Source organism: Pseudomonas alcaligenes, from assembly GCF_014490745.1.
Lineage (GTDB): Bacteria > Pseudomonadota > Gammaproteobacteria > Pseudomonadales > Pseudomonadaceae > Aquipseudomonas > Aquipseudomonas alcaligenes_C.
On sequence record NZ_LZEU01000001.1, the window covers coordinates 1,756,008 to 1,866,343 of the forward strand.

The 110,336-nt window shown below is 66.4% G+C and carries 111 protein-coding genes, 1 other RNA gene, 1 pseudogene and 1 riboswitch; of the genes and pseudogenes, 72 read left to right on the forward strand and 41 right to left on the reverse strand.

Annotated features, from left to right (window positions below; genetic code table 11):
• The first annotated feature begins 156 nt into the window (after positions 1-156).
• From A9179_RS07835 to A9179_RS07855, 5 genes are all read left to right on the forward strand, one after another.
• Complete coding sequence (locus tag A9179_RS07835) at positions 157-1,917, forward strand: vWA domain-containing protein (protein ID WP_187805262.1); 1,761 nt, start codon at positions 157-159, stop codon at positions 1,915-1,917.
• Positions 1,918-2,502, forward strand: coding sequence for an RNA polymerase sigma factor (locus A9179_RS07840; protein WP_316851819.1), 585 nt, complete (start codon positions 1,918-1,920; stop codon positions 2,500-2,502). It abuts the gene before it with no gap.
• Positions 2,499-3,365 (forward strand): hypothetical protein, encoded by an 867-nt coding sequence (locus A9179_RS07845; protein ID WP_187805264.1) that lies wholly within the window; start codon positions 2,499-2,501, stop codon positions 3,363-3,365. The genes A9179_RS07840 and A9179_RS07845 overlap by 4 nt, the downstream gene beginning before the upstream one ends.
• A 53-nt stretch (positions 3,366-3,418) precedes the next feature.
• Positions 3,419-5,902, forward strand: a complete 2,484-nt coding sequence (locus A9179_RS07850; RefSeq protein WP_187805265.1) for a hypothetical protein — start codon at positions 3,419-3,421, stop codon at positions 5,900-5,902.
• A 68-nt stretch (positions 5,903-5,970) separates the two neighbouring features.
• Entirely contained in the window at positions 5,971-6,576 is a 606-nt protein-coding gene (locus A9179_RS07855; protein WP_187805266.1) for a translation initiation factor 2, read from the forward strand.
• A 76-nt stretch (positions 6,577-6,652) separates the two neighbouring features.
• Here the strand turns inward: A9179_RS07855 and A9179_RS07860 are convergent, their stop codons facing one another.
• From A9179_RS07860 to A9179_RS07890, 7 genes are all read right to left on the reverse strand, one after another.
• Positions 6,653-7,471: an SDR family oxidoreductase gene (locus A9179_RS07860; protein WP_187805267.1), complete on the reverse strand. Its 819-nt coding sequence runs from the start codon at positions 7,469-7,471 to the stop codon at positions 6,653-6,655.
• Positions 7,472-7,628: 157 nt separating this feature from the next.
• Positions 7,629-9,617: a geranyl-CoA carboxylase subunit apha gene (atuF, locus tag A9179_RS07865; RefSeq protein WP_187805268.1), complete on the reverse strand. Its 1,989-nt coding sequence runs from the start codon at positions 9,615-9,617 to the stop codon at positions 7,629-7,631.
• Between the two features lie 155 nt (positions 9,618-9,772).
• Positions 9,773-10,567 carry an enoyl-CoA hydratase/isomerase family protein gene (locus tag A9179_RS07870; protein WP_187805269.1) on the reverse strand — a complete coding sequence of 265 codons (795 nt, stop codon included), beginning with the start codon at positions 10,565-10,567 and terminating at the stop codon, positions 9,773-9,775.
• Positions 10,568-10,639: 72 nt separating this feature from the next.
• Complete coding sequence (gene atuD, locus A9179_RS07875) at positions 10,640-11,800, reverse strand: citronellyl-CoA dehydrogenase (RefSeq protein WP_187805270.1); 1,161 nt, start codon at positions 11,798-11,800, stop codon at positions 10,640-10,642.
• Between the two features lie 106 nt (positions 11,801-11,906).
• Positions 11,907-13,523 (reverse strand): geranyl-CoA carboxylase subunit beta, encoded by a 1,617-nt coding sequence (gene atuC / locus A9179_RS07880; RefSeq protein WP_187805271.1) that lies wholly within the window; start codon positions 13,521-13,523, stop codon positions 11,907-11,909.
• Positions 13,524-13,527: 4 nt separating this feature from the next.
• A complete protein-coding gene (locus A9179_RS07885) occupies positions 13,528-14,400 on the reverse strand; it encodes an SDR family oxidoreductase (RefSeq protein WP_187805272.1) in 873 nt (290 codons plus the stop codon).
• Positions 14,401-14,524: 124 nt separating this feature from the next.
• Positions 14,525-16,318, reverse strand: coding sequence for an acyclic terpene utilization AtuA family protein (locus tag A9179_RS07890; protein ID WP_187805273.1), 1,794 nt, complete (start codon positions 16,316-16,318; stop codon positions 14,525-14,527).
• Positions 16,319-16,513: 195 nt separating this feature from the next.
• Here A9179_RS07890 and A9179_RS07895 point away from each other — a divergent pair, with 195 nt between their 5' ends.
• From A9179_RS07895 to A9179_RS07905, 3 genes are all read left to right on the forward strand, one after another.
• The gene (locus tag A9179_RS07895; RefSeq protein ID WP_187805274.1) at positions 16,514-17,137 is read left to right on the forward strand and encodes a TetR/AcrR family transcriptional regulator; all 624 of its coding nucleotides are present in this window, start codon (positions 16,514-16,516) and stop codon (positions 17,135-17,137) included.
• Between the two features lie 179 nt (positions 17,138-17,316).
• The gene (locus A9179_RS07900; protein WP_262410686.1) at positions 17,317-18,120 is read left to right on the forward strand and encodes a substrate-binding periplasmic protein; all 804 of its coding nucleotides are present in this window, start codon (positions 17,317-17,319) and stop codon (positions 18,118-18,120) included.
• Positions 18,121-18,166: 46 nt separating this feature from the next.
• Positions 18,167-18,985 (forward strand): substrate-binding periplasmic protein, encoded by an 819-nt coding sequence (locus A9179_RS07905; protein ID WP_187805275.1) that lies wholly within the window; start codon positions 18,167-18,169, stop codon positions 18,983-18,985.
• On the opposite strand, the gene A9179_RS07910 is transcribed toward A9179_RS07905, so the two are convergent.
• The 5 genes from A9179_RS07910 to A9179_RS07930 form a co-directional block, all read right to left on the reverse strand.
• On the reverse strand, positions 18,936-19,697 hold the full coding sequence (locus A9179_RS07910; protein WP_187805276.1) for a CPBP family intramembrane glutamic endopeptidase: 762 nt from the start codon (positions 19,695-19,697) through the stop codon (positions 18,936-18,938). The two genes, A9179_RS07905 and A9179_RS07910, sit on opposite strands and share 50 nt — an antisense overlap.
• Before the next feature lie 23 nt (positions 19,698-19,720).
• Positions 19,721-19,888, reverse strand: a complete 168-nt coding sequence (locus tag A9179_RS07915; RefSeq protein WP_187805277.1) for a DUF2897 family protein — start codon at positions 19,886-19,888, stop codon at positions 19,721-19,723.
• Between the two features lie 69 nt (positions 19,889-19,957).
• Positions 19,958-20,926 (reverse strand): tRNA 5-methoxyuridine(34)/uridine 5-oxyacetic acid(34) synthase CmoB, encoded by a 969-nt coding sequence (cmoB, locus tag A9179_RS07920; RefSeq protein WP_187805278.1) that lies wholly within the window; start codon positions 20,924-20,926, stop codon positions 19,958-19,960.
• Entirely contained in the window at positions 20,923-21,666 is a 744-nt protein-coding gene (gene cmoA, locus A9179_RS07925; RefSeq protein WP_187805279.1) for a carboxy-S-adenosyl-L-methionine synthase CmoA, read from the reverse strand. Before cmoA ends, cmoB begins: the two co-directional genes overlap by 4 nt.
• A gap of 209 nt (positions 21,667-21,875) precedes the next feature.
• Positions 21,876-22,445, reverse strand: coding sequence for a hypothetical protein (locus tag A9179_RS07930; protein ID WP_394354720.1), 570 nt, complete (start codon positions 22,443-22,445; stop codon positions 21,876-21,878).
• A 181-nt stretch (positions 22,446-22,626) separates the two neighbouring features.
• On the opposite strand from A9179_RS07930, the gene A9179_RS07935 reads away from it, so the two are divergent.
• Positions 22,627-24,324, forward strand: a complete 1,698-nt coding sequence (locus A9179_RS07935) for a diguanylate cyclase (protein ID WP_187805281.1) — start codon at positions 22,627-22,629, stop codon at positions 24,322-24,324.
• On the opposite strand, the gene A9179_RS07940 is transcribed toward A9179_RS07935, so the two are convergent.
• The 4 genes from A9179_RS07940 to A9179_RS07955 form a co-directional block, all read right to left on the reverse strand.
• Complete coding sequence (locus A9179_RS07940; RefSeq protein ID WP_187805282.1) at positions 24,282-24,962, reverse strand: lysoplasmalogenase; 681 nt, start codon at positions 24,960-24,962, stop codon at positions 24,282-24,284. The genes A9179_RS07935 and A9179_RS07940 overlap by 43 nt on opposite strands.
• 101 nt (positions 24,963-25,063) lie before the next feature.
• Positions 25,064-25,465, reverse strand: a complete 402-nt coding sequence (locus tag A9179_RS07945) for a protease inhibitor I42 family protein (protein WP_187805283.1) — start codon at positions 25,463-25,465, stop codon at positions 25,064-25,066.
• 123 nt (positions 25,466-25,588) lie between these two features.
• Positions 25,589-27,976 carry an endopeptidase La gene (gene lon, locus A9179_RS07950; protein ID WP_187805284.1) on the reverse strand — a complete coding sequence of 796 codons (2,388 nt, stop codon included), beginning with the start codon at positions 27,974-27,976 and terminating at the stop codon, positions 25,589-25,591.
• Between the two features lie 72 nt (positions 27,977-28,048).
• On the reverse strand, positions 28,049-28,336 hold the full coding sequence (locus A9179_RS07955; protein WP_187805285.1) for a hypothetical protein: 288 nt from the start codon (positions 28,334-28,336) through the stop codon (positions 28,049-28,051).
• A gap of 57 nt (positions 28,337-28,393) precedes the next feature.
• Between A9179_RS07955 and A9179_RS07960 the strand changes: the two genes are divergently transcribed.
• Positions 28,394-29,146, forward strand: coding sequence for a helix-turn-helix domain-containing protein (locus tag A9179_RS07960; protein WP_187805286.1), 753 nt, complete (start codon positions 28,394-28,396; stop codon positions 29,144-29,146).
• Positions 29,147-29,159: 13 nt separating this feature from the next.
• Here A9179_RS07960 and A9179_RS07965 read toward each other — a convergent pair whose 3' ends face one another.
• A complete protein-coding gene (locus A9179_RS07965; protein WP_187805287.1) occupies positions 29,160-30,014 on the reverse strand; it encodes a sulfurtransferase in 855 nt (284 codons plus the stop codon).
• 122 nt (positions 30,015-30,136) lie between these two features.
• Between A9179_RS07965 and A9179_RS07970 the strand changes: the two genes are divergently transcribed.
• Positions 30,137-30,931 carry a lysophospholipid acyltransferase family protein gene (locus A9179_RS07970; RefSeq protein WP_187805288.1) on the forward strand — a complete coding sequence of 265 codons (795 nt, stop codon included), beginning with the start codon at positions 30,137-30,139 and terminating at the stop codon, positions 30,929-30,931.
• A gap of 70 nt (positions 30,932-31,001) precedes the next feature.
• On the opposite strand, the gene A9179_RS07975 is transcribed toward A9179_RS07970, so the two are convergent.
• Positions 31,002-32,063: an SMP-30/gluconolactonase/LRE family protein gene (locus tag A9179_RS07975; protein WP_187805289.1), complete on the reverse strand. Its 1,062-nt coding sequence runs from the start codon at positions 32,061-32,063 to the stop codon at positions 31,002-31,004.
• 172 nt (positions 32,064-32,235) lie between these two features.
• Between A9179_RS07975 and rnd the strand changes: the two genes are divergently transcribed.
• From rnd to A9179_RS08000, 5 genes are all read left to right on the forward strand, one after another.
• Positions 32,236-33,354 carry a ribonuclease D gene (gene rnd / locus A9179_RS07980; RefSeq protein ID WP_187805290.1) on the forward strand — a complete coding sequence of 373 codons (1,119 nt, stop codon included), beginning with the start codon at positions 32,236-32,238 and terminating at the stop codon, positions 33,352-33,354.
• Between the two features lies 1 nt (position 33,355).
• Complete coding sequence (locus tag A9179_RS07985) at positions 33,356-33,649, forward strand: YcgL domain-containing protein (RefSeq protein ID WP_187805291.1); 294 nt, start codon at positions 33,356-33,358, stop codon at positions 33,647-33,649.
• Positions 33,649-34,581, forward strand: coding sequence for a D-2-hydroxyacid dehydrogenase (locus A9179_RS07990; RefSeq protein WP_187805292.1), 933 nt, complete (start codon positions 33,649-33,651; stop codon positions 34,579-34,581). Before A9179_RS07985 ends, A9179_RS07990 begins: the two co-directional genes overlap by 1 nt.
• Positions 34,582-34,655: 74 nt before the next feature.
• Positions 34,656-35,105 carry a YcgN family cysteine cluster protein gene (locus tag A9179_RS07995; RefSeq protein WP_187805293.1) on the forward strand — a complete coding sequence of 150 codons (450 nt, stop codon included), beginning with the start codon at positions 34,656-34,658 and terminating at the stop codon, positions 35,103-35,105.
• A gap of 60 nt (positions 35,106-35,165) precedes the next feature.
• Positions 35,166-36,392 (forward strand): hypothetical protein, encoded by a 1,227-nt coding sequence (locus A9179_RS08000; RefSeq protein ID WP_187805294.1) that lies wholly within the window; start codon positions 35,166-35,168, stop codon positions 36,390-36,392.
• Positions 36,393-36,541: 149 nt separating this feature from the next.
• Here A9179_RS08000 and A9179_RS08005 read toward each other — a convergent pair whose 3' ends face one another.
• Together A9179_RS08005 and A9179_RS08010 are read right to left on the reverse strand one after the other, a co-directional pair.
• A complete protein-coding gene (locus A9179_RS08005; protein ID WP_187805295.1) occupies positions 36,542-37,012 on the reverse strand; it encodes an RNA methyltransferase in 471 nt (156 codons plus the stop codon).
• 57 nt (positions 37,013-37,069) lie between these two features.
• Positions 37,070-37,411: a YajD family HNH nuclease gene (locus tag A9179_RS08010; RefSeq protein ID WP_187805296.1), complete on the reverse strand. Its 342-nt coding sequence runs from the start codon at positions 37,409-37,411 to the stop codon at positions 37,070-37,072.
• Between the two features lie 83 nt (positions 37,412-37,494).
• Here A9179_RS08010 and A9179_RS08015 point away from each other — a divergent pair, with 83 nt between their 5' ends.
• Both A9179_RS08015 and A9179_RS08020 read left to right on the forward strand, forming a co-directional pair.
• Entirely contained in the window at positions 37,495-37,800 is a 306-nt protein-coding gene (locus A9179_RS08015) for a hypothetical protein (RefSeq protein WP_187805297.1), read from the forward strand.
• A gap of 129 nt (positions 37,801-37,929) precedes the next feature.
• Entirely contained in the window at positions 37,930-38,469 is a 540-nt protein-coding gene (locus A9179_RS08020; RefSeq protein ID WP_187805298.1) for a hypothetical protein, read from the forward strand.
• Between the two features lie 65 nt (positions 38,470-38,534).
• On the opposite strand, the gene A9179_RS08025 is transcribed toward A9179_RS08020, so the two are convergent.
• The 3 genes from A9179_RS08025 to A9179_RS08035 form a co-directional block, all read right to left on the reverse strand.
• The gene (locus A9179_RS08025) at positions 38,535-38,954 is read right to left on the reverse strand and encodes a hypothetical protein (RefSeq protein ID WP_187805299.1); all 420 of its coding nucleotides are present in this window, start codon (positions 38,952-38,954) and stop codon (positions 38,535-38,537) included.
• 19 nt (positions 38,955-38,973) lie between these two features.
• Complete coding sequence (locus A9179_RS08030) at positions 38,974-39,528, reverse strand: DUF4124 domain-containing protein (protein WP_187805300.1); 555 nt, start codon at positions 39,526-39,528, stop codon at positions 38,974-38,976.
• A gap of 74 nt (positions 39,529-39,602) precedes the next feature.
• A complete protein-coding gene (locus A9179_RS08035) occupies positions 39,603-41,639 on the reverse strand; it encodes a S9 family peptidase (protein ID WP_187805301.1) in 2,037 nt (678 codons plus the stop codon).
• A gap of 97 nt (positions 41,640-41,736) precedes the next feature.
• Here A9179_RS08035 and A9179_RS08040 point away from each other — a divergent pair, with 97 nt between their 5' ends.
• The 6 genes from A9179_RS08040 to A9179_RS08065 all read left to right on the forward strand — a co-directional run bounded on the left by A9179_RS08040 (position 41,737) and on the right by A9179_RS08065 (position 46,268).
• Entirely contained in the window at positions 41,737-42,219 is a 483-nt protein-coding gene (locus A9179_RS08040; RefSeq protein ID WP_187805302.1) for an MFS transporter, read from the forward strand.
• Positions 42,220-42,231: 12 nt separating this feature from the next.
• Positions 42,232-42,678, forward strand: coding sequence for an HIT family protein (locus A9179_RS08045; protein ID WP_187805303.1), 447 nt, complete (start codon positions 42,232-42,234; stop codon positions 42,676-42,678).
• A gap of 3 nt (positions 42,679-42,681) precedes the next feature.
• Entirely contained in the window at positions 42,682-43,461 is a 780-nt protein-coding gene (locus A9179_RS08050) for a class II glutamine amidotransferase (protein ID WP_187805304.1), read from the forward strand.
• Between the two features lie 4 nt (positions 43,462-43,465).
• On the forward strand, positions 43,466-43,999 hold the full coding sequence (locus A9179_RS08055; RefSeq protein WP_187805305.1) for a DUF2937 family protein: 534 nt from the start codon (positions 43,466-43,468) through the stop codon (positions 43,997-43,999).
• Positions 44,000-44,101: 102 nt separating this feature from the next.
• The gene (locus tag A9179_RS08060; protein ID WP_187805306.1) at positions 44,102-45,136 is read left to right on the forward strand and encodes a DUF2167 domain-containing protein; all 1,035 of its coding nucleotides are present in this window, start codon (positions 44,102-44,104) and stop codon (positions 45,134-45,136) included.
• Positions 45,137-45,281: 145 nt separating this feature from the next.
• Positions 45,282-46,268, forward strand: coding sequence for an NAD-dependent epimerase/dehydratase family protein (locus A9179_RS08065; RefSeq protein WP_187805307.1), 987 nt, complete (start codon positions 45,282-45,284; stop codon positions 46,266-46,268).
• On the opposite strand, the gene A9179_RS08070 is transcribed toward A9179_RS08065, so the two are convergent.
• The 3 genes from A9179_RS08070 to A9179_RS08080 form a co-directional block, all read right to left on the reverse strand.
• On the reverse strand, positions 46,265-46,645 hold the full coding sequence (locus tag A9179_RS08070) for a MerR family transcriptional regulator (protein WP_187805308.1): 381 nt from the start codon (positions 46,643-46,645) through the stop codon (positions 46,265-46,267). The two genes, A9179_RS08065 and A9179_RS08070, sit on opposite strands and share 4 nt — an antisense overlap.
• An 88-nt stretch (positions 46,646-46,733) precedes the next feature.
• The gene (locus A9179_RS08075; protein WP_187805309.1) at positions 46,734-47,912 is read right to left on the reverse strand and encodes a vWA domain-containing protein; all 1,179 of its coding nucleotides are present in this window, start codon (positions 47,910-47,912) and stop codon (positions 46,734-46,736) included.
• Between the two features lie 140 nt (positions 47,913-48,052).
• The gene (locus tag A9179_RS08080; protein ID WP_187805310.1) at positions 48,053-48,898 is read right to left on the reverse strand and encodes an AAA family ATPase; all 846 of its coding nucleotides are present in this window, start codon (positions 48,896-48,898) and stop codon (positions 48,053-48,055) included.
• A gap of 219 nt (positions 48,899-49,117) precedes the next feature.
• Here A9179_RS08080 and cysK point away from each other — a divergent pair, with 219 nt between their 5' ends.
• The gene (gene cysK, locus A9179_RS08085) at positions 49,118-50,092 is read left to right on the forward strand and encodes a cysteine synthase A (protein ID WP_187805311.1); all 975 of its coding nucleotides are present in this window, start codon (positions 49,118-49,120) and stop codon (positions 50,090-50,092) included.
• 72 nt (positions 50,093-50,164) lie between these two features.
• Here cysK and A9179_RS08090 read toward each other — a convergent pair whose 3' ends face one another.
• The 3 genes from A9179_RS08090 to A9179_RS08100 all read right to left on the reverse strand — a co-directional run bounded on the left by A9179_RS08090 (position 50,165) and on the right by A9179_RS08100 (position 53,781).
• Positions 50,165-51,067 (reverse strand): DMT family transporter, encoded by a 903-nt coding sequence (locus tag A9179_RS08090; RefSeq protein ID WP_187805312.1) that lies wholly within the window; start codon positions 51,065-51,067, stop codon positions 50,165-50,167.
• 132 nt (positions 51,068-51,199) lie between these two features.
• Entirely contained in the window at positions 51,200-51,940 is a 741-nt protein-coding gene (locus tag A9179_RS08095) for a TorF family putative porin (RefSeq protein ID WP_187805313.1), read from the reverse strand.
• Between the two features lie 98 nt (positions 51,941-52,038).
• The gene (locus A9179_RS08100) at positions 52,039-53,781 is read right to left on the reverse strand and encodes an amidohydrolase (protein WP_187805314.1); all 1,743 of its coding nucleotides are present in this window, start codon (positions 53,779-53,781) and stop codon (positions 52,039-52,041) included.
• A gap of 107 nt (positions 53,782-53,888) precedes the next feature.
• Between A9179_RS08100 and A9179_RS08105 the strand changes: the two genes are divergently transcribed.
• The 4 genes from A9179_RS08105 (at position 53,889) to A9179_RS08120 (ending at position 58,675) form a co-directional block, all read left to right on the forward strand.
• Positions 53,889-54,806 (forward strand): LysR family transcriptional regulator, encoded by a 918-nt coding sequence (locus A9179_RS08105; RefSeq protein ID WP_187805315.1) that lies wholly within the window; start codon positions 53,889-53,891, stop codon positions 54,804-54,806.
• A gap of 121 nt (positions 54,807-54,927) precedes the next feature.
• The gene (locus tag A9179_RS08110) at positions 54,928-55,755 is read left to right on the forward strand and encodes an amidohydrolase family protein (protein WP_187805316.1); all 828 of its coding nucleotides are present in this window, start codon (positions 54,928-54,930) and stop codon (positions 55,753-55,755) included.
• Positions 55,756-55,809: 54 nt separating this feature from the next.
• Entirely contained in the window at positions 55,810-57,450 is a 1,641-nt protein-coding gene (locus A9179_RS08115) for an AMP-binding protein (protein ID WP_187805317.1), read from the forward strand.
• Positions 57,451-57,499: 49 nt separating this feature from the next.
• Positions 57,500-58,675 (forward strand): CaiB/BaiF CoA transferase family protein, encoded by a 1,176-nt coding sequence (locus A9179_RS08120; protein ID WP_187805318.1) that lies wholly within the window; start codon positions 57,500-57,502, stop codon positions 58,673-58,675.
• Between the two features lie 158 nt (positions 58,676-58,833).
• Here A9179_RS08120 and A9179_RS08125 read toward each other — a convergent pair whose 3' ends face one another.
• The 3 genes from A9179_RS08125 to A9179_RS08135 form a co-directional block, all read right to left on the reverse strand.
• Entirely contained in the window at positions 58,834-59,328 is a 495-nt protein-coding gene (locus tag A9179_RS08125; protein WP_187805319.1) for a SprT family zinc-dependent metalloprotease, read from the reverse strand.
• 234 nt (positions 59,329-59,562) lie between these two features.
• The gene (locus tag A9179_RS08130; RefSeq protein ID WP_187805320.1) at positions 59,563-60,162 is read right to left on the reverse strand and encodes a Yip1 family protein; all 600 of its coding nucleotides are present in this window, start codon (positions 60,160-60,162) and stop codon (positions 59,563-59,565) included.
• Between the two features lie 166 nt (positions 60,163-60,328).
• A complete protein-coding gene (locus tag A9179_RS08135; protein ID WP_187805321.1) occupies positions 60,329-60,919 on the reverse strand; it encodes a DNA-J related domain-containing protein in 591 nt (196 codons plus the stop codon).
• A gap of 85 nt (positions 60,920-61,004) precedes the next feature.
• Here A9179_RS08135 and ttcA point away from each other — a divergent pair, with 85 nt between their 5' ends.
• From ttcA to A9179_RS08245, 22 genes are all read left to right on the forward strand, one after another.
• Positions 61,005-61,832 carry a tRNA 2-thiocytidine(32) synthetase TtcA gene (gene ttcA, locus A9179_RS08140; RefSeq protein ID WP_187805322.1) on the forward strand — a complete coding sequence of 276 codons (828 nt, stop codon included), beginning with the start codon at positions 61,005-61,007 and terminating at the stop codon, positions 61,830-61,832.
• A 339-nt stretch (positions 61,833-62,171) separates the two neighbouring features.
• Positions 62,172-62,945 (forward strand): TylF/MycF/NovP-related O-methyltransferase, encoded by a 774-nt coding sequence (locus A9179_RS08145; protein WP_187805323.1) that lies wholly within the window; start codon positions 62,172-62,174, stop codon positions 62,943-62,945.
• A gap of 718 nt (positions 62,946-63,663) precedes the next feature.
• Positions 63,664-64,737 (forward strand): 3-deoxy-7-phosphoheptulonate synthase, encoded by a 1,074-nt coding sequence (locus A9179_RS08150; RefSeq protein ID WP_187805324.1) that lies wholly within the window; start codon positions 63,664-63,666, stop codon positions 64,735-64,737.
• 128 nt (positions 64,738-64,865) lie between these two features.
• Positions 64,866-65,537, forward strand: a complete 672-nt coding sequence (locus A9179_RS08155) for a DNA-3-methyladenine glycosylase I (RefSeq protein WP_187805325.1) — start codon at positions 64,866-64,868, stop codon at positions 65,535-65,537.
• Between the two features lie 111 nt (positions 65,538-65,648).
• Positions 65,649-65,724, forward strand: a non-coding RNA gene (locus tag A9179_RS08160) — sX9 sRNA.
• A gap of 13 nt (positions 65,725-65,737) precedes the next feature.
• Positions 65,738-66,505: an NAD-dependent deacylase gene (locus A9179_RS08165; protein WP_187805326.1), complete on the forward strand. Its 768-nt coding sequence runs from the start codon at positions 65,738-65,740 to the stop codon at positions 66,503-66,505.
• Between the two features lie 69 nt (positions 66,506-66,574).
• Positions 66,575-67,201 (forward strand): C40 family peptidase, encoded by a 627-nt coding sequence (locus A9179_RS08170; protein WP_187805327.1) that lies wholly within the window; start codon positions 66,575-66,577, stop codon positions 67,199-67,201.
• Positions 67,202-67,276: 75 nt separating this feature from the next.
• Entirely contained in the window at positions 67,277-67,795 is a 519-nt protein-coding gene (locus A9179_RS08175) for a C40 family peptidase (RefSeq protein ID WP_187805328.1), read from the forward strand.
• Positions 67,792-68,454 carry an O-methyltransferase gene (locus A9179_RS08180; protein WP_187805329.1) on the forward strand — a complete coding sequence of 221 codons (663 nt, stop codon included), beginning with the start codon at positions 67,792-67,794 and terminating at the stop codon, positions 68,452-68,454. The genes A9179_RS08175 and A9179_RS08180 overlap by 4 nt, the downstream gene beginning before the upstream one ends.
• Before the next feature lie 22 nt (positions 68,455-68,476).
• Positions 68,477-68,694, forward strand: a riboswitch (cobalamin riboswitch).
• Between the two features lie 147 nt (positions 68,695-68,841).
• Positions 68,842-69,450, forward strand: a complete 609-nt coding sequence (gene cobO / locus A9179_RS08185) for a cob(I)yrinic acid a,c-diamide adenosyltransferase (RefSeq protein WP_187805330.1) — start codon at positions 68,842-68,844, stop codon at positions 69,448-69,450.
• A 115-nt stretch (positions 69,451-69,565) separates the two neighbouring features.
• The gene (locus A9179_RS08190) at positions 69,566-70,858 is read left to right on the forward strand and encodes a cobyrinate a,c-diamide synthase (protein WP_187805331.1); all 1,293 of its coding nucleotides are present in this window, start codon (positions 69,566-69,568) and stop codon (positions 70,856-70,858) included.
• Positions 70,855-71,505 carry a 5,6-dimethylbenzimidazole synthase gene (gene bluB, locus A9179_RS08195; protein WP_187805332.1) on the forward strand — a complete coding sequence of 217 codons (651 nt, stop codon included), beginning with the start codon at positions 70,855-70,857 and terminating at the stop codon, positions 71,503-71,505. Before A9179_RS08190 ends, bluB begins: the two co-directional genes overlap by 4 nt.
• Complete coding sequence (cbiB, locus tag A9179_RS08200; RefSeq protein ID WP_187805333.1) at positions 71,502-72,410, forward strand: adenosylcobinamide-phosphate synthase CbiB; 909 nt, start codon at positions 71,502-71,504, stop codon at positions 72,408-72,410. Before bluB ends, cbiB begins: the two co-directional genes overlap by 4 nt.
• Positions 72,403-73,386 (forward strand): threonine-phosphate decarboxylase CobD, encoded by a 984-nt coding sequence (cobD, locus tag A9179_RS08205; RefSeq protein WP_187805334.1) that lies wholly within the window; start codon positions 72,403-72,405, stop codon positions 73,384-73,386. The genes cbiB and cobD overlap by 8 nt, the downstream gene beginning before the upstream one ends.
• Complete coding sequence (locus A9179_RS08210) at positions 73,383-74,867, forward strand: cobyric acid synthase (RefSeq protein WP_187805335.1); 1,485 nt, start codon at positions 73,383-73,385, stop codon at positions 74,865-74,867. Before cobD ends, A9179_RS08210 begins: the two co-directional genes overlap by 4 nt.
• Positions 74,860-75,381: a bifunctional adenosylcobinamide kinase/adenosylcobinamide-phosphate guanylyltransferase gene (gene cobU / locus A9179_RS08215; protein ID WP_187805336.1), complete on the forward strand. Its 522-nt coding sequence runs from the start codon at positions 74,860-74,862 to the stop codon at positions 75,379-75,381. The genes A9179_RS08210 and cobU overlap by 8 nt, the downstream gene beginning before the upstream one ends.
• On the forward strand, positions 75,378-76,436 hold the full coding sequence (cobT, locus tag A9179_RS08220) for a nicotinate-nucleotide--dimethylbenzimidazole phosphoribosyltransferase (RefSeq protein ID WP_187805337.1): 1,059 nt from the start codon (positions 75,378-75,380) through the stop codon (positions 76,434-76,436). Before cobU ends, cobT begins: the two co-directional genes overlap by 4 nt.
• The gene (gene cobC / locus A9179_RS08225) at positions 76,433-77,005 is read left to right on the forward strand and encodes an alpha-ribazole phosphatase family protein (protein WP_187805338.1); all 573 of its coding nucleotides are present in this window, start codon (positions 76,433-76,435) and stop codon (positions 77,003-77,005) included. The genes cobT and cobC overlap by 4 nt, the downstream gene beginning before the upstream one ends.
• A gap of 1 nt (position 77,006) precedes the next feature.
• Positions 77,007-77,744, forward strand: coding sequence for an adenosylcobinamide-GDP ribazoletransferase (locus A9179_RS08230; RefSeq protein WP_187805339.1), 738 nt, complete (start codon positions 77,007-77,009; stop codon positions 77,742-77,744).
• A gap of 129 nt (positions 77,745-77,873) precedes the next feature.
• Entirely contained in the window at positions 77,874-78,287 is a 414-nt protein-coding gene (locus A9179_RS08235) for a MarR family winged helix-turn-helix transcriptional regulator (RefSeq protein WP_187805340.1), read from the forward strand.
• A 47-nt stretch (positions 78,288-78,334) separates the two neighbouring features.
• Positions 78,335-79,540 carry an MFS transporter gene (locus A9179_RS08240; RefSeq protein ID WP_187805341.1) on the forward strand — a complete coding sequence of 402 codons (1,206 nt, stop codon included), beginning with the start codon at positions 78,335-78,337 and terminating at the stop codon, positions 79,538-79,540.
• A 175-nt stretch (positions 79,541-79,715) separates the two neighbouring features.
• Positions 79,716-80,270, forward strand: coding sequence for a glutathione peroxidase (locus A9179_RS08245; RefSeq protein ID WP_187805342.1), 555 nt, complete (start codon positions 79,716-79,718; stop codon positions 80,268-80,270).
• Between the two features lie 200 nt (positions 80,271-80,470).
• On the opposite strand, the gene A9179_RS08250 is transcribed toward A9179_RS08245, so the two are convergent.
• The 6 genes from A9179_RS08250 to A9179_RS08275 all read right to left on the reverse strand — a co-directional run bounded on the left by A9179_RS08250 (position 80,471) and on the right by A9179_RS08275 (position 87,155).
• Positions 80,471-81,766: an OmpP1/FadL family transporter gene (locus A9179_RS08250; protein WP_187805343.1), complete on the reverse strand. Its 1,296-nt coding sequence runs from the start codon at positions 81,764-81,766 to the stop codon at positions 80,471-80,473.
• 151 nt (positions 81,767-81,917) lie between these two features.
• The gene (locus tag A9179_RS08255; RefSeq protein WP_187805344.1) at positions 81,918-82,397 is read right to left on the reverse strand and encodes a hypothetical protein; all 480 of its coding nucleotides are present in this window, start codon (positions 82,395-82,397) and stop codon (positions 81,918-81,920) included.
• 273 nt (positions 82,398-82,670) lie between these two features.
• Entirely contained in the window at positions 82,671-83,348 is a 678-nt protein-coding gene (locus tag A9179_RS08260) for a polysaccharide lyase family 7 protein (RefSeq protein WP_187805345.1), read from the reverse strand.
• A gap of 474 nt (positions 83,349-83,822) precedes the next feature.
• Complete coding sequence (locus A9179_RS08265) at positions 83,823-86,357, reverse strand: penicillin acylase family protein (protein ID WP_187805346.1); 2,535 nt, start codon at positions 86,355-86,357, stop codon at positions 83,823-83,825.
• Positions 86,358-86,475: 118 nt separating this feature from the next.
• The gene (locus tag A9179_RS08270; RefSeq protein ID WP_187805347.1) at positions 86,476-86,676 is read right to left on the reverse strand and encodes an SEC-C metal-binding domain-containing protein; all 201 of its coding nucleotides are present in this window, start codon (positions 86,674-86,676) and stop codon (positions 86,476-86,478) included.
• The gene (locus tag A9179_RS08275; RefSeq protein ID WP_187805348.1) at positions 86,673-87,155 is read right to left on the reverse strand and encodes an LEA/WHy family protein; all 483 of its coding nucleotides are present in this window, start codon (positions 87,153-87,155) and stop codon (positions 86,673-86,675) included. Before A9179_RS08275 ends, A9179_RS08270 begins: the two co-directional genes overlap by 4 nt.
• Positions 87,156-87,267: 112 nt before the next feature.
• Here A9179_RS08275 and A9179_RS08280 point away from each other — a divergent pair, with 112 nt between their 5' ends.
• Complete coding sequence (locus tag A9179_RS08280; RefSeq protein WP_187805349.1) at positions 87,268-87,837, forward strand: hypothetical protein; 570 nt, start codon at positions 87,268-87,270, stop codon at positions 87,835-87,837.
• A 32-nt stretch (positions 87,838-87,869) separates the two neighbouring features.
• On the opposite strand, the gene A9179_RS08285 is transcribed toward A9179_RS08280, so the two are convergent.
• Together A9179_RS08285 and A9179_RS08290 are read right to left on the reverse strand one after the other, a co-directional pair.
• Positions 87,870-88,337, reverse strand: coding sequence for a YchJ family protein (locus A9179_RS08285; RefSeq protein WP_187805350.1), 468 nt, complete (start codon positions 88,335-88,337; stop codon positions 87,870-87,872).
• A gap of 3 nt (positions 88,338-88,340) precedes the next feature.
• Positions 88,341-88,829: a DUF6231 family protein gene (locus A9179_RS08290; RefSeq protein WP_187805351.1), complete on the reverse strand. Its 489-nt coding sequence runs from the start codon at positions 88,827-88,829 to the stop codon at positions 88,341-88,343.
• Positions 88,830-88,943: 114 nt separating this feature from the next.
• Here A9179_RS08290 and A9179_RS08295 point away from each other — a divergent pair, with 114 nt between their 5' ends.
• Both A9179_RS08295 and A9179_RS08300 read left to right on the forward strand, forming a co-directional pair.
• Positions 88,944-89,633: a PA1041 family peptidoglycan-binding anchor lipoprotein gene (locus A9179_RS08295; protein ID WP_187805352.1), complete on the forward strand. Its 690-nt coding sequence runs from the start codon at positions 88,944-88,946 to the stop codon at positions 89,631-89,633.
• A gap of 107 nt (positions 89,634-89,740) precedes the next feature.
• Positions 89,741-90,475 carry a PA1041 family peptidoglycan-binding anchor lipoprotein gene (locus A9179_RS08300; protein WP_187805353.1) on the forward strand — a complete coding sequence of 245 codons (735 nt, stop codon included), beginning with the start codon at positions 89,741-89,743 and terminating at the stop codon, positions 90,473-90,475.
• Between the two features lie 93 nt (positions 90,476-90,568).
• On the opposite strand, the gene A9179_RS08305 is transcribed toward A9179_RS08300, so the two are convergent.
• Positions 90,569-91,033 (reverse strand): CopD family protein, encoded by a 465-nt coding sequence (locus A9179_RS08305; RefSeq protein WP_187805354.1) that lies wholly within the window; start codon positions 91,031-91,033, stop codon positions 90,569-90,571.
• Between the two features lie 88 nt (positions 91,034-91,121).
• Between A9179_RS08305 and dinG the strand changes: the two genes are divergently transcribed.
• From dinG to A9179_RS08395, 18 genes and pseudogenes are all read left to right on the forward strand, one after another.
• On the forward strand, positions 91,122-93,269 hold the full coding sequence (dinG, locus tag A9179_RS08310) for an ATP-dependent DNA helicase DinG (RefSeq protein WP_187805355.1): 2,148 nt from the start codon (positions 91,122-91,124) through the stop codon (positions 93,267-93,269).
• A gap of 26 nt (positions 93,270-93,295) precedes the next feature.
• Positions 93,296-94,132 carry an SDR family NAD(P)-dependent oxidoreductase gene (locus A9179_RS08315; RefSeq protein WP_187805356.1) on the forward strand — a complete coding sequence of 279 codons (837 nt, stop codon included), beginning with the start codon at positions 93,296-93,298 and terminating at the stop codon, positions 94,130-94,132.
• An 85-nt stretch (positions 94,133-94,217) separates the two neighbouring features.
• Entirely contained in the window at positions 94,218-95,243 is a 1,026-nt protein-coding gene (locus tag A9179_RS08320; RefSeq protein ID WP_187805357.1) for a glycosyltransferase family 2 protein, read from the forward strand.
• A gap of 32 nt (positions 95,244-95,275) precedes the next feature.
• Complete coding sequence (locus A9179_RS08325; RefSeq protein WP_187805358.1) at positions 95,276-95,662, forward strand: YybH family protein; 387 nt, start codon at positions 95,276-95,278, stop codon at positions 95,660-95,662.
• 67 nt (positions 95,663-95,729) lie between these two features.
• The gene (locus tag A9179_RS08330; RefSeq protein ID WP_223123182.1) at positions 95,730-96,716 is read left to right on the forward strand and encodes a hypothetical protein; all 987 of its coding nucleotides are present in this window, start codon (positions 95,730-95,732) and stop codon (positions 96,714-96,716) included.
• Entirely contained in the window at positions 96,713-97,435 is a 723-nt protein-coding gene (locus tag A9179_RS08335) for a hypothetical protein (protein ID WP_187805359.1), read from the forward strand. The genes A9179_RS08330 and A9179_RS08335 overlap by 4 nt, the downstream gene beginning before the upstream one ends.
• Positions 97,435-98,535, forward strand: a complete 1,101-nt coding sequence (locus A9179_RS08340; protein ID WP_187805360.1) for a glycosyltransferase family protein — start codon at positions 97,435-97,437, stop codon at positions 98,533-98,535. The genes A9179_RS08335 and A9179_RS08340 overlap by 1 nt, the downstream gene beginning before the upstream one ends.
• A gap of 84 nt (positions 98,536-98,619) precedes the next feature.
• The gene (locus A9179_RS08345) at positions 98,620-101,025 is read left to right on the forward strand and encodes a beta-agarase (RefSeq protein ID WP_187805361.1); all 2,406 of its coding nucleotides are present in this window, start codon (positions 98,620-98,622) and stop codon (positions 101,023-101,025) included.
• A 90-nt stretch (positions 101,026-101,115) separates the two neighbouring features.
• On the forward strand, positions 101,116-102,261 hold the full coding sequence (locus A9179_RS08350) for a serine hydrolase domain-containing protein (protein ID WP_187805362.1): 1,146 nt from the start codon (positions 101,116-101,118) through the stop codon (positions 102,259-102,261).
• A 22-nt stretch (positions 102,262-102,283) separates the two neighbouring features.
• Positions 102,284-102,958 (forward strand): annotated as a pseudogene (locus A9179_RS08355) (OmpA family protein); the annotation flags it as partial.
• 60 nt (positions 102,959-103,018) lie between these two features.
• The gene (gene pdxH, locus A9179_RS08360) at positions 103,019-103,666 is read left to right on the forward strand and encodes a pyridoxamine 5'-phosphate oxidase (RefSeq protein ID WP_187805364.1); all 648 of its coding nucleotides are present in this window, start codon (positions 103,019-103,021) and stop codon (positions 103,664-103,666) included.
• A gap of 94 nt (positions 103,667-103,760) precedes the next feature.
• Positions 103,761-104,222: an outer membrane lipoprotein gene (locus A9179_RS08365; protein ID WP_187805365.1), complete on the forward strand. Its 462-nt coding sequence runs from the start codon at positions 103,761-103,763 to the stop codon at positions 104,220-104,222.
• A 401-nt stretch (positions 104,223-104,623) separates the two neighbouring features.
• Positions 104,624-107,425: a monovalent cation/H+ antiporter subunit A gene (locus A9179_RS08370; RefSeq protein ID WP_187805366.1), complete on the forward strand. Its 2,802-nt coding sequence runs from the start codon at positions 104,624-104,626 to the stop codon at positions 107,423-107,425.
• Positions 107,425-107,760, forward strand: coding sequence for a Na+/H+ antiporter subunit C (locus A9179_RS08375; RefSeq protein ID WP_187805367.1), 336 nt, complete (start codon positions 107,425-107,427; stop codon positions 107,758-107,760). The genes A9179_RS08370 and A9179_RS08375 overlap by 1 nt, the downstream gene beginning before the upstream one ends.
• A complete protein-coding gene (locus A9179_RS08380) occupies positions 107,757-109,244 on the forward strand; it encodes a monovalent cation/H+ antiporter subunit D (protein WP_187805368.1) in 1,488 nt (495 codons plus the stop codon). Before A9179_RS08375 ends, A9179_RS08380 begins: the two co-directional genes overlap by 4 nt.
• On the forward strand, positions 109,241-109,738 hold the full coding sequence (locus A9179_RS08385; RefSeq protein WP_187805369.1) for a Na+/H+ antiporter subunit E: 498 nt from the start codon (positions 109,241-109,243) through the stop codon (positions 109,736-109,738). The genes A9179_RS08380 and A9179_RS08385 overlap by 4 nt, the downstream gene beginning before the upstream one ends.
• Positions 109,723-109,992 (forward strand): K+/H+ antiporter subunit F, encoded by a 270-nt coding sequence (locus A9179_RS08390; RefSeq protein WP_187805370.1) that lies wholly within the window; start codon positions 109,723-109,725, stop codon positions 109,990-109,992. The genes A9179_RS08385 and A9179_RS08390 overlap by 16 nt, the downstream gene beginning before the upstream one ends.
• Positions 109,989-110,321, forward strand: coding sequence for a Na+/H+ antiporter subunit G (locus tag A9179_RS08395; RefSeq protein ID WP_187805371.1), 333 nt, complete (start codon positions 109,989-109,991; stop codon positions 110,319-110,321). The genes A9179_RS08390 and A9179_RS08395 overlap by 4 nt, the downstream gene beginning before the upstream one ends.
• Positions 110,322-110,336: the final 15 nt, after the last annotated feature.

Here is a 110,336-nt window from a genome sequence, read left to right on the forward strand (position 1 = left end):
GGAAAGCGCAGTTTACGAGTGGTAAATGAGCATTTCGAGGCTGTTTTTAACAACGGCCAGACAGCGTAGGTAGTTTTTCAACAGCCGGTTAACCCGCCGTGCACGGCGGCGCCGTCTACCTCAGCGAATGGACTTTCGCCCCAGGAGACCGCCGCCATGTCCGACCTCACCACCCTGATCCGCCAACCCCTGCTCGCCGGCTTCACCGCCGGTCTGGCCTTTGCCCTGGCCGCCTGCAACGTGGCCAATACCGACGCCGAGAAAAAGGTAAAAAGCGCTACGGCTGAGCCGCAGGCCCGTCAGGAACTGCTGTACGAGCAGGTGGATGCCAATGCTGCCTACCGTGCACCGGCCAAGGCCGAGAGCGAGGCGGCCAGCGTCGCCGGCGCCGTCGAGGCGCGCAAGGCGATGCCGCAGAGCATGCCGATGATTGCCCCGGCGGCGCCCTTTGCCGATGCCTTGCAGCCCGGCTATCAGGACGTCTACCGCGAGCAGTACCAGAAGATCGAGAGCAGCCCGGTGCAGGCCGTGGCTCAGCAGCCGGTGTCGACCTTCAGCATCGATGTCGATACCGGCAGCTACGCCAATGTGCGGCGCTTCCTCAACAGCGGCAGCCTGCCGCCCAAGGACGCGGTGCGTCTGGAGGAGCTGGTCAACTACTTCCCCTACGCCTATCCCAAGCCCGAGGGCGATGTACCGTTCAGCGTCGCCACCGAGCTGGCGAGCACGCCGTGGAACCCCGAGACCCGCCTGCTGCGGGTGGCGATCAAGGCTGCCGACCTGAGCGCCGCCGAACTGCCGCCGGCCAACCTGGTGTTCCTGGTCGACGTGTCCGGCTCGATGGATCGCCGCGAAGGCCTGCCGATGGTGCAGAGCACCCTCAAGCTGCTGGTCGAGCAGTTGCGCCCGCAGGATCGTGTGGCCCTGGTCACCTATGCCGGCACCGCCAGCGTGGTGCTGGAATCCACTGCCGGCAGCGACAAGGCGAAGATCCGCGCGGCCATCGACCAGCTCAGCGCTGGTGGCTCCACCGCCGGCGAGTCGGGCATCCAGCTGGCTTATCAAGAGGCGCAGAAGGGCCTGCTCAAGGACGGTATCAACCGCATCCTGCTGGCCACCGACGGTGACTTCAACGTCGGCATCAGCGACTTCGACACCCTCAAGCAACTGGCCGCCGACAAGCGCAAGAGCGGGGTGTCGCTGACCACCCTGGGCTTCGGCGTGGACAACTACAACGAGCAGCTGATGGAGCAGTTGGCCGATGCCGGCGACGGCAACTACGCCTACATCGACAACCTGCGCGAGGCGCGCAAGGTGCTGGTGGAACAGATGAGCTCGACCCTGGCCACCGTGGCCAAGGACGTGAAGATCCAGGTCGAGTTCAACCCGGCCGAAGTCAGCGAGTACCGCCTGCTGGGCTACGAGAACCGCGCGCTGAAGCGCGAGGACTTCAGCAACGACAAGGTCGATGCCGGCGAGATCGGTGCCGGGCACACGGTCACCGCGCTGTACGAGGTCGTCCCGGTCGGCGCCAAGGGCTGGCTGGAGCCGCTGCGCTACGCCCAGGCCGGCAAGGGCGAGGGCAAGCCCGGCGAGATCGCCTGGCTGCGCCTGCGCTACAAGGCGCCGCAGGGAGGGGCCAGCAAGCTGCTGGAAGTGCCGATCAGCAAGGGCGAAGCGGTCACGCCGATTGCCCGGGCCAGCGAGGATCTGCGTTTCGCCGCCGCCGTGGCCGCCTTCGCCCAGCAGCTCAAGGACGACAAGTACACCGGCGACTTCGGCCTGGCCGACAGCGCGCGCCTGGCCCGCAGCGCCAAGGGTGAGGATCGCTACGGCCTGCGCGCCGAGTTCGTGCAACTGGTGGAGCTCGCGCAAAGCCTGCAAACTCCGCAAAACGTTCAAGTCAGGGCCGACTAATTGAACCAACCGATGAAGGATGATGACGCCGCCTTGTTGCGGCGTTATCGCAACGGCGAGGCGGCGGCGTTCGCCCAGCTCTACGAGCGCCACCGCCTCGGCCTGTTTCGTTTCCTGCTGGGCCTGTGCGGCGATCACGCCCTGGCCGAGGAGGTGTTCCAGGACACCTGGATGAGCCTGATCCGCAGTGCCAGCGAGCAACGCGAGGCGGTGCTGTTCAAGACCTGGCTGTACCAGATCGCACGCAACCGCCTGATCGACCACTGGCGCAAGTCCGGTCGCCACCAGGGAAAGCTCGATGAGTACGACGAGCAGCAGCATGCCAGTGCCGACCCGGGCCCCGGGCCGGAGCAGCAGCTGCTGCTCAGCCGCGACCAGGAGCGCCTGCAGGCGGCCCTGGCCGACCTGCCCGAAGAACAGCGCGAAGTGTTCCTGTTGCGCGCCCATGGCGATCTGGAGCTGCAGGAGATCGCCGAACTCACCCGTACTCCGGCGGAAACGGTGAAAAGCCGCCTGCGTTACGCGCTGAGCAAGTTACGTCGGCTGTTGGCCGATCCGGCCGCGGCCGAGGAGGTATCCGCATGACCCGACCCGATCACGAACTGCAGCAGGAGCAGGAATTGCTGCAGCACTTTCGTCAGCACAGCCAGGGCGAGCCGTCTGCCGCACTGGATGCGCTGATTCTCGACGCCGCCCGCCGGGCTGTAGCCGAGCCGGCGCCGCGCCCGAGTCGCGCCCAGCGCCTGCATGCCTGGCTGTTCGGTGCCGGCAGCCGCACGCGCTGGTCGGTGGCCTTTGCCAGCCTGGCCACCCTGGGCATCGGTCTGAGCCTGACCTGGCGTACCCAGGAGCAGTTGCCGGCGACCTATGACATGCCTGCTCCGGCAGCCGCCGAAGCCCCGGCAGCCCCAGTGTTGCGCGAGATGGCGCCACAGCTGGCCGGCGAGGCGCGCAAGCAGTCCGCCGAGGTCGAGCAAGGCAAAGCCGAGGTGATGGAGAAGAAGGTCAGCGCGTACCGCTCCAGCGCCGGGGCCTTGCAGCCGAATGCCTCCTTTGCGGTATCGCCAGCGGCTGCCGCCGCACCGCGAGCGCCAGCCCCGGCCAAGCCGCAGGCGGCGCCGGTAGAGGCGTTGAGCGACATGGCCGTCGATGCCAACTCGGCTCCTGTGGAGGCGCAGGCCCGGGCTCAAGAGCCCGCCAAGGCCAAGGAGGAGCGCCAGGTGCTGAACGAGGATCAGTTGGCGGAGACGCTCGGGCACTCGGAGGTTGACGAGGCGCCACCGCTGGAGCTGCAACTGCACAATATCCTGCGCATGCGTGCGCTGGGGCTGCAGGCGGATGCCGATCGGCTGTTGCGGGCCCTGCGTGCGGAGCATCCACAGCTGGATCTGGATGCCGAGCTCAAGCGCCTGCAGGCGGAGATGGAAAAGCCAGCCAGTTCGCCGTAGCGGCGAGCCCGTCCGGCTAAACTGCGGCTCTTTGTTGCGCAAGGAGCCGCGCCATGCCTGCCGAACCCCTCAATCCCACCGCGAAGGATGACGAGTCGCTCACGCGGCTGATGCTCAACCTGCTGCTAGAACTGGCCAAGCTGATCCTGCCGATTGCCGCGGTGGCCTGGCTGCCGCCGTTGGCGGGGCTGGTCGTGGCGCTGTGCTGCACTTTGTTGACCGGTCTGTTTGCTCGGCTCGGCTGGCGCAAGAGCGCCGAGACGCTGAGCTGGCTGCTGAGCGCCTCGGTCATGGGCTTCGCCTTTGCCGTGTTTGGCTGGATGGCCAGCGGCTGGGGCGTACCGGTCTGCGCCGTGCTGTTCTTCGGCGGCCTGGCTGCGGTGAGCCGCTACGAACAGTACCTGGGGTTGGCCAAGGCCAAGCCGCAAGCGGTCGAGCTGGGCGAGCCGCGCGGTGACAGCGCATGGGGCGGCGCCGACCTGCTGACGCCCGAGGGCGAGCGGGTGCGCACCCTGAACTGGGGCGAGATCGCCATGGGCGGCCCCACCTACGCCACCTACCTGTTTCCCGATGGTGTGCTGCTCGAGGGGTTGGGCGCCTCGGTGCGCTTCTCCAGCAGCGGCCGCTATTTTGCCGCGCCGTTGCCGAGCCGCGAGCGCTGGGGCCTGCTGATCCTCGATCGACAGGAAAAACGCGTGTACCGCAATGCGGACATCGGCGAGTTCTGGGAGCTCGACGAATTCACCGACGAGGCCCTGACCGGTCGCCATAGCCCGCTGGTGGGCAACCAGGGCTACCGCATGGCCCTGGCCGATCTGCTCAGGCAAAGCGAGGCGGTCGAACTGGTCGCGGTCGGCGATCTGTGGCTGGAGCCGGGCTGGCAGCAGGTCGAGCTGGACAAGGCGTTCCCGCCTCCGGCTGGCGCCCATCGCCTGCGTGGCATCAGCCACCTGCCGGCCAGCCTGCGCGAGCAGGATGACCCCACCGAGCCGCTGCGCTACCCGGCCCTGCGCCTGGAACTCGACGGTGAACTCAGCGAGCTACTGATTCATGCCGACGAGCAGCCGGTCTGGCGTGCCGATGGCCAGGCTCTGGTCTGCCGCGCCGTGCGCCTGCCGGCGAGCCAGCGCTGGCCGCGGCCGCTGTGGTTGTGGCAGGCCGGTGCGGGCTGGCGGCAGCTGTCCGACTCCTGGGTCGCTGCCGAGGGCGAGCCGGCGCTGTCCTGGGCTGCGGTGAGCGAACTGGGCGAACAGACGCTGCGCCTCACCGGCGCGCTGGATGCCCCACAGCTCGATCAACTGGGCTTCGGTTACGCGCTGCACAGCTGCTTCAGCAGCATCGAAAGAGTGGCCGGCCACGATGCCGAGGGACGCATTGTGCCCGGCGAGTCGGCCCGCACGGCACTGAGCCTGCTGCAGCCGCTGGTGGGCGATGGCCGGCGTGGCGAGGGCGTGCTGCTCAGCCAGCCGCTGCAGGGCGAGCAGGCGGCACGCTTCGACTGGCTGCGCGACAGCCGCGACGGGCGCCTCGGTGCCTACCGCTGCCAGATCGGCGACTGGCAGCTGGACGGCGAATGGCTGCTCGATCACCGGGTTTCCGACTGCGGCCGCTACCTGGCGCTGGTGGTCTTTGCCGAGGCGCCGGCAGCGCCCAGCCAGGTTTGCGTGGCGGATGTGCAGACGCGGCGCTTGCTGCGCTCGGCCGGCCAGCCACTGGTGGCGCGTCTGCTGGACTTTACGGGGGGCGTGCTCAGCCTGGCCCAGGTGCTCGGGCGTCTGGGGCGGGACGAGCGCGACACGCCGCTGCGCCGCTGCGAGCAGGCGGCGCCGGCAGCGGCGAGTGCCGCCCGTTTTCTGCAGCACGCCGACGATTCGCGGCTCTACTATCGCCAGCTCGACCTGCACGTGAGCGAGCAGGGCCTGCAGGAGCTGCCGAACTGGCGCCTGGTGACGCAGCCGCAGGTGGCCAATGCCGATGGCGACTTCGTCCTGCCGGCGCCGGGAGGGCAAGACGCGGCCTGGTTCTTCGGCGCGCAGAGCGAGTACCGCGACCATTACCTGCGCGAGCGCCACCCGCGTGGCGACGGCTGCCTGCTTACCGCTTCCGGCCTGGCCGTGGCCAACCTGGCGCCATCGCTGATCTGGTCGGAGGATGGCCGCTACCTGGCGCTGACCCGCTATATCCCACGCATGAGCCTGCATGAGCGGGTCGAGACCGATCAGTGGCACCTGTTGCTGCTCGACCTGCACGACAAGACTCTGCGCGACAGCGCCAGCCATATGGGCTGCATGCCGCAGTTCCTGCGCTTCGATGCCAGCGGCATCGAGTGGCGGGTACTGCCGAACGACTGGGAACATGAGGGCTCGGCCGGCGAATGGCAGGTGCGCCGCATCGCCCTGAGCGAGCTGCTGCCGCGCTGCGGTAGCACGCTGAGCGCCCGCGGCAGTCTCTGGCTGAGCGAGGCCGAGCTGGCCCGTGCCGGCCAGTGGCAGCGCCTGCCCAGCAGCCACCTGCAGCCCTGGCGCAACATGGGGTAAAGCCTCTGGCTTGCCAGATGGCGGGGCAGGGGCGAGCATTAGGGAGTTCCTTGTCACGCCAGCCTGCCATGTCCCGTTACCGTTTACCGATCCTGTTGCTGGTGCTGGGCCTGCTCGTCGCCTGTGACGACCAGTCCGCACCGCCAAAGGATCCCGTACCGCTCCTGCCCAGTGCGCCCAAGGTGCAGGCGGAGCAGTCCGCGAGCCCGCCCGCAGTGGCGGCACCGAAGCCGGTCGCCCCCTCGGCAGCGCCCGCCAGCGCAGACGCCAAGCCAGACACAGTGGTCGCTCCCGTGGACGTGGCCGAGGCGTCAGCCAAGCAGACCCCGACAGTCCTGCCGGCGCTGGGCAGCAAGGCGGTCAAGGACACCAGCCTGCCCAAGCCGGAGGAGCGCGCGCCCAAACCGGCGGCCAAGGTCTCGGCCAGCAAGCCGCTGCCTGCCGCCAAGCTGGATCTGCGCCTGCCGCCGGGCATGGTCGAACAGCTGCAGCCCGAAGAGCCCGTGGACATCGACTTCTCCAAGCCGGCGCTGCTGCCCGAAATGTTCGTGGAAAAGCCCACGCAGCCGGGGCCGTTCGAGCTCAATGGCCGGCTGATCACCAACGATCACAGCAAAGAGGACTACTGGGATTCGGTCGAAGGGGCCGAATTGCAGTTCAAGTTCCGCAACTGATTGCGGGCACACGGAGAACAAGAAAAAACGCGCCAGCCCAAGGGGATGGATGACTGGCGCGGGGTAACGCTGTGGCTCAGTCGACGAACAGGTCGGTCATAAGCTTGCCATTCGGGTCGTAGCGGTACTGCTCGAAGTCTTCCTGGCCCTGTTCGCGGAGGATTTCCTCGTCGATCAGCAGGCGGCCGCTGATCGTGCGCTCGCTGCTGGCGAGGATGGCGCAGGCGGCGTCGGCCATGATTGCTGGCAGGCGCGCGGCCTTCATCACCGCCGGGCCGCCGGCCTCGAACTCGATGGCGGCGGTGGCGATCACCGTCTTCGGCCACAGCGAGTTGACGCTGATGCCGTACTTCCTGAATTCCTCGTGCATGCCCAGGGTGAGCATGCTCATGCCGTACTTGGTGGTGGTGTAGGGGCCGTAGCTGGCGAACCACTTGGGGTCGAGGTTGATCGGCGGCGACAGGCTGAGGATGTGGCCTTTGCTCTGCTTCAGATAAGGCAGCACAGCCTGGCTGCAGACCATCACCGCGCGGCTGTTGATCTGGTACATCAGGTCGAAGCGCTTGGGCTCCAGGTGCTCGACACCCTTGAGGCGGATGGCGCCGGCGTTGTTGATCAGCGCGTCGATGCTGCCGAAGTGGGTGGCGGCCTGGGCCATGGCGGCCTTCACCGCTTCCTCGTCACGCACGTCCAGTTGCAGAGCCAGGGCCTTGCCGCCGGCCGCTTCGACCTCGGCGGCCACCGAGTGGATGGTGCCTGGCAGCTTGGCGTGGGCTTCGGCGCTCTTGGCGGCGATGACGATATTGGCGCCCTGGGCGGCGGCCTTGAGGGCGATCTCGCGGCCGATGCCACGGCTGGCGCCGGTGATAAATAGGGTTTTGCCTTGCAGGGACATGCTCGTGCTCCGTGGCTCGTTGTTCTTGCTGATATGGCGATGGTTCTCACGCTCCTGCGTGGTAATCCCTTGGGACGCAGAGCGCGGGAACGATCAGAGCGCGTAGAGCGGGTGAAACCCGCGAGTGGTGTACGCGGGTTCCACCCGCCCTACGTCATTAGGCTTCTGCGGCTTCGACTTCCACCAGCAGCTGGCGATTCTTCACCTGGTCGCCCTGGCTGACCTGCACGCGGCGGATCACGCCGTCGATGCCGGCCTTGAGCGGGTGCTCCATCTTCATCGCCTCCAGCACCACCAGCAGTTGGCCCTTGCTGACCTGCTCGCCCTCGGCCACCAGCACCTCGACGATGGCGCCATCCATCGGCGCCTTGACCGTGCCGGAGCTGGCGGCGTTCTGCCCGCCGGCCGGCTCGTGGGTGACGTCGCTGAGCTCCAGGTTGCCGTTGTGGCCGTACAGCCAGACGCGCTCGCCGGCGAGGTGATAGGCGCGGCGCTGGCGGATGCCGTCCAGCTCCAGGCTGGCCCAGCGGCCGTCGCTGGCCAGCAGGCGCAGTTCGACTGCTTGCTCGCCGATTTGCGCGCGCAGCAGCGGCTGTGTACCGGATTCCAGCACCTGCAGCTCGACCGCGTGCTTCTGCTCGCCCTGCTTGAGCACGAAGCTCCACGGCGCGCCGCTGCTGTTACGCCAGCCGGCCAGGCCGCCCTGGTGCGCGCGGGCATTGGCCGAGGCCTGGTAGAGCAGGGCGGCGGCAGTGGCCAGTTCGGCGGCCGCCGGGGCTTGCGGGGTCAGGCTCGGGTCATCAGCGAAGTGTTCGCCGATAAAGGCGGTGGTGGCGTGGCCGGCGGCGAACTCCGGGTGCTTGAGCAGGTTGGCGAGGAAGCGCTGGTTGCCGTTGACGCCAAGCAGCACGCAGTCCTCGACCGCGCGCGCCAGCTTGCGCCGGGCCTCGTCGCGGGTGGCGCCGTAGGCGATCACCTTGGCCAGCATCGGGTCGTAGAACGGGGTGACGGCCTGGCCTTCGACCAGGCCGTGGTCGATGCGGATGCCGTCGAGCAGTGCCGGTTCCCAGCGCAGCACTGCGCCGGTCTGCGGCAGGAAGTTGTGCGCCGAATCCTCGGCGTACAGGCGCACTTCCATGGCGTGGCCGGTGAGGCGGATTTCCTCCTGCTTGAGTGGCAGCGGCTGGCCTTCGGCGGCGCGGATCTGCCAGGCGACCAGGTCTTGCCCGGTGATCAACTCGGTGACCGGGTGCTCGACCTGCAGGCGGGTGTTCATTTCCAGGAAAAAGAATTCGCCGCTCTGGTCGAGGAGGAATTCCACGGTACCGGCGCCAACATAGTTCACCGAGGCCGCCGCCTTCACCGCCGCTTCGCCCATGGCCTGGCGCAGCTCGGGCGTCATCACCGGGCAGGGCGCTTCCTCGACCACTTTCTGGTGGCGGCGCTGCACCGAGCAGTCGCGCTCACCGAGGTAGACGATGTTGCCGTGCTGGTCGCCGAACACCTGAATTTCCACATGGCGGGGGCGGATCACCGCGCGTTCGAGAATCAGCTCGCCGGAGCCGAAGGCGTTTTGCGCCTCCGAGCGGGCGGTGCGGATCTGTGCCAGCAGTTCGCTCGATTCGTGCACCAGGCGCATGCCGCGGCCGCCGCCGCCGGCGCTGGCCTTGATCATCAGCGGGTAGCCGATGCGCTGGGCTTCGCGGGCCAGGGTTTCGTCGTCCTGGGCGGCGCCTTCATAGCCGGGGATGCAGGGCACGCCGGCTTCGAGCATGGCGATCTTCGACAGACGCTTGCTGCCCATCAGGTGGATAGCTTCTATGGTCGGGCCGATAAAGACGATGCCGGCGGCCTCACAGGCGCGGGCGAAGTCGGCGTTCTCGGAGAGGAAGCCGTAGCCGGGGTGGATGGCATCGGCGCCGGTCTTCTGCGCGGCGGCGATGATGTTGTCGATTACCAGGTACGACTGGTTGACCTGGGCCGGGCCGATGCACACGGCTTCGTCGGCCAGCTGCACATGGCGCGCGCCGGCATCGGCGGCGGAGTACACCGCCACGGTGCGGTAGCCCAGGGCCTGCGCGGTGCGCATCACCCGGCAGGCGATCTCGCCGCGGTTGGCGATCAGAATCTTGTTGAATGCAGCCATGTTGTTGTTCTACTCCTGCCGTTCAAACCGCTCGATTTGTTCCCCTCTACCTTTGGGAGAGGGGCTAGGGGTGAGGGATGCTTGAGCCAGCAGAGGCCAGCCCCTCACCCCAGCCCTCTCCCGGCGGGAGAGGGAGTTGTTCGTGTGGGCCTGAATCACTCCGCCCACTTCGGCTTGCGCTTCTGCACGAAGGCCAGGGTGCCTTCCGCGCCTTCGCTGCCCAGCACCGCTTCGGCGAACTGGCCGGCGGCGTGGTCGAGCAGGCTGCCGAGGTTTTCCGTTTCGGTGGCCAGCAGCAGCGCCTTGGTTGCCGTATTGGCGCCCGGTGCGCACTGGCGTACCTGCTGCAGGCATTCGGCGAGGCGGTCGACCACGGCCTGGTCGTCGGCTTCGCTGAAGTGCACCAGGCCCAGGCGCAGTGCTTCGGTACCGTCGAAGCGGGCGGCGGTGAGGGCCAGGCGGCGTGCCTGGGTCAGGCCGATGCGCTTGACCACGAAGGGCGCGATTTGCGCCGGCAAAATACCCAGGCTGGTTTCCGGCAGGCCGAACTTGGCGCCCTGGTGGGTGATGGCGATGTCGGAGACGCAGGCCAGGCCGAAACCGCCGCCGAGCACCGCGCCTTCCAGCACGGCGATCAGCACCTGCGGGGCGTACTGGGCTTCTTCCAGCAGGCTGCCGAAGGCGCGGTTCAGCTCGCGGTAGGCGTCACCGCCGCGGGCTCTGGCGCCGGCCATGTCCTTGATATCGCCGCCGGCGCAGAAGTGGCCTTCGGCGCCGCGTAGCACCAGGGCGCGCACGGCCTGGTCGCCACGCACTGCGCGCAGCACGGTGCGCAGTTCCTCGACCATCGCCAGGCTCATGGCGTTGCGGCTTTCCGGGCGGTTGAGGGTCACGTAGAGCACGCCATCAGCCAGTTCCAGCAGCAGGGTTTCGGTATTCGGTAGAGACATCGTCAGCGCTCCGTTGCAGTAGGGCGGGTGAAACCCGCGTTGTTATCAGCGCGGGTTTCACCCGCCCTACGATCAGCCTTTCTTTTTGCCGGGCAGAATGCCCATCAGCTTGCAGATGATGCCCAGCATGATTTCGTCGGCGCCGCCGCCAATGGAGACCAGGCGCACGTCGCGGTAGGCGCGCGACACCGGGTTGTCCCACATGAAGCCCATGCCGCCCCAGTACTGCAGGCAGCTGTCGGTGACTTCGCGGCCCAGGCGGCCGGCCTTGAGCTTGGCCATGGAGGCCAGCTTGGTCACGTCGCGGCCTTTCACGTACAGCTCGGTGGCGTGGTAGACGAGGGCGCGCAGGGCTTCGATCTCGCTTTGCAGCTCGGCCATGCGGAAGTGGATGACCTGGTTGTCGATCAGCGGGGTGCCGAAGGTGTGGCGCTGCTTGCAGTACTCGATGGTGCTGTCCACGCAGTACTCCAGGCCCTTGATCATGTTGGCCGCGCCGAACATGCGCTCTTCCTGGAACTGCAGCATCTGCATCATGAAGCCGGCGCCTTCGTGGCCGATGCGGTTGCGCTGCGGTACGCGCACGTTGTCGAAGAACACCTGGGCGGTCTCCGAGCTACGCATGCCGAGCTTGTCCAGGTGTGGGCTCAAGGTGATGCCCGGGGTGTTCATCGGCACCACGATCAGCGACTTGTTGACGTGAGGCTTGTCGTCGCTGGTGTTGGCCAGCAGGCAGATGAAGTCGGCCGATGGCGAGTTGGTGATCCACATCTTGCTGCCGTTGATCACATAGTCGTCGCCGTCCTTGCGCGCGGTGGTCTTCAGCCCGGCCACGTCGGAGCCGGCGCCGACTTCGGAGACGCCGATGCAGCCGACCATGTCGCCGGCGATGGCGGGACGCAGGAACTCTTCGCGCAGCTCATCGGAGCCGAAGCGCGCCAGGGCTGGGGTGCACATGTCGGTCTGCACGCCGATGGCCATGGGGATGCCGCCGCAGTGGATGGTGCCGAACTCTTCGGCGGCAACCACCGAGTAGCTGTAGTCCAGGCCCATGCCGCCGAACTTCTCCGGTTTGGAGATGCCCAGCAGGCCGAGGTCGCCGGCCTTCTTGAAGATCTCGTGCATGGGGAATTTGCCGGCCTTTTCCCACTCGTCGACGTACGGGTTGATTTCCTTGTCGACGAAGTTGCGGACGGTGCGGCGAAGCTCTTCGTGTTCCTGGGTAAAGATCATTTTTATTGTTCTCCTCGTTCTGACTCCCTCTCCCCTTGGGAGAGGGCTGGGGTGAGGGTGTTGGGGGCTGCCCCTCACCCTAACCCTCTCCCGGAGGGAGAGGGGACTAAAGGCGGGCCACGCCGAAACTGTTGGACTTGAGCGGGCGCACATTGGCTTCTGCGCAGATGTCCAGCAGGAAGCCAAGCAGCTTGCGCGTATCACGTGGGTCGATCAGGCCGTCGTCCCACAGGCTGGCGGTGCCGTACAGCGCGGTGGACTGGCTGTCGAGCTTCTGCGCGGTGGCCATTTCCAGCATGTCGAGCATCTTCGGGTCGGCCTCCTTGCCTTCCTTGCGGTGCTTGTCCTCGGTGACGATGCGCAGCACCTTGCCGGCCTGGGCGCCGCCCATCACGGCGGTCTTGCTATTGGGCCAGGCGAAGATAAAGCGCGGATCAAGACCTCTACCGCACATGGCGTAGTTGCCGGCGCCGTAGGAGCCGCCGACCACTATGGTCAGCTTCGGCACCGTGGCGTTGGCCACTGCCTGGATCAGCTTGGAGCCGTGCTTGATCACGCCGTTTTGTTCCGATTCCGTCCCGACCATAAAGCCGGTGGTGTTGTGGAAGAACAGGATCGGCGTGTTGCTCTGCTCGCACAGCTGGATGAACTGGGCGGCCTTGGCCGCGCCGCGCGGAGTGATCGGCCCGTTGTTGCCGATAAAGCCGCAGGGCTGGCCTTCGATGGCCAGGTGACCGCAGACGGTCTGGCTGTCGAACTCGTTCTTGAAGTCGAGGAAGGCAGAGCCGTCGGCGATGCGCGCGATGATCTCGCGCACGTCATAGGGTTTCTTGGCGTCGGCCGGGACGATGCCGAGCAGCTCTTCGGCCGGGTACAGCGGCTCGCTGTAAACCTTGGCCGGGCGTGCCGGCAGCTGTGCATTCCACGGCAGCAGGCTGGTGATTTCTCGGGCCAGGCGCACGCCATCGGCGTCGTTCTCGGCCAGGTACTCGGCGGTGCCAGCGACCTGGGCGTGCATCTCGGCGCCGCCCAGTTCTTCGTCGGTAGCCACTTCACCGGTGGCGGCCTTGAGCAGGGGCGGGCCGGCGAGGAACATCTTGGCCTTGCCGCGCACCACCACCACGTAGTCCGACAGCCCCGGCTGATAGGCCCCGCCGGCGGTGCTGGAACCGTGCACCACGGTGATCTGCGGCAGGCCCATGGCCGACATGCGCGCCTGGTTGGCGAAGCCGCGGGCGCCTTCGACGAAGATGTCGGCGGCGTAGTTGAGGTTGGCGCCGCCGCTCTCGGCCAGGGTGATCACCGGCAGTTTGTTCTCCACGGCGATCTGCTGCAGGCGCAGGGATTTCTTCAGCCCGGTGGGCGAGATGGTGCCGCCCTTGATCGCGCTGTTGTTGGCGATCACCAGGCAGCGCACACCGGCCACGTAGCCGATGCCAGCGATAAGGCCGCCCCCCGCTTGAGTCCCATCCTTGTCGTCGTGCAGCTTGTAGCCGGCCAGCGAAGACAGTTCGAGGAACGGCGCGCCGGAGTCGAGCAGCAGGTTGATGCGCTCGCGCGGCAGCAACTGGCCGCGTTTGATGAACTTGGGCTTGGCCTCGAAGGCCTTGTCCAGCACCTTCTGCTCCACATCGCGGAAGCTGGCGATGGCGGCCAGCATGGCTTCGCGGTTCTGCGCGAAGCTGTCGCCGTGGGCGTCGATTTCAGATTGGATCACCGGCATCGCATCACTCTCCCTGGTCTTTCAGTACATCGGGCACGTAGGCGCGATGGAAGCCGTTGTAGGACTCGCTGTTTTTCGCCTTGCCCAGCGTCCAGGCGCGGGTGCCCTGGCTCGCGGCGCCGTCGATGCGGATGGTGTTGCCGCTGATGAAGTTGGCGCCCGGGGAGAGCAGGAAGACGATGGCCGCGGCCACCTCCGACTCGGTGCCGATGCGCTGCAGCGGCACGTGATCCTTGAGGTTGCGGATCATGTTCTTCATCGACTCGGGGTAGGTATCCATGCCGCTGGAGGCGATCCAGCCCGGCGCCACGGCGTTGACCCGTACCCCGGCGTGGCCCCACTCGTAGGCGGCGGTCTTGGTGAAGTTCTCCATGCCGGCGCGGGCGGCGCCGGAGTGGCCCATGCCGGGCATGCCGCCCCACATGTCGGCGAGCATGTTGACGATGCTGCCGCCGGTTTTGCTCATGCTCTGGGTGAAGACTTCGCGGGCGATCAGGAAACCGCCGACCAGGTTGGTGCGCACCACCGTCTCGAAGCCTTTCTGGTTGATCGACACCAGCGGCGCGGGGAACTGGCCGCCGGCGTTGTTGACCAGGTGGTGGATCGGCCCGCGCTCGGCGATCACCGCCTTGACCATGGCCTTGACCGCTTCTTCCTCGCGGATGTCGCACACGGCAAAGCTGGCGCTGCCACCGTCTTCGGCGATCTCGCCGGCGGTCTTTTCCAGTTTCTCCAGCTTGCGTCCGACCAGCACCACATGGGCGCCCAGGTGCGCCAGTTCATGGGCCACGCAGCGGCCGATGCCACTGCCGCCGCCGGTGACCAGGATGGTCTGGCCGCTGAACAGACCGGGTTTGAAGACTGAGTCGTATGCCATTGTTAGTGTCCTTTTTCTCGATGGTTCCCATGTTCTGCGTGGGAACCGCTCCGGGGACGCTCTGCGTCCCATGCGACGCGGAGCGTCGCTGCCTGCATTCCCACGCGGAGCGTGGGAACGATCATTAGCCATTCAGTTGGTCTGCCAGGGCTTTGGGTACCGGCACCGGGAACTCCAGCAGCTGCTGGGCGAAGGCCTTGCCCTGTGGGTCGATGCGCAGGCTGGCCACGCCGCCGCCGCCCAGGGCGTTCTCCAGCAGGAAGTTGAGGCTGTGGCTGCCCGGCAGGTGCCAGCGGCTGACCTTGCCGGTCTGGCCGTCGATCACGTGCTGCATCCATTCGGCCACGGCACCCTCGCTGAGCGCAGCGGCGATCCAGGCCAGATACTCGGGCTTTCTCGCCATCACGCCGATATTGCTGTGGTTGCCCTTGTCGCCGGAGCGGGCCACGGCCAGTTTGATCAGCGGCACCGTGGCATCGGCCTGGCCGTTGGCGGAAGGCACGGCGACCTCGGCGGCGATCTGCGCCGGGTCGAAGGCATCGACGCGGGGCAGGGCGACTGCGCTGCGCTCACCATTGATCTCGACGGCCAGCTCGCAGGCGTTCTTGTCGACCAGGAAGCTGAACAGGCGGATCACCGGGTACACGGTGGGGCGGCCACCGACTATGCCGGTCAGGCCCGGCGCCATGCCGGTCGCGGCCTGGGCGATCTCGCGGGAGAACAGCACCAGGGCTTCCTTCTTCGCATGGCGTACGCCGATTTTCACCACCACTTCGCGGGTATCGCGGCGCTGGCCGTGCGGGCCATAGGTGGCTTCGGAGCCGAGCAGCTCGATGCAGACCTCCTTGTACGGGCCCCAGCCGCGCGCGGCGAACATCTCTTCGGTCTTCTTGATGATCGCCTGGCTGACCCGCTCGGCCTTGGCCACCGCGTCGATGCCGGCCAGCAGGCAGCTGGCGGTGCAGCGGAAGCCGTCCGGGTGGGTGGCGCTGACCTTGTATTGCGCGGTGGGCGCCAGGCCGCGGGCGCCTTTCAGTTCGACGCGGTTGGCGCCGACCTGGCTGAGTTCGACGCCGGTAAAGTCGCAGACCACATCGGGCAGGTAGTAGGCGCGCGGGTCGCCGATCTCGTAGAGCATCTGCTCGCCCACCGACAGGGTGGAGATCAGGCCGCCAGTGCCTTCGGGCTTGGTCACCACGAAGCTGGCGTCGGCGGTGACTTCCACCACTGGGAAGCCGATATGTTCGTAGTCCGGTACGTCGCGCCAGTCGGTGAAGTTGCCGCCGGTGCACTGCGCGCCGCATTCGATGATGTGGCCAGCCAAGGCCGCTTGGGCCAGCTTGTCGTAGTCGTTCCAGGCCCAGCCGAACTCATGCACCAGGGCGGCGCTGACCACGGCGCTGTCGACCACGCGGCCGGTGATGACGATATCGGCGCCGGCTTGCAGGGCGGCGACTATGCCCGGTGCGCCGAGGTAGGCGTTGACCGATACGCACATCGGCGGGAGTGCGGCGCCCGTGAACATTTCCACGGTGCCGGCCTTGGCCAGTTCACCCAGCTTGGGTTGCAGGCTGTCGCCATGTAGCACGGCGATCTTCAGCTCGACCCCGGCCTTGGCGCAGGCGGCACTGAGGGCAGCGGCACAGGCGCTGGGGTTGACCCCGCCGGCGTTGCTGATGACGCGGATGTTCTTCTGCGCGATCTCGCCGAGCAGTGGTGCCATGACCTCGACGAAGTCGGTGGCGTAGCCTTCGTCCGGCTTCTTCATGCGCGCCCCGGCCATGATCGACATGGTCACTTCGGCCAGGTAGTCGAACACCAGGTAGTCCAGCTCGCTGCCACGTACCAGCTGGGCGGCGGCAGTGGAGGTGTCGCCCCAGAAGGCGGAGGCGCAGCCAATGCGGATGGTTTTGCTCATTTATAGGTATTTCCATCGACGCCAGAAGATGGAGAAGACATTACCAAGCAAGCGCTTGGTTGAAAAGTCCCGAGGGCAAGTTTTTACCCAAGCGCTTGCTTGGGTGACTCGCGCGCCGTAAATTTCGCCTCATTACAGCTTGGAATATTCAGGCCCGCCGTGGCCTGCATGCCGATTTCACCCCGGAGAAACGACTTGGACGATCGCAAGGCCCGCGCCGTGATGCAGCAACTGGTGGCCACAGGACAGATCACCGACCCGGAAAGCCCGCGTGGCAAGCTGCTGCAGACCGCTGCGCACCTGTTCCGCAGCAAGGGCTACGAGCGCACCACGGTGCGCGACCTGGCCGGCGCGGTGGGCATCCAGTCCGGCAGCATCTTTCACCATTTCAAGAGCAAGGACGAAATCCTTCGCTCGGTGATGGAGGAGACGGTGCGCTACAACACGGCGCTGATGCACGCCGCCCTGGCCGATGCCGGCGACCTGCGCGGGCGCGTGCTGGCGCTGATCCGCTGCGAACTGCAATCGATCATGGGCGGTACCGGCGAGGCCATGGCCGTGCTGGTCTATGAATGGCGCTCGCTGTCCGAGGAAGGCCGCGCGCATATCCTCGCCCTGCGCGATACCTACGAACAGATCTGGCTGGACGTGCTGGGCGAGGCGCGTGCCGCCGGCTATGTCAAAGGCGATCCGTTCATTCTGCGGCGTTTCCTCACCGGGGCGCTGTCCTGGAGCACCACCTGGTTCCGTCAGGACGGCAAGATGAGCCTCGACGAGCTGGCCGAACAGGCGCTGACGCTGGTGATCAAGGAAGGTTGAGGGGAATAGGCTAAGCTGCAGACACTGGCTGTTTGGTCAGGAGTTGTAGCGAGGGTTGGTCACGCTGTGCCGCCGGTTGTTCGCCTGGCGGAGGCAGTGTCAGTGGCGAGACCCTTCAGGGATGTGTCGTGCCAAGCGGCTGTAGTGCCCTGTTCTCTAGCCACCCCGAGGTGTACGTGTTGCGTGTGCTTGCCAGGTCGTGCCTGCTGCTTGGCTTGTGCCTGTCGCTATCGGTGCATGCCGAGCAGCAGGTGCGGGTTGGTGCCTATCATTTTCCGCCCTATATCCAGAAGCCGGAGAGCCCCGCGCCCCAGGGCCTGCTGCCGGATCTGCTGGGTGCGCTGAACGAAAGCCAGCACGACTACCGCTTCGACCTGGTGCCCACCTCGGTGGGGCGGCGCTACCGCGACTTCACCCAGGCGCGTTATGACCTGATCCTGTTCGAGTCGCCGGACTGGGGCTGGCAGGGCATTTCCACCGAGCAGCTTGACCTGCATGTGGCCGATGCCGAGGTGTATGTCGCCCGTGCCATGCCGGGGCGCGCCCAGCAATACTTCGACAGCCTGCGCGGCAAGCGCATGGCGCTGTACAACGGCTATCACTACGGCTTTGCCGGGTTCAATGCCGACCAGGAATTCCTCACCCGCAACTTCAACGCGGTGCTGACCTACTCCCACGACAACAACCTGCTGATGCTGCTGCATGACCGCGCGGACATCAGTGTGATCCCGCGTTCGTACCTGCGCATCTACCAGCAGCAACACCCGCAGGAACAGGACAGCTTCCTGGTGTCGCAGCGCACCGATCAGGTCTACCACCACCATGCCCTGCTGCGCCCGGGTGGGCCCATCGATGCGGCGACCCTGCAGGGCCTGCTGGACGGCCTGCAGAGCAGCGGCAAGCTGCAGACCCTGCTGCAGCGCTACTACCTGGAGTTGTCCAGCGGCGCCCCCCTGGAGCAGGCCAGCCCTATGCAGCCATAGCGCGCTGGGCTAGTCTCGAGAGGATTAAGTTGTCTGTGAGGTCAATATGCAGCGTCTGGGACAGGGATGCCTTGGCACACTGCTGTTTCTGAGTGCTCTCGCTCCTGCACCGCTGCTGGCGGCGCAGGAGGTGCTGATTGCGGCCGTGCAGTTCCCGCCCTATGTGATCAAGCCGGAGAAGGACGTGCACCTGGGGCTGTTGGCCGAGCTGGTGGACTCGCTCAACCGGGCTCAGCAGGACTACCACTTCGACCTGCGGGCCACCTCGCTCAACCGCCGCTTCGCCGATTTCCAGAAAGGCCGCTTCGACATGGCCATCTTCGAGAACCCCGACTGGGACTGGCAGGGTATCGCCGGGACGCGTATCGACCTGGGCCTGGAAGACTCCGAGGTGTTCGTCGCCCGGGCCGAAACGGGGCGTGGCCAGGACTACTTCGACAACCTGATGGACAAGCGCATCGCGCTGTTCAACGGCTACCACTATGGCTTTGCCGGCTTCAACAACGACCCGGACTGGCTGGCGCGCAACTTCAAGGTGCAGATCACCTATTCCCATGAGAGCAACCTGAACCTGGTGCTGCGTAATCGCGCCGATGTAGCGCCGATCACCCGCTCCTGGCTGGGCAGCTACCTGCACGAGCGTCCGGAGTTGCAAGCCAAGCTGCTGGTGTCCAACTGGGTCGATCAGGTTTATCGGCATTACGCGATCCTGCGCCCCGAGGCGCCGATCAGTGCCGAGCGCTTTCGCCAACTGATGCAGACGCTGCGTGACGATGGCGAGCTGCTGCGGATCTTCTCGCCCTACGGGATCAAGGTCACGCCACGCGTAGCGGGTAGCTCAGCAGCACAAAGTGCAGCAGATTGACCGCGCCATGCAGCGCCAGCGCCGGCCACAGGCGCCCGCTGTAGTGGAACACCAGGCCATAACCGAGCCCGGCCACGCCGGCGACCAGGGCAAATAGCGGGCTGAACGGAATGTGCGTGGCGCCGAACAGCGCGGCCGTCAGCAGCACACCGGGCCACGCACCCAGGCGAGCGACCAGCACCGGCTGCAGCCAGGCGCGAAACAGCAGCTCCTCGGCCAGCACCGCCACTCCCAGGTTCAATGCCAGCCATGTCCACAGGCTGGCCGGCCATTTCGGCTGCCAGCCGACCAGGCCCAGGGCCAGCGCCAGCAGTGGGATCAACAGCAGAGTCAGCAAGGCGACCAGCAGCGCCAGACGTGGCTGACGTGGGGTCTGGGCAGGTTGCCCGAGCCACCAGGCCAGCAGGGTCAGGCCAAGCAGCAATTTGTCCCAGGACAGGCGCAGGGCGAAGGCCGGACTGTCTGCCGCCAGCTGTTGCGGCTCGCCAATGGCGGTGGCGCTGAAGCCGGGCAGCAGATGGGCCGCCAGGGCGATACCGGCGATAAGGCCGAGCAGCCACCACAGCCTGAGTGGCAGCAGGTCTTCAGCCAGCAGAAACCAGGCGATACAGGCGCCGGCAAGGGCCAGGCCGATGGGCTGGATAAAGCCGAAAGCCACGCCGAGGCCGAGGGCCAGTACGGGGAGCAGCAGGCGCAGGTGTAGCGGCGGCATCGCACATCCTTGTCGAGCGGTGGTCAGCGGTTTTCCGCGTCCTTGGCATCCTGTTCGGCGTTGCGGGCATGGATGCGCTTGAGCTGTTCCTCGCTCAGCGGCAGGGGCCGCGCGCTGTCGCGCAGCAGCATCAGGCCACCGACGATCGAGCCGAGGGCCAGGGCGATGATCAACCAGGCATACCAGGGCATGGCGTTCTCCTTGTGGTCACTGGGTTCACCTTAAACCCTGCTGCTGCATCTGTCTGCGTGCGCTTTTGCTCAGGGCTTGCGGGCCGTCAATACGGCGCGGGTCGGCGCCGGCAGGCCTTCGATGGTGCGGCCATGGTCGGTCGGGTCGAGGAAGTCGGGCAGCGACTGGAAGCGCATCCACTCGGTGGCGCGTTGTTCCTCGACACTGGTGGTGGAGACATCCACGCACTGCACGTCGACGAAGCCGGCGCGGCGCAGCCACAGCTCCAGTGCCGGCACCGAGGGCAGGAACCAGACGTTGCGCATCATCGCGTAGCGATCTTCGGGCACCAGCACCTGCTGGGCGTCGCCTTCCACCACCAGGGTTTCCAGCACCAGTTCGCCGCCGCGTACCAGGCAGTCCTTGAGTTCCAGCAGGTGGTCGATGGGCGAGCGGCGGTGATACAGCACGCCCATGGAAAACACTGTGTCGAAGCCTTCCAGGCGCGGCGGCAGTTCTTCCAGGGCCAGCGGCAGGTGCCAGGCCGGCAGGTCGGGGAGGAAGTGCTTGAGGGCGAGGAACTGGTTGAGGAACAGCCAGTTGGGGTCGACCCCGACCACGCAGCCGGCACCGGCGCCGAGCATGCGCCACATGTAGTAGCCGTTGCCGCAGCCGACATCGAGGATGCACTTGTTGCGCAGATCCAGGTGCGCGGCGACCCGCTGCCATTTCCAGTCCGAGCGCCATTCGGTGTCGATGTGCACGCCGAACAACTCGAACGGCCCCTTGCGCCAGGGAATCAGGCCCTGCAGGGCGCTTTTCAGGGTGGCACGGGTGGCGTCGTCGCAGGGGCCGTCAAGGCGCAGGGCGCTGCCCAGTTCCCGCTGTTGCACCGGGAGGGCGGGGAGCGCCTGCACGGCGGCGAACCAGCGCTGCAGATCGCCGTGACCGACTGCCAGCTTGGCGTCGATCTGTGCCGGCAAGTCGGCAGCCCAGTCTTGCAGCGGGCTGCCGGCCAGGCGTTGTTGCAGGGCGTCGAGGTCGAGATGGGCGATCATGGCAGGGCAATCAGCGAGGCGAAGTTGATGCACTGGAACCACGGCACGACCTTGCTGAAACCGGCGGCCAGCAGGCGTTCGCGGTGCTGCTCGAGGCTGTCGGGCTTCATCACGTTTTCGATGGCGCTACGTTTCTGGGCGATTTCCAGCTCGCTGTAGCCATTGGCGCGCTTGAAGGCAATATGCAGGTCGCCGAGCAACTGGTGTTCTTCACTGTCTTCGAAACGCAGCTTCTCCGAGAGGATCAGCGCGCCGCCGGGCAGCAGGGCCTGGCGGATGCGGGTCAGCAGTTCCAGGCGCTGCTCGGGGGCGATGAACTGCAGGGTGAAGTTGAAGGCCACCAGCGAGGTCGGCTGCAGCTCCAGGGCGAGAATGTCGGCCTCGATCACCTCGACCGGCAGCAGCTCCTGGAACATCGCATCCTGGGCGTGCAGGTACTCGCGGCAGCGCTCGACCATGGCGTGGGAGTTGTCCACCGCGATCACCCGGCAGCCTTCGGCCTTCACATGCCGGCGCAGGGCCTGGGTCACTGCGCCCAGCGAGCTGCCCAGGTCATACAGGAGGGTGTTCGGCTGGGCGAACTGGGCGGCCAGCACGCCGAGGTTCTCGACGATGGTCGGGTAGCCCGGCACCGAGCGCTTGATCATGTCCGGGAAGACCTTGACCACGTCCTCGTTGAAGGCGAAGTCCGGCACCTGATCCAGGGGCTGGGCGAAGAGGCGGTCGGGAGTCTGTTTCACGGCGTCGTCGTCGGGGAGCGGAAAAGGCCGGCATTCTAGCGAAGTGCCGGCCGCGGCCCAAATCCCTTAGAACCTGTTCACGATCTTTTGGACTAGGGCCAGACAAGGCAAAAACAGATGAGGGAGCGGAGTTTACGGGCTGTAAATGAGCATCCCGAGTCTGTTTTTAACGCCGTATGGCCGACGGACGGAAGATCATGAACAGGTTCTTACTTCAGCTGGTCGGAGAAAAACTCACCGGCGCCCTGCAGCGGGCCCAGTGGATTGCGCTTGACCTCGTAGCGGCGGATGTTCGGCTCGCCGTTGCTGACCTTGTGCACCAGGGTGTCGTCGACCAGCACGAACACCGCGCGGAAGGCCCAGCCCTGCAGCTCGCGCTTCTTGCGGAAGTTGAACACGTCGGCCCAGAAGTTGCCGACCCGCTGGGTGTCGGTCTTCTTGAAGTCGAAGGCGTAGCCGATGCAGCGATCCTTGGCATCCAGGCACTGCAGCAGGCCGTCCGGCAGATAGCTGATGGGCACGTTGGGCTGCACGAACATCAGGCGCAGGTCGATGAACGAGAGCATCTTGCCGTTGCCCTGGGTCAGCGGGTCGAAGCCCAGGGCAAAGAGTTCGGAGCGGGTGGTCTTGCCGGTCTGCGCCTGGGAGTAGCGGATCTCGGCATCAAGGTAGTCGTTGAAGGGCGACAGGTCTTCCGCCTGCTCGCTGGGCAACAGGCTGCCGCAGCCGCTCAGCAGGACTACCGTGCACGCCGTGATCGACTGCTTGATGCCGTTCATCATCTTCTCCCTTCGAGGTCTGCCTTCTCTCTATAGACGATTTGTGCGCGGCATGCCGTTTCAGCAGCGATACAGGTGCGGGGGCTCGCAGCACTGTGCAAAACCCTGCACGGCTTTTCGCCGCAACGACCATCAGCGGTTAAGCTTGGGGGAAGTTCTGGCAATGGATCGCTGTATGCCCATGAGTGCTGCTAACCGACTACAGGCCGGGTTTGTTCTGGCCATCGTGTTCCTCGGCCTGAATATCCTGCTGCCGTTGTTCAGCAGCCATCAGCAGGCGCAGCTACGTGCGCGCTACGAGGCCCAGGAGCAGATGCGCAACCAGAACCAGCAACTGCTCTCGGCGCTCAAGGATGGCGAGACCGGCCAGCGCGGCTTTTCCCTCACCGCCCGCGAAGACTTCCTCTCGCCGCTGTACCAGAGCTTCGTCGATGTCGACGCGCTGCTGCACGGGATGAGCCTCGAAGCCAGCGGCGATGCCGAACTGGAACCCCTGGTGCAGAGCATGGCGCCGCTGATTGTCGAGCAGCGCAGTTATTTCAATGAGGTCATCCAGCTGCGGCGTCAGGATGGTCTGCAGGCGGTCAGCGAGCGGATTGCCGAGGGCAAGGGCAAGCGCCTGATGGATAGCCTGCGTCATCAGGTTGCCGACCTGCAGATGATCCTTGAGCGGCGCCTGCTGCTGCTGGAGCAGGACATGGCCTGGCAGGATCGGCTGGGGCTGATCCTGTTGCTGCTGATTGCGGTGCTGGATCTGCTGATGATTGGCCTGCTGTTCCGCTCCACCTTCCGCCTGCTGCGCGAAGGGCGGCGTGCACGGCAAAGTCTGCAGGCGCTGAGCGAGCAGCTGTCCGGTGGCCTGCAGCGCCTGGAACTGCGCAACCGCGAGATCTCGCTGCTCAGCCGCATGGCCGGCGCGCTGCACTCGGTCAGCCAGTTCGACGAGTGCTACAGCATCATCGGCCGTTTCGCCCAGCAGCTGTTCCCCCGCAACATGGGCAGCCTGGCGTTGTTCCATCCCTCGCGCGACGTGCTCGAGTCGGTGGCCAGCTGGGGCGGCTGGCCAGCCGAGTTGGACATGTTCGAGCCGCAGAGCTGCTGGGCCATCCGCCGCGGGCAGAGCCACCAGGTGCTGAATGTCGAGCATGATCTGCTCTGCCCGCACTTGGAGGGTAGCCACGTGATGGCCCATGGTTACCTGTGCGTACCGTTGATGGCCCAGGGCGAACCGCTGGGGGTGTTGACCCTCAATGGCGAGCCGAGCGCCGACCTGGAACTGGCCGAAGCCTTTGCCGAGCAGGTGTCGTTGGGCGTAGCCAACCTGTCGCTGCGCGACAGCCTGCGCCAGCAGTCGCTGATCGATGCACTGACCGGCCTGCACAACCGCCGCTTCCTCGACGAAACCCTGCGCCGCGAACTGCTGCGCGCGGGGCGCAAGCAGCAGCCGGTGGCCGTGGTGCTGCTGGATGTCGACCACTTCAAGCGCTTCAACGACACCTTCGGCCATGAGGCCGGCGACCTGGTGCTGCGTCACCTGGCCCAGGAAATGAAGCGCCATGTGCGCAGCAGCGACCTTGCCTGCCGCTATGGCGGCGAGGAATTTGCCCTGGTGCTACCGGAAATCAGCCGCGAAGACGCCATCGACCGTTGCGAAGTGCTGCGTCTGTCGGTCAGCCGCCTGCAGGTGCGCTATGGCGGCCAGCCGCTCGGGCCGATCAGCATTTCCCTGGGCATGGCCTGGTTCCCGGCCGATGGCGAGCAGCCGGACAGCCTGCTGCATGCCGCCGACACCGCGCTGTACCAGGCCAAGCGCGATGGGCGTAACCGCCTGTGCATCTACCGCAGTGACGCCAGCGATACCGCGGCCACACCCGGCTGAGCCGTGCGCGCCAGGCAGGAGGCGGCAATGCCCAGCTGGCCGAGCCAGTAGCTGAGCAGGATGGTGTAGCTGGCGCCGTCGAAGGGCAGGACGAAGCGGTTGATCCCGATCAGGCTGTCCGACAGCACGAACAGCAGCGCTCCCAGGCCGGCCAGGCAGGCTGAGCGACGTTCGATGGCCGGTTCTGTCAGGCGGGCCAGGGCGCGCCAGAGCATGGCGCCGATGGCCAGGCTGTAGCATGCCACCGGCAGCAGCAGGGCGCCGAGACCGGCGCTGGCGAGCAGGGCGAACATGCCGCCGCTGGCCAGCACGGCCAGCAGCAGGGCGCCCGGAGCCAGACGCCGGCTGCTGCTCAGGTAGGCGCGTAGGTAGGCCAGGTGGGCCAGCAGGAAGGCACCGAGGCCGAAGACGAACAGATCGGCCGGCCATTCCAGCAGCAGGTCGCCGAGCAGGGACAATCCCAGCCCCGCCGCGATCCAGCGTCTATAGGTTCCGGCCGGCGCCTGGCGCAGCCAGAGCAGCAGGGCGAGGATCGGCAGCGGTTTGCCCAGCAGGCACAGCCACTGCGGGCCAAGCAGGCGACCGAGCAGCATCAGGACAATCCCGAGCAGGGCAAGCAGGAGCAGGCGGAGGGGCATGGGGCGGGCTCTCTTTTTCGCCATTATTCCCACAGTCGGCGCTGCGCCGCCGGCAACGCGCGCCAATCCCGGTGGCGGATGGCGTCAGGCCCGTGCGGGCCTCAGCGCACGCTGATGGCGCAGTCGATGGTCTTGGCCGGCGCCACGCCCACTTCCCACGGGCGCTGGTACTGCATCAGCAGGCGGCCTTGGCCGACCTGGTAGGCCTGGTAGCGCCAGCTGGACTGGCCGGCACCGCCCACCAGGCCGGCGTCTTCCGGAGTCACGTAGACCTCCGGGCCGAGGCTGCGCAGCACGCCGGGGGCGGCATCGGCCACCACCCAGCGGAAACCGGTGGTGGGGTTGCTTGGCAGGGTGATGGTCAGGGTCTGGCCGCTGTGCAGTTGCATCGGGCACTTGCCCAGCTGCTTCTCTTCCATGTTGACGCTGGGCTTGGGGCCCGAGCTGCAGGCGGCGAGCAGGGCGAGGCTGCAGGGCAGCAGCAGGCGGTGGGCACGGTTCATGGCGGACTCCGGTCGATCGAAAACCCCTGCAGCATAGCGGTTGCCTTGCCGTTGGGGCGAGCGCAAGTCCGTAGGGCGGGTGAAACCCGCGATTGGCCACGCGGGCTTCACTCGCCCTACGGTTCAGTCGAACAGCACCTTGGCCACGTCGGCGTAGCGCCTGGCGAAGTGCACGGTCAGGCCTTCCTTGAGGTAGTCCGGCAGTTCGGCGAAGTCGCCGCGGTTGGCCTCCGGCAGGATCAGTTCGAACAGCTTCTGCCGGCGCGCCGCGATGACTTTCTCGCGCACCCCGCCGATGGCCAGCACCTGGCCGGTCAGGGTCAGCTCACCGGTCATGGCCACGCCCTTTTTCGGCGCCTGGTTGCGCGCCAGGGAGAGCAGGGCGCTGGCCATGCTGATGCCGGCGCTGGGGCCGTCCTTGGGCGTGGCGCCTTCGGGCACGTGCAGGTGGACGAAGGCCTGGTCGAAGAAGTGCGGGTCGCCACCGTAGCGCTTGAGGTGCGAGCCGATGTAGCTGTAGGCGATTTCCGCCGACTCCTTCATCACCTCGCCAAGCTGGCCGGTGAGCTTGAAGCCGCGATTGAGGCTGTGGATGCGGGTGGCCTCGATCGGCAGGGTGGCACCACCCATGCTGGTCCAGGCCAGGCCGGTGATCACGCCGGTGCCCTGGATATGCAGCTCGCTGCGGAACGGCGGCATGCCGAGCAGGGCTTCGAGGTCGCGCGGGCCGATCTTCACCTTCTCGTCCGGGTGCTCCAGCAGCCGAACCACTGCCTTGCGCACCAGCTTGCCGAGCTGTTTCTCCAGTTGGCGCACTCCGGCCTCGCGGGCATAGCCCTCGATCACCGCCTTCAGTGCGGTATCGCTGATGCTCAGCTGGTTTTTCTTGACCCCGGCCTTGTCCAGCTGGCGCGGCCACAGGTGGCGCTTGGCGATGGCCAGTTTTTCCTCGGCGATGTAGCCGGACAGGCGGATCACCTCCATGCGGTCGAGCAGCGGGCCGGGGATCGAGTCCAGGGTGTTGGCGGTGCAGACGAACAGCACCTTGGACAGATCCAGGCGCAGATCCAGGTAATGGTCGAGAAACTCGACGTTCTGCTCTGGGTCGAGGGTTTCCAGCAGCGCCGAGGCCGGGTCGCCCTGGTAGCTGCTGCCCATCTTGTCGATCTCGTCGAGCATGATCACCGGGTTCATCACCTCGACGTCCTTGAGCGCCTGCACCAGCTTGCCGGGCATGGCGCCGATGTAGGTGCGGCGGTGGCCCTTGATCTCCGCCTCATCGCGCATGCCGCCGACGCTGAAACGGTAGAAGGGCCGGCCGAGGCTCTCGGCAATGGATTTGCCGATGCTGGTCTTGCCCACCCCGGGCGGGCCGACCAGGAGGATGATGGAGCCGGCGATCTCGCCCTTGAAGGCGCCCACGGCGAGGAACTCGAGGATGCGCGCCTTCACGTCGTCGAGCCCGGCGTGCTGGCCGTCGAGCACCTGGCGGGCGTGTGGCAGGTCGAGGCGATCGGCACCGAAGCGACCCCAGGGCACGCTGGTGGCCCAGTCCAGATAATTGCGGGTGACCGCGTATTCGGGGGAGCCGGCCTCGAGGATGGCCAGCTTGCCGAGTTCCTCGTCGATGCGTTTGCGCGCCTGTTCCGGCAGCTGCTTACCGTCGAGGCGGGCGCGGAACTCGTCGGCGTCGGCGCTGCGATCGTCTTTGCTGAGGCCCAGCTCCTGCTGGATGATTTTCAGCTGCTCCTTGAGGAAGAACTCGCGCTGGCGTTCGCCGATCTTGCGGTTGACCTCGGCCGACAGCTCGTTCTGCAGACGCGCCACCTCCACTTCCTTGCGCAGCATGGGCAGCACTTTCTCCATGCGCTTGAGGATCGGCACGGTGTCCAGCACCTCCTGCAGCACCCCGGCCGGGGCAGTGGTCAGGGCGGCGGCAAAGTCGGTCAGCGGCGAGGGCTGGTTGGGACTGAAGCGGTTCAGGTAGTTCTTCAGCTCCTCGCTGTACAGCGGGTTGAGCGGCAGCAGCTCCTTGATCGCATTGATCAGCGCCATGCCGTAGGCCTTGACCTCATCGCGCGGGTCGTCGGCGCTCTGCGGGTATTCCACCTCGGCCAGGTAGGGCGGGCGATGGCGCTTGAGCCAGCCGCGGATGCGCACCCGCTGCAGGCCCTGGGCGACGAACTGCAGCTTGCCGTCGCCGCGGCTGGCATGGTGCACATGCACCAGGGTGCCGTGCTCGGGCAGGCTGGCGGTATCGAAGTGGCGCGGGTCGCTCACCGGCTGGTCGACGTAGAACAGCGCCAGGTTCTTGTGCTCGGTGTTGGCCACCATGTCGAGGGTTTCGGCCCAGTGTTCCTCGTTGACGATCACCGGCAGCACCTGGGCCGGGAAGAACGGGCGGTTGTGGATCGGGATGATGTACAGCTTGTCCGGCAGGGCCTGGCTGGGAAGGGCCAGGCGGGTGGCCGGGGCTTCGATGTATTCCGCGGAGTTGTCCTGTTCGCTCATGACTGCCCTTGCTGGTTCGACGGCTAGTACCGAACTAGATGGGGCAGTGGCAGCGGCTTTTCAATCCAGGGTTCAGCCGAGCAGGCTGCGGCGCTGGCCGAGCTGCTCGTCGATCAGCGGGGGCAGCAGGCTGAAGCACTCGGCGGGAGCGATCAGCACCTGGGCCGGCTCGATCAGTTGCCGACACAGTTGTTCCAGGGCCTGGGCCAGAGCCGTCTGGCGCAGTGCACGGGGCCGCAGGCGCTGGCTCAGGTAGCGCAGCTGCAGCGGCAGCGATTGCGGATCTGTTGCTGTCGGCGTGCCGGCGCTGGTACTGGACAGCCCGGCGCCGAGTTCCAGCCTGCCACCCGTCGCGTGCATTGCCGATTTTCTGTCCAACTGGTTAAAGTGCAGCCTGCCTTTCAGCCGTAGCCCGCCATGCTCAAAGCCCGCCTGATGTGCCTGGACAACCAGGCCCATGAACATGCCCATGACTATCACCAGTTGGTCATGTCGCTGTCCGGCCGCGCCGAGTTCGAGGTCAATGGGCGGGGCGGCGAGGTCTGCCGCATGCGCGCCTGCCTGGTGCCGGGCGATGCCGAGCACCAGTTCGCCGGCGTTGGCGACAACCGCATGCTGATCCTCGACCTGGATGAGCAGGACACCTCGGCCGAGGATCTCAGCCTGCTCGCCGAGCTGTTCGAGAGCCCGCGCTATCCGGCGCTGGATGCCGACTTCCAGAACCTGCTGAGCTATGCCGGCGCCGAACTGGCCCGCTATGGCAGCGACCCGCACCTGGCCCGGGCCCTGGGTGGCGTGCTGCTGCGTGCCCTGCACCTGCGTCTGTTCGGCGAGCGTGCGCAGCTGCCGAGTGGAGCGCTGGATATCGACCGGCTCGATCGCTACATCGGCGAGCACCTGGCCCGGCGCATCACGGTGATCGAACTGGCCCAGGTGGCCTGCCTGAGCCCGAGCCACTTCCATGCCCAGTTCAAGGACAGCCTCGGCCTCACCCCGCACCAGTACCTGCTCAAGACCCGCCTCGACCGCGCCGCGCGCCTGCTGCGCGAAAGCCCGTTGCCGCTGGTGCGGATCGCCGAGGAGTGCGGTTTCTCCAGCCAGAGCGCGCTGACCACGGCGATGCGCCGCTACCTGGGGTTGACCCCGCGCAGCCTGCGCAACGCCGGCTGAACAAGCCTGCCGCTCAGTCGCCGGTGGCCACCGGGCGGCTCGGGTCGGTGATCCATTCGCTCCACGAGCCGGCATACAGCGGCGCCAGCGGGAAGCCGGCCAGGCACAGGGCGAACAGGTTGTGGCAGGCGGTCACCCCGGAACCACAGTAGGCCACCAGAGACTCCACCGGTTTTGCACCGCGCAGCGCGTTGAAGCGCTGGCGCAGCTGCTCGGCCGGCAGAAAGCGACCGTCGCCGCCGAGGTTGTCGGTGAACACTGCGCACTGGGCGCCGGGGATATGCCCGGCGACCGGATCCAGCGGCTCCACCTCGCCGCGAAAACGCGGCAGGGCACGGGCATCGAGCAGGGTCAGGGTCGGGCTGCCCAGGCGTGCCTGCAGCTGACGGGCGTCGAGCAGCAGGGCCGGGTCGGCTTGCCCGCTGAAGTCGCCAGCGGCCACGTTTGGCAGTTCGGCGCTGAGCGGCAGGCCGGCTTCTTTCCAGGCCTTGAGGCCGCCATCGAGCAGGTACACGCCGTTGCGCTTGCCCAGCCAGGCCAGCAGCCACCAGGCGCGGGCGGCAAAGGCGCCAGGGCCGTCATCGTAGAGCACCACGGCGGAGTCCTGGCGGATGCCCCAGGCGCGCAGCTTGTCCAGCAGCTGGGCCACCTCCGGCAGCGGATGGCGACCGGTCACGCCCTTGCGCACCGGAGCGGAGAGGTCGTGCTCCAGGTCGGCGAACTGCGCGCCGGGGATATGCGCCTCGGCGTAACTGCGCGCGCCATAGGTCGGGTCGTCGAGGGCGAAGCGGCAGTCGAGCAGCACCAGGCCCGGTTCGTCGAGGCGGGCGTGCAGGGTCGTGGCGTCAAGCAATTGGGCAAGCGGCATGGGAACTCCTGTGTCGAATTCGGGACTATGGACATCATAAGGAGAGCCAGGCAGTTCGTCGCCTGGCCATAACCAGAAGTGCCCCCGGCTTTGCCGAAGCGGGCATCCCGCGAGGAAGTCCCATGTTGAGCCTGCAGCCTGCCATCGAAAGTGCCAATCTGGCCCGCCGTGTCGGCGTGATCCTCGGATCCGCACTGGTCACCCTGTATTACTGCATCCTGATCCTGCTGCGCGGGGCTTGCGGGCGCCTGCGCCGCAGCGATGTCGACCGCTACACGCGGCGCTGGTCGGCGCTGCTGCTGCGCCTGGTGCGCATGCGCCTGAGCCTGCATGGCCAGCTGCCGGACTTCAACGACGGGCGGCGCTACATCCTGCTCAGCAGCCATGCCAGCCACTACGACATTCCCGCCAGCTTCGCCCTGCTGCCCGGCTCGATCCGCATGCTGGCGAAGAAGGAACTGTTCGGCATTCCGCTGTTCGGTTCGACGATTCGCGCGGCGGAGTTCCCCTCGGTGGATCGGCACAACCCGCGCCAGGCCCGCGAGGATCTGGAGGTGGCCAAGCGCATGATGGAAAGCGGCATCGTGCTGTGGGCCGCGCCGGAGGGCACGCGTTCGCGCGACGGCCAGCTGCTGCCGTTCAAGAAAGGCTGCTTCCACCTGGCCCTGGATACCAACGCGGTGATAGTGCCGATTGCCTTTCGCGGCATCCACGAGGTGCTGCCGGCGCGCACCTGGCGCTTCAACCTGGGCCTGGCGGTGCAGCTGCATGTCGGCGAGCCCATCGATGCCAGCCGCTACAGCGTCGAGCAACTGGCCGAGCTGATGAGCGAGGCGCGTACGCGCATGCAGGGCTTGCTGGGGGAGCAGAGCCAGCAGGCGCCGGCGGCCAGCCCGCTGCGGCCACAGCCGGTCTGAGCCCTGCTGCACAGGCATGAAAAAGCCCGCCGATTGGCGGGCTTTTTCATTGCCTTGATTGCGTGCGGGCTCAGCGGATCTTCAGCTTGCCGATGCGGTCGTTGGTCAGGCTGCCGAAGTACAGGTAGTCGCCCACCGGTTTGGCCGAGGTGACCATGTGCAGGTGGGTACCGCTGGCGTCGTGCAGGCTCTGCACGATCTGCCCCTGTTCGTTGAGGGCGATGGCCAGGCCGTAGTGCAGCGGCTTGGGCCACATCGAGCGCGGCAGCTTGGCCATCTGCGCCTTGAGCCAGGGCTGGTTCTGCAGGAAGTCGGCATCGGCCTTGCGTGGGGTCGGCAGAGCCACCCAGAAGGTGCCGGCGCGGTCGCCCTGGAGGTTGTCCGGCATGCCCGGCAGGTTGTCGATGAACACGTCGTGGCTGCCGGCCTTGTCGCCCTTGAGCCAGTAGCGGGTGATGCGGTAGCGGTAGGTCTCGTTGACCAGCACGAAGTCCTCGTGCTGCGACAGCGCCACGCCGTTGGCGAAGTACAGATCCTTGAGCAGCACCTCGGTCTTGCCGCTGGTCGGGTCGTAGCGCAGCAGGCGACCGTAGGGGCGGCCTTCGAGCAGGTCGAGCAGGTAGTCGGGCTGGTGGAACTTGCTGGAGGCGTCGCTGAAATAGATGCGCCCGTCGCTGGCGATGTCGAGGTCGTCGGTGAAGCCGAAGGGCAGGCCGTCGGCCTCGGTGGCGAGCACTTCGACGCGCCCCTGCGGGTCGATGCGTAGCAGGCCCTTGTAGGCGTCGGCGACGATCAGGTTGCCGTGGGCGTCGAAATCCATGCCCAGCGGGCGGCCACCGGTGGCGGCGAAGGTCTCGATCTGGCCGTCGGCGCCGATGCGCACGATGCGGCCGTCATGCAGGCCGGCGTAGACATTGCCCTGAGCGTCCACGGCGCTGTCTTCCGGGCCGTGGATCTGGCCCTGGCCGAGCAGCTCGGCCTTCATCAGGGTGTCGTTGGGTTCCAGCACGCCGGTCAGCGTCGGGGCTGGTGGCGGCAGCCAGGCCAGCGGGTCGATCGGACTGGGGCGCAGGGCCAGGTAGGCGGCAGCGCCGGCGAGCAGCAGGCCGAACAGGCCGAGGAGCTTCTTCATTGTTGTTCTTCCCTGTGGTGAGGTGGACGGCAGTGTACAGCCTCGGTGGCTGCCGGGTAGGGCGGGACACAGGCTCTGGAATATCGCCCCATAAGCCGGACGTGGGCTGCCGCAGCTGCCCGGTTGGCGCGCCGGGCATATATACTGCGCGGCATTGCCCAAGGAGCACCGCGTGGCTATCGATATTCAATGGATCCTCGACGACGCCAGCCTGGCGCGTCACTGCGCCGAGTGGCGGCGTCTGCCGTTCGTGGCCCTCGACACCGAGTTCATGCGGGTCGACACCTTCTACCCGATCGCCGGCCTGCTGCAGGTGGGCGATGGCCAGCGGGCCTTCCTGGTCGATCCGCTGACCATCGGCGACTGGTCGCCGTTCGCCGCGCTGCTGGAAGACACCGCGGTGGTCAAGGTGCTGCATGCCTGCAGCGAAGACCTGGAAGTGTTCTCGCGCCTGACCGGCAGCCTGCCGGCGCCGCTGTTCGATACCCAGCTGGCCGCCGGCTATCTCAACCTGGGCTTCTCCATGGGCTATTCGCGCCTGGTGCAGGAAGTCCTCGGCATCGAGCTGCCCAAGGGCGAGACCCGTTCCGACTGGCTGCAGCGCCCGCTGTCGCCGACCCAGATCAGCTACGCCGCCGAGGATGCCCAGCACCTGGCTGAGCTGTATCAGGTGCTGCAGCCCAAACTGGCGGCCGACAAACTGAGCTGGGTGCTGGAGGACGGCGCCGAGCTGGTTGGCAACCTGCGCCGCGAGGTGGTACCGGACGAGCTCTACCGCGAGGCCAAGCTGGCCTGGAAACTGTCGCGCCAGCAGCTGGCGGTGATGCGCGCCCTGTGTGCCTGGCGCGAGCGCCAGGCCCGGGCGCGCAACCAGCCGCGCAACCGGATCATCCGCGAGCACTCGCTGTGGCCGCTGGCCAAGACCCAGCCGGACAACCTGGTGGCCCTGGCGCGCATCGAAGAGATGCACCCCAAGACCGTGCGCCAAGATGGCGAAACCCTGCTCAAGCTGATCAAGGAAGCCGCCGCGCTGCCGCCGGCGGAGTGGCCCGAGGCCCTGCCGCAGCCGCTGCCGCTGGAGTCGACCGTGCTGCTGAAGAAGCTGCGGGCGGTGGGCCAGCGCGAGGCCGAGCGCCTGCAGATCGCCCCGGAGCTGATGCTGCGCAAGAAATCCCTGGAGAGCCTGCTCAAGAGCGGCTACCCGGATGGCCCCTACCAATTGCCGGACAGCCTCAAGGGCTGGCGCCGCGAACTGATGGGCGAGGCCCTGCTGGCCGCCCTGGACGAGTGACATGAAGAAAATCTGTTCGATCTACAAAAGCCCGCGCAAGAACGAGATGTACCTCTACGTGCTCAAGGCCGACGCCCTCAAGCGCGTGCCGGAAGGCCTGCTGGCGGCTTTCGGCACACCGCAGCTGTGCTTCGAGATGATCCTCACGCCGGAGAAGAAACTGGCCCGCGAGGACATCGGCCAGGTGCTGGAGAACCTCGAGAAGCAGGGCTACCACCTGCAGATGCCGCCGCCGGAAGACGACTACATCGAGCACCTGCCGGAAGAACTGCTGCGTCGCAACGACCCGGTCTGATGAAGCTGCTGCTCGCCGAACAGGCCCACGCGCGTTATGCCGAGCTGCTGCACGGCGCCGCGCCGGATCTGCAGCTGGTGGCCACGGCCGACCCCCGCGAGCTGCTGGGGCAGGCCGCGCAATGTCCGCTCTGGCTGGGCCAGCCGGATCTGCTGCAGCCGCTGCTGCGCGCCGGGCTGCGGCCTGACTGGCTACAGTCGACCTGGGCCGGCATCACCCCGCTGCTGCAGCCCGGTCTGCCACAGGACTACCGGCTGACCCGCGCCGTCGGCATCTTCGGCCAGGTCATGGCCGAGTACGTGCTGACCTACCTGCTGGCGCACCGGCGCAATCTGCTGGGGCGCCTGGCCAGCCAGGTCGAGCAACGCTGGGACGGCCCGTTGCCGGCCAGCTTGCACGGGCTGAAGGTGCTGGTGGTCGGTGCCGGCGACATCGGCTGCGCGGTGGCACAGTTCCTCGCCCCGTTCGGCGTCGAGCTGCGCGCCATCGCCCGCCAGCCGCGGGCCATCGCACCGTTTGCCGAAGTGCATGGGCTGGACGCGCTGGGCGAGCAGGCCGGCTGGGCCGATTGTCTGCTCAACCTGCTGCCGGATACCCCGGCCACCCGCGATATCTACGATGCCGCGCTGTTCGCGCGGATGTCCGGCCAGGCCCTGTTCATCAATGCCGGGCGCGGCGTGGCGGTGGTCGACGACGACCTGCTGGCGGCGCTGCGCAGCGGCCTGCTGGCCGGTGCGGTGCTCGATGTGTGCCGTCAGGAGCCGCTGCCGGCGGGGCATCCGTTCTGGGATGCGCCGCGCCTGCTGCTCACCGGGCACAGCTCGGCGCCCACCGAGCCGGCGGCCATGGTCGAACTGTTCCTCGACAACCTGCAGCGCTACCGCCAGGATCGGCCGCTGCGCGGGCTGGTGGACTTCGCCCGCGGCTACTGACCACCAGTCGCCAGCGCTTGGCCGGCACCCGCCTTGGGGCTAGACTGCCGGCCTTTTCCGCGCAGCAAACCGATATGGCCGCCAAAGTCGAACCCTTCTGGAAACGCAAGACCCTCGCCCAGCTCGATCAGGACGAGTGGGAGTCGTTGTGCGACGGCTGCGGCCTGTGCTGCTTGCAGAAGCTCGAAGACGAGGACGACGGCAGCGTCTATTACACGCGCATCGCCTGCAAGCTGCTGGATCTCAAGACCTGCCGCTGCACCGACTACGCCAACCGTCGCGCCCACGTGCCGGACTGCATCCAGCTGACGCCGGCGCAGGCCGACCAGTTCCAGTGGCTGCCGCCGACCTGCGCCTACCGCCTGGTCAGCGAGGGCAAGGATCTGCCGCTCTGGCACCACCTGGTCTGCGGCGACCCGGATGCGGTGCACCACGAGCGGATTTCCCAGTCCGGGCGCATGCTCAGCGAAAACAGCGTGGCCGAAGATGACTGGGAAGATCACCTGATTTTTCGCGCCGGTTGAGCTTTTCTGTCCTGAACCGGTCGAACACCGGTATTCGATTCCGCATGGAGCACCACCCCGATGCCTGCCCGTTTCAAGCTGTTCGCCTCGCTTGCCCTGCTGTGCCTTGCTGCGCCCGCCTGGGCGGCGAAGAAAGTCGACCTGGATTACCAGGTGCGTTTCCTTCCGGAAAGCGAACAGGCCGAGGTCAGCCTGACCCTGGAACAGGGCGAGGCGGTGCACAGCCTGACCTTCGACCTGGGTGACAAGGGCTATTACAGCGATTTCAAGGCGGATGGCAGCTGGCAGCAGGAGGGTGAGCAAAAAGGCTCCTGGTTGCCCGGCAAGGGCAAGTCGACCTTGAGCTACAAGGTCAAGGTCAGCCACCCGCGCAAGTCCGGCAGCTTCGATGCGCGCATGACCCCGGACTGGGCCCTGCTGCGCGGCGACGACCTGGTGCCCAGCGCGCGCCTGGTCAAGGACGACAAGATCGAGCTGGTGGCGCGTCTGCAGTTCGTCCTGCCCAAGGACTGGAATGGCGTGGAAACCGGCTGGCCGCGCATCGGCGAGAACAAGTTCCGTATCGACAACCCGTCGCGCAAGTTCGACCGGCCGATCGGCTGGATCCTGGCCGGCAAGATCGGCACCCGCCGCGCCAAGCTCGGCGACACCGACGTGACCGTGGCCGCGCCGGTGGGCGAGCATATGCGCCGGATGGACATCATCACCCTGCTGACCTTCATCTGGCCGGAGGCTCAGGCGGTGTTCCCGCGCGACCCGGCCAAGCTGCTGATCGTCGGCGCCGGCGACCCGATGTGGCGCGGCGGCCTGTCGGCGCCCAACTCGCTGTTCATGCACAGCGAGCGGCCGCTGGTCAGCGAGAACGGCACCAGTTCGCTGGTGCATGAGCTGGTGCACGTGTTCAGCCGCATCCGCGACACCAACAAGAGCGACTGGATCAGCGAGGGCCTTGCCGAGTACTACGCCATCGAGCTGATGCGCCGTGCCGGCGGCATGAGCGAGGATCGCTACCAGGCCATCCGCAAGAAGCTGACTGGCTGGAGCAAATCGGTCAGCAGCCTGCGCACCGAGGAATCCAGCGGGCCGATCACCGCCCGCGCGGTACTGCTGCTGCAGGAGCTGGATCGCGAGATCCGCAAGAACACCAACAACCAGCACTCGCTGGACGACGTCACCCGCGGCCTGATGCGCATGGACAAGGTCAGCACCAAGGACTTCATCGAGGTCAGCGAGAACGTCATGGGCCGCGGCTCGGAAGTGCTCGACAGCGATCTGCTCAAGCCCTGAGCTGATCTGGAGCCTGTTTGCGATCTTTTGAGCTAGAGCCAGGCAAGACGAAATTGGGCGAGGGCGCGGAGTTTACGAGCTGTAAATGAGCAGCCCGAGCCCGATTTCAACGCAGCATGGCCGACGATCAAGAGATCGTAGGCAGGCTCCTAGAACTGCGGCCCGGAGCGGGTGTTGTTGCCCTTGGCCAGGCGGTCGTAGAGCACCACGTTGACCGTGGCCGCCAGGTTCATGCAGCCATTGGTGGGGATGTACACCACCTCGGCGCCGCACCAGTCGCGGATTTCCTTATCCAGCGAGCCATCTTCCGGGCCGAAGATGTACAGCGCCCGATCCGGGTGGGTGTAGTCGGGCAGGGGGCGGGCGCCCTCGACCAGCTCCACCGCCACCGGGGTGCAGCCCAGCGGCACGATGCGGCGCAGGTCGTCGATATTGATCAGCGGAATGTCCTGGTGGACTTTCTTGGTGTCGGTGACGAAATCCTTGGCGCGGTCATAGCGGGTGCCGGTGTAGAACACCGAGCTGACCCCGTAGCAGCCGGCCGCGCGCATGATCGAGCCGACGTTCTCCGGGGACTTGGGATTGAACAGGCCGATGCAGCTGTATCGTTTGTTGGCCACGGCAACGCTCGCGCAAAAAGAGAGCGATTATACGGGCGTGGCCAGGCCGGCGCCCGGCTACTCGTCCTTTTTCAGCAGGCTGGCCAGGTCACCGAAGGCCTTGTAGGTGGTCTTGGCCGCTTGCGGGCTGGCCAGGGAGCCTTCGGCGAAGTACTGCTGGTCGGTGTAGCGCGAGTGCTCGTTGTCGTGACAGAACAGGCACAGCAGCTCCCAGTTGGAGCCATCCGCCGGGTTGTTGGCGTGGTTGTGGTCGCGGTGGTGCACGGTCAGCTCGCTGAGGCGCTTGCCGCTGAACTCGCGGGCGCAGCGGCCGCACACGTGCGGGTACATCTTCAGGGCCTTTTGCCGGTAGTCGGCTTCGGCCTTGGCCGACAGGGTGTAGGTGGGGTTGGTGCTCATGGCGGGGCCTGTGGTCGGGTGGCGAACGCAGTGGTTCCGATGCTGCCAGAATAAAGCCAAAGCCCTGTTGGCGGAGCCCTGCCATGCGACTTTTTTCCCTGCTGATCGCCTTGCTGCTGTTGCCGACGAGCTGGCTGGCCGCTGCCGAGCTGCTGCGTTCGCCGATGCCTGGCAGCGCTACCCCGCAACCCTACGCCCAGCCACAGGTGCGCCCGCTCGGGCGGAGCATCAGCAACCCGCCGCTACTGAACAATCCATCACGGCCGCGACCGCTCAGCGTCCCGCAGCCCCTGCCCAAGGATCAACCGCTGCCGCAGCTGCAGGAGCAGCCCGAGCGGAGGCCGCCGAGCTCGACGGAAAAACTCCAGCGCCTCGAGCGGGCCGAGTGAGGGGCGCAATAAATCCACGGTTTCGCCGGTGGCTGCGGGCATGTCACATAACTGCCATGTAATCGTCTTTCAGCGGTAACCCGACTACGGCAACGTGCCTGGCCACTACAACAGCCAACAGGAACTGCCATGTCCCTTCTCAAACCCTTGTCCTTCGCCCTCCTGGCCGCGACCCTCGGCGGCTGCGCTGCGCCCATGCAGGCCGCCAAGCCGGTCGCGCTGGATAACGAGGATTGGTACCAGGTTCGCACCGAAACCCAGGTCTACGTGTTCGACGACTACCAGGTGTTCAAGGACTTCCTCGCCACGGGCAAGGCTCCCGTGCTGCGCACCCTGGAAGAGAAGGCAGCCACCGGCCAGGAACAGATCCTGGCCCTGCGTGCCGACGATGCCGGCAAGCCGCTGGACAAGATTTCCGCCTATCGCTTCCTCAAGGTCTCCCAGCCGCCGGCCTCGCCGTTCTACGGTGAAGTGCGCCAGGGCGATGCCATCTACGTATTCAAGCGCTACGGCGACATGCTCGACATGATCAAGCTGGGTGAGCCGACCTTCCGCTACACCGATATCGGCGGCGGCCCGGACGGCAAGACCGTGATCTACGGCCTGCAGAAGGAAGAAGGCCGCCCGGAGGCGACCATCGCCCAGTTCAAGAAGAACCACATGCTCTGAGGCCCTGGCCTCAACAGCGCCCGCATGGAGCGATCCCTGCGGGCGTTTTGCTATCTGGCGTTCAGCTAATGAGTAATGGGGCGCAGGAAACACAGCGGCACGGCAATCGACAGCGCCGCCGCACTGTTCAGGTAAACGTGCAGGAACAGGCCGTAATAGGCCGAAATGGCGCTATCGAGCACGCACCAGAGCAGCAGGGCGGCGAACAGTGCCGGTTTGATCAGGGCGTGGCCGTGCTGGCGGTAGAGGTGTACCAGCAGGGTGAACAGCAGGCCCCAGCTGGCCACGGTGGGGCCGAACAGGCGTACCAGGGTGCTCAGCAACTGCTGGTACGCGGTGGGCGCGTCGGCCACGGCAAAGCTGGCGTACAGGTGCTGGAAGTAGAAATCGGCCAGCGGCAGCTGGGCGGTGAAGGCCAGCAGCACGCCCAGGCCGACATGGCCGAGGCCGACCAGCAGCAGCCAGCGGTAGAGCAGATTCTGCATGGGTGCATTCCTTGCGTGATCAGAACTTGTTCAGGGCTTCGCTCAGCGCGCCCGAGCAGACGACGATGCCCAGGCCCTGGGCCATGCACTCGTAGGTGTGCAGATCCTTGCCCTCGCTGGCCATGCAGTTGGGCATGGTGGCTTCCTTCTCGACCTGGTCGAGGGCAGCGATGGCCTTCTGGTACTGGCTCTGGTCGATGCGTCCCTGACGGCGGCGTTCACGGGCGATTTCGCGCAGGTTGGGCAGGTCGATGCCTGTCCAGTGCAATGCCTTGCTGCACATCTGGCGGGTCGGCACAGGTTTTTCGCTTTTTGCGCTGCTGGTCTCGGCGGCAGCCGGAGCGCTATCCGCCTCCGGACTGGCGGGGGCTTCGGCGCTGGGGACGGCGGGCGCCGGCAGCGGGCTGCCCTGGTAGGCCGGGCGGACTTCGACCGTCTCCAGGGGCTGCTCGGGGGTGGGCGGCTGGCTGCCGAAGTGTTTCTGGCCGTCGGCATCGACCCAGGTGTAGATCTGCGCCTGGGCACCAGGGGCAGCGAGCAGGGCCAGCAGAAGCAGAAACCGGGGGCCGGGCATGGGCGAAGTCCTTTGCGGGGAAGAGGCCGGACGCCGCATGGCGCCGCCCGGCCACGATAAGGTAGGCGGCGGGCTCAGGCCAGCCCCAGTACCTTGAACAGGAACGCATATTCCAGCGCCACATCCTTGAGTGCCTGGTAGCGCCCGCTCATGCCGCCGTGGCCGGCGCCGAGGTCGGTCTTGAGCAGCAGCAGGTTGCTATCGGTGCGGCTGGCGCGCAGCTTGGCCACCCACTTGGCCGCTTCCCAGTACTGCACGCGGCTGTCGTTGTAGCCGGCCACGGCAAGGATCGCCGGGTAGGCCTGGGCGCGCACGTTCTCGTAGGGTGCGTAGGCCTTGATCCGCTCGTACACCTCGGGCTGGTGCGGGTCGCCCCATTCGTCGTACTCGGTGACGGTCAGCGGCAGGTCGGGGTTCTGCATGGTGTTGAGCACATCGACGAAGGGCACTTCGGCGATGGCCGCGGCGAACAGCTGCGGGCGCTGGTTGAGTACCGCGCCGATCAGCAGGCCACCGGCGCTGCCGCCGCTGATGGCGAGCTGGCTGGCGCGGGTCAGGCCGCTGGCGATCAGGTATTCGGCGCAGGCGATGAAGTCGCCGAAGGTGTTCTGCTTGTGTTCCAGCTTGCCGGCGCGATACCAGGCCTCGCCCAGCTCGCCGCCGCCACGCACATGGGCGATGGCGAAGATGAAACCGCGCTCCAGCAGGCTCAGGCGGGCGTGGCTGAACCAGGGGTCGAGGCTCTCGCCGTAGGCGCCATAGCCATACAGGTAGAGCGGGGCTGGCGCGCCGGCGGCGAGCACCTCGCGGCGCGCCACCAGGCTGATCGGCACCCGGGTGCCGTCCTCGGCGGTGGCCCACAGGCGGCGGCTCTCGTAGGCGTCGGCATCGAACGGGCCTTCCACCGGGGTCTGCTTGAGCACCTGCTGCGCGCCGCTGGCCAGTTCCAGCTGGCGCACCTGGGCCGGGCGGCCGAGTGCCTCGTAGCGCAGGCGGATCACCGGGCTGTGGAACTCCAGGCTGTCCTGCACATAGAGGCTGTAGGCCGCATCCGGCAGCTGCACCGGATAGGGTGCGGCGCCGGCAGGGTGCACCTGGATGATCGGCAGGCCGCCCTCGCGCAGGCTGAGCACGAAGGCGCCCTGGTTCAGGGTGACGCCTTCGAGCATGCGCTGCGGGTCGTGGGCGATCAGCTCGCGCCAGTGCGGGCGGGTCGGCTGCTGTTCGGTAGCGCTGTAGAGCGCGAAGTTGATGCCGCTCTGATTGCTGCGGATCAGCCAGGCCCAGGCGCCGTCGAGCTGGCCGTGGTCGACATAGTATTCGTGGTCTTCCTCGCGGGCGGCCAGGCAGCTGAAGGCGCCCAGCGGCTGTTCGGCGTCGAGCACCCAGGCTTCGCTGGTGGTCTTGCTGCCCAGCAGCAGGATCAGCTGACGTTCGGAACTGGAGCGGTAGCAGCTGAGGAAGAAGCGCCCATCGGCCTCCTCGAACACCAGCTCCGCGCCGGCCTGGCCCAACTGATGGCGATGCAGCTGGTGCGGGCGGTGGGTGTCGTCGAGGGTGGCGAAGAACAGGGTCTGGCTGTCGTTGGCCCAGGTCAGGCTGCCGTCGCAGTCGTCGAAGGGCAGGGCAGTGATGGCGCCGTTGCGCAGATCCTTGACGAACAGCTGGTAGATCTCGTCGCCGGAGGTGTCCAGGCTGTAGCCGAGCAGCTGGTGATCGGGGCTGACGGTGAAGGCACCCAGCGACAGGTAGCCGTCGCCGGCCAGCTCGTTGGGGTCGAGCAGCAACTGCTCGGCGCTTTCGTCCACCGTCAGCGAGCCGTCGGCCGGCAGCGGGCAGCGGTAGTGGCGCGGGTATTCGTCGCCGGCGGTGGTGCGCTGGTAGTACAGCCAGGGGCCCCAGGGGCTGGGCAGCGACAGGTCGGTCTCGCGGATGCGCCCCTTGATCTCCTGGAACAGGGACTCGCGCAGCTCGCTCTGCTCAGCCAGTTCGGCCTCCAGGTAGGCGTTTTCCGCCTTGAGGTGGTCGAGCACTTCGGCGGCGTCGCGCTGTTCCAGCCAGCGGTAGGGGTCGGCGGCGGCTTCGCGGCGAGCAATCGGGGCATTGGGCATGGCGGGTCTCGGTGGGGCGGTGACGACGGCAGGGGCGCCGGCGTGGGCAAAAGTCGCTATCATAAGCGCCCATTTGCCGGCCTAGCCATGAACTCGCATGACTGAACAAGACTATCTGCTTGCCTGGGGCGTGTATGCCGTTGCCGCACTCGGCTGCCTGCTGGTGTGGTTGCGCATGACCGGCTGGATCTGGCGCTGGCTGCGCGAGCCGCTGCGCCTGCTGGTGGCGGTGCTGCTGCTGACCCCGACCATTGTCGACCCGGCCCGCGATCTGTATGCCCCGGCCATCGCCGTGACGGCCCTGGATGTGCTGTTCAAGGTCGGCAACAACGCCTGGCATGCGGTGGCCGACCTGGCCATCTACGGCGTGATCGCCTTTGCCGTGTGGCTGCTGTTCGCCGCCCTGCGCTGGCCGCTGGAGCGCTGGTGGCAGGGGCGCCAGGGCGCGCCGGCACAAGTGCCGGCGGAGGATGAGCCGACCCTGCGCGAGATGATGGCGCGCGACGACGAGCGCTACGACGCCGACACCCGCACCGATGCCCGTGGCGACCGGCGCTTGCGCATCGAGCCGCGTCTTTAAGGTGCGGCGGCGATGAGCTGCGTATTCTGTGCCATCGCCGACGGCCAGCTGCCGGCGCATACCCTGCACGAGGATGAACACTTCATCGTGCTGCTGGATATCTTCCCGCTGCGTCCGGCCCATGTGCTGATCGTCGCCCGTGGCCATGCCCCGTTGCTTGGCGACCTGCCGCTGCCGGCCCGCGATGCCCTGCTGGCGCTGGCCGAGCGGGTGAGCCGCGCGCTGTATGCCAGTGGCCTGGGCGTGCAGGGCATCAACCTGCTGCTCAACGACGGCCCGGTGGCCAACCAGCACGTGCCGCACCTGCATCTGCACCTGTTGCCGCGCCGCCGCGGCGACCTGCCGGCCCTGTGCTGGCGTATCCTCACCCGGTTTCTGCCGTTCGGCCGCCGGCGCCTGCAGGCGCGCCTGGCACACGAGGCCGATGTACTGCGCAACGCCTTGCAACGCGAGTCCTGATCCATGTGTGAACTGCTGGGCATGAGTGCCAATGTGCCGACCGATATCGTTTTCAGCTTCACCGGGCTGATGCAGCGCGGTGGCGGCACCGGCCCGCACCGCGATGGCTGGGGCATCGCCTTCTACGAAGGGCGCGGCCTGCGCCTGTTCCAGGATCCGGCGGCCAGCGTCGACTCCGAGGTGGCGCGCCTGGTGCAGCGCTACCCGATCAAGAGCGAGACGGTGATCGGCCATATCCGCCAGGCCAACGTCGGCAAGGTCTGCCTGTCCAACACCCACCCGTTCGTGCGCGAGCTGTGGGGGCGCAACTGGTGCTTTGCCCACAACGGCCAGCTGGCCGATTTCGCCCCGCAGTTCAGCTTCTACCGCCCGGTGGGCGATACCGACAGCGAGGCGGCCTTCTGCGAGCTGCTCAACCGGGTGCGCACGGAGTTTCCCGAGCCGGTCGCGGTGCAGGTGCTGCTGCCGGTGCTGATTCGCGCTGCCCAGGAATATCGCGGCAAAGGGGTGTTCAACTGCCTGCTCAGCGACGGTGACTGGCTGTTCTGCTTCTGCTCGACCAAGCTGGCGCAGATCACCCGGCGTGCGCCCTTCGGCCCGGCCCGCCTGAAGGACGCCGACGTGACGGTGGACTTCCAGGCGGAAACCACGCCCAACGATGTGGTCACGGTGATCGCCACCGAGCCGCTGACCGACAATGAGTCCTGGAACCTGCTGCGGCCGGGGCAATGGAGCCTGTGGCGGCGCGGCGAATGCATCGCCCAGGGACAGACAGGGGAGTAAGGCAATGTTCAGAAGTTATCTGCGCCTGGCGGTGTTCGCCCTGGGCCTGCTGGTCGGCGTGCAGGTGCCGGGTTTCATCGACGACTACAGCAAGCGCGTGACCGCCCAGCGCGACGAGTCGGAGCAGAGCCTGAGCGGCTTCCGCCAGACCGCCGCGCAGTTCTTCCAGGGTGACCTGAATGCCCTGGTCGCCCATTACCGGGCGAGCACGGATGCGGTGATGCGCAGCGATGCCGAGAGCGTCGCCCACCTGGTCGAGCGCAACAACCTGCTGGAGGCCGAGTGGCTGGCCATGCAGGGGCCCTGGTATGCGCAGCTCTGGCACCTGGCCACGGCGGCCGACCCGGTACTGCTGCAGCAGACCTACGAGGCCTACGGCTATCAGGTACTGCTGGCGCCGCAGGCCATCGCCTGGGGGCTCGGCTGTGCCGTGCTGCTGGCCTGGCTGGTGGAGCTGGTCTTCCTCGGCCTGGGCTGGACGCTGGGCTTCGGCCGTACCCACAAGGCCATCGCCTACGAGAAGCGCCACTGGCGCTAAGCCCCGGTAGTTGTTGCAAAAAGTTGCGCTGGCTCGCCGAACGCAGGGGCGTGGCATGTTAGGGTGGGCACCCCATCCAACACCCGTCGTCATGGAGTTTTTATGTCGATCAAGGAACTGATCCTGGCTGGCCTGCTGGCTAGCGCCATCCCCTTTGCCCATGCCACCGCTCCGGCGGCCGAGCAGACCGAGAGCGAGCCCACGGCCAGCGAGCAGGTGCTCGACGAAGAGACCGTCAGCGAAGAAGAGCCCACCGATGAAGGCATGAGCGAGGACGAGTTCGTCGCCAGCCTGCATTTCCAGAAGGGCAAGATCGTGCTGGGTGACAACCTGGCCACCCTCAACCTGCCCGAGCAGTTCGTCTTCCTCGACGGCGAAGAAGCCGAGCGCTTGCTGGTGGAGGCCTGGGGCAACCCGCCGGACAGCGAGCTGCCGCTGGGCATGATCCTGCCGGCCGGCGTTTCGCCGCTGGCTCAGGAATCCTGGGCGGTGACGGTCGAGTACGAGGAAAGCGGCTATGTCTCCGATGAGGACGCCGCCGACATCGACTACGACGAGATGCTCCAGGATCTCAAGGACGAGACCAAAGAAGACAACAAGTGGCGCACCGAGAACGACTACGAGCCGGTGGAGCTGATCGGCTGGGCCTCGGCCCCGCGCTACGACGAAAAAGGCAAGAAGCTGCACTGGGCCAAGGAGCTGAAGTTCGGTGACAGCGAGGTCAACACCCTCAACTACAACATCCGCGTGCTCGGTCGTAAGGGCGTGCTGGTGCTCAACTTCATTGCCAACATGGATCAGCTGCCGCAGATCGAACAGAGCGTGCCGGCGGTACTGGCCATGACCGAGTTCAACGAAGGCCACCGCTACGCCGAGTTCGATCCGGATATCGACAAGGTTGCGGCCTATGGCCTGGGCGCCCTGATCGCCGGCAAGCTGGCGGCCAAGGCCGGTCTGTTCGCCGCGGCGCTGCTGCTGCTGAAGAAACTGTGGATCGTGCCGGTACTGGTCTTCGGCTGGATCGCCAAGCGTCTGGGTGGCAAGAAGAAGGCGGCGCAACCGCAGGCGGATGAGCCGCTGCAGGAGAGCACGGCGGCGCCGGGCGATACGGCCAAGGCCGAGGAAACCCCGCGCTAAGTCATCCCGCGCAATGAAAAGGGCCCTTCGGGGCCCTTTTTTGTGGCTGCGGCAATGGGCACGCTCGCGGCGAAGGGGCGCGCTTGACTCTGCCCCTAGGGACAGACTCTAGGCTGGCGCCATCTTCATGCAGGGAGTGCTTCACATGGAAAAGTTGTCTCTGGTCACCGGCGCCAACGGCCACCTCGGCAATACCCTGGTGCGCGCGTTGCTGGCGCGGGGCGAGCGCGTGCGCGCCGGGGTGCGCGATCCACTCGAGCGTTCGGCGTTCGCCGGGCTTGACTGCGAGCTGGTGTATGCCGAGCTGCAGGACAAGCAGGCCCTGGTGCAGGCGCTGCAAGGCGTCGAAGTGCTGTACCAGGTTGCCGCCGTGTTCCGCCACTGGGCCCGCGACCCGCAGGCGGAGATCGTCGTGCCCAATGTCGAGGGCACCCGCAATGTGCTGGAGGCCGCAGCCGCGGCGGGAGTCAAGCGGGTGGTCTACGTCAGCTCGGTAGCGGCGGTGGGACACAATGGCCAGGCGCTGAACGAGCAGCACTGGAACAGCGAGGAGGACAATGCCTACTACCGCTCCAAGATCCTCTCCGAGCGCATGGCCCAGGAGGTGGCGCAGCGCCTGGGCCTGGATCTGGTGGTGGTGCTGCCGGCGGCCATGGTCGGCCCCCATGCGCAACGCCTGACCGATACCATGGATTTTCTCGATAGCGTGCTGAAGCGCCAGGTGCCGCTCGATCCCGGCTTCCACTTCAACTTCGTCGATGTGCGCGACGTGGCCGAGGGCATGATCCTGGCAGCGGAAAAGGGCCGGCCAGGGGAGCGCTACATCCTCGCCAGCGAGCAGTCGTCACCCTTGCAGGCGCTGATCACCGCGGCCAACTCGGTGGCTTCGGGCTATCGTCTGCCGCCTCCAGCGCCGCGCTGGCTGCTGCTGGCCCTGGCCTGGCTGCAGGAGCGCGCGGCGCAGCTGACGGGGAAACCGGCCAAGCTGCTGGTCAGCCAGGTGCGGCTGTTCCATGGCGTGCGCCAGGAGTACAGCATCGCCAAGGCGCGCGCCGAGCTGGGTTACCGGCCGCGGCCGGTGGAGCAGGCCCTGCGCGAGGCCTTCGCCTTCCTCCAGCAGCGCGCCGGTTAGTGGCTGCAGCGCTGGGGTGACTGCTCGGCAAACAGGCGGTTGGCTTCCTCGCCCAGTTCCACCAGGCGGGCATCGAGGGTATGCAGCTCGGCGATCTGCGCCTGCACCTGCAGGCGCTTGGTGGCAATGCCCAGATGGGCGAGCTCCAGCGGGAAGCGCTGTTCGCGCTGTTTGCTGGCCAGCAGGCCGCTCAGCTCGGCCAGTTTGAAGCCCGCCGCCTGGGCGATGCGGATCAGCCGCACGATGTCGACATGCTGCGGCGTATAGATGCGATAGCGGCCCTGGCGCGGCGGTGCCGCGAACAGCCCCAGTTCTTCATACAGGCGAATGGCTTTGGGTGTGCAGCCGGTCAACTTGGCGAGCTTGCCGATATACATGCTGGGTTCCCCATCCTTGAGGTGTGTGAGTGGCGACTGGTGAGCCTGGCGGCTGACAGCAGAACGGGCCCGCAGGCCCGTTCGTGAGTTACTTGGAGAGGAAGCGCATGCCTTCTTCCAGGCCGCGCAGGGTCAGCGGGTGCATCTGGTCGTTGATCAGCTCGCGAACGATGTTGGTGGAGGCGGTGTAGCTCCACGCATCCTTCGGGTACGGGTTGATCCAGATGAGCTTCTTATATTTCTCCATGAAGCGCTTCATCCACACGTAGCCGGCTTCCTCGTTCCAGTGCTCGACGCTGCCGCCGGCCTGGGTGATCTCGTAGGGCGCCATGGCGGCGTCGCCGACGAAGATGATCTTCCAGTCCGGGCCGTACTTGTGCAGCAGGTCGAGGGTGGAGAAGCGCTCGCTGGTGCGGCGCAGGTTGTTCTTCCACACGCTTTCGTAGACGAAGTTGTGGAAGTAGAAGTACTCCAGGTGCTTGAACTCGGTCTTGCACGCCGAGAACAGTTCCTCGCAGACCTTGATGTGCGCGTCCATCGAGCCGCCGATGTCGAACAGCAGCAGCAGCTTCACCGTGTTGCGCCGTTCCGGGCGCATCTGGATGTTGAGCAGGCCGCCGTCCTTGGCCGTGTGATCGATGGTGCCGCCGAGGTCGAACTCTTCCGCCGCGCCTTCACGGGCGAACTTGCGCAGGCGGCGCAGGGCTACCTTGATGTTGCGCGTGCCCAGCTCGACCTGGTCGTCGAGGTTCTTGTACTCGCGCTGATCCCACACCTTGACCGCACGGCCCTGGCGCTTGCCGGCGTCGCCGACGCGGATGCCTTCCGGGTTGTAGCCGCCGGAGCCGAACGGGCTGGTGCCGCCGGTACCGATCCAGCGGTTGCCGCCTTCGTGGCGTTCCTTCTGCTCTTCGAGGCGCTTCTTGAACTCCTCGATCAGCTTGTCCAGGCCGCCGAGGGACTGGATCTGCGCGCGTTCCTCGTCAGTCAGGTGACGCTCGAACTCCTTGCGCAGCCAGTCCTCGGGAATCATCGCCTCGAGGAAGTCGTCGAGCCGCTCGAGGCCCTTGAAGTAGGCGGCGAAGGCGCGGTCGAACTTGTCGAAGTGGCGCTCGTCCTTGACCATCACCGTACGGGCGAGGAAGTAGAACTCGTCCATGTCGGCGAAGATCACGTGGCTCTTCAGCGCATTGATCAGGTCGAGCAGCTCGCGTACCGAGACCGGTACCTTGGCTGCGCGCATTTCATTGAACAGGTTGAGCAGCATGTGCGTGCCCTCAGGGGATTGCGGACTATCCCCTCTCCCTTGGGGAGAGGGTTAGGGTGAGGGGATAGCAGGCAGCGTGGAGCTGCCCGGTACATCCCTCCCCCCCGGCCCCTCTCCCGGTGGGAGAGGGGAGACAAGCCTTAGCGGCTGGCGCGACGGCTCATGAAGGCCAGGCGCTCAAGCAGCTGCACATCCTGCTCGTTCTTCACCAGGGCTCCGGCCAGCGGCGGGATGGCCTTGGTCGGATCGCGTTCGCGCAGTACCGCTTCGCCGATATTGTCGGCCATCAGCAGCTTGAGCCAGTCGACCAGTTCGCTGGTGGACGGCTTCTTCTTCAGGCCCGGCACCTTGCGCACGTCGAAGAACACGTCGAGTGCCTCGGCCACCAGTTCGCCGCTGATGTTCGGGTAGTGCACGTCGACGATGCGCTTGAGGGTGTCGCGATCCGGGAAGGCGATGTAGTGGAAGAAGCAGCGGCGCAGGAAGGCGTCCGGCAGTTCCTTCTCGTTGTTCGAGGTGATGATGATGATCGGGCGCTGCTTGGCCTTGATCGTCTCGTTGGTCTCGTAAACGTAGAACTCCATCTTGTCGAGTTCTTGCAGCAGGTCGTTGGGGAACTCGATGTCGGCCTTGTCGATCTCGTCGATCAGCAGGATCACCCGTTCCTCGGCCTCGAAGGCCTCCCACAGCTTGCCCTTCTTGATGTAGTTGCGCACATCGTGGACTTTTTCGGAGTTCAGCTGCGAGTCGCGCAGGCGGCTGACCGCGTCGTACTCGTACAGGCCCTGGTGGGCCTTGGTGGTGGACTTGATGTGCCAAGTGATCAGCTTGGCGCCGAAGGCGGCGGACAGCTGCTCGGCGAGCATGGTCTTGCCGGTGCCCGGTTCGCCCTTGACCAGCAGCGGACGCTGCAGGGTGATGGCGGCGTTGACCGCCAGCTTGAGGTCGTCGGTGGCGACGTAGGACTGGGTGCCTTCGAACTTCATCGTGTAATCCTCGAACGGTAACGCCCCGGGTCGGGCCCGGCGCAGCAAAAACATAAAGAACGACTATACCGCGCACTCCGGCAGACTGTGAACGCAGACGCGCCATTCAGTCACTGAATGGCGGGTCACCCGCTCTACGGCCACGTGTTGCGGCTGGACGCCTCTGGAACAGGGGCATAGGCTTGGCGGTCTGCCTCATCTGTCCAAGGATCTTTCGCCATGAGCCGCATCTATTCCGACAATGCCCAGTCCATCGGCAACACGCCGCTGGTGCAGATCAATCGCCTCGGCCCCAAGGGCGTGACCATTCTGGCGAAAACCGAAGGGCGAAACCCGGGCTATTCGGTCAAATGCCGGATTGGCGCCAACATGATCTGGGATGCCGAGTCGCGCGGCGTGCTCAAGCCGGGCATGACCCTGGTCGAGCCGACCTCCGGCAACACCGGCATCGGCCTGGCCTTCGTCGCCGCCGCCCGCGGCTACAAGCTGGTGCTGACCATGCCGGCTTCGATGAGCCTGGAGCGGCGCAAGGTGCTCAAGGCCCTGGGCGCCGAGCTGGTGCTGACCGAGCCGGCCAAGGGCATGAAGGGCGCCATCGAGAAGGCTAATGAGATCGCCAGCGCCGACCCGGCCAAGTACTACCAGCCGCAGCAGTTCGACAACCCGGCCAACCCGGCGATCCACGAGAAGACCACCGGCCCGGAGATCTGGAACGACACCGACGGCGCGGTCGACGTGCTGGTGGCCGGCGTCGGCACCGGCGGCACCATCACTGGCGTGTCCCGCTACATCAAGCAGCAGCGGCACAAGCCGATCCTCTCGGTGGCGGTGGAGCCGGTGGTTTCGCCGGTGATCAGCCAGGCCATGGCCGGCGAGGAGATCAAGCCAAGCCCGCACAAGATCCAGGGCATCGGCGCCGGTTTCGTGCCGAACAACCTCGACCTGTCGATCATCGACAAGGTCGAGCAGGTCACCGACGACGAATCCAAGGCCATGGCCCTGCGCCTGATGCAGGAAGAGGGCATCCTCTGCGGCATTTCCGGCGGTGCGGCGATGGCCGCCGCGGTGCGTCTGGCCGAACGGGCGGAGATGCAGGGCAAGACCATAGTGGTGATCCTGCCGGACTCCGGTGAGCGTTATTTGTCGAGCATGCTGTTCAGCGATCTGTTCACCGAGCAGGAGCTGCAACAATAAGAGCTGTGTAGCGCATGAAAAAAGCCGCCCTAGGGCGGCTTTTTTGTTCCTCCTCTCCCTTTGTGAGAGGGATCAGGCCTTGGCCGGCGCCGCGCTGGGCGCGCTTGGTCGTACCACCAGCCACAGTGCCACGCCGATCAGCAGGCAGCCTGGCAGGTAGGCCCAGGACAGCGGTTCGCCGAGCAGCAGGGCGCCCCATAGCACGCCGAACGGCGGGATCAGGAAGGTGGTGGTGCTGGCCTTGATCGGGCCGATGTCGGTCAGCAGGCGGAAGTACAGGACATAGGCGAAGGCGGTGCAGACCAGGCCGAGAGCCGCCAGCGACAGCCACACCTCGATGCCGCCCCAGCTGGCGGGGGCGTGCCAGGCCAGGCTGCCGGCGAACAGCGGCAGCTGGAACAGGCTGGCGCCGACCAGGCTGGCGAAGGCCGCCAGGCGATTGTCCAGGCCGAACGGGCCGATCCACTTGCGGGTGAGGAAACCGGCGAAGCCGTAGCAGATGGTCGCCACCAGGCAGGCGGTGGCGCCCAGCAGCAGCGGCAGATCGAAGGCCACCGGGCCGGTGCGGGTCAGCACGGCCACGCCGAACAGGCCGAGGGCCACGCCGGCGGCCTTGCTCGGGGTCATCGCCTCGCTGAAGAACAGCGCGCCGATCAGCACGCCCATCAGCGGCGTAGTGGCATTGAAGATCGACGAGTAGCCGGCCGGTAGTACCAGCGCCGCCAGGCAGTACATCACCGAGGGCAGGCCGGCGTTGATCACCCCGAGCACCAGGCAGGCTTTGAACTTGCCGCGGAAATCCCAGGTCGGGCGCAGCACCAGGAGGAAGGCCAGCAGGCCGAGGGCGCCGAGGCTGGCGCGGAAGAAGGCGGTGGGCAGGCTGCCCAGTACCGGTACGGCGATCCGCATGAACAGGAAACTGGCGCCCCAGATGGCGGCAAGCAGGAGAAGGCGCAGCAGATCAGCGAGTTTCATAGGGCAGTACGGCAGGAAGGAAACGGCCAGATTACGCCACCCGCTGGGTAGCGCAATCCGCAGCTGGCTTTCAAATCAGCCATACAGTTGGGCACTACCGGGCTGCGTTGGCGGCAGCCCGGCTGGCTTTGCTCAGAACGATTTGCTCACGCTGGCCACCAGGGTGGCGGTGCAGGTGTCGGTGAAGCCGTAGTTGCTGGCGCACTCGTTCTCGGAGAGGTCGGTATCCACGTAGCTCAGGCCCCAGGTGACGCCGACGAAGTCGCGGGTCAGCTTGGCTTCCCACTCGTGGTAGGACTCACGGGAGTCGCCGCTGCCCGACCAGAACAGCGGATCCTTGAAGTCCATGCGCCCGTAGCGCAGTTCCAGGCCGACTTCCAGCGGCAGCTGGGTTTCGTAGCCGACCCAGGTGTAGAGGCTGTCCTGATCCTTGCCGATGAAGTTGGGCAGGTCATCGGAGTAGTAGGCGGCGGCCTTGAAACCATAGGCGCTGAGGATGGCGTAGGTCTCGGTCTGGTTGAACTGGCTCTCCTTCGGATAGGCGTACTTGATGCGACCCAGGTCGAGGCTGATCGCGTCGGTCGCCTGCCAGTACCAGCCGGCGTAGTAGTCGACTTCCTGGCGGGTTTTCAGACCGTAGCCAAAGTCGACGTTGGAGGTCCAGGCGCCGGCGTACAGGCCGCTGCTGTGGGCCAGGGTGGCGCCGACCTGCAGGGTTGGGTCGCCCTGGGTCTGCGAGATGCCGCGGGTGCGGTAGTCGCTGGCCAGGTTGACATCGACCATCAGGGAGAAGTCTTGGTTGAGCTCGATGGCCTGGCTGCACAGGGGCGTCAGGGTCAGACCGGCGAGGAGGAGAGCGGTGGAGCCTTTCATGGATGCTATCTCGTGTTGTGGTTGTTTTTGGCAGATAGGCGGCAAGGCTTCGCCGCTCCTGGCCGGGCCAGGAGGGCGACGAAGCGGGTTGCATCTTGTTATTGCGCGGGGGCGTAGACCTGGTGGCCGGCGAAGTAGGTGGCGAGCACCTGGGTATCGCTCAGGGCCTTGTTGTCGACGCTGAACACGTCGCGGTCGAGCACCACGAAGTCGGCCTGCTTGCCGGCGCTCAGCGAGCCGATCTGCTGCTCCAGGCCGATGGTCTTGGCCGCGTTCAGGGTGTAGGCGTAGAACATGGTCTCGCGGTCGATGCGCTCGTCGGCGTTGAGCACGCCTTTCTCGCCTTCGCGGGTGACCGCCTGGGCGATGGCGTTCCACGGGTTGGGCGAGGACACCGGCCAGTCGCTGGCGCCGGCGATGGTCGCGCCCTGGGCCAGCAGCGAGTGGGCCGGGTACAGGTAGCGATAGGCGTCGGCGTCGACGTAGGGCTTGACCATGTCCGTGGTGTAGGCGTCGGCACCGGCCCACAGCAGTTGCATCGAGGCGATCACTCCGAGCGGCTTGAAGCGCGCGAACTCCTGCGGGTTGACCAGCTGCAGGTGGGTGATCGAGTGGGTCACGCCGCTCTGCCGATCCTTGCGTGCCTGCTCGATGCCGTTGAGCGATTCGCGCACCGCGCGGTCGCCGATGGCATGGATATGCACCAGCCAGCCGCGCGCATCGGCGGCGCTGACCAGCTCACCGAAGTGCGCCGGGTCGATCAGCAGTTCGCCCTGCTTGTCTGAGTTGTGGTAGTGGCCGAGCAGCGCCGCGCTCTGTGCCGGGAACTCCAGCACGCCGTCGGCGAAGATCTTGATCCCCGGCAGGCTCAGGTTGTTTACGCCCTGGAACTGCTGGCGCACCTTGGCGAGCACATCCAGATCGGCCGGGCGGCTTTTCGGATTGGCCACCAGCAGGGCGGCGACGTGGGCGTTCAGCCCGCCTTTCTCGGACAGCGCCTTGTAAGCGGGCAACACGCCGACGCTCTTCTCGGTGGGCTTGAGGTCGAACACCGCTTCGCCCGGCGCGGCATTGGCCGCCGGATCCATCCAGGCAGTGATGCCCAGGCTGTTGTTGAGCTGCACGGCGGCTTCGGCGCCACGCAGCAGTTCGGCCGGGCTGATCGCCGGCAGCACGCTGGCCACTCGATCCCAGCCGGCATCCACCAGGAAACCGCTGGGCTCGCCATTTTTCAGGATGCCGATGGTGTCGCGCTCGCCCTTGGCCAGGCTGGCGATCAGTGCCTTGTCGATGCCGGCGCGCTTGAGCATGGCGGCGTTGGCCCAGGCGGTGTGGTGGTCGCTGCCGATGAACACGATCGGCAGCTTGGCCCATTCGCCCTGGTTGAAGCGCTTGCCCAGGGCTTCGGCTTCGGCCCAGGCGCCGGAGTTCATGCCCGATACCTGCAGCACGTCGCCATGCACGGCGCGGCCGTCGGCCTGCCAGCCGCGCAGACGCTTCTCCAGCTCATCGACGCTGACCAGTTCGTCTTGCATGTTGGCGGCCGCCAGTTCCAGGCCGCCGAAGATGGCGTGCGAGTGGCTGTCGATCAGGCCCGGCATCAGACGCTTGCCGCCGAGGTCGACGAGCTTGGTATTGGCATCGGCCAGGGCCTTGATCGCGGCGTCGCTACCGACCTGGAGGATCTTGCCGTTCTCCACGGCTATGGCCTGAACCTGTGGCTGAGCCTGATCCGCGGTGAATACTTTGCCGTTGAACAGCACTAGGTCGGCGGCGGCCATGGATTCCATCGAGGAAAAAGCTACTGCTGCGGCCAGCAGGTTGGGAATAAACCGTTTCATTCGAGTCCCCCTTGTTTTTATTGAGTTGCGGCGAGACTAGCGATTGCGCCAGGGCGGCAGAACGCCCAAGCTGTGCAAAACCCTTTTGCCTACTTGGAAAGACTTGGATGGACAAGCTCAGCGCGTTGAACATGTTCGTCGCCACGGCCGAGCACGGCAGTTTTAGCCGCGCGGCCGAGCAACTGGGCAAGACGCCGTCGGCCCTGACCAAGGCGGTGAGCCATCTGGAGGCCGAGCTGGGCGCGCGCCTGTTCGAGCGCAGCACCCGGCGCACGGTGTTGACCGAAGCGGGGCAACTCTATCTGGAGACCGCGCGCCAGGTACTGCAGCGCCTGCGCGAGGTCGGCGAGGAAATCGGCCAGCTGCAGCACGGCCTGCAGGGCAGCCTGCGGATCACCGCGCCGCTGGCTTTTGGTCGGGCTTTTCTCGATGCAGTGTGTGCCGACTTTCTCGAGCAGTACCCGCAGATCAAGCTGCGCATTGACCTGTGCGACGACTTCGTCGATCTGGTCGAGTCCGGCTACGACCTGGCCCTGCGCGAAGGGCGTAGCGACCTGCCGGGCCTGATTGCCCGGGTGGTCGGGCAGAACCGCATCGTGCTCAGCGCCAGCCCGGCCTATCTGGCGCGGCAACCCCTGCCGCTGACTCCGGAGACCATCGAGCAGCACGACTGGCTGATGTACCAGCACCCGGCCCTGGGGCGCGGCATCTGGTGGGTCGAGCGCGACGGCCAGCGCATTGGCCTGGCACATCCGCGCCTGCCACGTCTGGAAAGCGACAACTACGACCTGCTGCTGGCCAGCGCCCTGGCCGGGCGCGGGGTGCTGCACACGCCGCTGTGGAGCGTCGCCCCCTACCTGGCCGACGGCCGCCTGGTGCCCCTGATGAGCGACTACCAGATCGACCCGGATGCCTTCGGCTCGCAGATCCTGGCGGTCTACCCGAGCCACCGGCGGGCCACCGGCAAGGTGCTGGCCTTCATCGACTTCCTCGAGGCCTACCTGGGCGAGCGCGGCATCGCCTGAGTTCTGCTGCGGGCTGGGCACTCTGGGCGAATGGGTCAATCGTGCCGAGCGCTTGGGTCATTGAGGTGACCGCGGGGGCTGCCTAACCTGCCAGGGTCATCCCTCGACAAGGAGCTTGAGCATGGCAGCGACTGCGGTGATCGATGCCTGGGCCCAGCCCACCAACGGCCTGTTGCGCCAGAGCATGCCGGAGGTGGCGCGGCTGTTCGAGAAGTCCGGCTCGGGGCATCTGCTCGACCAGGCGCTGAGTCCGGCGCAGACGGTGGCCCTGATGGACGAGGCGGGCGTGGACAAGCTGATGCTGGCGGCCTGGTGCCGGCCCGAGGGCTGGGTGTTCAGCAACGACGCTATCGCCGAGTTCACCCGCGCCTTTCCCGAACGCTTCGTCGGCGTTGCCACGGTCGACCTGCGCAAGCCGCTGGCGGCCGTGCGCGAGCTGGAACGGGCGGTGCTGGAGCTGGGCTGCAAGGCGCTGCGCATCGTGCCCTGGCTGTGGCAGCTGGCGCCCAACCACCGCCTGTATTACCCGCTGTACGTGAAGTGCATCGAGCTGGATATCCCGTTCTGCACCCAGGTCGGCCATACCGGCCCGCTGCTGCCCTCGGAGACCGGGCGCCCGGTGCCGTACCTGGACGAGGTAGCGCTGGATTTTCCCGAGCTGCGCATCGTCGCCGGGCATATTGGCCACCCTTGGACTGACGAGATGATTGGCGTGGCCTGGAAGCACGACAACGTCTATATCGACACCTCGGCCTACTTGCCGCGCTACTACCCGCAGCAGCTGCTGCAATTCATGCAGAGCTATGGGGCGGACAAGGTGCTGTTCGGCAGTAACTTCCCGCAGCTGTCGCTGAGCCGCTGCATGGCCCAGGTGCAGGAGCTCGGCTTGAATGCCGAGGTGCAGGCCAAGTTTCTCGGCGGCAATGCGCAGCGGGTGTTCAAGCTTTAAGGGCATGACGGGTGTCGGCTGCCCAGCAGAACAAGAACAACAAGAGAGTCCACGATGACCGAACAACTGCCGTTGCAACGATTCCTGCACTGGGTGGCGCTGCGTCCGCACGCCACCTGGCTGCAGCAACCTCACGCCGGGCACTGGCACGAGATCAGCTGGAGCGCTGCCGACGACCAGGCCCGGCGCCTGGCCAGCGCGCTGCTGGCCATGGGCTGCGTGCCCGGCGAGCGGGTCGCGCTGCTGGCGAAGAACTGCGCCGAATGGCTGATCAGCGACCTGGCGATCATGATGGCCGGGCTGATCAGCGTGCCGCTCTATCCCCTGCAGTCGGCCGAGAGCGTGGCCTATGTGCTGGAGCATGCCGACTGCAAGGCGATCATCCTCGGCAAGCTGGACGAGGCGGACAAGCTGGAAGCCAGTATCGGCCCGCAGATCCGGCGTATCGCCATGCCGTACCCGACCCTGGCCGCCGAACACCAGTGGCAGACGCTGCTGGCAGCGCATGCGCCGTTGCAGCAGTTGCACGAGCAACAGGGCGACGAACTGCTGAGCATCCTCTATACCTCGGGCACCACCGGCCAGCCCAAGGGCGTGATGCTGTCGGCGCGGGCCATGGCCTTCTCGGCGGCCAACTCCTGCCTGGAAATGCGCCTGGACGAGCGTGACCAGTTCTTCTCCTACCTGCCGCTGTCGCATGCCGCCGAGCGCTTCCTGGTGCAGATGAACAGCCTCTACAGCGGAGGCAAGGTGGCCTTTGTCGACTCGCTGGAGAGTTTTGCCGGCGACCTGCAGCGGGTGCGCCCGACCGTGTTCTTCTCCGTGCCGCGGCTGTGGACGCGTTTCCAGCAGGGCGTGCTGGAGCGCTTGCCGCAGCGCAAGCTGGAGCTGCTGCTGCGCGTCCCGCTGCTTGGTGCGCTGCTGGCGCGCAAGATCCGCCGCGGCCTGGGCCTGGATCGCGCGCGTATCCTGGTGTCTGGCGCGGCGGCGATTTCGCCGGGGCTGCTCGACTGGTACCAGCGCCTGGGCCTGACCATTTGCGAGGGTTACGGCATGACCGAGAACTTCGCCTACGGCACCTTCAACCGGCCGGGCCAGGTGAGCTTCGGCAGCGTCGGCCGGCCGATGCCGTTCCTCGAGACGCGCATCGCCGACAGCGGCGAAATCCTCTTCCGCAGCCCGACCCTGATGCAGGGCTACTACCGCGCTCCGGAGCTCAGCGCCGAGGCGCTGGCCGGCGGCTGGCTGCATACCGGCGACCGTGGCGAGCTGGATGAGCAGGGCTATCTGCACATCACCGGGCGGGTCAAGGACATCTTCAAGACCAGCAAGGGCAAATACGTGGCGCCGGCGCCGATCGAAGGCGAGATCGCCAAGAACACCTGGGTCGAGCAGGTCTGCCTGATGGGCAGCAACCTCGACCAGCCGCTGGCGCTGATCGAGCTGTCGCCGGCCGCCCGCAGCCAGCCGCGCGAGCGCATCACCACGGAGTTGCAGGCCAGCCTCGCACAGCTCAATGCCGGGCTGCTGCCCCATGAGCGGCTCAGCCATCTGGTGCTGGTGCGCGAGCCGTGGACGGTGGATAACGGCTGCATGACGCCGACCATGAAGATTCGCCGGGCGGTGCTGGAAGCGCGCTATGCCGGGCTGGCCGCCGCACTGCCGGCCGGCGAGCCGCTGCACTGGGAAAACTGAAACCGTGACCGCCGGGCGCCGCTGTGCCCGGCCTGCAAGAGGTAGATCGATGAAAGGCCCGCTGTCTTCGCTGAAGGTGCTCGACTTCTCCACTCTGCTGCCGGGGCCGTTCGCCTCGCTGCTGCTGGCCGACATGGGCGCCGAGGTGCTGCGGGTGGAATCACCGACCCGCATGGATCTGGTGCGCGTGCTGCCGCCGCATGTCGACGGGGTATCCGCCAGCCACGCCTATCTCAACCGCAACAAGCGCTCCATCGCCCTCGACCTCAAGCGCCCCGAGGCGCTGGCGGTGGTGCAGCAGCTGGTGGCCGAGTACGACATCGTCCTGGAGCAGTTCCGCCCCGGCGTGATGGACAAGCTCGGCCTCGGCTACGCGGCGCTCAAGGCGCTCAACCCGCGGCTGATTTATGTGTCGATCACCGGCTACGGCCAGACCGGGCCGTACCGCGAGCGCGCTGGCCATGACCTCAACTACCTGGCCTTGAGCGGCCTGGCCAGCTACACCGGGCGCCGCGACAGCGGCCCGCTGCCGCTGGGCGTGCAGGTGGCGGACATCGCCGGCGGTTCGCTGCACGGGGTGATCGGCCTGCTGGCCGCGGTGATCGCCCGCCAGAGTACGGGCCTGGGGCAGCACGTGGATATCAGCATGAGCGACTGTGCCTTCAGCCTGCATGCCATGTCCGGGGCCGGCTACCTGGCCGCCGGGGTGGAGCCGGATCTGGAGAACCAGGTGCTCAACGGCGGCAGCTTCTACGACTACTACCGCACCCGCGACGGCCGCTGGCTGTCGGTGGGCAGCCTGGAGCCGCAGTTCATGCAGGCCTTCTGCGCCGCGCTGGGGCGCCCGGAGCTGGCTGCCCTGGGCTTGTCGCCCAAGGATCAGGAGCAGCTCAAGCGCGAGATCAGCATCGAGATCGAGAAGCACGAACTGGCCGAGTGGCAGGCGCGCTTCGCCACGGTCGATGCCTGTGTCGAACCGGTGCTGAAACTCTCCGAGGCAATCGAGCATCCGCAGCTCAAGGCCCGCGGCGTGGTAACCGAGGTGCCGCGCGAGGGCAAGTCGGCGCTGGCGCAGATCGCCTGCCCGATCCGTTTCTCCGCCGGCCTCGAGGCGCCACGGCATATCGGCAGCCCGGTGGGTGCGCACGGCGTCGAGGTGCTGCGCGAGCTGGGCTACAGCGACGAGCAGATCGCTGCGCTCAAGGCGGCCAAGGCGCTGGGGTAGTACGGAATGGGCGGCGCCCAGATGGTGCGGATTGCGGCAGGTAGGAGCGAGCTTTGCTCGCGAGCCTGATGGCATAAGGGCTTCGCGAGCAGAGCTCGCTCCTACGAGATGGGCAGCGGGCTGGCGCTGTGATCGCTGAGCTGAGTGTCGCTGGCTCTCTATTCGACCCGCTGCTCACCGCTGAACACCAGGGTGGCCCGGCAGCGTCGGCAGAAGTAGCGCCGGCCCTGGGCCACCAGGCGGTGGCGCTGGGAGGAGAAGGGGAACTCGCCCTGCGGGCACTGGCACAGGTAGACGAAGCGAGTGCTCTTGCGCCGGCCCACGTCGTAGGTGTGGCAGCGATCCGGCGGCAGCTCGTAGACCCCGCGCATGATCAGTTGCCACTCCTCGCCGTGGGGTTGGATGCGTCCGCCGAACAGCTGGTGGGCAACCAGGTGGGCGACTTCGTGGGCCACCGTCTGCTTGAGGAAGTGCTCGCGGTTTTCCGCATACAGCTTGGGGTTGAAGCGCAGCAGGTTTTCCGTGAGGTGCGCGACCCCGGCCTTCTGCCCGCGCAGCTTGAAGCTGACCTCGGGGCGGGGGAAGCGGCGCTTGAAGAAGTCTTCGGCCAGTTGGTAACAGGCTTCGACGCGAGCGTGGAGAAGTTCGGGCATAGCCGAATTATGCCTAAGAACGGGCTCATGATCTCCTGCGCGTCGGCCCCGCTGCGTTAAAACCAGGCTCGGACTGCTCATTTACACCTCGTAAACTCCGCGTCCTCGCCTGCTTTATGCCTTGCGCGGCTCTAGCTCGGAGACCCTGATCCCGTTCTTTATCTGGCCCCACAAAAGACGAAGCCGCCCAATGGCGGCTTCGTACGGCGGCAGGCCGGGGTTTTCGCTAACGGACTAGCTGGTGTACACCGGGCCTACGCCGAAGCCCCAGAGAATCACCGAGCAGGCGATCATCGCCACCAGCACCACCAGGCCCACGGCCAGTACCGAGCTGGAGAACATGAAACCCTCGTCCGAGGGGATGTTCATGAAGGTCGGGATGCCGGCATAGAGCAGGTAGACCGTGTAGCAGACCGCTGCGGTGCCGATCAGCATACCCAGCCACAGGCTCGGGTAGAGGGCGGCGATACCTCCGATGAACAGCGGGGTGGCGGTATAGGCGGCGAACACCACGCACTGGGTCAGGCTCGGGTTGGAGTCATAGGTGCGTGCCATCCAGTGGATGAAGGCGCCCATCACGGCAACGCCGGCGAGCATCGCCAGGTAGGACATCACGGTCATCTGCAGCGCGCTGGCGCTGGTGAGCTTGACCGGGTCGCCATTGCCCACTGTCCAGCCGACCTCGGTGGTGCCGAAGTAGGCGCAGAGTACGGGAATGGCGGCGAGTATCAGAACGTGGGTCAGGTACATGTGGCTGATGGTTTCTTCCTCGCCACGAATTTCCTGCCACTCTTGGTCGGGATGGGTGAAGAGCCCCCAGACATGGTGGATCATGCAGACACCTCCTCTTGTTATTGTCGATCGCCCCCGAGCGTAGCGCCTGGCCCGCGTGCTCAGCGGTGCCAGGTGCAGGCCGAATCACTGCGACCGTATGACGCAGTATAGGAGAAGGCTGGAGCCCGCGTGAGCCGTGGTTTTAGAGCGAATCGCTCTCTGCGACTCAGCTGTAATAGCGCTGCAGTATTTCCATCGCCAGATTGATCGACTGCAGACGGCTGGTGCTGCCGCCGCGATCCGGGTGGTGCTGGCTGACCAACTGCCGGTAGCGCAGCTTGATGGTGGCGAGATTGAGCCTTCGCTCGTTCTCCAGCTCGAACAGTTCGAGGGCCGCGCGCTTTTCGTCGCCGCCCTGCATGCGCGTCCAGAAGCTGGTCAGCAGCTTTTCCACGTCGCTTTCGCTGGTTTCGCGCAGATGTTGCAGATTGAGATAGTAGTCACGTAACGGGTCGCTTTCGGCCAGTTCGTTGCTGCCCGGCTGCCAGGGCTGCAGTTGCACGCTCAGCGGGTTGATCTGCAGGTGCGCGGTCTGGCTCAGCCACAGCCGCTCGCGCAGTTGGTAGAGCGCGTTGAACAGCAGGAAGTGGGTGCGGAACAGCACCAGCTTGTCGTCCAGTCCCAGGTGCGGGATATGGGTGGAGTGGCGGGCCTTGAGCTGGCGGATCAGGTTGAATTCGCTGATGCCGTCGGGGGCGTCGCGCAGCAATTCGTGCAGTTGCTCGGCCAGGTCGAGCATGGGATCGAGATCATTCATCCGCTCAGCCTAACATGGGCTGCCGTTCGCCGGCTTTGTGCGTAAAATAGCCAGCTTTTCGCCTTCCCCCGGATTTTCCAGCACCATGCCCAGCACCCTTTCGGTCAACCAGAACAAACTGCAGAAGCGCCTGCGTCGCCAGGTCGGCGAGGCCATCGCCGACTTCAACATGATCGAGGACGGCGACAAGGTGATGGTCTGCCTGTCCGGCGGCAAGGACAGCTACACCATGCTGGACATCCTGCTGTACCTGCAGAAGGTGGCACCGATCAAGTTCGAGATCGTCGCGGTGAACATGGATCAGAAGCAGCCGGGCTTCCCCGAGCACGTGCTGCCGGCCTACCTGGAATCCATCGGCGTGCAGTACCACATCATCGAGAAGGACACCTACTCGGTGGTGAAGGAGAAGATCCCGGAAGGCAAGACCACCTGCTCACTGTGTTCGCGCCTGCGCCGCGGCACCCTGTACACCTACGCCGACGAGATCGGCGCGACCAAGATGGCCCTCGGTCACCACCGCGACGACATCCTGGAAACCTTCTTCCTCAACATGTTCTACGGCGGCACGCTGAAGGCCATGCCGCCCAAGTTGCTGTCCGACGACGGCCGCAACGTGGTGATCCGCCCGCTGGCCTACTGCAACGAGAAGGACATCGAGGCCTATTCCGAGCTCAAGGAATTCCCGATCATCCCGTGCAACCTCTGCGGCTCGCAGGAGAACCTGCAGCGCCAGGTGGTCAAGGAGATGCTCAACGAGTGGGAGCGCAAGAGCCCGGGGCGTACCGAGATCATGTTCCGCGCCCTGCAGAACGTGGTGCCGTCGCAGCTGGCCGACCGCGAGCTGTTCGACTTCCAGAGCCTGAAGATCGACGACAGTGCCACTCCGCGCTTCCTCGATGTAATGAGTCTGTAATCCCAGGTCGGCCGCGTTGAGCGGCCGATTTTGTTTGTGGGGGCTGGTTTTCTGGGTGGGCTTTACGGGCTGGATGCACCTGTAGCGGCAACGCTTTATTGCCTGATGAGTTGTGTGCGGCTGCGGTTCGATGCGCGCGAGGCGTTTGAGTGCAAGGCCAAAGGATATGACTTCATGGCAGGCCATTTTGAATAGCCTCGTAGCGTGACTTATCGCTTCGGTGTTCTGTGCTGGTTTAGGCGGGATCGGCGTTACATTGACTTGCCCTTATCACGGTGCGGCTGAGTCCATAAGCCCGTCATGGGGGCGATATCTACCTGAAAATATCCTGGAGAGGCTATGGCAATGGACTGGCTGGCGCGAATGCGCTTCATCTTCAATAAGGCGCTAGGACGCATCGATAGCCGTCTCAATCTCGATGAAATTGAGCGTTACTGGAATTACCCGCGCTGCGGGAATGCTTTTCTCGAGGCCTATCAACATTCTCGTCACCTTACTGCCTCGACTGATGATCTCGCCAAGCAACTGCGTTTCCATACGCTTATGCAGATGGTCAGGCGGGTTGCGAGTGGGCAAGTGGCTGGTGATGTGGTGGAGTGCGGCTGCTGGCGGGGTCATTCCAGTCACATGATGGCAAGCGTGCTATCTGAAGCGGGCTGGGCAGGGCGTTTACTGATATTCGACAGTTTCGAGGGTGGGCTTTCCGATAAGGTCGCTCAGGATCGGGCGCTGCTGGGTGATACCGGTGCCGAGGAAACACTCAGGCAGAAGCGCCTGTTCGCCTCTGACCAGGATGCAGTGGCTGCCGTGTTGAGCCCTTTTGCGTTCGTTGAGCTACACAAGGGCTGGATTCCCCAGGTCTTTACTCAGGTTCAGGGCCTTGATTCGCGGCGTTTTGCCCTCGTGCACCTCGATGTGGATTTGTATGCGCCGACTTTGGAGTCGCTGCGCTTCTACGTACCGCGGATTAGCAAGGGTGGGGTTGTTGTGGTTGATGATTACGCCTCCACTCACTTCCCAGGGGCCACTGCAGCTGTCGATGAGTTCATCGCTGAGTTCCCGCCGGAGCTGGTGGTGGAAGGGCAGACGGGTGGCATCCTGCTGTTTTACTAGTGTCCATATTGTCTGGCTTCGAGAGGAGCGCTCTGGCTCTAATGCTCAGATCCTGGGCGCTTGATGCAGCAATTGTCAGGGCCATCGCACGGCAGTGGGCCGGTTGATGAGCTGTAACTCAACACTTGAAGTCAGCCAGAGTGCTCGCTTTGGACTAGCTCTTGCCTGGCCGGGAGCCTATGAGCCCCACTCAGAAGGTCATTCAATTGGCTTGTTCGCATTGCCTCGGGTAAAGCGAGAGGCATCTTGCGGGCAAGGGTTGAAAGGGCACGGCGCGTTAGGTTAGCGTGACATCATTGTTATGGAGATCCGTATGTCGTCTCGCCCTTACCTGAAATGCCCCATTCGCTGCGCCGTTGTCGGCGTGGTGGGCGCGCGCGCGCAGGTCGAGGCCGCTGCTTATTTCTTTTACGGGTATTGGTTTAGCCACTAGCGCGCCTGATACCCCTTAGGCGCCCCAGAGCAAAGGGTCGCCACCAACCAGTTTCATGAAACCCCGGTCGGCCACCCGACCGGGGTTTTTTATTTTTCGGCCCACAAGGCCAGCACGATGCACACAGAGGATCGAAACATGACCGCTTACACCGCCTATTACTGCTCTTACCGTACTTGTGCCTGGCGATTTAGCAGCGCTGCCGCACACCTCCGAGAATCCAGTCGAACACCCAGATAGAGCGCCGCGCGTGGCATGAGGCCACGCCGGCCGAGGATTATTGCCATGAATGCTTCCGTTACCGCGCTGCGCGCACAAGCCGTGTCGCCATCCACCACTTGCCGCCGAGCAACACCGCTGCCGACTCCCGTCGATCTGCGTCAGCGCTTGCCGCTGCCTACCGCTCTCGCCAGTCAGGTACAAGCTCAGCGCGAGGCCATCCGCGCTGTACTCGACGGCTCCGACCCACGCCTGCTGGTCGTCATCGGCCCCTGTTCCCTTCACGATCCGATTGCCGCCCTCGAATACGCCGACCGCCTGGCCGCACTGGCCCCTGAAATAAGCGATCAACTGCTGCTGGTAATGCGTGCCTACGTTGAGAAACCGCGTACCACCATCGGTTGGAAGGGCCTGGTGTACGACCCTCAGCTGGATGGCACTGGCGACATGGCGGGCGGCCTTGAACTGTCGCGTCGGTTGATGCTGGCCATGCTCGAACGCGGCCTGCCGGTGGCCACCGAGCTTCTGCAGCCGTTGCTGGCTGGCTACTTCGACGATCTATTGGGCTGGGCTGCTATCGGCGCGCGCACTAGCGAATCGCAGGTGCACCGTGAGCTGGTCAGCGGCCTGGATGTGCCGGTGGGGTTCAAGAACGGCACCGATGGCAGTCTGGCCATCGCCTGCGATGCCATGCGTTCTGCGGCGCACCCGCACCAGCACTTCGGTGTGGACGGCCTGGGCCGCCCGGCGCTGATCGAGACCAACGGTAACCCGGATACCCACCTGGTACTGCGTGGAGGCCACGGTGGGCCGAACTTTGATGCAGCCAGTGTGGCCGTGGCGCGGGCGAGTCTCGAGAAGCAGGGCATTGCGGCGCGGATCATGGTCGACTGCAGCCATGCCAATAGCGGCAAGGATCCGCTGCGCCAGCCTGCAGTACTGCGCGATGTGCTTGACCAGCGCCTGGCTGGCGATGTCAGCCTGCGCGGAGTGATGCTAGAGAGCCATCTGTTCGACGGCTGTCAGTCGTTGTCGGCTGATCTGCATTACGGTGTGTCGATCACCGACGGTTGCCTGGGCTGGACTGGCACCGCTGCGATGTTGCGTGAGGCTGCACAGAAATTGCGCTCGGCCAGGTAGGGCCTGTTCTGCGGCTGCCCCTGGCGTGCAGCACGCCAATACCGTGTCAGCTTGTTGGCGGCAAGCCGTGTTGCGTGGTGCCAGGGGTTGCGGGCACCCTGTGCACCTGTTTCAGGCAAGGATTTCTTATGCGTGATTATCAATGGCTATACGAGTACTGCCTCAATCGCTTTGGTTCGGTCGCAGCCCTGGAGGCCCGGCTGCCACAGGTGAAGAGTGCCGCCGAGCTGCGCGCCCTGAGTGATGACCGCTATCTGTCGCTGATCGCCTTGCGCGTATTCCGCGCCGGCCTCAAGCACAGCCTGGTGGATGCCAAGTGGCCGGCCTTCGAGGAAGTGTTCTTCGGCTTCGTCCCGGAGAAGGTGGCGCTGATGAGTGCCGAGCACCTCGAGCGGCTGATGCAGGATGCGCGGCTGATCCGCCATCTGGGCAAGCTCAAGAGCGTGCCGCGCAACGCCCAGTTCGTGCTGGATGTGCAGAAGGACAAGGGCAGCTTCGGCGCGCTGATCGCCGATTGGCCGGTCACCGATATCGTTGGCCTGTGGAAATACCTGGCCAAGCACGGCAGCCAGCTTGGCGGCCTGTCCGCGCCGCGCCTGCTGCGGATGATCGGCAAGGACACCTTTATTCCCACCGACGACATGGTCGCCGCGCTCAAGGCCCAGGAAATCGTCGACAAGGCGCCGACCAGCCAGAAAGAGCTGGCCGCGGTGCAGGCGGCGTTCAATCAGTGGCACGCCGAAAGCGGCCGGCCGCTGTGTCAGCTGTCGGTGATGCTGGCCCACACGGTCAATCACTGACAAAGCTACTGCGCGAGCGTGATCTCGGGTTGGGCGGTGCTCGGATAGTCGGTGTGCCGACTGAACGCACGTTAGTGCGGCTCGCTAGAGCGAGCGGAGCGAGTCATCTGAATGTACTACTCGTACACTCCGGTTCCTGCGCTCCGGCCGCCCCGAGCTGACACTCGCTCGCTACGCTTTGAATTCCGTGAGGACGTCTTATGGAACAGGACATCATCCGCGTCGCCCAGGCCATCCAGCGCGCCGAACGCATCCTGATCATCACCGGCGCCGGGCTTTCCGCCGACTCCGGCCTGCCCACCTACCGCGGCCTTGGTGGCCTGTACAACGGCCTGACGGCGGAAGGGCTGCCGATCGAGGCGGCGCTGTCCGGGCCGATGCTGCAGCGCGATCCGGCACTGTGCTGGAAGTACCTGGCCGAGCTGGGCAAGGCCTGCCTGGGCGCGCAGCCGAATGCCGGGCATGCCGCCATCGCTGAGCTGCAGCGGCGTAAGCCGGGTTGCTGGGTGCTGACGCAGAATATCGACGGCTACCACCGCCAGGCCGGTTCGCCGCCGGAGCGGCTGATCGAGATCCATGGCGAGCTGGCGCCGCTGTATTGCCAGTCCTGTGGCGCCGAGGATCCGCAGCTGGCGGCGCACCTGCAACGACCCTTGCCGCCCCGTTGTGCGCAATGCGGGGGCATCCTGCGCCCACCGGTGGTGCTGTTCGAGGAGATGTTGCCCGAGGATGCCATTGGTCGGCTTTATGAGCAGGTGCGCGAGGGCTTTGAGGTGGTGCTGGCGGTGGGCACCACGGCGAGCTTCCCCTATATCGTCGAACCTGTGGCGCAAGCCCGCAGGAATGGGGGTTTCACCGTGGAAGTGAACCCGGCGCGGACGGAACTCAGCGGCCGGGTGGATGTCTGTTTGGCGGGGCGGGCGTTAGATGTTTTTCCGGAACTACTAAGTCACATTTCCGGGCATTGAATTTGCAATCTCGTTCGACAGACGGCATAGTCGCCCCCTTATAAAAACCAGACAGACACGGTCGTGCCCATGCTAAAGCGCTTCGCACCCCTCGTGCCCCTCGCACTTACAGTCCTGCTGGCGGCTTGCGCCACCAATCAGGCGCCCCAGTCCACCCAGGTCAACCTCGCCGAGGTCGATCTGCAGCAGGAGCCCAAGCCGGTTGAATACCTCGGCGATGAGCAGCTGCCGGACTTCGCCAAGGACAAGCCCTATCAGCTGCCGGGTCTGGCGGACAACATCCTGGCCCACGGCCTGTCGCTGGTCGGTACCCGTTACCGCATGGGCGGCACCTCGGTGACCACCGGTTTCGATTGCAGCGGCTTCGTTGGCTTCCTGTACAAGGAAGAGGCGGGCATGCAGCTGCCGCGTTCCACCCGCGAGCTGATCAACCTCGACGCGCCGCTGGTATCGCGCAGCGAGCTGAAACCGGGCGACATCATCTTCTTCAACAACCGTGGCCGCGGCCGCGTCAGTCACGCCGGGATCTACCTGGGTGATGACCAGTTCATCCACTCCAGCAGCAGCCGCAGTGGCGGCGTACGGGTCGACAGCCTGGACGACAGCTACTGGAGCCGCAGCTACATGGAAGCCAAGCGCGCCCTGGCCATGGCGCCGCAGCAAGACGCCCAGTCGGGCAGCCCGCTGCACCGCTGATTCCCTGCCGCGGGCCTTGCGCCCGCGTCGCTTGCTCGGCAGAGTAGGGCGCATTCCGGCCAGGATCGCCCGTTCATGCATTACACGGCTCGTTTCGCCCTGCTAGTTCTCGCCGCGCTGCTTACCGCCTGCGCCGGCAACCCTCCCGCTCCAGAACCGCAAAATCCCTTTCCGATTGTCAGCGACGGCAGTGCCGACGATGTACTGATCAGTGCCATCGGCCTGGTTGGCACCCCCTATCGCTACGGCGGCAACACCCCGGACAGCGGTTTCGACTGCAGCGGCCTGATCGGCTACGTCTACCGCAACTCGGCAGGTATCCAGCTGCCGCGGTCGACCCGCGAGATGGTCGGGCTGCGCGTGCCCAGCGTGAGCCGCGATGCCCTGCAGAGCGGCGATCTGGTGTTCTTCGCCACCAATGGCGGCGGTCAGGTCAGCCATGCCGGCATCTATGTCGGCGAAGGGCGCTTCGTGCATGCGCCGTCCAGCGGCGGCACCGTGCGCCTGGACAGCCTGTATGCCGCCTACTGGCAGAAGAGCTTCCTCTCCGCCAAGCGCGTGCTGAGCGGCAACCACCTGGCGCAGACGCCGTGACCCAGCGCAGCCTCAATCTCGACGACAGCCTCTACCAGTACCTGCTGGATGTGTCCCTGCGCGAGACACCGCTGCTCAAGCGCTTGCGCGACGAGACCGCGCTGCTGCCCATGGCGCGCTGGCAGATCGCGCCCGAGCAGGGCCAGTTCATGGCGCTGCTGGTGCAACTGACGGGTGCCCGGCGCATCCTCGAGATCGGCACCTTTACCGGCTACAGCGCCATCTGCCTGGCCCAGGCCATGCCGGCAGACGGCCAGCTGATCTGCTGCGACCTGCCCGGCGACTACAACGCCATCGCCCGCCGTTACTGGCATGAGGCCGGAGTGCTGGAACGCATCGAGTTGCGCCTGGCGCCGGCCCTGGAAACCCTCAATACCCTGGAACGCGCGGGGCAGGGCGAGAGTTTCGACCTGATCTTCATTGATGCCGACAAGGCCAACTACCCGGTCTATCTGGAGCACGCCCTGGTGCTGGCGCGCCAGGGCGGCCTGATTCTGTTCGACAACGTGCTGTGGAGCGGCCGGGTGCTTGAACAGAGCCCGGACAGCGCCGACACCCGCGCCATCCAAGCACTCAACCGCGCCCTCAAGCGCGACCAGCGCCTCGACCTGTCGCTGCTGCCGGTCGGCGACGGCCTGACCCTCTGCCGCAAGCGTTGACGCTCCACCCCCAACCTTCTACCCTGCGCCCCTTGCTACAGGTGCCCCGGATGCTGCGCGTCCATGGGGTGAAACAGGGAAGCCGGTACATTCGTCCGCGAAGAGTCCGGCGCTGCCCCCGCAACGGTAGGTGAGTCAGAGGTCGCATCAGCCACTGTGCTTGGCATGGGAAGGCGCGATCGAAGGAACCTGATGGTTCCACTCACAAGCCCGGAGACCGGCCTGCAGCGATCCACGGCATTGCGGCGGGCTTTGTGGGTGGGCGGGCCTTGCGTGCCTACCCGCGTGTCATCCCCCGTATTGCCCCTATCCTGTTCCTGCGCCGCGCACTTCCCTGTGCCGTGGCGCTTGTGCATTGGCGCGGCGGCGGGCCGCGAGGAGTTGTGCATGAGCGAGTCCGAGCAACGCGACGAGCGCCACAAGGCGCGCATGGAGCGCAAGAAGGCGCTGATCGACGAAAAGATCGCCCAGGCCCAGGACGAGCGTGGCTTGCTGCTGGTGCACAGCGGCAACGGCAAGGGCAAGAGCAGCTCGGCCTTCGGCATGGTCGCCCGTGCCCTGGGTCACGGCATCAAGGTCGGCGTGGTGCAGTTCATCAAGGGCGCCGCCACCGGCGAGGAAGCCTTCTTCCGCCGTTTTCCCGAGGAAGTCCGTTACTTCCGCATGGGCGAAGGCTTCACCTGGGAAACCCAGGATCGCCAGCGTGACAAGCTCAAGGCCGAGGAAGCCTGGCAGGTGGCCCGCGAGCTGCTGGCCGACGACAGCATCGGCCTGGTGGTGCTGGACGAGCTGAACATCGCCCTCAAACACGGCTATCTGGAACTGGACGCGGTGCTCGCCGATATCCAGGCGCGCCCCTTCCTCCAGCACGTGGTGGTGACCGGGCGTGGCGCCCGCGACGAGCTGATCGAGGCGGCTGATACGGTGACCGAAATGAACCTGATCAAGCACGCCTTCAAGGCGGGCGTGAAAGCACAGAAGGGCATCGAGTTCTGATGATTACCTGCCCCCAGCACGCCGTGCGCTGTGTCAGCGGCACTTGCCGTACCTGCTTGTACTGTCTGCGTGCCGCTTCCTTGTGCCCGACATACCGGATGGCAGGTGATTGCCGATGAGTAGTCGTCGCTGCCCAGCCCTGCTGATTGCCGCCCCTGCCTCCGGGCAGGGCAAGACTACGGTCACCGCCGCCCTGGCGCGCCTGCATACGCGGGCCGGCAAGCGCGTACGGGTGTTCAAGTGCGGGCCGGACTTCCTCGACCCGATGATCCTCGCCCATGCCTGCGGCGCGCCGGTGTACCAGCTCGACCTGTGGATGGTCGGCGAGGACGAATGCCGGCGCCTGCTCTGGGAAGCGGCGGACGAGGCCGACCTGATCCTGATCGAAGGGGTGATGGGCCTGTTCGATGGCAGCCCCTCCGCTGCCGACCTGGCGCGGCGCTTCCAGGTGCCGGTGCTGGGGGTGATCGATGGCAGCGCCATGGCCCAGACTTTCGGCGCCCTGGCCTATGGCCTGGCCAATTTCCAGCACAGCCTGCCGTTTGCCGGGGTGCTGGCCAACCGGGCGGGCAGCGCACGACATGGCGAGATCCTGCGCGACAGCCTGCCGCCGGCGATTCGCTGGTTTGGCGCCTTGCCGCGCAGCGCCGCGGTCGAATTGCCCAGTCGCCACCTCGGCCTGGTGCAGGCTGCCGAGCTGGCTGACCTGGATGCGCGCCTGGATGCCGCCGCCGATGCCTTGCTGGCCAGCGCCGGCGATGGTTTGCCCGATGCGGTCGAGTTCGCTGCGCCGGTCGATGAGCCGGTGGCGCCGCTGCTGGCTGGCGTGCGCATTGGGGTGGCTCGCGACACCGCCTTCGCCTTTCTCTACCGCGCCAACCTCGACCTGTTGCGCCGCCTGGGCGCGCAGCTGGAGTACTTCTCGCCACTGAGCGACAGTGTTCTCCCCGAGGTCGACAGCCTGTACCTGCCCGGCGGCTACCCCGAGCTGCACCTGGCGCAGCTGCAGGACAACCGCAGCATGGCGGCGGCGATCCAGGCGCACCATGCGGCCGGCAAACCGATCCTCGCCGAGTGCGGCGGCATGCTCTACCTGCTCGATCGGCTGACCGACAAGCAAGGCCAGAGTGGCGAGCTGCTCGGCCTGTTGCCGGGCTGCGCGCAGATGCAGCCGCGCATGGCCGCTCTCGGCCTGCAGCAAGTGCAGCTGCCGGAAGGGCTGCTGCGCGGGCATACCTATCACCACTCGCTGCTCGACTGCGCCCTCGAACCGCTGGCGCGCGGTACCAGCCCCAACCAGCGCCCAGCCAGCGAGGCGGTCTATCGTCTGGGTCGGCTGACCGCTTCCTATATTCACTTCTACCTGCCGTCCAACCCGCAGGCCGCCGCCGGGTTGTTCCTGCCATGAGCGATCAGGCCTTCAGCGCCGCCGAGCGCGCCGCGGTCTACCGCGCCATCGCCGAGCGCCGCGATATGCGCCACTTCGCCGGCGGCACGGTAGCGCCCGAGTTGCTCGCACGCCTGCTGCAGGCTGCGCACCAGGCGCCCAGCGTCGGCCTGATGCAGCCCTGGCGCTTTATCCGTATCACCCGTGGCGAGCTGCGCGAGGCGATCCATGCCCAGGTCGAAGCCGAGCGAGTACGCACCGCCGAGGCGCTGGGCGAGCGCAGCGATGAGTTCATGCGGCTCAAGGTCGAGGGCATCCGCGACTGCGCCGAGCTGCTGGTGGTGGCGCTGAGCGATCGTCGCGAGGAGCACATCTTCGGCCGCCGCACCCTGCCGGAAATGGATCTGGCCTCGCTGGCCTGCGCCATCCAGAACCTCTGGCTGGCCGCCCGCGCCGAAGGCCTGGGGCTGGGCTGGGTGTCGCTGTTCGAGCCGCAGGCGCTGGCCGAGCTGCTGCACATGCCGCCCGGCAGCAAGCCGATGGCGGTGCTGTGCCTGGGCCCGGTGAGCGAGTTCTATAGCGAGCCGATGCTGGTGCAGGAGGGCTGGGCGCAGGCGCGGCCGTTGCAGGACATGCTGTTCACCGACTACTGGGAAAACCGCCCATGAGCCTGGCCCTGCTGACCCTCGGTGGCATGGCCCTCGATGGCTGGCTCGGCGAGCCGCGCCGCTGGCACCCGCTGGTGGGCTTCGGCAACCTGGCGCAGCGCATCGAGCAGCGCCTCAACAGCGGTGGCCATGGCTGGCGTAGCCACGGTGTTACCGGCTGGTGCCTGGCGGTGCTGCCGCCGGTGGCATTGGTCTGGCTGCTGAGTTTGAGCGACTCGCTCGGCTGGCTGGTGCAGATCGTCGCGCTGTATTTCGCCCTCGGCCTGAAGAGCCTCGGCCAGCATGCCCTGCCGGTGGCCCAGGCCCTGCGCCTGGGCGATCTGCCCGAGGCGCGCAAGCGGGTCGGTTATCTGGTCAGCCGGCGCACCAGCGAGCTGGACAGCACCGGGGTGGCCCGCGCCGGTACCGAGTCGGTGCTGGAGAATGGTTCCGACGCAGTATTCGCCGCATTGTTCTGGTTCCTCGTCGCTGGCGCGCCGGGCGTAGTGATGTATCGCCTGAGCAACACCCTGGACGCCATGTGGGGCTACCGCAACGAGCGCTTCGAGCGCTTCGGCTGGGCCGCGGCGAAGATCGACGACGGCCTCAACTACATTCCCGCACGCCTGGTGGCGCTGACCTACGCGCTGCTCGGGCATACCCGCCTGGCCCTGCGCTGCTGGCGCCGGCAGGCGCCGCAGTGGGACAGTCCGAATGCCGGCCCGGTGATGGCCGCCGGTGCTGGAGCCCTGGGCGTGAGCCTGGGTGGCGCGGCGGTCTACCATGGGATCGAGGAGCAGCGCCCGCAGCTGGGCGAGGGCGAGCCGCCGCGCGCGCGGGATATCGAGCGGGCGCTGAATCTGGTGCATGGCGGGGTGGCCCTGTGGCTGTTCCTGCTGCTGGCAGGAGGGTTGTTGCTTGCTTGAACATGGCGGACGGCTGCGCGCGGCGGCGCAGCGCTATGGCATTGCCCTGGCGGACTGGCTGGATCTGTCCACCGGCATCGCCCCCTATGGCTGGGCGCTGCCGGCGATTCCCGCGTCTGCCTGGCAGCGCCTGCCGGAGAGCGACGATGGCCTGGAGGCGCTGGCCCGCGACTACTACGGCGCGCCGGCACTGCTGCCGGTGGCCGGCTCGCAGGCGGCGATCCAGGCCCTGCCGCGTTTGCGCCGTGGTGCGCGGGTCGGCGTGCTGACCCCGGCCTACGCCGAACACGCCGCCGCCTGGCGCCGCGAGGGCCATCCGCTGCAGGAACTGGGCGAGGGCGCGGTGGATCGCGCCCTGGAACGTCTCGACGTGCTGGTGGTGGTCAACCCCAACAACCCCAGCGGGCGCCTGCTCGAGCGCCGCCAACTGCTTGACTGGCACGCACGCCTGGCCGAGCGCGGTGGCTGGCTGGTGGTGGACGAGGCGTTCATGGACTGCACTCCCGAGCACAGCCTGGCCGCCGACAGTCATCTGCCGGGGCTGATCGTGCTGCGCTCGTTCGGCAAGTTCTTCGGCCTGGCCGGCATCCGCCTGGGCTTCGTCCTGGCTGAAAGCGAACTGCTGGAACGCCTGGCCGAGCCGCTCGGGCCCTGGGCGGTAAGCGGCCCGGCGCGGGCGGTGGCGAGCGCCCTGCTTGGTGATGTCGAGGGCCAGCAGCGCCAGCGCGAACGCCTGCGCGGCGATGGCCTGCGCCTGGCCGTGCTGCTCAGCACCTATGGCCTGGCGCCGGCCGGTGGCACCGCGCTGTTCCAGCTGGTTGGCCATCCCCAGGCGGTCGGCCTGCACGGTTACTTCGCCCGGCGCGGCATTCTCCTGCGCCTGTTCGCCGAAACCCGCTGCCTGCGCTTCGGCCTGCCGCCCGACGAGGTCGGCTGGCAGCGCCTGGAGCAGGCTCTGCAGGAGATGCCGCGATGAGTTCCACGCTGATGGTGCAGGGCACCACCTCCGATGCCGGTAAAAGCACCCTGGTGACGGCCCTGTGCCGCTGGCTCAGGCGCCAGGGTGTCAGCGTGGTGCCATTCAAGCCGCAGAACATGGCGTTGAACAGCGCGGTGACCGCCGATGGCGGCGAGATTGGCCGCGCCCAGGCCGTACAGGCCCAGGCTGCCGGGCTGGAGCCGCATACCGATATGAACCCGGTGCTGCTCAAGCCCAACAGCGACACCGGCGCCCAGGTGATCATCCACGGCCGCGCCGTGGGCAATATGCAGGCAGTGGGTTACCACGATTACAAACGGGTGGCGCTGCAGGCGGTGCTGGAGTCGCATCGACGCCTCGGCGCACAGTATCCGGTGGTAATGGTGGAAGGCGCCGGCTCGCCGGCCGAGATCAACCTGCGCGCCAACGATATCGCCAACATGGGCTTTGCCGAGGCCGTTGACTGTCCGGTGATTCTGATCGCCGATATCGACAAGGGCGGGGTGTTCGCCCATCTGCTCGGCACCCTGGAACTGCTCTCGCCGAGCGAGCAGGCGCGGGTGCAGGGCTTCGTGATCAACCGTTTCCGTGGCGATATCGGCCTGTTGCAGCCGGGCCTGGACTGGCTGGAGCAGCGCACCGGCAAGCCGGTGCTGGGCGTGCTGCCGTACCTGATGGACTTCCACCTGGAAGCCGAGGATGCGATTGACGTGCGCCAGGCGCAGAAGGGCGCCGAGCAGCTCAAGGTGGTGGTACCGGTGTTGCCGCGCATCAGCAACCACACCGATTTCGACCCGCTGCGCCTGCATCCGCAGGTCGACCTGCAATTTATCGGCCCTGGCCAGGCCATACCGCCGGCCGACCTGATCATCCTGCCCGGCTCGAAGAGCGTGCGCGCCGACCTGGCCCATCTGCGTGCGCAGGGCTGGGAAGCGGCGATTGCCCGTCACCTGCGCTACGGCGGCAAGCTGCTCGGTATCTGCGGCGGCCTGCAGATGCTCGGCAATCGCATCGACGATCCGCTGGCCCTGGAAGGCCCGGCCGGCAGCAGCGCCGGGCTCGGCCTGCTGGATTTCGTCACCGTACTGGAAGCAGAAAAGCAGCTGCGCAACGTACAGGGCGTGCTGGGCCTGGAGCAGGCGGCGGTGAGCGGCTACGAGATCCATGCCGGAGTGAGTAGCGGCCCGGCGCTGGAGCGCCCGGCAGTCAGGCTGGACGATGGTCGTAGCGATGGAGTGAGCAGCTCCGACGGGCAGATCATCGGCACCTACCTGCATGGTCTGTTCGAGTCGAGTGCGGCCTGCGCCGCGCTGCTGCGCTGGGCCGGTCTGCGCGAGGTGCAGACGGTGGATTACCACGCCTTGCGCGAGCGTGATATCGAGCGCCTGGCCGACCTGGTCGAGGCGCATCTGGATACCGCTCGATTGCGCGAACTGTGTGGCCTGGAGAGAACCCTGAACGAGGCGAAACATGCTTGAACTGATCCTCGGTGGTGCGCGTTCCGGCAAGAGTCGCCTGGCCGAGCAACTGGCCGAAGGCAGCGGCCTGGCGGTGACCTATATCGCTACCAGCCAGGCGCTGGATGGCGAGATGAACGAGCGCATCGGCCATCACCGGGCACGGCGCCCGGCCTCTTGGGCGCTGGTGGAAGAACCGCTGGCCCTGGCTCGGGTACTGGGCGCACAGGCGGCGGCCGATCGCTGCCTGCTGGTCGACTGCCTGACCCTGTGGCTGACCAACCTGCTGATGCTGGACGACGACGGGCGTCTGCAGGCCGAGCGCGATGCGCTGCTGGCCTGTCTCGGCGAGCTGCCGGGGCGGATCATCCTGGTCAGCAACGAAACCGGCCTCGGCGTGGTGCCGCTGGGCGAGCTGACCCGGCGTTATGTCGATCTGGCCGGCTGGTTGCATCAGGACATCGCCGCGCGTAGCCAGCGCGTGGTGTTCACCGTCGCCGGCCTGCCCATGTTGCTCAAAGGAGAGCCGCTGTGAGTGCACAAGAGTGGTGGCAGCACGACTGCCGCGCAGTGAACCAGGCCGCCCGTGAGCAGGCTCTGGCGCGTCAGCAGCAACTGACCAAGCCGGCCGGCTCGTTGGGCCAGCTGGAGCAGCTGGCAGTGATCCTGGCTGGTCTGCAGGGCCGCGAGCGGCCGAGCGTGACGCTGCCCTGGATCGCCATCTTCGCTGGCGACCACGGGGTGGTCGAGGAGGGCGTGTCGGCCTTTCCGCAGGCGGTCACCGGGCAGATGCTGCGCAACTTCGTGGCGGGTGGCGCGGCGATCAGTGTGCTGGCCCGCCAGCTCGATGCCCGCCTGGAAGTGATCGACCTGGGCACCGCCGTGCCACTGGAGCCTCTGGCGGGTGTGCAGCACCTGCAGCTGGGCGCGGGCACGGCCAACCTGGCGCGTGAGGCGGCGATGACGCCGGCCCAGTGCCAGGCCGCCCTGGCGGCCGGGCAGGCCAGCGCGCAGCGGGCCCGTGCCGCCGGTGCCGAACTGTTTATCGGTGGCGAGATGGGCATCGGCAACACCACGGCAGCGGCGGCCCTGGCCTGCGCCTTGCTCGACCAGCCGGCCAGCGCCTTGGTCGGCCCCGGTACCGGGCTGGATGCTGGCGGCGTGGCGCACAAGGCGCAGGTGATCGAGCGTGCCCTGGCCCTGCACGCCGGGCAGCTGGACGAGCCGCTGGCAGTGCTGCAGCGTCTCGGCGGTTTCGAGATCGCTGCGCTGGCCGGCGCCTACCTGGCCTGTGCCCAGCAAGGTTTGCCGGTACTGGTCGACGGCTTTATCTGCACGGTGGCGGCGTTGTGCGCGGTGCGCCTGAATCCGGCCTGTCGCGACTGGCTGCTGTTTGCCCATCGTGGCGCCGAGCCGGGTCATCGCCTGCTGCTCGACGCTTTGCAGGGCGAGCCGCTGCTGCAGCTCGGCCTGCGCCTGGGCGAGGGCAGCGGGGCGGCGCTGGCAGTACCGCTGCTGCGCCTGGCCTGTGCGCTGCACAACGGCATGGCCACCTTTGCCGAGGCGGCGGTGTCGGATCGCCCGGCATGAGCCTGCGCCTTGACCTGCTACGGCATGGCGAAACCGAGCGCGGCGGTGGTTTTCGCGGCAGCCTCGACGATGCCCTGACCGCCAGCGGCTGGGCGCAGATGCGTGCCGCCGTGGCCGGCCGAAGTGGTTGGCAGGCGCTGGTCAGCTCACCGCTGCAGCGTTGTGCGCGTTTCGCCGAGGAGCTGGCTGAGCAGCACGGGCTGGCTCTGGAGCTGGAGCCTGATCTGCAGGAGCTGCATTTCGGCGAATGGGAAGGGCGTTCGGCCGCCGAACTGATGGACACCGCCGAGCGCGAGCTGGGCCTGTTCTGGCACAACCCCTATGCCTTCACTCCGCCGGGAGCCGAGCCGCTGGTCGAGTTCGAGGCGCGGGTGCTGGCTGCCCTGGCGCGCCTGCAGCAACGGCATGCCGGCCGCCATGTGCTGCTGGTGACCCACGGCGGGGTGATCAACCTGCTGGTAGCGCGGGCCCGCCAGTTGCCGCCTGAGCAGCTGATGCAGGTGGCCGCGCCTCATGGCGGATTGTTCAGTTTGCAGGTCGACGCCGATCTGCAGTTGCGGGAGTGCTGAGATGCGCCTGCCGCTGGCCCTGCTGATCGCCCTGCAGTTCCTCACCCGCCTGCCGGTACGCCTGCCAGGTATGCCGGCGTCGGCGGATATCGGCCGCTCGCTGCTCTGGTATCCGCTGGTGGGCCTGCTGCTTGGCGGCTTGCTGCTGGCCCTGCATCTGCTGCTGGGCGGTGCGCCGCTGCTGCTGCATGCGGCCTTGCTGCTGACGGCCTGGGTGGGGCTGTCCGGTGGCCTGCATCTGGATGGCCTGGCCGATACGGCGGATGCCTGGGTTGGCGGCTACGGCGACCGCGAGCGCACCCTGGAAATCATGAAGGATCCGCGCAGCGGGCCGATTGCCGTGGTGCTCTTGGTGCTGGTGCTGCTGCTCAAGTTCGTCGCGCTGGTCGCGTTGCTGCAGGCCGGGCAATGGGTGGCGCTGCTGCTGGCGCCCTGGCTGGGGCGCAGCCTGTTGCCGCTGCTGTTTCTGACGACGCCCTATGTGCGCGCCGGCGGCCTGGGCGAGGCGCTCAGCCAGCATCTGCCGCGCCAGCAGTTGCCGCTGCTGCTGGCGGTCAACGGCCTGGCCATGCTGGTCTTCGGCTGGAGTGGGCTGGCGGCCATCCTCGCCGCGCTGCTGGCCTTCTACCTGCTGCGCCGCGCCTTCGTCGCCCGCCTGGGGGGCACCACTGGCGATACCGCCGGGGCGCTGCTGGAACTGGCCGAATGCGCGGTGCTGGTGGCCCTGGCGCTGCTGTAGGGCGAGTGAAACCCGGGTGATCGGGGCGCGGGTTTCACCCGCCCTACGTTTCGATCTCAGCAACTGTTCCGCTTGGTTGCTTGGCAACTGTGCGGGCTTTTTGCCTGATGCGGGTATATACATCTAATCATGTTGCCAACCCACTGCCTGTGTACCAAGTTGCGCCGCGCCAGCCGCAGCGTGACCAAAGTCTACGACGATGCCCTTGCTGGCATCGGGATCAACGCTGCCCAGTATTCGCTGCTGAAGAACCTGCAGCGCCTGGGCCAGCCGAGCATCAGTACGCTGGCCGAAGCGCTGGGGCTGGATCGCAGCACCCTGGGGCGCAACCTCAAGGTGCTGGAGGGGCGCGGCCTGGTGCTGCTGGCCGGCGGCGAGGATCAGCGCAACCGCCTGGTCAGCCTGAGCGACGCCGGCAAGGCCTGCGTCAGCCAGGCGCTGCAGGTCTGGGAGCGGGCGCAGAAACACCTGGCCGAGCGGATTGGCAGCGAGCGGCGAGCCTTGCTGTTCGAACTGCTGGACGATCTGGAACGGCTCGACTGAGCCTTGTTGTTGCTATCAGGCGGGTGCCTGCCCGCAGAGGATGAATCATGACTTCCGTATGGCGTACCAGTGGCTGGGTGTTGCTCGGTGCTTCGCTGATCCTGGCGCTGTCGCTGGGTATCCGCCATGGCTTCGGCCTGTTCCTCACGCCGATGAGCAGCGAATTCGGCTGGGGGCGTGAAGTGTTCGCCTTCGCCATTGCCCTGCAGAACCTGATCTGGGGCCTGGCGCAGCCGGTCACCGGGGCGATTGCCGACCGTTTCGGCGCGCGCCGGGTGATCGCCGCTGGCGGCCTGCTGTATGCCGCCGGCCTGGCGCTGATGGCGCATGCCGACTCGGCGGCGTCGTTGTCGCTGAGCGCCGGCCTGCTGATCGGCATCGGCCTGTCCGGCACTTCCTTCTCGGTGCTGCTGGGCGTGGTCGGCCGCGCCGTGCCGCTGGAGAAACGCAGCATGGGCATGGGTATCGCTGCCGCGGCCGGTTCCTTCGGCCAGTTCGCCATGCTGCCGGGCAGCCTCGGCCTGATCGGCTGGCTGGGCTGGTCGGCCGCGCTGCTGGCGCTGGGCCTGCTGGTGGCGCTGATCATGCCGCTGGCGCTGATGGTGCGTGACCAGCCGCTGCCGGCCCAGGGTGCCGAACAGAGCCTGGGCGAGGCGCTGCGCGAGGCCTGCAGCCACCCCGGCTTCTGGCTGCTGGCGCTGGGCTTCTTCGTCTGCGGCTTCCAGGTGGTATTCATCGGCGTACACCTGCCGGCTTACCTGGTCGACCAGCACCTGGCGGCCAAGGTCGGCACCACGGTGCTGGCGCTGGTCGGCCTGTTCAACGTGTTCGGCACCTATATCGCCGGTTGGCTCGGCGGGCGGCTGTCCAAGCCGCGCCTGCTGACTGCACTGTACCTGCTGCGCACGCTGGTGATCGTGGCCTTCGTCTACTCGCCGCTGAGCGAGTGGAGCGCCTATGCCTTCGGCGTGGCCATGGGCCTGCTGTGGCTGTCCACGGTGCCGCTGACCAATGGCACGGTGGCCACCCTGTTCGGCGTGCGCAACCTGTCGATGCTCGGCGGCATCGTGTTCCTCTTCCACCAGCTCGGCGCCTTCCTCGGCGGCTGGCTGGGCGGCTATCTGTATGACCATACCGGTAGCTACCAGCTGGTCTGGCAGCTGTCGATCCTCCTCGGGCTGCTGGCGGCGGCGCTCAACTGGCCGGTGCGCGAGCAGCCGGTGGAACGTCTGCGGGCGGCGGAGGCCGCGTGAGCAGGGCGCTTGCCGGCGGGCTGGTGGCGCTGCTTGTCGCCTTGCTCGGCCTGGCCTGGTGGGGCTGGCAGTATGGCGGCCTTGCCCTGCTGCAACTGAACATGAGCCTGTGCTGATTGTTCTGCCCGGCGCAGGCGAGTAGCGTTGGCTCATCGTCATTGCCGAGGTAGGCATCATGTTCATCCGATTCACCGCCGCTAACGTGCTACTGGCGCTGGGCGGGCTGGTTCAGGCGGCCGACTGCCCGCCCTTGCTCAAGGAACAGGGCCAGTTGCAGCAGTTGCGCTCGAAAGAGCAGATCGACCTGTGCCAGCGCTTCGCTGGCAAGCCGCTGCTGGTGGTCAATACCGCCAGCCACTGCGGCTTCGCTCCGCAGTTCAAGGGTCTCGAAGTCTTGTATCAGCGCTATAGGGGCCAGGGCCTGGAAGTGCTGGGCGTGCCGTCCAACGACTTCAAGCAGGAAGACGCCGACAGCAGCGAGACGGCCAAGGTGTGCTTCGTCAATTACGGCGTGACCTTCACCATGAGCGAGGCGCAGCACGTCAGTGGCGACGAGGCGGTGCCGCTGTTCCGTCAGTTGGCCGAGCAGAGCAGCACGCCGCGCTGGAACTTCTACAAGTACGTGGTGGGCCGCGACGGCAAGGTAATCGCCAGCTTCTCCAGCCTGACCAAGCCGGACGACGAGGATTTGCAGGCGGCCATCGAACAGGCCATCGCCACTCAGCCGTGATTCCTGCGGGCAGAAAAAAGCCGGGCAATGCCCGGCTTTTTCATGTCACTAGTTTGTGTAGAGCTTGTTTAGGGGCTTTTGAGCTAGAGTCAGGCAAGGCGAAATTGGGTGAGGACGCGGAGTTTACGAGGTGTAAATGAGCAGTCCGAACCCAATTTCAACGCAGCATGGCCGACGATCAAGAGACCCTAGGCACGCTCTTAGAAGCGATAGGTGATCTGCGCACCCAGACCATGGGCGCTGTTCTTGTAGGTGGCGCTGTAGCCCGGTGCTACTTCCACCGAGACATTGCCTGCGCTCATTTCGGTGGCGGCCTGGTTGACCTTGGCTTCGTTCTCGCGCAGGTAGGAGTAGGCCACGTCGATGGTCATGTCGGCAGTTGGCGACCAGCCGGCACCCAGGGAGAACACCTTGCGGTTGCCCACCGGGATACGCACGGTGCGGTTGTCGTTGGCGGTCGGCGCGGCGTCGATGGCGAAGCCGGTACGCAGAACCCACTGCGGGTTGAGCTGGTAGGAGGTGCCGATGGCGAAGCCCCAGGTGTCCTTCCACTTCATCTCTTCGCTGACTTCGGCCAGCGGGGTGCTGCCGAGGATGCTCGGAGTGCCTTCGTTCTCTACCACGATGGCCTGCAGGCGGCTCCAGCGGGTCCAGGTGGCGCCGCCGTAGAGGGTCCACTTGTCGTCCAGCTTGTAGGTCAGCGAGGTATCGACCGACTCGGGGGTGGTGAAGTCCAGCTGGGCGTCGTACTCGCCATTGAACTGGCTGAAGATCGGGCCGTCGCCGCCGCCGATCTTGGTGCGGCCTTCGAGGGTGTAGTCGACCTTGGAGTGGTAGGTCAGACCCCAGGCCAGTTGGTCGGTGACGTCCACCAGCACGCCGATGTTGTAGCCGACGGCGGTGTCGTCGCCCTTGATGTTGACCGAGGTGTCGCCATCGCCGAGCAGGGCGCCATCGTTCAGCTTGCTGGTCAGCTTGCCGTCGATCTTGTTGAAGGTCGGGCCGAAGCCAACGGACACGCGGTCGTTGATCTGGTAGCTCAGGGTCGGTTGCAGGGTGATCACCTGCACCTTGCTGTACTGGCCCTTGTAGCGGCCGCCGAAGCTCTTCTCGTAGTCGCTGATCAGGGCGAAGGGCACGTAGACGCCGACGCCGAAATGCCAGTCTTCGTTGAGCGGCGTGGCGATGTAGCCGAACGGCACGGAGGCCAGGGGCACCATGTCACCCTTGTGGGTTTCGGCGCTGGAGTCGTCGATGTCGACCTTGGCGTCGATCATCGCCATACCGGCGACCACTTCGGTGCGCTTGAGCTTGCTCAGGCCAGCCGGGTTGCCGTAGAGGGTCGAGGCATCCTGGGCGGCCGAGGCGCGGCCGGCGAAGGCGGTTCCCATACCGCTGACGCTTTGTTCGTTGATGGCAAGTCCGTTGCCCAAGCTGTGGGTGGAAATGGCGCTGACGGCCAGGGCGAGGGTGGTCTTCAACCAGGTTTGTTTCATCAGGGAACTCGCGTTCAGCAAAAACAGGGGGCGGCAAACTAACCCTTTTGCCCTGCCTTGCCAACCGCTCTAGATCGCATTTGTTTGGACTATTGGCGAAACCTATCCGAGCTATCTATCTGACTGTTGGGTCAGTTCGTGGCGGGGTTGTTCAGGCCGCCTGATGCTGCTGGCCGATGCATTGTTGCCAGGCACTGAGGAAGTCGCGCAGGCGACCGTGAGGGTGGAAAACCTGACGCCAGATGCGCGCCAGGGCGTGCAGGTCGTCGGCGGCGGGCAGCACGGTCTGCTGCTGTTCCACCAGCAGCCAGGCAATGGCCGTGGCGTAGCGCAGGTTGACTGCCAGTTCCAGGTGCGGGGCGCTGAGAAAGGCATGCTGGCTGGCCAGGCCGCGCACCAGGCTGGCCAGTTCGGGATCCCGGGCCAGGTGCTGATCCCACAGCTGGCGATGGCGTTGGGCGCTGATGTGGTAGAGGCCATGGCCATGCTGGTCGCCGAGGGCCGAACCGAGCTCCGACTGGCTGGCGGCGGCCCCCAGCAGCAGGGCTTCGGCGGTGGCAGAGTGGCGCCCGAGGTAGAGCAGGGTAGGGCGGATGACGTACTGGCAGAGTTCGCTGGCGGCAATACCCATGGAGTCCCCCGATAGGGTGCCGGTGGGGTCAGGTGCCTGGCAGCTGTTCTTGGTTTTAATAAAGACCCCACCGGGAGCGGGGTTAGCCGCTCGATTTGAAGTGTAGTGCGACAAACCGGCTGTAAAGGGCTGTTTTTAAACTGTTTAAGGATTTTGATCGTAGCTGATATGCCGCTCGGTGCTTAAAAGCACCGGGCTGGTAGCGGCTGGAAGTCAGGGCTGGTGTGCCCTTGCCGCGGCGAGGCCGGGCAAGGGCGAGCTGGCAGGCGGGGCTCAGAGGTGCTCGATGGTCAGGGTGGAGAAGCTCACGGAGCCGGCTTCGGTGGTATCGCCGACATTGTCCTGCACGTAGGCGCCGGCCTTGAAGTACATGTTCTGCGTGGCCCAGGCGCTGTCCAGCTTGCCCGTCCACTTGTAGGTGCTGCTGGTGGAGGTCTTCACCGCAATGGCCAGGGTGCCGCTGGGCGTCAGGCGAATGCTGTAGGTGAAGTTCTGGCCCAGGGCCACGCCGGTGAAGATGGTGGTGCTGACGGTGTCGGCGCCGGGCGTGAGGCGGTAGATGGCGACGATGTTGCCGGTCTTGGTGTCGCTCTTGTACTGGTAGGAGAGCTTGAGGGGCGGGTCGTCGCCTTCGACGTTGTGAATCTGGCCGATGACGATCTTGCCGGTGGACGGTACTTGGGTGACCTTCAGGGTGGCCTTCAGGTAGTTGTCGGCCGCGCTGTACTTCCAGTTGCGCTCGTCGCCATTGGCATAGGTCTCGCGCAGTTCGCTGCGCGGGTACTTGGCATTGGGCGTGGTGGTGCCATTGACCGGAGCCCAGAAGAAGATGGCGCCGTTGATGTTCTGGAAGTAATCGTCCTGGTAGCCGCCGGCGAGTTGCGGGGTTTCGATGGTGGTGGCTGGCTGGCCGACGGGGATGGTGAGGTTCCAGGTGTTGAGATCGATCATGAGGCAAAGGCTCCGAAAAGAGGCGGTGGATCATTCGGAGCGCAGATCGAATCCGGATCTGTAACTGCCCGGCCTGCTTGCCGGTAACTCGCACACTGAATGAAGCGACTGGATGCCAGTTGTTGTGCCTGTTTTATGGCGTCAGCAAGTTGGCATGGGCGCTTTATACGGATTGCCGGGGGCGAGGTTAAGTGCCGTTTGTCGCACTTGTGGCGCCATTAAATTGGCGCACTTCGGAACGGAGATTCCTATTCCTCTATTGGGTGCTTGAGTCGCAAGGATTTTTTGCCACGCACCTGTCCGCTTGGTTAGGGCTGCGCTGGCACAGGCGACCTAGAGCGGATCGTGCAGTTTTGTGATGGCCGCCACAGTAGGCCGGTCGGCAAGAAACAGGCGCCGGAAGGCGCCTGGGAAGCAGGGAGAGGCTGGGCTATTGCGGACTGCGATAAGGCAGTCCGCTTCCATCGCCCGGGGCTATTTTCCGGGCATCAGTAGCAGGCGTTTGCTGCCATAGACCTTGTCGATGTTGCGCGACTGGAAGGGGAAGCTCATGTAGCCGCCCTTGAGCCAAGCCTCGATGCCGTCGGCATAGTGCGGGCTGGCCGGATTGCCGGACTGGCCGGAGCTGTTGACGCCGATCAGTGGCTCTTCGCGGCCGAAGTCGACGACGATGCGCATGGCCGGGATCAGCCAGGTGTCGAAGTCGTTGCCCCAGTGATAGGCGGAAACGTTCAGCGTGCTGTGGTCGCCGCCGGCGGGATAGGGGCCGCGATTCAGGTAGCCGGCAACGCTCTCGATGCTGCTGCGTTGGCTGGCGCTCAGGTAGGGCGCCATATGGCTGGCATCGCTAACCCAGTTGTAGCTGTGCAGCTTGCCCCACTGCCAGGCGCTGCGGTTGCTACCCAGCTTGCTCTCGAGGAAGGTCACCGCGGCTGCCAGGCTACGGGCGAGGATGGCCGGCTTGTCTTCCTTCTGCGCGGTCTTGAGGTCATCCCAGAACGGGCTGTCGTCGCGGCCGAGCAGGTGGTCGGCCTGGGCCGAATAGGAGTTGTCGGCAGTGTTGACCAAGGCTTGCCAGGCCGGGCTGTCCTGGCCGAGTTCGTCGGCGAAGGTCTGTTTGGCGCTTTCCTGGAGGAAGGCACTGTACAGCGCAGCATCCGCCGAGCTGGCACTCAGGCGGCCGTCGAAGGCCATCAGTCGGTCGTAGGCTTCGCGGGCCTTGGCCCGCTCACCGGCAGGCAGGGCGTCGATGGCCTGCTTCAGTGGTGCGGCCATACCCGGTGCCTCGAACATCGCCTGCAACTTGCCGGCGAAGGGCGTGGTCTGGTCGTACTGCATGGCGATCATGCTCTGTTGATCCTGCTTGCCGGCGCCGGCCAGCTGAGCGATGCGCTCGGCCCGCTCCGGATAGAACCACGAGTTGGACAGCTGCATGCCGTAGCCGCGCGGCACCGTGCGGTTGTTGGCGGTGCCCAGCCAGCCCTGCTGCGGATCCTGGTCGTAGGGGTGGAGCATGGAGTCGGCGTAGCCGTCCCAGTCGTAGGCGCCGTCCCAGCCCGGCGAAGGCACCAGGCCGAGACCGGCCTTGCGGTTGGGGAAGCGCCCGGTGACCTGCCAGCCGATGTGCTGGGCGTCGGCGAACACCAGGTTGAGGGCCATGGCGCGCACCTCGCGGGTGGCCTCGAAGGCCTGTTCCACCGATTGCGCGCGGGACAGGTCGAAGAAGGCGTCCAGCGAGGTGTCGGCCTCGAGCTGCGGGGTGCACAGCGCCAGGCCATAGCCGCTGGCGAACGATAGCGGCTGCAGCGGCATCTTGCGCTCGCCCAGGGCGCTGTTGAGCAGCGGGCCGTGGCGGGTCTCGAAGACGCTTTCGCGGATCGGCCGCTGGCCCTTGATGAAGAAGGTTTCCTGACGCTCGATGGCCGGCAGCCATTTGCCGTCGGCCTGGTAATAGAGGCGGCTGCCTTCGCGCTTGACCTTCTCCAGGAACAGATCCTGGTTGTCGCCCATGACCATGGTCATGCCCCAGGCCAGCTTGCCGTTGTAGCCGGCGACTATGCCCGGCACGCCGGCGATGGAGACGCCGGCGGCCTGGAATTTCGGCGAGCGGATCTGCACGAAGTTCCACGCCGAGGGCATCGACAGCGGCAGGTGGGTGTCGTTGGCCAGCAGGCTCTTGCCGCTCTTGCTGCGCTGCGGGGCGATGGCCCAGTTGTTGGAAGCGGCGACGCCGAGCATGTTCAGTGCGGCGACCTGGCCGGCAGCCTGGTCGACCGCGGCCAGGCCGGGGATCTTGCCGGCAAGGCTCAGGCCGCGCAGCTTCTCGGCTTCCTCGAACGGCAGCGGCTCGTCCGGATAGGTCGGCAGCAGCCAGGCCAGCTTGTCGCTGCCGACCTTGCCGGCCAGTACCAGCGAAGCGATCTCCTCCTGCAGGTTGACCGACAGGCCGAAGTTGAGCAGGCAGAACACCAGCACCGAGTCTTCCGGCTTCCAGTAGGGCGGCCGGTAGCCGGACTCGGCCAGATCCATCGGCAGCTTGTCCTGGTAGCGGAACAGGTAGGCGTTGACGCCGCGGGCATAGACCTCGAAGAACTTCTTCATGCGCGGCGAGGCGTTCTTGTACAGCACCTCGGCGCTGCGCTTGAGGTTGACCGTGCGCATGAAGCGGTCGATTTCCAGTACCCCGGGGCCGCTCATCTCCGCCAGGCGACCTTCGGCCAGCAGGCGCATGCCGACCATCTGGCTGAGGCGGTCGCTGGCGTGCACGTAGCCCAGGGCGAACAGCGCGTCGTGGAAGGTGGTGGTCTCGATCAGCGGCATGCCCAGCGGGTTGCGTCGTACCACCACACTCTGCGCCAGGCCCTGCACGCGGACGATGCCCTGATCCGGCGGTACGCTGGCGGCATAGCGGCTATTGAGGAACGACTGGCAGCCGCCGAGCAGCAGGGTGCTGCACAGGGTGGTAGCGGCGGCGACGAATGCGGAACGGTTGAGCAGGCGCGAACCCATGAACTGGCTCCTGGCGCAGGGAGTCGGAGAATGGGCGAATTGTAGAGGGCACAGGTGGGGCGGTGGTAGGGGCCAGGCGGCCGGGGCAGGGCGCGGAGGCCCTGCCGGGGTGTTCAGATCAGGCGCCGTGGCACTTCTTGAACTTTTTCTGGCTGCCACAGGGGCAGGGATCATTGCGCCCGACTTCCTTCAGCGGGTTGCGCACCGGCTCCTGGTGGTGGTTGCAGTGCGGGCCGTGCACATGGCCGTCATCATGGTGGTGATCGTGGTCATGATCATGGTTGCAGTCCGGGCCGTGGACGTGGGCTTGCTGGGTCATGGGGAATCCTCCGGGATGTAATTGCCGGGGATTATCTCGCCATTACGCGTCAGGTGCACGCTGCGACCGAACAACAGGCCGGTTTTCACTTCGCCGCGCAGGCTGTAGCGGATCGGCTGCTCGGGGTTGTCCAGGGCTTCGACTATGTCTTTCAGGTGGCGCCAGAGGTTGGTGCGTACCGGTACCGAGAACTCCTGGTGGCCGCGGGCGGGCACGTCGAACCAGTCGCTGGAGGCACCGCTGGCCAGGGGCACGCCGTTGAGCTGCACGGCGTAGTCGAGGCCGCGCACCGGGAAGTCCTGGCCATTGGGGTTGTCGATGCGAAAGCGCAGGATGAACTGTTGCTCCAGCAGCTTGGCCTTGACCACGTCGACCTTGAGCAGGCGCACCTGCGGATCCTCGAAGTCGTCGCTGAACCAGCTGCTGCAGCCGCCCAGGGCGGTGCATAAAGCGAGTATCAGGCCGATCGATCTGAACATGCGCGCCTCCCGTGCTTGGCCCCAGTTTAACAAGCACGGGTCGGCCTGCCATGGGCTGTTCTGGGAAAAAAACTGCGCCATACTGGGGGCCGAATTGGACAGGAGTGTGACCATGAGCCTCTACGAGATTGCCTTTGCCGGGCAACTGGTGCCAGGCGCCCAGCCGGAGCTGGTGCGGGAGAACCTGGCGCGGCTGTTCCAGGCCGACGAGCAACGCATTGCCCTGCTGTTCTCCGGGCGGCGCATCGTGATCAAGAGCAACCTGGATGCAGTCGGCGCGGAAAAGTACCGCGCCACCCTGGAGCGCGCGGGGGCGGTGGCCATCGTCCAGTCCCTGGCGGTGGAAGAGGTCGAGCTGGCGCCGCCGCCGGCCGCACCGGCGCCGGCACCACAGCCGCAGGTTGCCGCTGCAGCCGCGCCAGTGGCGGCTGTTGCCAGCGCCGCGCCTGGCGCCCGGGTGGTACCGCGCGACGAATACATGGCGGCCTTCGCCGATGTCGAGGCACCGGACTTCGGCATCGCCCCGGTAGGCGCCGATCTGCAGGATGCCCGCCCCGATGCGCAGGCGCCGCAGGTTGACCTGAGTCAGTTCAGCCTGGCCCCGGTGGGCAGCGACATGGGCCAGGCCAAGGGCACGCCGGCCGCACCGCCGCCGGATACGTCCCATCTCAAGCTGCAGTAAGAACAAGGCCCTCATTCGAGGGCCTTGTCATTTCACAGGTAAGGGGCGCAGCACTTCTTGAATTTCTGCCCACTGCCACAGGGGCAGGGATCGTTGCGCCCGGCTTTGAGCGCAATGGTCGGGTCGATGAAGTACCAGCGCCCGGCGTGCTGGACGAACGCCGAGCGTTCGCGGTGGCTGTGTTCGCCACTACCGTCGTGCCAACGCGCGGTAAAGGTGACGAAGGCGTGCTCGGGCTGGCCGCCGATCAGCTCGGCACTTTCCACCTCCAGCCCCAGCCAGGTGCTGCCGAGGCTCCAGGTGCGGATGGCCTCGCGGTCGAGCCCGGCCTGCTGGGCTGGCAGGGTGGTGGCCAGCAGGTAGTCGATCTGGCCCAGGGCGTAGGCGCTGTAGCGCGAGCGCATTAGGATTTGCGCGCTGGGCGCCGGAGTGCCGGCGTGGTAATGGCCGCAGCAGCGCTCCAGGATGTCGCCGCTGCCGCAGGGGCAGGCTTCATTCATGGGCTACCACCAGTACTTGCCGAAGTTTTCTGGGTTGGCCCAGAACTTGGCGTTGAGCCAGTCGGGGATCTGCTTGTAGTCGTGCAGGTCGTAGCTGAACAGGTGCAGGCACTGTTCTTCGCGCTGGAAACGCGCATCGATACGCAGGCCGAGGGCGAAGAAGTCGGCTTCCTGCCAGCCGCAGGCGTTCAGGTCGGCGAGCACGGCCAGGCGGCTGGCGTTGAGGTTGCGGATACCGCCGAGCAGTTCCAGCCCGGTGCGTTTGGGCAGGTGTTCCAGGCAGTCTACCAGCAGGGCCAGCTCGAAGCGCTGGGCTGCCGTCGCTTTGTCCAAGGGCTCTGCCGGTACCTGATGGATATGGCTCGCGGGGTGGGCTTCGGCAAACGCGGCGACGGCCGGAATGTCGCCGGCGCCTACCAGCAGCAGGCTGCCGGGCTGGTAGCGGTCGAGCAGGGCGGCGATGGCCTGCTGCGGCGTTTGTGGTGCACTCATGGAGGTCTCTTGGCCGGTTATTGAATCTGTTTGGCTCTAGATTGGCGGATTTTAATAGCGCCGTCTTTAATTCTAAGGCATCGGGATAAACCGATCTTTCGAGGAGAGCAGCAGATGAGTATGGTAAGGACAGCAGTACCTTTGATTCTATGCGGAAGCCTGCTGGCAGGTTGTGCCACTGGGCCGGAAACCGATTGGCCGCCTTGTGCGTTGATCGGTGGTGTTGCTGGGGCCGGGCTCGGGGCTACCGAAAGCGCGTCCTGGGCTGCCGGCGGTCTGGGCGTTGGTGCAATCACTGCTGCGGCCTATTGCTGGGTGCACGGCGACCAGGACGGCGACGGCGTGGTCAACAAGCTCGACGATTGCCGCGACACGCCGAAAGGCACCAAGGTCGACGAGAAGGGCTGCCCGCTGCCGGAGCCGGTTGCAGTGGTCGAGGAAGCGGTAGTGGCCGAGCCGGTACGGGTCGAGCTGGACGTCAAGTTCGACTTCGACAAGTCCAAGGTCAAGGAAGAAAGCTACGGCGATATCAAAGCCCTGGCCGACTTCATGGCGCAGTACCCGCAAACCACCACCACGGTTGAAGGCCACACCGACTCCGTGGGCACCGACGCCTACAACCAGAAACTGTCCGAGCGCCGTGCCAACGCCGTGCGTGACGTGCTGGTCAATCAGTACGGCCTGACTCCGGATCGTGTCAGCGCCGAGGGTTATGGCGAGTCGAAACCGGTTGCCGACAACGCCACCGCCGAAGGCCGTGCCATCAACCGTCGCGTTGAGGCTGAGGTCGAAGCGCGTCCGTAAGCCCCGTGCCCCGTACAAGTCGGCGGCCGCTGGCTTGTACACTTAGGGGGACGGGTCTTTACTCCTGTGTTACCGGTATTCAACCGGTGACACAGGAGATCACCGCCATGAGAACAAGACTCTCAAGGGCTGCAGTACCCCTTCTCTTGGTCAGCAGTGTTCTTTCTGGTTGCGTCACTACTTCCAGTACGGGAGATGCGCCGCTCAACCAAGGGAACTGGCCTATTTGTACGGCGATTGGTGGCCTGGCCGGAGGCGGTCTTGGCGCAATCGAAAGTTCAGCCTGGGCAGCTGGAGGTGCGGTGGCCGGTGCGGTCGTCGGTACCCTGGTTTGCTATGCCCAGGATGGCGATCAGGATGGCGATGGCGTTTTCGACCGTCGCGACCGTTGCCCCGATACCCCGCCCAATACCCCGGTTCGTCACAATGGCTGCCCGTTGCCGGTCTATCCGAGCAATGAGGAGCCGGCTGCGCCGATTGCCGAAGTGAGCGATGCGGTGCGCGTCGAGCTGGATGTGAAGTTCGACTTCGACAAGTCAGTGGTCAAGGAAGAGAGTCAGGCCGATATCAAGGCGCTGGCCGACTTCATGGGCCAATACCCGCAGACCACTACAGTGGTTGAGGGTCACACTGACTCCAAGGGTACCGATGCCTACAACCAGGGTTTGTCTGAACGCCGTGCCAATGCGGTACGTGACGTGCTGGTCAACCAGTATGGCGTGGGCGGTGATCGTGTATCGGCGGTGGGTTATGGCGAGTCGAGACCGGTGGCCGACAACGGCACCGACGAAGGCCGCGCCGTCAACCGTCGCGTAGAGGCGGCAGTCGAGGCCAAGCCTTAGCTGGCCGACACTGTTGCCCTGCAGTTCACTCCTGCGTTGTCGGCATGCCGATGACGCAGGAGTTCCCAACCTTGTGCAATCGACCCGCAGGCCTCAGAACATGGGCCGGGATGCCGCGATGGCAACCAGCGCCAGGCCGACCAGCAGGTTGATCCCCACCAGTTTGCGAATGCGCCCCAGTGCTTCTCCACCCGCCGGCCAGTTCTGCGCCGCGACGGCCTTGCGCAGCTCCGGCAGCAACAGCGCCTGGATGCGCAAGAACAGGGCAAGCATGACGATGTACAGGCCGATCATGATGTGTACGTAGCGCGGCGCCGTCTCGAAGCCGGCAAAGCGCAGCTGCAGCATGCCCATGCCTGATACCGGCAGGGCCAGCACGGCGATCCATACCCACACAAAGAAGCGCCGGAACACCTCGGCCCACAGCGTCAGGCGGGCAGGGGCCTCGAGCACGCTCACCGCGGCGGGGCGCAGGATCATCCAGGCGAAGAACATGCCGCCGACCCAGATCAGGGCGGCCAGGACATGCAGGGCGTAAAGGGCGGCGAAGACAGTCATCGGCTTGTCGGCTCCGGGACGGTTAAAGATGGCGCGCGAGCATAACCTATCGGTAAACTACTGAGAATTTATCCAGTTTTTTGCCCCCATGCTCAGTCCCGAACTCAAGTCCCAGATCCAGGGTGCCTACAGCCGCTTCCTCGAAGCCAAGAGCCTCAAGCCGCGTTATGGCCAGCGCCTGATGATCGCCGAGATCGCCAAGGTGCTGGGCGCGATCCGGCACAACGACGAGGGGCAGCGGGACGGCGAACCGGCCGTGGTGGCAGTGGAGGCGGGCACCGGTACCGGCAAGACCGTGGCCTACAGCCTGGCCGCGATCCCTACGGCCAAGGCCGCCGGCAAGCGCCTGGTGATCGCTACGGCGACCGTGGCGCTGCAGGAGCAGATCGTGCACAAGGATCTGCCCGATCTGCTGCGCAACAGCGGGCTGAACTTCAGCTTTGCCCTGGCCAAGGGCCGCGGCCGCTACCTGTGCCTGTCTAAGCTGGACATGCTGCTGCAGGAAGGCGAGGCCCAAGGTGCCACGGCCCAGTTGTTCGCTGAGGAAGGCTTTCGTCTGGATGTCGACGAGAGCAGCCAGAAGCTGTTCACCGGCATGATCGAGAAGCTCGCCGGCAACCGTTGGGATGGCGACCGCGACAGCTGGCCGGAAGAGCTGGAGGATCAGGTCTGGAGCCGCCTGACCACCGACCATAGCCAATGCACCAACCGCCATTGCCCGAACTTCGGCCAGTGCGCCTTCTACAAGGCGCGCGAGGGCATGGGCAAGGTCGACGTGATAGTCACCAACCACGACATGGTGCTGGCCGACCTGGCCCTGGGCGGCGGTGCCGTGCTGCCCGATCCGCGTGAAACCCTGTATGTGTTCGACGAAGGCCACCACCTGCCGGACAAGGCCATCGGCCACTTCGCCCATTTCACCCGCCTGCGCAGCACCGCCGACTGGCTCGGCCAGGTGGAGAAGAACCTGACCAAGCTGCTGGCCCAGCATCCGCTGCCCGGCGAGCTTGGCCGCCTGATCGAGGGCGTACCGGAACTGGCGCGCGAGCTGCGCACCCAGCAGCAGTTCATGTTCAGTGCCTGCGAGCAGTTGGCCGACTTCAAGGCCGGCGAGGACATGGAGGGGCGCGAGCGACCCCGTCACCGCTTTGTCGGCGGCCTGGTGCCCGAGCACCTGCGTGAGCTGGGCATCGAGCTGAAGAAAGGCTTCGCCAAACTCACCGATGTGTTCACCCGCCTGACCGAGCTGCTCAAACAGGCGATGGACGATGAAGCCAGTGGCGTGGGCGTTTCCAGCGGCCAGGCGGAGGAGTGGTACCCGCTGTTCGGCAGCCTGCTGGCCCGTGCCCAGGGCAACTGGGAACTGTGGGTCGCCTTCACCGTGGAAGACCCGCAGGACAGCCCGCCGATGGCGCGCTGGCTGACCCTGGCCGAGGGCGGTGCGCTATTCGATATCGAGGTCAACGCCAGCCCGATCCTCGCCGCCGAAACCCTGCGGCGCAATCTGTGGAACGTCGCCTACGGCGCCCTGGTGACCTCGGCCACGCTGACCGCGCTGAACAGCTTCGACCGCTTCCGCATGCGCGCCGGCCTGCCCAAGGCGGCGGTCACCGCGGTGGTGCCGAGCCCCTTCCTGCATGCCGATGCCGGTGTGCTCAAGGTGCCTGACCTCAAGGCCGACCCGCGTGATGCGGCGGCGCATACCGCGGCCATCGTGCGCGATCTGCCGGGGCTGGTCGAAGGTTCGCGCGGCACCCTGGTGCTGTTTTCCTCGCGCAAGCAGATGCAGGAAGTGTTCGACGGCCTCGAGCGCGACTGGCGCAAGCGCGTGCTGATCCAGGGCAACCTGTCCAAGCAGGAGACCCTGAACAAGCACAAGGCGCGAGTCGACGACGGCGAGGACAGCGTACTGTTCGGCCTTGCCAGCTTTGCCGAAGGGGTCGACCTGCCGGGTGCCTATTGCGAGCACGTGGTGATCGCCAAGATCCCCTTCGCTGTGCCGGACGACCCGGTGGAAGCGGCGCTGGCCGAGTGGATCGAGGCGCGCGGCGGCAACCCGTTCATGGAAATCGCCGTGCCGGATGCCTCGCTGAAACTGGTGCAGGCCTGTGGCCGCCTGCTGCGTACCGAAGAGGATCGCGGCACCATTACCCTGCTGGATCGCCGTGTGGTGACCCAGCGCTACGGCAAGGCCATTCTCAACGCCTTGCCACCGTTTCGCCGTGAAATAAGCTGACTGACCCGTGCCAAGGAGAAGGCTGCATGCCCCAGATGCCCCGTTCCATCCTCATCACCGGCTGCTCGACCGGCATCGGTTATGCCACGGCTGTCGCCTGTCGGGCGGCGGGCTGGCAGGTGTTTGCCTCGGCGCGCCAGGCCGAGGATGTGGTGCAGCTGCAGAGTGAAGGCTTCAACGCCATCCAGCTCGATCTCAACGAGCCGGCCAGTATCCATAGTGCCCTGGCCCAGGTGCTGGCGCAGACCGGCGGCACGCTGGATGCGCTGTTCAACAACGGCGGCTACGGCCAGCCCGGCGCCATCGAGGATCTGCCGCGGGTAGCCTGGCGCGAACAGTTCGAGACCAATGTGTTCGGCCCCGCCGAGCTGACCGCTGCGGTGCTGCCGGTAATGCGCCGCCAGGGCCACGGGCGCATCCTGTTCAACAGCTCGGTGCTGGGCTATGCCGCGCTGCCGCTGCGCGGTGCCTACAACGCCTCCAAATTCGCCATCGAAGGCCTGGTCGATACCCTGCGCCTGGAACTGGTCGGCAGCGGCATCGAGGCGGTGCTGATCGAACCGGGGCCGATCATTGCGCGCTTTCGCGCCAACAGCCTGCTGGCCCTGCGCAAGCATGTGGACACCAGTCGCGGTGCCCACAGCGCCAGCTACGAGCTGATGGAGGAGCGCCTGGCCAAGGAGGGCGCCGCAGTGAAGTACACCCTCCCGGCGGAGGCAGTGGCTGAGGCCGTGCTGCAGGCGCTGCGCAGCCGCGTGCCGCGCACCCGCTACCCGGTGACGGTGCCGGCCAAGCTGTTCCGCGTGCTCAATCGCCTGCTGCCGGATCGCTGGCTCGACCGGATGAAAGGCGGCACCGTCTGACGCCGGCGTGAGCTGGCGCAAGTCGATGGCGCGGGCGGCCTGCTAGTCTGCCGCCATCGCTCATGGATGAACCCGAGGGACAAGGATGAACCTGCACGATCTGGCCGCACGTACGGCCCTGGTACTGGAAACCAACAACCTGCGCGGCGGCGCCGACCTGGACAAGGTCGCCGCCAGCCTCGGCCGCCTGTTCGACCATCTGCAAGGGCAGAGCCTGGCGCTGAGCCGGCTGGCCCAGGTGGTGGTGACCCACGACGGCTTGCCGGCAGAGGTGTGTGCCGAGCTGGCGCGCCGTTCCAGCCTGGCGCTGCAATTCGTGCTGATCGACGCCAGCACCGGCTACTACGCGGCGAAGAACGCCGGCTTTGCTGCCACCTCGGCCGAGCAGTGCGCCTATGTGGTATTCGCCGACGCCGACTGCATCCCCGCTGCCGACTGGCTTGAGCAGCTGCTCCTGCCGCTGTGCGCCGCGCAGCCGCCGGCCGTGGTGGCCGGACGTACCAGCTATAGCAGCAGCCTGGCCGGCACGGCGCTGACCACCCTCGACTTCATGTACTTCCCCAGCCCGCTGCAGGCCGGGGCTACCCGTAATTTCTACGCCAACAACGTGGTGTTCCGTCGCGATGTATTCGCCGAGCACGCCTACCAGGCGCTGGATGGCGTGTACCGCGCCCATTGCCAGGTGCTCGGCCTGAACCTGCAGGCGGCCGGCATCGCCCTGCACTATGCTGCCGCTGCCCACACTGAACACCGCCTGCCGGACACCCGTGGCGAAGCTCTCAAGCTGCGCTGGATGCGTGGTCAGGACTCGGTCGGTCTGACGCCCTATCTGGTGCGTGCCTACCTGCCGCAGCGCCTGCACTGGTTCGCCCGCAGCGGCCCGCTGGCGCCGCTGACCATTCTCGGCGCCCGCCTGGGTTACAGCCTGCGCGCGCTCAACCACCAGGATCTGCCACCCGTGCACGGCCTGCGCCGGCTGGGCGCCATGGGGCTGATCCTGGCCTTCTCGCTGGTCGACATGGCGGGCGCCCTGGCACGCGGCGTCGGCATCAACACCCTGGGGCGCAAGGTGGCTGCCGATGCCCAGGCGCTGTCCTATCACCGCGCCTGAGTGGGCTGCGTTTATCCGGGGAGGGTTGCCGCATGCCGCATCCGATCGAACTGCTGATCAAGCAGGCGGATACCGCCATCAATCAGGAAGACTTCGACAGGTTGCTGGATATCTACGCCGAGGATGCCCTGCTGGTGGTCAAACCGGGCCTGCATGCGGTCGGCAAGGCTCAGATCAGGCAGGCCTTCGTGGCCATCGCAGCCCATTTCGGCCACAGCCTGCAAGTGCGCCAGGGCGGCATGGAGATTCTCGAAACGGGCGATACGGCGCTGGTACTGGCCCGGACACTGGTGGCAGCCGCCGACCATCCTGGCGTGGAGCGCAAGGCCACCTATGTATTCAGGCGCAGCGCCGAGGGCGCCTGGCTCTGTGTTATCGACAACTCGTACGGGCACGACCTGCTGGACGCGCAGGTCTGAACCACGCCGCAAGCCCGCAGCCTGGAACCGGCACGGGCGCTCATCCACCCACACGTAAGGGATCAACGTGAAAGCATCCATCTGCCGTTCCGCCATTTATCTGAGTGCGCTGCTGGCTCTGCCGCTGGCCCAGGCCGGGGAGTTCCAGGGGCGCGGCGTATTCCATTTCGCCAGTGCCACGGGCTGCCCGCTGGCAACGGCCGGCACGCCGCCGAGCGATTGCAACCGCATCGCCCTGGACGATGACGGCACCCGGGCGTTGCTGGACGAGGCCGGCAAGACCCTGGAGCTGCGTAATGAACGCGACTACCCCGCGCAGGCGGTGGTCGGCGACCTGCTGCTGCAGGGCAGCGCGCTGGCCGAGAGCGGCCAGCGCGTACCGGTCAGCCTGCACCTGCTGGTGAGCAAGAATGGCCAGCAGTGGAGCAGCAGCGTGCATGCCCATGCGCCGGTCAAGGGCGACATGCGCGACGTGCAGCTCGACGTCTACCAGGTGAGCGCCAGCGTGGCCGGTCAGCCGCAATTGCTGCTGAGCCGCGAGCAGGCCCTGGCCGCGTTGACCTCGCCGTCCACTGCGGCGCGCCTGACCAAGCAGTTCGTCCAGGTGCGCGACAACCGGGTCGAGGCGGCCAAGGCCGAATATGCCGATATCACCGTGGCCCTGGGCCTGGAAAAGGCCGCGTTGCCGGCGCTGCGTGCCAGCCTCTATGTGCAGGGTGGGCATGCCGGTCTGGACAAGGCGCTGCAAGGCGGCACCTGGAGCCTGGAACTGGAGGCCCTGCGCAGCCATCTGCCGCAGCAGGTGGTCGAGCGCGACCTGTTCCTCTTCGGCCTGGATCGCCAGCCCTTGTTGCAGTCGCTCAAGGCCGACGGCTTCGCCAAGCATGGCAAGCTGCTGCTGGGCGCGCACGACGGCAAGGGCTACCTGAGCTACCAGGGTCAGCAGGTCGACCTGCCCGAGGCCGGCAGCGTGGCCCGGGCCTTCCTGCAGGAGAGCTTCATCGGCCTAGTGCTGGCCGGCCAGCAAGGCGCGGCGGTGGCTGTGGCGCAATGAGCGTGCACCAGTTGCTGAGCTTCGAGGCTCCGCCGCTGCAGGGCTGGCCGCGCCTGCAGGCCTGGCTGGTGGATCGCATCAAGCGCGCCGCGCTGCGTCAGCTGCACGCCAGCCGTGGCGGCGAGCTGTTGCTGCTGCGTATGTACCTGATCGGCGAAGAGGCGACTGAGAAAACCCTGCAGCACGAGTTGATGCCGACACCGCCGCAGTGGCTGGAGCGCCAGGTGCAGCAGCACCTGCGCGAGGAACAGGGGCATAGCGAGGCGTTCGCCGCGGCCATGCGCGAGCGCGGCGTGGAGCCGCAGGCGCCGCTGCTGCCGGATCGCCTCAGCCAGGCCAAGATCCGTCGCTGGCAGCAAATTGCCCAGGCCCACGGGCCGCAGTTCCAGCAGGGCCTGCTGGTCTCGGCCTATGCCATTGGCCTGTGCGCCGAGCAGATGGCCGAGCGGGTGCTGGCCCGCCACTGCGCGGTCATCGCCGCCGACCATCCGCTGCGGCCATTGCTGGCGGGCGTGCTGAACGACGAGCGCAAGCATGTACGACTGTGCCAGCGCACTCTCAACCGCATCGTACGGCCCGAGGAGCAGGCGCAGCTGCAGCGTCTGCTGGCCGAGGCTCGCGCGGTGGATCGTGCCTGGGGCGTGAGCGGGGCACTGGCGATGTACCTGGCCGGCTGCGTACTGCGCCTGCGCGGGTGGCTGGGCGAGCGCAGAGCCTGATGTCGCGGATTCTCTACCTGGCCACCGCCGATGCGCGTGGCCACCTGATGCGTGCCCAGCTGCTGACCCGTGCCTTGCGCGAACGTGGGGCCATGGTCGAGGTGCTGACCACGGCCGACGAGGGGGTGACCTTCCTCGCCGAGTTCGGCATCGCGGCGCAGGTGCTGTCGCGGCACTACGCGGTGCAGTTCGACGGGCAGCAGAACATGCTGCGCGGGCGCACCGATCGCACCATTGCCCGTTATGTCTTCGATCCGCGGCACATGCTGCGCGATATCTGGCGCCTGCAGCGCCTGTGGCGCCAGGTCGATCTGCTGGTCAACGACTCCTTCCACCCGGCGCTGCTGGTCATGGGCTGTCTGCCGTTCTGGCGGCGCAAGATCGTGCATGTCTATGGCGCCAGCCTGCGCCAGGCCCTCGAAGACAACTTCCAGGGCCGTCTGCCTGCCTGGTTGGCGCGCGGCTTTGCCGCCATCATCGGCTGGGAGCTGGGGCGCGCGCACGGGCGCCTGCAGCATGACTTCGCCTATGCCGGAGGCGAGGAATGCGCGCCACGCAGCTTCAACCTGCCGACCCCGGTGGAGCTGGCCGTGCCGCGCGAGGCAGAGACCGCCTATGCGGCGGTGTACCTCAATCCGCATTTTCGCGACGAGGCGCTGGCGGCGGCGCTGGAGCAGGGGCTGGAGGATGCCGGCCTGGCTGCCCAGCGGGTGGGCGAAGGCTACGCCGGCCGGCCCGGCTGGCAGGCGCGGGATCCTCGCTGGGTAGATGCGGCGGCGGGCAGTGCGCTGATCCTGTCCGCACCGGGTATGGCGGCGCTGTCGCTGGCGCAGGTGTACCAGCGGCCGATCCTGCTGCTGGTTACCGACCAGCCGGAGCAACTGAGCAATGCCGCGCGGGCTGCCGAACTGGGCTTGCTGCACGAGGTACTGGTCTGGCGCGGCGACGGCCCGCGCTTTGCCCGGGAGCTGGCGGCCGCGGCGCATCGTCTGGCCGCCGTGGCGCCTGCGCCGGGAGCGTGGCTGGGGCAGGCGCGGCAGCGTCTGGAAGCCTGGGGTGACTGCCTCCTGCAGTTGGCGGCGCCAGGCGCGGGGCGGTAGCAGGGCGAGCTTTAATCTGCGCCTGCACTGGCATCATGCGCCCCTGCTGTTGTCTACTTGGGCGTCTTCCGGAGTACCCGCCCCATGATCCGCCGTTCCCTGCCCGCCGTTTTCGCCTTTCTGCTCGCCAGCCCCGCCATTGCCGCCCCGGCTGGGCAACAGACCCTGTTCAGCTTCATCAAGCCCACCGACGTGGTGAAGGTGGAGAGCGAACAGGCCAGTTTCCCCGAGCTCACTGCCGAGCCGACCGCCGAAGGCGAGGTGCTGCGCCGCTTCACCTTCAATGCCGCCGAGCACCCCAGCCTGCGCCTGGCGCCGCAGAGCGGCGACTGGGACTGGTCGCAGTCCGGCGCGGTCAGCCTGCGGGTGCAGAACGCCATGGACTGGGCGATCACCCTGAACGTGCAGATCGAAAGCCGTGACGGCAAGATCCTCACCAGCCACATCGCCCTGCCGGCTGGCCCGGCGCAGACCCTGCTGGTGCCGCTGGCCGCCACTTCGCCGCTGGCCCGTGGCATGCGCGCCGGCCCGCCGATGCCGGTCAGCCTGGACGGCCAGCGCGTGCTGCTGGCGGAAACCGTCAGCGGCGAGCTGAGTGCGGCCCAGGTCAGTGCCGTGATCCTCTCGCTGGACAAGCCGGCAGCGGCGCAGAGCATCCTGCTCGGTCGCTTCGGCGTGCAGGATGCCGCCAGTGCGCAGCAGGCGGCCTATGATGGCAGCATCGATGCCTGGGGCCAGTACAGCCGTGGCCAGTGGCCGGAAAAGATCAGCAGTGACCAGCAGCTGCGCGAGTCGGCCAAGCGCGAGGCCGAGCAGCTCAAGGCCTGGCTGGGCAAACGCCCGCAGCAGGATCGTTTCGGCGGCTGGCTGAACGGCCCGAGCTTCGAGGCCAGCGGCTTCTTCCGTACCGAGAAGCGCGACGACCGCTGGTTCCTGGTGACCCCGGAAGGGCATCCGTTCTACTCCCTGGGCGTCAACGCGGTCAGCGCCTGGCAAAGTCAGACCTATGTCGAGGGGCGCGAAAGCCTGTTCCAGAAGCTGCCCAAGGATGACGAGGCGCTGGCCGCCTATTACGGCAAGCGCGACAGCCGCAGCAGCACCGGCGCTTCCCGCGGGCGGGCCTTCGACCACGGTCGCTGGTTCGACTTCTACCGGGCCAACCTGCAGCGCAGCTATGCCCAGCCGTGCCCGGCTGCTGCCGCGCCGAGTGCTGCGCCGGCAGGCGCCGCGCCAGCAACTGCCGAGGTGGCGCCGTGCCCGAAAGCCGCGCTGGATGAACAGCGCTGGGCCCAGCACAGCCTCGACCGCCTGCAGGCCTGGGGCTTCAACAGCCTGGGCAACTGGAGCGACAACACCCTCGGCGCGGCCCAGCGCATGCCTTACAGCCTGCCGCTGTCGATCTCCGGCGATTACGCCACCATCAGCACTGGCCTGGACTGGTGGGGCGGCATGCCCGACCCCTTCGATCCGCGGTTTGCCATGGCTGCCGAGCGGGCCATTGCCATTGCCGCCCGTGATCGCCGCGAGGATCCCTGGCTGCTCGGCTTCTTCGCTGACAACGAGCTGGCCTGGGCCGCGCCCGGCAACGAGCCCAAGGCCCGCTATGCCCTGGCCTACGGCACCCTGCGCCTGACCACCGATGTACCGGCCAAACGCGCCTTCCTCAAGCAGCTGCGCGACAAGTACCGCAACCAGAGCGGCCTGTCCAAGGCCTGGGGTATCGAACTGGGGGCCTGGGAGCTGATGGAGGATCCCGGCTTCGAGGCGCCGCTGCCGAGCGCGGAGCACCCGCAGATCGAGGAAGACCTGCAGAACTTCCAGCGCCTGTTCGCCGAGACCTATTTCAAGACCATTGCCGACTCGCTCAAGTGGCACGCGCCCAACCACCTGCTGCTCGGCGGTCGCTTTGCCATCAGCACGCCGGAGGCCATCGCCGCCTGCGCCAAGTACTGCGATGTGCTGAGTTTCAACCTGTACGTGCCGGAACCGCAGCAGGGCCAGGACTTCGCCGCCCTGCGCGCGCTGGACAAGCCGGTGCTGATTAGCGAGTTCCACTTCGGCTCGCGTGACCGCGGCCCGTTTTGGGGCGGCGTCAGCGAGGTGTACAAGGAAGAGGAGCGTGGCCCGGCCTACGCCAAGTTCCTCGGCAAGGCCCTGGAAGAGCCGGTGATCGTCGGCGTGCACTGGTTCCAGTACCTCGACCAGCCAGCGACCGGGCGTCTGCTCGATGGCGAGAACGGCCACTTCGGCCTGGTTGGTATCACCGACCGGCCATGGCAGGGCTTCGTCGAAGCGGTGCGCAAGGCCAACCTGAAGGTGCCGGAAACCCTGCTGGGCAAACTGACGAACAAGGCACCGGCCAAGCCGAGCGAAGGTGGCGGTGAACACGCCGGTGCCGGTGATGCCGCTGCCGGCGGCCCGGGTGGCGCGGGTGGGCCGGGAGATGGCGGCGCCGGTGGCCATGATGGCCCCGGTGATGGCCACGAGTGAGGCACCTGCAGCCCGTCTCCTGAAGGTTTCCTTCGCCGTCCGGGGTTGCCACAATGCGCCACCCCAGCCGAGTTGTCTAAGGAGTCAGGCTTGCAGATCCAGGGTTACTTCGACCTGCAGTTCGAGGCGCTGAAACAGGCCTTTGCCGAATTGTTCGAGGATACGCAGGAGCGCGGCGCCGCCCTCTGCGTACAGATCGCCGGCGAAACGGTGGTCGACCTGTGGGCCGGCACGGCCGACAAGGATGGCGAGCAGGCCTGGCACAGCGACACCATCCTCAATCTGTTCTCCTGCACCAAGACCTTCGCGGCCGTGGTGGCCCTGCAACTGGTGGAAGAGGGCAAGCTCGAGCTGGACGCCCCGGTAGCGCGCTACTGGCCGGAGTTTGCTGCGGCCGGCAAGGAGCGCATCACCCCGCGCCAACTGCTCAGCCACCGCGCCGGCCTGCCGGCCCTGCACGCCATGCTGCCGGCCGAGGCGCTGTACGACTGGGCGCAGATGACCGCCGCGCTAGCCGCCGAGCAACCCTGGTGGACGCCGGGCGAGGCCCATGGCTATGCACCTATCACCTATGGCTGGCTGGTCGGCGAGTTGCTGCGGCGCATCGAAGGGCGCGGCCCCGGCGAGTCGATCATGGCGCGTATCGCCAAACCGCTGGGCCTGGATTTCCATGTCGGCCTGGCCGACAGCGAGTTTCCCCGCGTTGCCCATATCGCCCGCAAGAAGGGCGACATGGGCGATGCCGCGGCCCAGCGCCTGCTGCGTTGCATGATGAGCGAGCCGGCGGCCCTGAGCACCCGTGCCTTTGCCAATCCGCCGTCTATTCTCACCAGCACCAACAAGGCGGAGTGGCGGCGCATGCAACAACCGGCGGCCAACGGGCATGGCAATGCCCGCTCCCTGGCAGGCTTTTATGCCGGCCTGCTGGATGGTCGTCTGCTGCAGGCCGAACTGCTCAACGAGATGACCCGTGAACACGCCTGCGGCGAAGACCGCACCCTGTTGACCCGTACCCGCTTCGGACTGGGCTGCATGCTCGACCAGGCGGACGTGGCCAACGCCACCTATGGCCTGGGACGCAAGGCGTTCGGCCACCCCGGCGCCGGCGGCTCGGTAGGCTTTGCCGACCCCGACAGCGACGTGGCGTTCGGCTTTGTCAGCAACAGCCTCGGCCCCTATGTATTGATGGATCCACGTGCGCAGCGTCTGGCGCGTGTGTTGCGTGAATGTCTTTGAACCCTCGTTTGATGGATGCCCGATGATGCGAGCTAACTGCCTTGCCCTGCTGCTTTGCTGCAGCCTCACTGCCTGCGCCGGCTCTGCCGGAAAATCCACCGAGTCCAAGGAGGACTCTGCAGGCTGGTGGCCGTTCGCCAGCGAAGACAAGGAAGTCAGTGCCAAGGCGGCGCCGCCGAAGATCGACAAACAGGCCACCTATGCCTGGCTCGACGAGTACGAGCCGCGCCTGCGTGAGGCCCTGCAGGGCAGCCGCATGCAGCTGGAGCGTCGCGAGAACGTGCTGGTGGTGACTGCACCGGTGGACGCCTCGTTCAACCCCGATCGCCCGAGCATGCTGCTGCCTGTCGCGCTCGGCCCATTCAGCAAGGTCGCCAAGCTGCTGGAGAAGGATCCGCGCACGGCCGTGCTGGTGCTGGGGCATGCCGACAGCACTGGCCAGGTCGATAGCAACCGCAAGCTCAGTGAGGATCGCGCCAAGGCCGTGGCCTCGATCTTCCGTCTCAGCGGCCTGCAGCGTGATCGTCTGCTGCTCAAGGGCGTCGGCTCGGATATGCCGCGCGCCGCCAACGACAGTGCCGAGGGTCGTGCCCTCAATCGCCGGGTCGAGCTGGTACTGACGCCGCAGGACACCCTGGTGGCCCTGCTGGCCAAGTACAGTGCGCCGCCAGCGGTTCCGGTTGCTCAGGTTGTTGCGGATCAAAGCACTGCGGCCAAGGCCAAGTAAGCTGGGGCTGTCAGTTCACAGGAGAGCAGCATGTCCCAGACCATCGCTGATATGCGGCGTGACTACAGCCGCGACGGCCTTAGCGAAGAGCAGGCACCGGCCGAGCCCTTCGCCCTGTTCCGCCAGTGGTTCGCCGAGGCGGTAAAGACCGAGCAACTGCCGGTGGAGCCCAATGCCATGACCCTGGCCACGGTGGATGGCGATGGCCGCCCGCATTGCCGGGTGCTGTTGCTCAAGGGCCTGGACGAGCAGGGTTTCACCTTCTTCAGCAACTACCAGAGCGCCAAGGCCGAGCAGCTGAGCGCGCGGCCGTTCGCCGCCATGACCTTCTTCTGGCCGACCCTGGAGCGCCAGGTGCGCATCGAGGGGCGGGTGGAGAAGGTTTCGGCCGAGGAGTCGGATGCCTACTTCCAGGTGCGTCCGCTGGGTAGCCGCCTGGGCGCCTGGGCTTCGCCGCAGAGCCGGGTGATCGCCAACCGCGCCGAACTGGAAGGCCTGCTGGCCGACACCGAGCGACGCTTTCTCGATCAGGCCCCGCATTGCCCGCCGCACTGGGGCGGCTATCGCCTGCTGCCGGAGCGCATCGAGTTCTGGCAGGGCCGGCCGAGCCGCCTGCATGATCGCCTCAACTACCTGCGACAGGGCGAGCAGTGGCTGCGCGAGCGCCTGGCGCCCTGACGGGCAATTAAACCGTCACAGATTTTCACTGACCGTGTGACAGCTGTTCAGCGGCACGGTCTAATGTTTCAACTTCCGTCTGGAGTAATACTCAATGTTCAAGAACGTTCTCGTTGCTTCGCTGACCGCGGCGTCGCTGCTGCTTGGGGGCTGCGTTTCCAACCTGTCCGGCGACTCCTACAGCCGCGACGAGGCCCGCAAGGTGCAGACCGTGCGCCTGGGCACCATCGAATCGCTGCGTCCGGTGAAGATCGAAGGCACCAAGACCCCGATCGGCGCCGGTGCCGGTGCCGTGGTGGGTGGCGTGGGCGGCAGCACCATCGGCGGTGGCAAGGGCTCGGTGGTGGCGGCGGTGATCGGCGCCGTGGCTGGCGGTCTGCTCGGCTCCATGACCGAAGAGGGCCTGACCCGCACCCAGGGCGTGGAAATCACCGTGCGTGAAGACGACGGCACTCTGCGCGCCTATGTTCAGCAAGTGCAGGAAAACGAGATCTTCCGCGTCGGCGAGCGCGTGCGCATCATGACCGTCGACGGTACCAGCCGCGTCGCTCACTGATCCCGCCTCAGCCCAAAGGCCCGGCAATTGCCGGGCCTTTTTGTCTGTACCTCTGCAATCACAAGTATTTATCGCCGCCATCCGCGGCGGATTCGGCTATTGCGAGCCTGGCGACGGCCACCCTTCTGGCGTTCGCCTTCGAGGCCATGCCTGAGCCGCTGCGCAACTGGGAGGCTGCGTTGCAAGGCTGAGCAGCGCTTGGCGCTGCCCGTGCACCATCTGATCTATCCTCGGTTCGGAGCCGAAAGCTCTGTGCATAATGTAATAATTTATCTATGACTTAGTTCTGATAGTTATGGATAATCGCGCCACGCCCTTCGCTCACAGAGGCCCAGCCGCGCGAGGAACAGAGTAGATTTGCCCGATCCGCCCGCTGGATCGGGCCCGGACAGGGGAAATGCATGGAGCTGTTGCTCATAGTCGGACTGCCGTTTCTCGGCGCCTTGCTTCCCATCCTGTTCGAGCGCCACGGTCGCCTGGCCTGCAGCCTGGCCACTGCCGTGGCGCCGCTGCTCGGCCTGGGCATCCTGCTGTGGCTGGCGCCGCGGGTCTTCGCCGGCGAGCTGCTGCTGGTGTCGCAGCCCTGGCTCAGCCAACTCGGTTTCAACCTGTCGCTGCGCCTCGACGGTCTGGCGTTTCTATTCGCCCTGCTGATCCTCGGCATCGGCCTGCTGGTGATCCTCTACGCGCGCTACTACCTGTCCGAGCGCGAGCCGGTCGGCCGCTTCTTCGCCTATCTGCTGCTGTTCATGGGCGCCATGCTCGGCGTGGTGCTGTCGGAAAACCTGCTGCTGATGCTGACCTTCTGGGAACTGACCAGCCTGTCGTCGTTCCTCCTGATCGGCTTCTGGGGCAAGCGCAGCGATGCGCGCAAGGGCGCGCGCATGGCCCTGGCGGTGACCGGTGGCGGCGGCCTGGCGCTGCTGGCCGGCATTCTGCTAATCGGCCATATCGTCGGCAGCTTCGAGCTCAGCATGGTGCTGGCCGCCGGCGAGCAGATCCGCGCCCACGCCTTGTACCCGCTGGCACTGGTGCTGGTACTGCTGGGGGCCTTCACCAAGTCGGCGCAGTTTCCCTTCCATTTCTGGTTGCCCCACGCAATGGCGGCGCCGACCCCGGTGTCGGCCTACCTGCACTCGGCGACCATGGTCAAGGCCGGGGTGTTCCTGCTGGCGCGCCTGTATCCGGCACTGGCCGGCTCCGACCTGTGGTTCTACCTGGTCGGCCTCACGGGCCTGGCGACCCTGGTGCTGGGCGCGGTGCTGGCGCTGTTCCAGCATGACCTCAAGGGCCTGCTGGCTTACTCGACGATCAGTCACCTGGGCCTGATCGTGCTGCTGCTGGGCATGGACTCGCAGCTGTCCAACGTCGCCGCGGTGTTCCACATCATCAACCACGCCACCTTCAAGGCCTCGCTGTTCATGGCCGCCGGCATCATCGATCACGAGACCGGCAGCCGCGACATGCGCCGCATCAACGGCATGTGGAAGTACCTGCCGCACACTGCCGTGCTGGCCATGGTGGCGTCCTCGGCGATGGCCGGGGTGCCGCTGCTCAACGGCTTCCTGAGCAAGGAAATGTTCTTCGGCGAAACCCTGCAGCACGCCCTGCAGGGCAGTCTGTTCAACTGGGCGATCCCGCTGGCGGCGACCCTGGCTGCAGTGTTCTCGGTGGCCTATTCGCTGCGCTTCATCCACGACGTGTTCTTCAACGGCGAGCCGGTCAACCTGCCCAAGTTCCCACCCCACGAGCCGCCGCGCTACATGAAGATCCCGGTGGAGATCCTGGTATTCCTCTGCCTGCTGGTGGGCATGCTGCCGGGCTACACGGTGGCGCCGTTGCTGGCGGTGGCGGCGCAGGCCAGCCTGGGCGGCGCGCTGCCGGCGTATGACCTGGCGATCTGGCACGGCTTCAACCTGCCGCTGGCGATGAGCTGCATCGCCCTGGTCGGCGGCATCCTCGTCTATGTCGGGCGCAAGCCGCTGTTCCGTGCTTACGAAAGCTTGCCGGAAGTGGACGCCAAGCTGGTATTCGAGCAGCAGGTGCAGCGCCTGGTGGCCGCTGCTGCCTGGCTGACCGCGCGTCTGGAGAACGGCTCGCTGCAGCGCTACCTGGCGCTGTTGCTGGGCAGTGCCCTGGTGCTGGTCGGCGTGGCCCTGGCACCGCTGCCGCAACTGACCGGTGCGCGCGGCCTGAGCCCGCTCGACCCCTTTACCGCCCTGGGCATGCTGGTGCTGGCCCTGAGCGGGGTGCTCACCGCGGTGCTGCATCGCCAGCGCCTGGTGGCGCTGCTGGTGCTCGGCGTCGGCGGCATGCTGGTGGCGCTGGCCTTCGCCCGCTTCTCCGCGCCGGATCTGGCGCAGACCCAGCTGGTCGTGGAGGTGGTGACCATCATCCTGCTGATGCTGGCGCTCTTCTACCTGCCGTCGCGCACGCCGCGCGAGAGCTCGCTGCCGCGCCGCCTGCGCGATCTGCTGCTGGCCGGCGGCTGCGGCCTGATGGTGGCGGTATTGGCCTATGCGGTGCTGACCCGCCCGTACGACACCGGCATCGCCGAGTTCTTCCTGGCCAACAGCATCAGCGGTGGCGGTGGCACCAACGCGGTCAACGTGATCCTGGTGGACTTCCGCGGCTTCGATACCCTGGGTGAGATCTGTGTGCTGGCCATCGCCGCCGTCGGCATCTTCGCCATGCTCGACGGCCTGCGCCTGACCCATCCGACCTGCGATCCCCAGGGCCGGCGCTGGGCCTGGGCGAAGAACCCGCTGATCCTGATGACCCTGTCGCGCCTGTTGCTGCCGCTGGCGCTGCTGATCTCGGTGTTCATCTTCCTGCGCGGCCACAACCTGCCGGGTGGCGGCTTTATCGCCGGGCTGATCACCGCCGTGGCCCTGACCCTGCAGTACATCGCCAGCGGCGTGGCCTGGGTCGAGCAGCGCCTGGCGCTGAACTACCAGCGCATGGCTGGCGCCGGCGTGCTGATCGCCGCGGTCACCGGGCTGGGCAGCTGGCTGTTCGGCCGGCCCTTCCTGACGTCCGCCTTCGGCCACTTCGAGCTGCCGCTGGTGGGTGAGTTCGAGCTGGCCAGCGCCATGCTGTTCGACCTAGGCGTCTATCTCACAGTGGTCGGCGCCAGCCAGATGATGCTGGTCAACCTGGGCAAACTCAGCCTGTCCCCACCCGCGAGCCAGGAGATCCACTGATGGAAGCGCTGTTCGCCGTGACCCTCGGCCTGCTCACCGCCAGCGGCGTGTACCTGCTGCTGCGTGCGCGTACCTTCGCCGTGGTGCTGGGCCTGACCCTGCTGTCCTATGCGGTCAACCTGTTCCTCTTTGCCATGGGCCGTCTGAGTGGCGACGTGGCGGTGCTGGGGCAGGGCGGCAGCCCGGCCGACCCGCTGCCCCAGGCGCTGGTGCTGACCGCCATCGTCATCGGCTTCGCCATGACCGCCTTCGTCGTGGTGCTGGCCCTGCGCGGCGTGGCCAATCTCGGCAACGACCATGTCGATGGCCGGGCACAGCAGGAGCGGGCGCCTTGAGCCAGCTGATCATCCTGCCGATCCTGATTCCGCTGCTGGTCGGCGCGCTGCTGCTGGTGCTGCCGTCCCGCGAGCGGCTTAAGCGCACGCTGTCGCTGTTGGCCACTCTGGCCCTGCTGCCGTTGGCCGTGGCCCTGCTGTTGCAGGCTGGCGATGGCCAGCTGCACCTCTATGCCCTGGGCGACTGGCAGCCGCCGTTCGGCATCGTGCTGCTGCTCGACCGCCTCAGTGCGCTGATGCTGCTGGCCGCCGCCGTGCTTGGCGGCGCCGTGGTGCTCTATGCCCTGCGCGGCGATGATCGCCGTGGCCCGCGTTTCCATGCCCTGCTGCAGTTCCAGTTGCTGGGCATCAACGGCGCCTTCCTCACCGGCGACCTGTTCAACCTGTTCGTGTTCTTCGAGATCCTGCTGATCGCCTCCTACGCGCTGCTGCTCTATGGCCGCAGCGCCGAGCGGGTGAGGGCGGGGCTGCACTACGTGATCCTCAACCTGGTCGGCTCGGCGCTGTTCCTTATCGCCCTGGGGCTGATCTACGGGGTTGGCGGCACCCTGAACATGGCCGACCTGTCCCTGCGGGTGGCTGCCGCCAGTGGCGACCAGGTGCCGCTGCTGGCCGCCGGCGGCCTGCTGCTGTTACTGGTATTTGCCCTCAAGGCGGCGCTGCTGCCGCTGTGCTTCTGGCTGCCGCGGGCCTATACGGCAGCCAGTGCACCGGTGGCGGCGCTGTTCGCGATCATGACCAAGGTCGGCATCTACGCCATCCTGCGCGTTTGCACTCTGGTGTTCGGTGAGGGCGGCGGCGAGCTGGCGAACCTCGCCCAGGTCTGGCTGTGGCCGCTGGCGCTGGCCACGGTGGCGCTGGGTGCCCTGGGGGCCCTGGCCGCGCGCAACCTGCAGGGGCTGCTGGCCTATCTGGTGCTGGTGTCCGCCGGCACCCTGCTGGCGGCGGTGGCCATTGGTACTCCCGAGGCTCATGCCGCGGCGCTGTACTACCTGTTGCACAGCACCTGGGTGGCCGGCGGGCTGTTCCTGCTGGCCGACCTGATCGCCCGCCAGCGCGGCGTCAAGGGTGCGACCCTGGTGCAGGGGCCGGCGCTGCAGCATCCGGCGCTGCTCGGTGCGCTGTTCTTCGGCGGCGCGGTGGCGGTGGTCGGCCTGCCGCCGCTGTCCGGTTTCCTCGGCAAGCTGCTGTTGCTCCAGGCGGCGCCTTCGCCGGCGCTGTGGAGCCTGTTGCTGCTCGGCGGTTTCGCTGCCCTGGTGGCCTTCAGTCGCGCCGGCAGCACACTGTTCTGGCGCGTCGGCACCAGCAGCCTGGACAGCGCCGAGCTGGATCGCGGGCGCCTGGCCGCCTGCCTGCTGCTGCTCGCCTGCAGCCTGCTGCTGGTACTGCTGGCCGCGCCGCTGCTGGACTACTGCCGCGCCGCGGCCGCGCAGCTGCATGACCTGGCGCCGTACCGTGCGCTGATCGGGGAGGGCCGCCCATGAAACACCTGTTGCCACACCCGGCGCAGAGCCTGTTGCTGCTGCTGGCCTGGATGCTGCTGGTGGATACCTTCGCCTTCGGCCAGTGGCTGCTCGGCAGCGTGCTGGCCGTGCTGATCCCGCTGCTGTGCAACCGCCTGCTGGTGGAGCACCCGCCGCACTGGAAACCGCTCAAGCTGCTGCGCTTCCTGCTGATGGTGATGGGCGACATCCTGGTCGCCAACTTCCAGGTGGCGCGCCTGACCCTGGGGCGCGTCAGCCAGCTGCGTCCTGCCTTCGTCGAGGTGCCGATCGACCTGGACAACGAACTGGCCATCAGCGTGCTGGTCAGCGTGGTGTCGCTGACCCCCGGCTCGCTGGCCGCCGACCTCAGCCTGGATCGCCGCAACCTGCTGGTGCACGGCCTCGACGTGCCGGACGCGCAGGCGATGATCGACGAGATCAAACAGCGTTACGAGGCGCCGCTGAAGGAGATATTCCCATGCTCGGCTACGTGATCCCTCTGTGCCTGGCGATGCTCGCCTTGGCCCTGCTGCTGGCCACGGCGCGCCTGATCAAAGGCCCCAGCCTGCCGGATCGGGTGCTGGCGCTGGACACCCTGTACATCAATGCCATCGCCCTGATCATTCTCTACGGCATCTGGAAGGGCACCGAGCTGTTCTTCGAGATCGCTCTGCTGATTGCCGTGCTGGGTTTCGTCAGCACGGTGGCGGTGGCCAAGTACATGCTGCGCGGAGACATCATCGAATGAGCCTGTGGCTGGAAATCCTCGTCTGCGCGCTGCTTCTGCTCGGCAGTGGCTTCGTGCTGATCGGTGCCATCGGCCTGTACCGCCTGCCGGACTTCTTCACCCGCCTGCACGGGCCGACCAAGGCCACCACCCTGGGCATCGGCGGCATGGTGCTGGCCTCGTTGCTGTTCTTCAGTGCTGGCGAGCAGACCCTGAGCTCCCACGAACTGCTGATCAGCCTGTTCCTGTTCATCAGTGCCCCGGTCAGCGCCTACATGCTGGCCAAAGCCGCGGTGCTGCAGCAGCTACCGCTGGAGCCGCGGACTCGCGGCAAACCCTGGGAGCAGTAGGGCGACACAGTTTCT

Coding starts and splice junctions, on each gene's coding strand:
- A9179_RS07835 (WP_187805262.1), top strand. CDS start 157: ATGTCCGACCTCACCACCCTGATCCGCCAACCCCTGCTCGCCGGCTTC.
- A9179_RS07845 (WP_187805264.1), top strand. CDS start 2,499: ATGACCCGACCCGATCACGAACTGCAGCAGGAGCAGGAATTGCTGCAG.
- A9179_RS07850 (WP_187805265.1), top strand. CDS start 3,419: ATGCCTGCCGAACCCCTCAATCCCACCGCGAAGGATGACGAGTCGCTC.
- A9179_RS07855 (WP_187805266.1), top strand. CDS start 5,971: ATGTCCCGTTACCGTTTACCGATCCTGTTGCTGGTGCTGGGCCTGCTC.
- A9179_RS07860 (WP_187805267.1), bottom strand. CDS start 7,471: ATGTCCCTGCAAGGCAAAACCCTATTTATCACCGGCGCCAGCCGTGGC.
- atuF (WP_187805268.1), bottom strand. CDS start 9,617: ATGGCTGCATTCAACAAGATTCTGATCGCCAACCGCGGCGAGATCGCC.
- A9179_RS07870 (WP_187805269.1), bottom strand. CDS start 10,567: ATGTCTCTACCGAATACCGAAACCCTGCTGCTGGAACTGGCTGATGGC.
- atuD (WP_187805270.1), bottom strand. CDS start 11,800: ATGATCTTTACCCAGGAACACGAAGAGCTTCGCCGCACCGTCCGCAAC.
- atuC (WP_187805271.1), bottom strand. CDS start 13,523: ATGCCGGTGATCCAATCTGAAATCGACGCCCACGGCGACAGCTTCGCG.
- A9179_RS07885 (WP_187805272.1), bottom strand. CDS start 14,400: ATGGCATACGACTCAGTCTTCAAACCCGGTCTGTTCAGCGGCCAGACC.
- A9179_RS07890 (WP_187805273.1), bottom strand. CDS start 16,318: ATGAGCAAAACCATCCGCATTGGCTGCGCCTCCGCCTTCTGGGGCGAC.
- A9179_RS07905 (WP_187805275.1), top strand. CDS start 18,167: ATGCAGCGTCTGGGACAGGGATGCCTTGGCACACTGCTGTTTCTGAGT.
- A9179_RS07910 (WP_187805276.1), bottom strand. CDS start 19,697: ATGCCGCCGCTACACCTGCGCCTGCTGCTCCCCGTACTGGCCCTCGGC.
- A9179_RS07915 (WP_187805277.1), bottom strand. CDS start 19,888: ATGCCCTGGTATGCCTGGTTGATCATCGCCCTGGCCCTCGGCTCGATC.
- cmoB (WP_187805278.1), bottom strand. CDS start 20,926: ATGATCGCCCATCTCGACCTCGACGCCCTGCAACAACGCCTGGCCGGC.
- A9179_RS07930 (WP_394354720.1), bottom strand. CDS start 22,445: ATGAACGGCATCAAGCAGTCGATCACGGCGTGCACGGTAGTCCTGCTG.
- A9179_RS07935 (WP_187805281.1), top strand. CDS start 22,627: ATGAGTGCTGCTAACCGACTACAGGCCGGGTTTGTTCTGGCCATCGTG.
- A9179_RS07940 (WP_187805282.1), bottom strand. CDS start 24,962: ATGCCCCTCCGCCTGCTCCTGCTTGCCCTGCTCGGGATTGTCCTGATG.
- A9179_RS07945 (WP_187805283.1), bottom strand. CDS start 25,465: ATGAACCGTGCCCACCGCCTGCTGCTGCCCTGCAGCCTCGCCCTGCTC.
- lon (WP_187805284.1), bottom strand. CDS start 27,976: ATGAGCGAACAGGACAACTCCGCGGAATACATCGAAGCCCCGGCCACC.
- A9179_RS07955 (WP_187805285.1), bottom strand. CDS start 28,336: ATGCACGCGACGGGTGGCAGGCTGGAACTCGGCGCCGGGCTGTCCAGT.
- A9179_RS07960 (WP_187805286.1), top strand. CDS start 28,394: ATGCTCAAAGCCCGCCTGATGTGCCTGGACAACCAGGCCCATGAACAT.
- A9179_RS07965 (WP_187805287.1), bottom strand. CDS start 30,014: ATGCCGCTTGCCCAATTGCTTGACGCCACGACCCTGCACGCCCGCCTC.
- A9179_RS07970 (WP_187805288.1), top strand. CDS start 30,137: ATGTTGAGCCTGCAGCCTGCCATCGAAAGTGCCAATCTGGCCCGCCGT.
- A9179_RS07975 (WP_187805289.1), bottom strand. CDS start 32,063: ATGAAGAAGCTCCTCGGCCTGTTCGGCCTGCTGCTCGCCGGCGCTGCC.
- A9179_RS07985 (WP_187805291.1), top strand. CDS start 33,356: ATGAAGAAAATCTGTTCGATCTACAAAAGCCCGCGCAAGAACGAGATG.
- A9179_RS07990 (WP_187805292.1), top strand. CDS start 33,649: ATGAAGCTGCTGCTCGCCGAACAGGCCCACGCGCGTTATGCCGAGCTG.
- A9179_RS07995 (WP_187805293.1), top strand. CDS start 34,656: ATGGCCGCCAAAGTCGAACCCTTCTGGAAACGCAAGACCCTCGCCCAG.
- A9179_RS08000 (WP_187805294.1), top strand. CDS start 35,166: ATGCCTGCCCGTTTCAAGCTGTTCGCCTCGCTTGCCCTGCTGTGCCTT.
- A9179_RS08010 (WP_187805296.1), bottom strand. CDS start 37,411: ATGAGCACCAACCCCACCTACACCCTGTCGGCCAAGGCCGAAGCCGAC.
- A9179_RS08015 (WP_187805297.1), top strand. CDS start 37,495: ATGCGACTTTTTTCCCTGCTGATCGCCTTGCTGCTGTTGCCGACGAGC.
- A9179_RS08020 (WP_187805298.1), top strand. CDS start 37,930: ATGTCCCTTCTCAAACCCTTGTCCTTCGCCCTCCTGGCCGCGACCCTC.
- A9179_RS08025 (WP_187805299.1), bottom strand. CDS start 38,954: ATGCAGAATCTGCTCTACCGCTGGCTGCTGCTGGTCGGCCTCGGCCAT.
- A9179_RS08030 (WP_187805300.1), bottom strand. CDS start 39,528: ATGCCCGGCCCCCGGTTTCTGCTTCTGCTGGCCCTGCTCGCTGCCCCT.
- A9179_RS08035 (WP_187805301.1), bottom strand. CDS start 41,639: ATGCCCAATGCCCCGATTGCTCGCCGCGAAGCCGCCGCCGACCCCTAC.
- A9179_RS08040 (WP_187805302.1), top strand. CDS start 41,737: ATGACTGAACAAGACTATCTGCTTGCCTGGGGCGTGTATGCCGTTGCC.
- A9179_RS08045 (WP_187805303.1), top strand. CDS start 42,232: ATGAGCTGCGTATTCTGTGCCATCGCCGACGGCCAGCTGCCGGCGCAT.
- A9179_RS08050 (WP_187805304.1), top strand. CDS start 42,682: ATGTGTGAACTGCTGGGCATGAGTGCCAATGTGCCGACCGATATCGTT.
- A9179_RS08055 (WP_187805305.1), top strand. CDS start 43,466: ATGTTCAGAAGTTATCTGCGCCTGGCGGTGTTCGCCCTGGGCCTGCTG.
- A9179_RS08060 (WP_187805306.1), top strand. CDS start 44,102: ATGTCGATCAAGGAACTGATCCTGGCTGGCCTGCTGGCTAGCGCCATC.
- A9179_RS08065 (WP_187805307.1), top strand. CDS start 45,282: ATGGAAAAGTTGTCTCTGGTCACCGGCGCCAACGGCCACCTCGGCAAT.
- A9179_RS08070 (WP_187805308.1), bottom strand. CDS start 46,645: ATGTATATCGGCAAGCTCGCCAAGTTGACCGGCTGCACACCCAAAGCC.
- A9179_RS08075 (WP_187805309.1), bottom strand. CDS start 47,912: ATGCTGCTCAACCTGTTCAATGAAATGCGCGCAGCCAAGGTACCGGTC.
- A9179_RS08080 (WP_187805310.1), bottom strand. CDS start 48,898: ATGAAGTTCGAAGGCACCCAGTCCTACGTCGCCACCGACGACCTCAAG.
- cysK (WP_187805311.1), top strand. CDS start 49,118: ATGAGCCGCATCTATTCCGACAATGCCCAGTCCATCGGCAACACGCCG.
- A9179_RS08090 (WP_187805312.1), bottom strand. CDS start 51,067: ATGAAACTCGCTGATCTGCTGCGCCTTCTCCTGCTTGCCGCCATCTGG.
- A9179_RS08095 (WP_187805313.1), bottom strand. CDS start 51,940: ATGAAAGGCTCCACCGCTCTCCTCCTCGCCGGTCTGACCCTGACGCCC.
- A9179_RS08100 (WP_187805314.1), bottom strand. CDS start 53,781: ATGAAACGGTTTATTCCCAACCTGCTGGCCGCAGCAGTAGCTTTTTCC.
- A9179_RS08105 (WP_187805315.1), top strand. CDS start 53,889: ATGGACAAGCTCAGCGCGTTGAACATGTTCGTCGCCACGGCCGAGCAC.
- A9179_RS08110 (WP_187805316.1), top strand. CDS start 54,928: ATGGCAGCGACTGCGGTGATCGATGCCTGGGCCCAGCCCACCAACGGC.
- A9179_RS08115 (WP_187805317.1), top strand. CDS start 55,810: ATGACCGAACAACTGCCGTTGCAACGATTCCTGCACTGGGTGGCGCTG.
- A9179_RS08120 (WP_187805318.1), top strand. CDS start 57,500: ATGAAAGGCCCGCTGTCTTCGCTGAAGGTGCTCGACTTCTCCACTCTG.
- A9179_RS08125 (WP_187805319.1), bottom strand. CDS start 59,328: ATGCCCGAACTTCTCCACGCTCGCGTCGAAGCCTGTTACCAACTGGCC.
- A9179_RS08130 (WP_187805320.1), bottom strand. CDS start 60,162: ATGATCCACCATGTCTGGGGGCTCTTCACCCATCCCGACCAAGAGTGG.
- A9179_RS08135 (WP_187805321.1), bottom strand. CDS start 60,919: ATGAATGATCTCGATCCCATGCTCGACCTGGCCGAGCAACTGCACGAA.
- ttcA (WP_187805322.1), top strand. CDS start 61,005: ATGCCCAGCACCCTTTCGGTCAACCAGAACAAACTGCAGAAGCGCCTG.
- A9179_RS08145 (WP_187805323.1), top strand. CDS start 62,172: ATGGCAATGGACTGGCTGGCGCGAATGCGCTTCATCTTCAATAAGGCG.
- A9179_RS08150 (WP_187805324.1), top strand. CDS start 63,664: ATGAATGCTTCCGTTACCGCGCTGCGCGCACAAGCCGTGTCGCCATCC.
- A9179_RS08155 (WP_187805325.1), top strand. CDS start 64,866: ATGCGTGATTATCAATGGCTATACGAGTACTGCCTCAATCGCTTTGGT.
- A9179_RS08165 (WP_187805326.1), top strand. CDS start 65,738: ATGGAACAGGACATCATCCGCGTCGCCCAGGCCATCCAGCGCGCCGAA.
- A9179_RS08170 (WP_187805327.1), top strand. CDS start 66,575: ATGCTAAAGCGCTTCGCACCCCTCGTGCCCCTCGCACTTACAGTCCTG.
- A9179_RS08175 (WP_187805328.1), top strand. CDS start 67,277: ATGCATTACACGGCTCGTTTCGCCCTGCTAGTTCTCGCCGCGCTGCTT.
- cobO (WP_187805330.1), top strand. CDS start 68,842: ATGAGCGAGTCCGAGCAACGCGACGAGCGCCACAAGGCGCGCATGGAG.
- A9179_RS08190 (WP_187805331.1), top strand. CDS start 69,566: ATGAGTAGTCGTCGCTGCCCAGCCCTGCTGATTGCCGCCCCTGCCTCC.
- bluB (WP_187805332.1), top strand. CDS start 70,855: ATGAGCGATCAGGCCTTCAGCGCCGCCGAGCGCGCCGCGGTCTACCGC.
- cbiB (WP_187805333.1), top strand. CDS start 71,502: ATGAGCCTGGCCCTGCTGACCCTCGGTGGCATGGCCCTCGATGGCTGG.
- A9179_RS08210 (WP_187805335.1), top strand. CDS start 73,383: ATGAGTTCCACGCTGATGGTGCAGGGCACCACCTCCGATGCCGGTAAA.
- cobU (WP_187805336.1), top strand. CDS start 74,860: ATGCTTGAACTGATCCTCGGTGGTGCGCGTTCCGGCAAGAGTCGCCTG.
- cobC (WP_187805338.1), top strand. CDS start 76,433: ATGAGCCTGCGCCTTGACCTGCTACGGCATGGCGAAACCGAGCGCGGC.
- A9179_RS08230 (WP_187805339.1), top strand. CDS start 77,007: ATGCGCCTGCCGCTGGCCCTGCTGATCGCCCTGCAGTTCCTCACCCGC.
- A9179_RS08235 (WP_187805340.1), top strand. CDS start 77,874: ATGTTGCCAACCCACTGCCTGTGTACCAAGTTGCGCCGCGCCAGCCGC.
- A9179_RS08240 (WP_187805341.1), top strand. CDS start 78,335: ATGACTTCCGTATGGCGTACCAGTGGCTGGGTGTTGCTCGGTGCTTCG.
- A9179_RS08245 (WP_187805342.1), top strand. CDS start 79,716: ATGTTCATCCGATTCACCGCCGCTAACGTGCTACTGGCGCTGGGCGGG.
- A9179_RS08250 (WP_187805343.1), bottom strand. CDS start 81,766: ATGAAACAAACCTGGTTGAAGACCACCCTCGCCCTGGCCGTCAGCGCC.
- A9179_RS08255 (WP_187805344.1), bottom strand. CDS start 82,397: ATGGGTATTGCCGCCAGCGAACTCTGCCAGTACGTCATCCGCCCTACC.
- A9179_RS08260 (WP_187805345.1), bottom strand. CDS start 83,348: ATGATCGATCTCAACACCTGGAACCTCACCATCCCCGTCGGCCAGCCA.
- A9179_RS08265 (WP_187805346.1), bottom strand. CDS start 86,357: ATGGGTTCGCGCCTGCTCAACCGTTCCGCATTCGTCGCCGCCGCTACC.
- A9179_RS08270 (WP_187805347.1), bottom strand. CDS start 86,676: ATGACCCAGCAAGCCCACGTCCACGGCCCGGACTGCAACCATGATCAT.
- A9179_RS08275 (WP_187805348.1), bottom strand. CDS start 87,155: ATGTTCAGATCGATCGGCCTGATACTCGCTTTATGCACCGCCCTGGGC.
- A9179_RS08280 (WP_187805349.1), top strand. CDS start 87,268: ATGAGCCTCTACGAGATTGCCTTTGCCGGGCAACTGGTGCCAGGCGCC.
- A9179_RS08285 (WP_187805350.1), bottom strand. CDS start 88,337: ATGAATGAAGCCTGCCCCTGCGGCAGCGGCGACATCCTGGAGCGCTGC.
- A9179_RS08290 (WP_187805351.1), bottom strand. CDS start 88,829: ATGAGTGCACCACAAACGCCGCAGCAGGCCATCGCCGCCCTGCTCGAC.
- A9179_RS08295 (WP_187805352.1), top strand. CDS start 88,944: ATGAGTATGGTAAGGACAGCAGTACCTTTGATTCTATGCGGAAGCCTG.
- A9179_RS08300 (WP_187805353.1), top strand. CDS start 89,741: ATGAGAACAAGACTCTCAAGGGCTGCAGTACCCCTTCTCTTGGTCAGC.
- A9179_RS08305 (WP_187805354.1), bottom strand. CDS start 91,033: ATGACTGTCTTCGCCGCCCTTTACGCCCTGCATGTCCTGGCCGCCCTG.
- dinG (WP_187805355.1), top strand. CDS start 91,122: ATGCTCAGTCCCGAACTCAAGTCCCAGATCCAGGGTGCCTACAGCCGC.
- A9179_RS08315 (WP_187805356.1), top strand. CDS start 93,296: ATGCCCCAGATGCCCCGTTCCATCCTCATCACCGGCTGCTCGACCGGC.
- A9179_RS08320 (WP_187805357.1), top strand. CDS start 94,218: ATGAACCTGCACGATCTGGCCGCACGTACGGCCCTGGTACTGGAAACC.
- A9179_RS08325 (WP_187805358.1), top strand. CDS start 95,276: ATGCCGCATCCGATCGAACTGCTGATCAAGCAGGCGGATACCGCCATC.
- A9179_RS08335 (WP_187805359.1), top strand. CDS start 96,713: ATGAGCGTGCACCAGTTGCTGAGCTTCGAGGCTCCGCCGCTGCAGGGC.
- A9179_RS08340 (WP_187805360.1), top strand. CDS start 97,435: ATGTCGCGGATTCTCTACCTGGCCACCGCCGATGCGCGTGGCCACCTG.
- A9179_RS08345 (WP_187805361.1), top strand. CDS start 98,620: ATGATCCGCCGTTCCCTGCCCGCCGTTTTCGCCTTTCTGCTCGCCAGC.
- pdxH (WP_187805364.1), top strand. CDS start 103,019: ATGTCCCAGACCATCGCTGATATGCGGCGTGACTACAGCCGCGACGGC.
- A9179_RS08365 (WP_187805365.1), top strand. CDS start 103,761: ATGTTCAAGAACGTTCTCGTTGCTTCGCTGACCGCGGCGTCGCTGCTG.
- A9179_RS08370 (WP_187805366.1), top strand. CDS start 104,624: ATGGAGCTGTTGCTCATAGTCGGACTGCCGTTTCTCGGCGCCTTGCTT.
- A9179_RS08375 (WP_187805367.1), top strand. CDS start 107,425: ATGGAAGCGCTGTTCGCCGTGACCCTCGGCCTGCTCACCGCCAGCGGC.
- A9179_RS08385 (WP_187805369.1), top strand. CDS start 109,241: ATGAAACACCTGTTGCCACACCCGGCGCAGAGCCTGTTGCTGCTGCTG.
- A9179_RS08390 (WP_187805370.1), top strand. CDS start 109,723: ATGCTCGGCTACGTGATCCCTCTGTGCCTGGCGATGCTCGCCTTGGCC.
- A9179_RS08395 (WP_187805371.1), top strand. CDS start 109,989: ATGAGCCTGTGGCTGGAAATCCTCGTCTGCGCGCTGCTTCTGCTCGGC.